This is a genomic window from Dyadobacter diqingensis (assembly GCF_024220585.1).
Taxonomy (GTDB): domain Bacteria; phylum Bacteroidota; class Bacteroidia; order Cytophagales; family Spirosomataceae; genus Dyadobacter; species Dyadobacter diqingensis.
Map to the genome: position 1 here is coordinate 115,343 of NZ_JAMXKF010000012.1, position 91,540 is coordinate 206,882.

Genomic DNA, 91,540 nt, shown 5'->3' on the forward strand with positions numbered 1-91,540 from the left:
ATTCTGCATGACATTTTCGCGTATTACCGGCCTTGGCTATTATGTTCCTGAAAACATTATCACCAATAATGATCTGACAAAATGGATGGACACATCCGACGAATGGATACAGGAACGGACCGGTATTAAAGAGCGCCGTTATTTCGAATACGGAAAAGATACAAATTACAGCATGGCGGCCGCCGCTTCCAGGCAGGCACTGGAAAGAGCCGGATTGACGCCGGACGACGTGGACGTTATTGTTTACGCGACCATAACACCGGATTACTTTTTTCCCGGATCTGCATTTTTAATGCAGCGTGAGCTGGGAATGGACGGCAAACCGGTTTTTGATATTCGCCAGCAATGCTCAGGTTTTGTGTATGCGCTATCGATCGCCGATCAGTTTATCAAATCGGGGATGTATAAGACAGCACTGGTGGTAGGTTCAGAAATCCAGTCGTCCTGGATTGACAAGAGCACGGCCGGCAGAAATACGGCCGTTATTTTCGGCGACGGAGCCGGCGCGGCAGTCATCCAGGCTACCAATGACCCGAATCATCGCATTTTGTCCACCCACCTGCACGCAGACGGGCGGTTTGCCGAAGATTTGTTTGTACGTGAGCCGGGCAGCAGCCGGGCAGGCAGGACAGCAACGACCGAAATGATTGACGAAGGCGGCTTCAACGTGCACATGAACGGAAATACTGTTTTCAAACACGCTATCGTGCGTTTTGGTGAAGTGATCAATGAGGCGCTGGAGGCAAACGGATTTCAGTCTTCGGATGTGAACATACTGGTGCCGCATCAGGCCAATATCCGAATCAGCGATTACGTAAGACAGCAAATGGGGTTATCCGAAGAACAGGTTGTCAACAACATTCAACGTTTTGGGAATACGACGGCAGCTTCAATTCCTATCGCCATGGCTGAGGCCTGGGAAGAAGGAAGGATAAAAGAGGGTGATCTGGTGTGTTTGGCGGCTTTTGGCAGTGGTTTTACCTGGGGTTCGGCCCTGATCAGGTGGTAAATACCGTCAGAGGTTAAAAAAGGAAAGTTTTTTTATAAAAATAAGGAAATAGAAAAGTACATTTGTATAAGGGAAATGGACTGAAACATATCCATTTTTTCCTCTGCCACTCTCCTCCTGAATATTAATACTGTCCCGTTGTAAGCATGACTAACGTGCAAGCTTCAACTGGTACGATATTTTTAGCAATTAAAATGTTTTCAAATTCGCGATTTTCTGTACCAGGATTGAAAATTACGCGTTTTGGTTTTAGCGAAACAATATAATCGTAATAAGCTGTTTGAATTCCTGGATTGATATATAAGGTAACCGTGTCAATATTTTCCCATGCTAAAGGTTGAATATGGATTTCCTGCCCTGCTGCAAGCCCTTTTCTGCGGCCTAGTAGTAAAACAGAATGTCCCTTCGCTTTTAGTTTCTGGGCTGCCAGAAACGAATATCTTGCCGGATTATCAGACGCGCCGATGATGAGTGTATGTTTCAATGGATAGTTTTAATTATAAAAGAAAATAATAAACCTTTTTGTTTTTAAAACGTTCACTATTAGTATTAAGTCTTCAACGTTATAGTATTACTTAACAGTAACAATAAATTTTAAAAAGTTTCCAATTCAATAATCGAATGTCAAACAATGAATGAGCCAACGATAAGCCGGAGTTTTTGGAATGAGAAATGGGCTAAAATAAAATTCGATGAAATCGAAAATGCGCCCCACTATGAAGTTTCTAATTATGGAAGACTTAAGAGTTTTCAAAATAATCCCAAGGATGGTGCAATAATAAAGGGGTCCGTAATTCAGGGTTATCGTTCTTTAAATATCCGTGCAGCCGGAGGCAAGACGATCAACAGATATGTACACAAACTGGTAGCAGAGCATTTTGTAGATAAAGCAAGCGATGATCACGCTTTTGTAATCCACACAGATTTTGAAAAGCAAAACAACTACTACGAGAATTTAAGATGGGTTACAAAAACGGAAATGATCGATCACAACCGTGAAAACCCTGCGTTCATCAATCGTGTTATCCCTCGCAGAACCAAAAATTACAAACTGACAGAAAGCAAGGTTAGAATCATCAAAAAATTGCTTAAAAATGACAATAACCGTCTGAAAATGATTGCAAAGCAGTTTGGGATCACACATACCCAATTGAACAGAATCCGGTCAGGAGAAAACTGGAAACATGTAACCATTGAGGATTAATTGTAAATTAAGCATACGGTTATTCTATTTCTTCTCAAGGGAAGAAACCGTATAACCGCTCCCGTTCATACCCTCTTCGTAATCTACCAAAACGCCAAGAACGTACATTAAATGCCGTTTGTCAATAATCACTTTAATACCATCGATTTTATAGATCTGATCAAAGTCAGACGCAGTATCAAAACCAAGTAAAAACGTACCACTACACCCTCCTCCGCGCAAGCCTACCCGAAGACCGTAGGTGTCAGGAATTTTATTGGCTTCTAACGTCGTAACAATTTCAAGCTTTGCCTTGTCTGTAATCCGTATTGGGTTCTCCATGAATTCTTGCAAAAAATTCCCTCTTAGAAGTGCTCTGTCAAACGGTTGCAGAGTATGCATTCGGAGGAATAAAAAATAAACAAAAGCAGACCTTTATAATCTTAAAACAACAGCGCTGATAAAGGTTTGCTAGAAGCTAACAGCAAATCGGCTTTTTCAATTCGCAATTAATTCAATTTCTTCCTTCTAATTTTCAGTTATCTTGTATTTTTGCGTTTCTTTCCGCAATCTAATACCCTTACCAAAGCTATGGAGTTTTATTCGTTTATTACCGTCATGATACTGGGAGCTATTGTTACCTATGGCATGTATCTGACCATCACAACTGTTGCCGATAAAGTTTTTGAAAAACAGAAATTTGATATACACAGCAAAAACACTGAAATAACGTTACCGCTTCGTTTGCAGGCTTATGAACGTATGTGCCTGTTTTTAGAACGAATTACACCCAATAATCTGTTGCTAAGACTGGCACCATCGGCGTCCAGCGCATTGGAACTGCAACAAATACTGCTCCACGAAATCCGTGAGGAATTTAACCACAATCTGGCGCAACAAATTTATATCAGCAACGAAGCCTGGGGACATATTGTGAACGCAATGAACGAAATTGTTTCGGTGATTAACCAGGCAGCGGCGGAAGTAGAGTCAGAAGCACCGGCATCAGAATTGGCAAAGAAAATTTTTGCACAGGTTATTCAAAAAGAAATTCAGCCGACCACCCATGCGCTTGTTTTTCTGAAACAGGAGATTCAGGGTGTATTTAAATAAAAATTATAATCCGGCCGGGGTTAAAGTGGATGAAGAAAAATCCGCATTGAAATAACCTGCTAGGGCCGTCCCAAAATTCGAAATACCAGAAATGTTATACCCCAATACAATTGAACAAAAATTAGGTTTTGACAAACTGCGCGAACTGCTCAAAGAAGCATGTATCAGTCCGTTAGGGCGTGGTTATGTTGAAAAAATCCGATTCTCGGACAATTTCGGCATGGTTGAAAAACTTGTCAGCCAAACTGCTGAAATGAAAAGAGTGATGGAAATTGGTGAGGATTTTCCTTCTCAGAATTACCTCGATGCAACGCCCTATTTAAAACGTGCCGCAATCGAAGGCATGTTATTGACGCTGGCTGAGTTCTCAGACCTGAAAGCTTCTTTGCAAACGATCAGGTTATGCCTTCGCTTTTTTGCGAATCAGGAGCCTGAGGCATTTCCATTGCTGAGTGAATATGCCAAAACAGTAAAAGTTGATAAGGCAATTACGGACGCGATTGATAAGATTATCGACGACCGCGGACAGATACGCGATACGGCTTCACCCGAACTGGCACGCATCCGCAGACGGTTGATTTCAGAACAGGCGGGGATTCGCAAGAAACTCGACGCCATGCTGCGGACTGCGAAAAACAGCGGATGGATCAGCGAAGATGTTTCCTTGACTGTTAGAAACGGGCGTATGGTTATTCCACTGGCGGCCGAGCACAAGCGCAAACTGAAAGGTTTTGTGCACGATGAGTCGTCAACAGGACAAACGGTTTTCATTGAACCTACGGATGTTTTTGAATCAAACAATGAAATCCGCGAGCTGGAATATGAGGAACGCCGCGAAATCAACCGCATCCTGATGCATCTGACCGACCAGCTTCGTCCTTTTGTTCCTGATTTGCAAAAAGCATACGGATTTCTGGGACTGATGGATTTTCTGAGGGCAAAAGCAAAAATTGCGATTCAGATGAATGCGACCAACCCGACTTTTGTCAATAAGCAGATCGTCGAATGGAAGGACGCCAGGCATCCGCTGCTGCACTTATCCTTTCAAAAACAAGGAAAAAAAGTCGTTCCGCTTAATATCGAATTGCAGGAAAAACAACGAATCCTGATTGTTTCCGGCCCCAACGCGGGAGGAAAATCGGTTTCCCTGAAAACAGTCGGACTGATCCAGTATATGCATCAATGCGGATTGCTGGTCCCGATGGCGGATGGCTCAACCATTGGTTTTTTCCAGAATATTTTTATTGACATCGGTGACGAGCAGTCGCTGGAAAATGATTTGAGTACGTATAGCTCGCATTTGACCAACATGCGTCATTTTCTTACGCTTTCCAATAAAAGAACCCTTTTCCTGATCGATGAATTTGGAACAGGGACAGAACCGGGCCTAGGCGGTGCTATTGCAGAAGCGATTCTGGAAGACCTGACAAAATCGGGAGCTTATGGCGTGATCAACACCCATTATACCAACCTTAAAGTGCTGGCCGACAAAACCGACGGTCTTGTTAACGGTGCCATGCGTTTCGACGGCGAACACCTCGAACCGATTTACCAATTGGAAATTGGCCGTCCGGGAAGTTCTTTTGCCTTTGAAATTGCTTCAAAAATCGGCCTGCCCAATGCTGTGATTAACCGAGCGAAAGATAAGCTTGGTAAACAGCAGGTAAATTTTGAAAAATTACTGAAAGAACTGGATATCGAAAGAAAGGTTTTTGCGGAGAAAAATATCGAGTTGGGTATCAAGGAGCGGAAGCTGGCACAACAGCTTTCAGAATACACCAAACTCAAATCCAATCTCGAAAATAACGAGAAAAAACTGGTTAACGAGGCAAAACAGAAAGCCAAGAATCTGCTGTCTGATGCGAACCAGTTGATTGAAAATACCATCCGGGAGATCAAGGAAAATAAAGCTGAAAAGGAAAAAACCAAAACGGTCCGGACTGAGCTTGAAAAGTTTGGCAAAAAAAATCTGGTCATTGAGGAAGTTGAAGAGCAACCATCCGAAGACAATATTTTTGAACCCGAAGACGGCGCCATAACCGTGGGAAGTTATGTCCGCATTGTCGGACAGACAGCCATTGGTGAAGTGTTGGCGTTAAAAGGAAAAGATGTGGAGATTCGCATCGGTGACCTGAAATCCAATATTAAACTCAATCGCCTGGAAAAAGTCTCCAACAAAACTTATAAAGCCGCGACCGGTGAGAAAAAGTTGAAAACAACTTCCAAAGGCGTGGATCTTAATGAGCGGATGATGAATTTCAGTTTTAATCTGGATATCCGGGGGAAACGCGGTGAAGAAGCTTTGGGTGTACTGGATTCATTTATGGATAATGCCATCATGTTAGGCTACGACGAACTTCGTGTCGTACATGGCAAGGGAGACGGCATTTTGAGGACGCTGGTCCGGAATCATCTGCGTGGTTATTCCCACGTTTCCAATATGCAGGACGAACATCCTGATCGTGGCGGAGCGGGCGTAACGATTGTGAAATTGAAGTAATTTCTTAGGTTACACAGAGGTTAACAGAGAAAAATAAAAGAGGGCCACAGAGAAATAAAACTCTGTGGCCCTCTTTTTAACTCCTTTAATCTCTGTGTAACCTAAAAATTACAACTGAGTCTGTTGTGCCAGTTGCGCTTCGTCAACATGCCCGCCGGATTTTGGATTGCCTTTCCAGGCCCATAACGCGATGAATGCTACGATTAGTATAAGAGGGAATGTCAACATGGTTGCCAAAGTAGACTGACCAGCCGCAAGTTCCAATGCAGATCCTGTAAGCCCTTTTGCAGCATTTTCAGCATGTGCTTCATCAATCCATGAACCAATAAAAGGTTGGAAGATCGAAGTTGACAACATCCCTACTCCACCAATAATGGACATACCCAAAGCGCCGCTCAATGGTACGCGCTGTGCCACGAAACCGATCATGATCGGCCAGTTGAAACATACGCCAAGACCGAAGATCACAGCTGCCACGTAGGCAATTGGCCCTGTTACAGTACTAAACATATAAATCCCGATCGCCGCCAGAATTGAACCTCCGAACAAAACGCCCGTTTGACCCAATTGCGCTACAACAGGTCCTGTGAAAAGTCTTCCTAATGTCATTACACCAAACGTTAATGCCAATACCAGCATCGCATCTGCTCCACTGCTGCTCAAAACAACCGTCACCCACTGGTTAGGTCCAAATTCTGTAATGGCAGTCATTGCCATGCAGCAGAATATGAAACCATAAAGGGGAGTAAGCATCGCCTGGAAATTTTTTGCAATTGAGGTAACGCCTTCTACTTTTGGTCTAGGGAAAGCCTGACCGAAAAACAAGAATGCGTAAACCACAGTTGGAAGCATAAGCACCCAAATCTGTGTCTGCCAGGAGAAACCTGCGCTCGTCATAAATTTGGATATTAAACTACCGATCACAATACCACCCGGGAACCACATGTGAAACCGGCCCAACATTTTATTCAGTTTGCTGGTAGAGTACATATCAGCAATCATAGGATTACACGCCGCTTCCGTACAGCCGTTTCCAAAACCTATAAAAAACGTCGAAACCAAAAGACCAACGTATCCGCCGGCATAAATCGTAAGCAAAATCCCCAGCGTGTGGGCAACAACCGCTACCTGCATAATTATTTTCGGCCCCACAGAGTGGTAAACAATCCCCCCAATAATCATTGAAATCGGGAAGCCAAAAAAGAACATGGAATTGATAAAGCCTAATTGCTCTGCGGTCAGGCCAAATTCAGTTCCCAATTGAGGAAGAATACCAGCCCTGATACTGAATGAAAAGGCCGTTGTAATGATGGCAAGACAGCTTGCGTTAAAAAGCCGTGAGCTATTAATTGGTTGAGACATGCTTTTGTAAAAGTTAAAATATTTGAGAGTGATTCATTACTAGTTCCGGGGTAACAATATTATTTAAGATTTTCACAGAAAAAACAAATATTAAACAAATCTACTGATCTATCTACCTTTTGAGACACATTTTTTCTACGTTAAATATATCTTTGTAAGAAGTAAGAGTCATAGATACTACTCTTTATAAGTATAAAATCTTTTAAAAACTTTAAACCCAGAGGAATGTCACGAAAGATAAGGATGGGTATGGTGGGAGGAACACTTGACGCTTTTATTGGAGGTGTTCACCGCCGTGCGGCTATCATGGACGGAGAAATTGAACTTGTTTGCGGTGCTTTCAGTTCGTCTCCCGAGAAATCAAAGGAAACAGGAAAAGCTCTTTACTTACCCGAAGACCGCGTTTATGCCAATTTCGAAGAGATGATTCTCAAAGAAAAACAGCTTCCGGAAGGAGAACGGATGGACTTTGTTTCTATCGTTACCCCAAACCACATGCATGCTGCACCAACCAAACTGGCGCTTGAAAATGGGTTTCACGTGGTATGTGACAAGCCTATCACGCTGACGATCGAAGAAGCCGAAGAAATTGTTGCGCTGGTTGAGAAAACAGGACTGGTTTTCTGCCTTACCCATAACTACACGGGATATCCGATGGTGAAGGAAGCGAAAGAAATGATCGCTTCGGGTGCAATCGGAAAAGTTCGTAAAGTCATTGTTGAGTATCCTCAGGGCTGGCTTTCGACACTCGTTGAAGTGACAGGCAACAAACAGGCTGCATGGCGTACGGACCCGAGCAAGTCAGGCGCTGGCGGCGGGTTGGGCGACATCGGTACGCATGCCGAAAACCTGGCTGAATATATTACCGGATTAAAAATCACACAACTTTGCGCAGACCTGACGATTTTCGTAGAAGGCCGTCAGCTGGATGATGATGCAAACATTTTGTTACGTTTCAATAACGGTGCCAAAGGAATTTTGCAAAACAGCCAGATTGCAAACGGAGAAGAAAACGACTTGAATATCCGTGTTTATGGAGAAACAGGCGGTTTGCAATGGAAACAAATGGAGCCAAACACGCTGATCCATAAAACACAGCAAGGTGTGAGACTGATCCGTACCGGCGTTGGCAATCTGTCAAAAGCGGCTCAGGTGCATACCCGCATACCGGCCGGTCACCCGGAAGGATATTTTGAGGCCTTTGCCAATCTGTATCGCAATTTCGCGATCCACGTACGCGCCCATTGGGAGGGTAAAAAAGCCGATCCGGTTTATGATTTCCCTTCTGCTCAGGATGGTTTACGCGGCATGAAATTCGTAAATACCGTTATCGCCTCTGATAAATCTGACACAAAGTGGACTACTTTTGAGTAGATATCAGAAAAAAACCTGTTTGAGGATCGGAACTTGTTCCGGTCTTCACGCTATATTTTTGTATATCCACAATCTTTTTTTAATATTTTTCACATTCCTTTTACCTTGTTTATGACTAAAATAAAAGTTGGTGTAGTAGGTACCGGTTTTATTGGCCCTGCCCATATCGAAGCGTTAAGACGCCTTCCTAATGTTGAAGTAGCTGCTCTTTGTGAAGTAACTGCCGAGTTGGCCAAACAAAAGGCTGACGGATTGGGAATCGCCCGCTCTTACACATTTGATGAGTTGCTTAAGCAGGACGATATTCAGGCAATCCACATTTGTACACCTAACTTCCTTCACTACTCACAGTCAAAAGCGGCTTTGTTGGCCGGGAAACACGTTATCTGTGAAAAGCCACTGGCAAAGGATCTTGCAGAAGCCGAAGAGCTTGTTGAGCTTGCAGCTAAAACAGGACTTGTCAATGCGGTTCACTTTAACCTGCGTTATTACCCGCTTGCCCGTCAGATGAAATCGATGCGTGAACGTGGTGAACTTGGTGAAATTTATTCTTTCATCGGATCGTACCTTCAGGACTGGCTGTTTTACGAAACAGATTACAACTGGCGTCTTGAGCCGGATAAATCTGGTGACTCGCGCGCAATTGCCGATATCGGTTCTCACCTGATGGATATTCTTGAATACATCACAGGTTTGAAAACGGTGGAAGTACTTGCTGACTTTAACACCATCCATAAGACACGTAAGAAGCCATTGAAACCGGTGGAAACGTATTCAGGAAAAATGCTTCAGCCGGAAGATTATGCTGATGTGCCTATCACAACTGAAGATCATGCAAACGTGCTTCTTCGCTTTGACAATGGCAGCAAAGGTGTCATCACTGTTTCTCAGGTGTCTGCAGGCCGTAAAAACCGCATGACGCTGGAAATCTCAGGTTCTAAGAAAACTTTCAACTGGACTTCGGAAGCGCCAAACGAAATGTGGGTTGGTAACCGCGACAAGAGCAACGAAATTTTGATGCGCGATCCCTCGCTTGTCAACGACGATGTTCGTTCCCTGATCACTTTCCCGGGTGGCCACAACGAAGGCTTCCCTGATACATCAAAACAAATGTTTAAGGAGGTTTACGCGGCGATCGCAGAAGGTAAGCAACCTGAAAACCCTACATTCCCAACTTTCGCTGACGGATATCGCGAGCTGTTGATTTGCGAAAGAATTTTGGAAAGTAATAAAAAGCAGGCTTGGGTGGCCGTTTAATTTTGAATGAGTGAATGATGGAATGAGTGAATGGTTGGCTCATTCGGTTTTCATTCCTATGAGTAACCGGGTCGAATAAACTTCCATTAAGTTTGTATTACCCATTCTATCATTCACTCAATCCATCATTCAAAATTCACCAAGATGACACACACTAAAGAGGAATTTATCAATGCTTTAAAAGACAGAACCAAACAATTTGTTTTAAGAAGTATTAAGTTGTTTAGAGCTTTGCCTTCTTCCGAAGAAGCGAGGATTATTGGGAAGCAATTTCTAAGATCAGCATCTTCGGTAGGCGCAAATTACCGGGCAGTATGCAGAGCCAGAAGTAATAAAGAGTTTTTTGCTAAACTAAGTATAACAGTAGAAGAAGCGGATGAATCATTATTTTGGCTGGAAATAATTTCCGAATCCGGAATTTTACCCTTAGAAAAGCTAAATAGCTTAATGAAAGAAGGGGAAGAAATTCTAAAAATTCTCTCCAAAGCAAGAGGCAGTTCAAGCCATTAAGTTTGTTTCCGCCATTCTATCATTCACTCATTCGATCATCCAACATTAAAAAAAACTATGAAAACTATAAAAGGACCTGGCATTTTCTTAGCTCAATTTTTGGGTGATGAGGCTCCATTCAATACCCTTGACGGACTAACAACCTATATGGCTGATCTTGGCTACAAGGGTGTTCAGCTACCAATTTGGGATCCGAGAGTTATTGATATCAAACTTGCCGCTGAATCTCAGACGTACGCTGATGAACTTAAAGGTAAGTTAAAAGATAAAGGTCTGGAAATTACGGAACTTGCATCTCATATTATCGGACAACTTGTGGCGTCACACCCGGTTTACGACGAAATGTATGATGGTTTCGCGGCTCCGGAAGTGCGTAAAAATCCAAAGGCAAGAGCTGAATGGGCTACACAGCAGCTTAAATACACGGCCGTTGCCAGTAAAAACCTTGGGCTGACTGCCAGTGCAACATTCTCTGGTGCTTTGGCCTGGCCGTTCCTTTATCCGTGGCCTCAGCGTCCGGCTGGTCTGGTAGAAACTGCTTTCAAAGAACTGGCGGCACGCTGGAAGCCAATTTTAGATGTTTATGACGAGAACGGTGTGGACGTTTGTTACGAACTTCACCCGGGCGAGGATCTTTTTGACGGTGCTACTTTCGAAATGTTTGTCGATTATCTTGACGGACATTCAAGAGCGAATATCAACTACGATCCAAGTCACTTTGTGTTGCAGCAGCTTGACTACCTGCAATTCATCGACCTTTACCACGACCGCATCAAAGCGTTCCACGTAAAGGATGCTGAGTTTAACCCGACCGGAAAACAAGGTGTTTACAGTGGATTTGCAGGATGGGCTGATCGCGCGGGACGATTCCGTTCACTGGGCGACGGACAGGTTGATTTCCCAAGCATTTTCTCAAAACTTTCTCAGTACGACTACGATAGCTGGGCAGTTCTGGAGTGGGAATGCTGCATAAAATCACCAGAACAAGGTGCTGCCGAAGGTGCTCCTTTTATTGCAAACCACATCATTGATGTAACGACAAAAGCTTTTGACGATTTTGCAGGTACAGGTGCCGACGAGGCGTTTAACCGCAGAATTCTAGGACTTTAATTAAATAATTGTCCACATAACAAGTATAATGAAAACCTATCGTTCTTATGACTGATAGGTTTTTTTATACATTTACTTGTACCCTGCGGGTAATACATGGTAATAGAAGTAAAAAGCTGTTTAAATAAACCCCTGATCTGTTACTGAAACTCAATTAAAAACAATAATGAAGTATCCTTCTTTCAAAAAACCCCTGAAATATCTGGGCGTATTTTGCCTTGCTCTATGCGCTTCTTTTATCTCCATTGCCCAAACCGTAACCCCTGAAAAACGAGTACTTGTATTTTCAAAGACAGCAGGTTTCCGCCATGCGTCTATCCCCGCGGGAAGAACTGCGATCATTAAACTCGGCCAGGAAGTTGGTTTCGGCGTTGACACAACCGAAAACGCCACCGCTTTTACCGAAAAAAATCTGCACAGATATAGTGCCGTTATCTTTTTAAACACAACCGGCAATATCCTTGATGAAAGTCAGCAGGAAGCTTTCGAACATTATATCCAGGCTGGTGGTGGGTATGTGGGTATCCACGCTGCCACAGACACAGAATACGACTGGCAATGGTACAACAAACTGGCGGGAGCCTATTTTGCGAGCCACCCGGGCAATCCTAATGTACAAAACGGAGAAGCTTATGCAGTCAACAAGCAACATCCGTCAATGGAAGGTTTTCCGGATCGCTGGCCAATCAAAGATGAATTTTATGATTTCAAAAACTTCAATCCACAGGTAACTGTTCTTGTCAAGATTGATGAAAAAACATATAAAGATGGCAAAATGGGTGATAACCATCCGATGTCATGGTATCACGAGTATGACGGAGGAAAAGCGTTTTACACCAACTTTGGCCACGAAGACGCAACTTTCGTCAATCCTGTATTTTTGAAACACCTTACCGGTGGTTTGAAATATGTGATGGCTTCGTCACTCGACTATTCAAAAGCACGTCCGGAAGAAAATCGTTTTACGAAAAAAGTGCTGGTAAGCAAACTGGATGAACCTACTGAACTGGTGGTTCTTGACGATCACCGCGTTCTGCTGGCAGAAAGAAAAGGAAAACTTAAACTTTACAATCCCAAAACGGGAAAAGTTAAAGTTGTAGCGGAAGTTCCGGTTTATATCAAACAGGAATATGGGTTGATGGGTTTGAACATTGACCCGAATTTTAAAACGAACAAACTCGTATACCTGTATTATTCTCCCCCATCGAGCGAAGCTGACACGGCCCAGCACTTGTCACGCTTTAAATATGATGACATCAAGGACACGCTTTTATTATCTACGGAAGAAAATCTTTTAAAAGTACCTGTAAAAAGGACGGATTGCTGCCATACCGGTGGTTCTATTGCGTGGGATCCGCAAGGAAATCTATACTTGTCGACCGGTGATGATGTCAATCCTTTCCAGTCCGACGGATATGGGCCGATTGACGGCCGTCCCGGACGTGAAGGTTGGGATGGCCGCCATTCTTCTTCCAATACCAATTCTTTAAGAGGAAAAATCCTGCGTATTAAACCTCGTTACGGCGATCGTCGCGCGAATATGCCTGGCGGAACCAACCTTTACGATATTCCGGAAGGTAACCTGTTCCCGGTCGGTACTGACAAAACCCGTCCTGAAATTTATGTCATGGGAACGCGTAACCCGTACCGTATCTCCGTAGATCAGCACACCGGTTATGTGTACTGGGGTGACGTGGGACCTGACGCTTCCAACGACAACCCGAAACGCGGGCCACGCGGTTATGATGAGGTGAACCAGGCAAGAAAGCCGGGTTATTTCGGTTATCCTTTGTTTATCGGTGACAACAAACCCTATATTTCTTACAACTTTGCCGACAGCACTTCAGGAAAACCTTTCGATCCTGCTGCACCGATCAATGATTCTCCGCACAATACGGGTATTACCCAACTGCCTCCTGCGCAGCCTGCGTTTATCTGGTATCCATATGCCGATTCGCCTGACTTTGGCGCTATCGTAGGTAAAGGAGGACGTAACGCCATGGCCGGACCGGTATATTACTATAACGATTATCAGGAGAGTAAAAGCAAGTTCCCGAATTACTACAACGGCAAATTCTTCGCTTATGACTGGATCCGTGATTACATCAATATTGTAACCATGAACAAGGAAGGCGATCTGGTTAACATCGAGCGTTTCATGCCAAAAGGTAAATTCAGCCACCCGATCGATATGCAGTTTGCAAACGATGGGTCGTTATATACCCTGGAATATGGTCCAAACTGGTTCGCTCAAAATGATGAAGCAAGTCTTTCGCATATCACTTACAATGCAGGGAACCGCGTTCCGCTAGCCGCGGCCAAAGCCACCAATACAACCGGCGCAGTTCCGTTGAAGGTAGCTTTTTCGTCAAAAGGATCGCTTGATTATGATGGTGATGCGATCAAATACGAGTGGTCATTTGGGAAAGGTTTGGGAAAAAGCAATTTGCCAAACCCAACTTTTACCTACACAAAAGCTGGCGAGTACACCGCAATTCTTAAAGTGACGGACAGTGCCGGCAACAGCAATACCTCAGAAGTAACGGTTAAAGCCGGGAACGCCATTCCGCAGGTTGACGTGGCGATCAAAGGAAACAAAACCTTTTATTGGAACGACAAACCGGTTAATTACGAAGTTTCGGTTACTGACAAGGAAGATGGCAGCGTCGTTAAGAAGACTATTCCGGAAGATGAAGTAACACTTACCATTAACTATCTGGAAGGATTCGACAAGACTGTTTTGGCACAAGGGCACCAAGCCAATACCGGTTTTGATACCGGCAAGCGTTTGATCGAATTAAGCGATTGCAAAGCATGTCACTCGGTAGATAAAAAATCAATCGGGCCAGCTTATATCGAAGTAGCCAAACGTTATGAAAATCAACGTAACTCTTTGAAAACGCTGACTGACAAAGTAATCAAAGGTGGCGGTGGTGTTTGGGGCGAACAGGCTATGGCCGCGCACCCGCAGCACAAGCCGGAAGAGGTGGAAGAAATGATTAAGTATATTCTTTCATTGGCTAAAAAACAGGTTGTTGACAAGAAGCCTCTGAAAAGTAGCTATGTAACACAAGCCAAGAAAAAAGAAGGTTCTTACATTTTCACGGCTGCTTATACGGATAAAGGCAATGGTTTGATGGGCCCGCTGACAGGCACAAAAACGGTCGCATTACGCCCTGCAAAAGTTCAGGCCAACACGATGGACGAAGGAAAAGGTTTTGTAAAATTCAAAACACCGGCAGGTCCCGAAGTTGTTTTAGGCTCTGCAAACGGAAGTTTTATCGCCTTTGACGATATCGATCTAACAGGAATTTCAGCACTCGCAGTATCGGTTATCAGCAGTGACAAAACGGCTGGCGGAATCCTGGAAGCACGTCTGGATTCGCCAACGGGATTGAAAATCGGAGAGACAAAAGTCGAATCATCGACAATCGTAAACCTGGCAACCACAGCACCGGCAGATAACAAAAAACACAGGATCGTTTTTGTTTATAAAAATCCGGATGCCAATGGCAAACCGCTTTTCGCGATTGATTCGATTGAATTCAAAGGAAGTACGATGTAAATCGTTATGAAAATGTATAACACAAAAAATCCCCTGTCGTGTTTCGACAAGGGATTTTTTGTGTTATACCGGATGATGTTCATTTAGAAGCTTACCAATTATCGGTCACCCCTACGGGGTTAAGAGAGGGATGTGTGTCTATGTTTGCTATAATACTGCCAACCCTTCGGGTTTATTTTCAAGGAGATCGTTGTTGAGATAGTCCGACTATATGAATTTCTTTCTCGGGGCCAAATCCCGAAGGGATGAAAGTACTATAGCAAAGAAACAGCGACAGGCGAGGGTAACCCTGAAAGGGTGACACAAACAAAATGAAGGATATTATTTTAAATAGCTACATTCAAAATGCAAATCCCGAAGGGATGAAAGTATTATAGCAAAGAAACAGCAACAGGCAATGACAAAACCCTGAAAGGGTGACACAGCACCTGCCACTATCCTCGTTTTAAATCAAAAACTCCTCTTTTGCGAAACCTTCAATACCCAATCCAAATAATGCGAAATCGTACAAAACGGGATCATTTGGATTTAACATACGCAAAGACGCCGTTAACTCCGTTGCGGTTCTCCAATCGGTTACCGGCCTTTGAATTAATCCCAGTTTACGGGCAATACGATCGACATGGACGTCACAAGGGCAAACCAGTTGCGCAGGACTTATCGTGTTCCAGATGCCAAAATCAACACCTTTATTGTCCTTCCTGACCATCCATCTCAAAAACATATTCAACCGCTTACACGACGATTTTCTAACCGGCGTTGCGATATGTTTTTTTGTTCTTGAAGGAAAATTTTCAGAATTGCTGAACAGATCGTAAAAACCAATCAAACCGTTCTCAATCGTCACATCAGACGCAGACATATGGCTGCTGAAAGCATATTCCAACGAATCGTGCTGATGATAGAAATTTTGAAAGAAATGGAGAAAATAAAGCGTGTCCGTCGCATTGAAGGTGCGGTGCTTAAATCCCAGGAATTTTTTAAGATCGCTTTCCTGGTGGTTTTTAACAAAGTCATAAGGGGCATCGTCCATCAGCGCAGACAATTCCAGGCATTTGTTAATGATCGTCTTTCGCTGTCCCCAGGCAAGCACGGCAGCCCAGAAACCCATGATTTCGATGTCTTGTTTTTTCGAAAAGCGGTGCGGAATACTGATCGGATCGTAAGGGATGAAATCCGGCTGATTGTATTGTTCAGCTTTGGCTTCCAGTAAATCGGTAATGGATTGTGATATCGGTATTAACTCAACTTCAATGTTCTGCATGACCTTTTCCTAACACATAAGCCAAAGCTCTCGAAATCCCCGAAAAGAACATTACGATACAAGAAAAAACAAACGTAAAAACGGCTATAAACGGATACATGATTGTAAACAGCACGCTCCACATTTTATAACCGGTTGTCTTTTTCAACGCCGCTCTTTCTTCCTCTCTTTTAGACCTGAACTCGGGTGAATGCTTCATTATGTTATTTTTCAGAATTTAGTTTTGTGATGAGAGACCAAAGATATCTGATTACCAAACCAATCCTGTCTCATTTAAATTTCCTTGACTGCTATTAATTACTTTCCAGGTAGCTGATTACCGCCCTGAAACGCTTGCTGTTAGGAGAAACTTTTTCAAAAGCGCGTGACGATAACTTGATAATGATATCATCATTCACACTGGTTTCCGGAATACGTCCGATAACCCTTACTATGATTTTTTCCTGATTGTACTCGTTCAAAACCTCCACCAAAGCCCCTATCGGCGCCGTACGGTGCAAGGCCAGAAATTTGCTGGTACTTTCATCCGTTTCAATCACCTCCGCCAATCCGGATTCCGATTTACGTTTTCCTGTCACCACCTTAGGAGGCGCAACTTCCTCTACCGGTTTCATTACTTTCTCGGCAACCGCAGCCTTCGCTCTCACAGAATCCTTTACAACATTGGTCACTACCTTTTTCGGCTCTGCAATCACAGGTTTTGCTTTCTCAGCACCTTTTTCGCTTACGATCAGTTCCTGTCCTTCGGTCAGGTTATCGTCTTTAAGGTTATTCCATTTACGGATATCCGCCATCAAAACACCATATTTTACAGCAACCCGGTAGAGCGTTTGTCCCGCTTCAACTTTATGAACCCCATTGGGGGCTACGGCTACTTTCGCATCAGCGGTTGGAGGCGCAGTGGTAGTCGGCGGTGGAGGAAGTGGCTTAGCATCCTTAACGGCCGCTTTTACCTCTTCTTTTTTAGGTTCTTCTTTTTTTAATTCCTCCTTTTTGGGTTCTTTTTTACTCACTCTGGGTGTGTAAGGCACACGCAAAGTCTGTCCCAGCTGAACATTGTCACTAATGCCCGGATTAGCTTCCCGCAGCGACTGGATCGTTGTTCCATACTGTCTCACAACAGCGAACATTGTTTGTCCTTGATTTACTTTATGTAAAACATAAATTTTACCCCCCACTTTTTCAAACCCTATTGAATCTACTGCAACTGTTCCATTCGCACGGGCACTTTCCGCTCCTGTTAAAAAACCTGCCAAAATGGCTAGGTAAACTATGTATTTCATTCAGTAAGAAAATGTTAAACTCGAAAATTCATTATTATTTTTAAGATATACCAATATTCCGTTTTTCAGCAACATTGTCGACTGGCCAACGCCGTCCCTCCCTTCCGAGAGTTGTTCGTGAAATACGATTTCCTTTTTATCTGTAACGATAAGAAGATATTGTGCTATCTTTTCCTGCTCGTAAATATAATAAGAAAACATCATATAGGGCCTTTCATCCAAATAATCAATGCAAATGGGTTTTGAAATACCCAATGTTTCTGATAAAAAGGACGAAAGTTTCTCAAAATAGATATTTCTCTCCTTGTAACGAACAGGTTGTTTTAAAATTATTTCCGGTGAAGGTTGTTTCACATCCTCCGAAGCCGCAGACAAGGTTGCCGTATGCACGTTACAATTGGCATACTGAAACTTCTCCCCTTTCTGGGTTGCCACCTCCACCTCGTCTCCTTCTAACGTGCGCACTAATACGTAGTTAGGCAGTGCCCACAATAATCCGCCGTCGCTGGCCGAAACAGCCAATAAATCCGTCGGCTGAGGCATATCCGGATAACGATAATTATGCAAAAAAATGTGTTGGTGAGAAAATGCTGTCAGGGATGTCCACCAATCTGCTCCTTCTGGCGTAACTTGCCAGCGTAATTCAGGAACAGAAAGGTCAATAATCGCAAATGACACATTCTTTTCCGAACTTTCCCGCAATTCGATAGCCCATTCATTAATATCCGTATCCGGGTGAGGAAGTATACGCCAGATATTTTGTGAAAACGTATGTGAAAAAACTTTTTGCAAATTTTTAGCTTTATTTTGAAACAAAATTTGAAATAATATCATTCAAACTATAAACACGTGCAAATACTAGGCATAATACCAGCGCGCTACGCATCAACCCGTTTTCCTGCCAAAGCATTGGTCGATATCGGTGGAAAATCGATGATACAGCGTGTCTATGAACAATCTTCCAAAGCTACACAACTCAGCCAGGTTATCGTAGCAACCGACGATGAAAGAATTTTTGACCACGTACATAATTTTGGCGGAAAGGCCGTAATGACTTCTTCCGACCATCAGAGCGGCACCGACAGATGTTACGAAGCGCTGAGCAAAACGGAAGGAAAATACGACTATGTCATTAATATCCAGGGTGATGAGCCTTTTATAAGTCCTGAACCGATCAACAACCTTGCCGAGGTACTTGACGGAACCATTGAACTGGCAACACTGGTAAAAATAATCGATAGCGACGAAATTCTTTTCAACGTTAATGTACCAAAAGCCGTATTGAATAAACGGCACGAAGTCTTATATTTCAGCAGGCAAACAATCCCCTATTTACGCGGTATAGAAACCGATAAATGGCTTAAATCCAATACTTTTTACAAACATATCGGAATTTACGCATATCGGGTCGATGTCCTCGCGGAAATTACAAAACTGGAAGTTTCGTCTCTGGAAAAGGCGGAAGCACTTGAACAGCTTCGCTGGCTTGAAAACGGATATTCGATCAAAGCCGTGATCACTTCTGACGATTCGCACGGGGTGGATACACCGGATGATCTTGACCGGGTGACGCGTAAGTTTTTGTCGTAAAGGCGACGGCTTAAGGTAATGAATTTAACAAAAACAGTTACACAGACAAGCGCAGATTTACTCTTAATTTATGTTAAAAGGCTGTTTTTTTAATACCAGATCAGTCTTTGGCACGTTAATTTTCTTTGTTTTAACCATTACTAATTGAAAAACCAGCTTATGCAATATAACATTCTTTGGGCGGATGATGAAATAGATCTGCTTAAACCCCATATCATGTTTTTGACTAACAAAGGGTACAACGTAACGCCTGTAAACAGTGGAGCCGATGCCCTTGACCGAATTGAAAATGAACGATTTGATATAGTTTTCTTAGATGAAATGATGCCGGGTATGACCGGTTTGGAAACCCTCGGGCAAATCAAACAAATGCAGCCAAACCTTCCTGTGGTAATGATTACCAAAAGTGAGGAAGAACATATCATGGAAGATGCCATCGGTTCCAAAATCGATGATTATCTGATCAAACCATTAAACCCGAATCAGATTTTATTGTCTGTCAAGAAAATTCTGGACAACAAAAGACTGGTCACTGAAAAAACGACACTGAGTTATCAGCAGGAATTCAGAAACCTGGCGATGCAGTATCAGGACCGGATCGGCCATGAAGAGTGGGCTGATATTTATAAAAAACTAATTTACTGGGAACTTGAACTTGAAAGCTCCGACGACCAGGGGATGTCCGAGGTGTTCAGTATGCAGAAGAGCGACGCCAATGCAAATTTCTGCAAATTTATCGAACAGGAATATGAAGGCTGGCTGAACGATCCAAAAGCAGACCGACCGATTTTGTCTCATCAATTGATGAAACAAAAGGTATTTCCATATCTGAAACAATCTACCGAACCTGTCTTTTTCCTTTTGATCGATAACTTCCGTTATGATCAGTGGAAAATGATTCAGCCGATTTTACAGGAATATTTCAATATCGAAGAGGAGACGTCTTATTATTCAATTCTTCCGACGACAACGGGTTATGCAAGAAACGCGATTTTCTCTGGTATGATGCCAAGCGAAATGGAACGCAAGCATCCGCAGTGGTGGGTAAGTGACGAAAACACGCCCGACGGTGAAGAAGGTTTGAACAACCATGAATTTGATTTTCTTCAAAAACAGCTGGAAACAAACCATTTCAATATCAAATCGTCTTACAACAAGATTTTAAATACAAATCAGGGAAAATCACTGATTGATAACTTCAACAATTTACTGAACAATCAGCTGAATGTGGTTGTCTACAACTTTGTCGATATGTTGTCTCATGCGCGTACCGATGTTCAGATGATCAAGGAACTTGCGCCTGACGAAGCAGCTTACCGGTCGATCACTAAATCATGGTTCCAGCATTCCCCACTTTTGGATTTTATCAAAAAGGTAGCGGAAAAGAAATGCAGACTGATCTTAACAACTGACCACGGCATGATCCGCGTGCAGAAACCTGTTAAAATTATCGGTTACCGTGAAACAAACACCAACCTGCGTTACAAACACGGCAAAAACCTTGGATTTGACGATAACCACCTGATGGTTTGCCGCAAACCGGAAAGAATATTCCTACCAAAACCGCATGTATCTACTTCGTATGTATTTACAAAAGAGGATTATTTCTTTGCTTATCCAAACAACTACAACCAATACGTGAACCTTTACCGGGATACTTTCCAGCATGGAGGTGTTTCCCTTGAAGAGGTAATCATTCCTTTTATTGATTTAACGGCGAAATAATTTCAGCTCAATTCAATATAAAAGCGGCTTAAAGAAAATCAGATTTCTTTAAGCCGCTTTTTCGTTCGTCAGAAACAAATTTATTTTATCCTTCGGAAACACTGCCGTTTTCGCATTTCAAAACGCGTGCCGGAAATTTTTTAAGAAAGTCGTAGTTATGTGTTGCCATCAGAATGGCTGTACCTGCGTTATTAATGGTTCTGAACACCTGCATGATCTGATCCCCTACTTCCGGGTCAAGATTCCCTGTGGGTTCGTCTGCGATGAGTATTCGTGGTTCATTGAGCATAGCCCGGGCAATCACCACACGCTGCTGCTCTCCACCCGAAAGCTGATGCGGCATTCTTTTTTGCGATGTCCCCAGTCCCACCTGCATTAACACTTCTGCAATACGTTTGGAAATTTTCGCCTGCTGGTCCCATCCGGTTGCACGCAGTACAAAAGAAAGGTTATCCTCAACCGACCGGTCAGAAAGCAACTGGAAATCCTGAAAAACAATCCCAATTCTGCGACGTAAAAACGGAATATCTACTCTTTTGATGTTGTGTAGCTCATAGCCTACCACCTTCGCAGAACCCGTATGCAGCCACAAATCACCATAAAGCGTTTTCATCAGTGAGCTTTTTCCGCTCCCCGTACGACCGATCAGATATACAAACTCACCATTTTTTATCTCAAAATGGACATCATTTAAAACAGGCCGGTCACCCTGATAGATATCTGCCCGTTCCAATCTTACAATAGGCTCTGTTGATTCAGTCATAAATTGAGAAATGAGATAATCAGATTTTGAGAAAAGAGGTTAGACATTTAGTTTTCCTAAACACCTAACCTCTCATATAGTCTAAATTCTTATTAAGCGTTTCCTTTGTTGTAGTCAGCAAGGAATTTTTCAAGACCGATATCCGTAAGCGGGTGTTTCAACAATGCTTCCATCGCGCTCAATGGACCTGTCATAACGTCTGCTCCAACTTCTGCACACTGGATAATGTGCATTGGGTGACGTACAGAAGCTGCAAGAACCTGCGTTTCGAAACCATAGTTACGGTAGATCGTAAGGATCTGCTCGATCAAACCGATACCATCTGTTGAAATATCGTCAAGACGGCCAACAAACGGAGAAACGTAAGTTGCACCAGCTTTTGCTGCTAATAGCGCCTGTCCGGCAGAGAAAATAAGTGTACAGTTGGTACGAACACCTTTCAATGAAAAATATTTCAAAGCTTTAACCCCTTCTTTTGTCATCGGGATCTTCACCACAATTTTATCATCAATCTCGATCAATTCTTCTCCTTCGCGAATCATTCCTTCAAGATCAAGAGAAATTACTTCCGCACTTACATCACCATCCACAATATCACAGATCGCTTTGTAATGTCTCATGATATTATCCTTTCCGGTAATTCCCTCTTTTGCCATAAGTGACGGGTTGGTTGTAACACCATCAAGTACACCTAAAGCCTGAGCTTCTTTAATTTCTTTTAGATTCGCAGTGTCAATAAAAAATTTCATATCAAGAATTAAATAGTTAATTGTTCCACAAAAGTAGAAAACCCTGATTAAAAGCAAAAAAAAGATGTGGAATGGAAGCGAAAGGGCATAAAAAAAGGCAAACCGAGAATCTCACCGCATCGACCACCTACCCTTGCTTCCGTCAGGACCTGGGGGATTCGGAAGGAGCTGGTAGTTCCGATTTGCCGGTGCAAAGATAAAGACATTTATTTGACAAAAAGAAATCATTCGTTTCATCTTTCGTCTTACTTTTGTGCGAAACAACTCTAAACGCGTGATTATGTGCCGAATATTTTTTTTATTTTTTTTACTATTTCTTAATTCCTGTTCCCAATCCAGTGATGCTTTCCTGCAAAAAGGCAAAGATTTAATGCGTGAAGGCAAAACCAAAGAAGCCATCGAATACCTGAACAAAGCCATTGAAAAAAATACTTCAAACGCCGAAGCGCTCAACACCCGCGGCGTTGCTTATTACGAACTGAAGGAATATCCGAGTGCGCTTATGGATTTCAACCAGGCCATAAGAATTCAGCCTAAATCTTACCGCCCTTATTTTAACCGCGCACTTTTATATACCGCCGATAACCATCTTGACTCGGCGCTGACGGATTATAACCGTGCTGCCAATCTTGCACCTGACACCTCGGACGTCTTTTTAAACAGAGGACAACTTTATGTTTTGCTTGATAAGGCCGAACCTGCCATTCTGGATTTCGAAAAAGCGACGCAGCTGAATCAGGACAACAAACAGGCATGGTATAATCTGGGCAACACTTATTATCGTCAGGGTGATTTCAAAAAATCAACATTGGCCTTCCGTCAAACTGTCAAACTGGACTCCCAATATGGTAAGGCGTTTTATGGCCTTGGTTTGGCGCAATGGTATGACGGTGAAAAAGATCTGGGTTGTACAAGTCTGAAACAGGCGCAAAATCTGGGCTATGAAGACGCAACGGCTGCGCTAAGTCAGTTTTGTAAATGATCAAAATTATATGGCTGAAATAGTAATAAAAAGCCCAAATCAGCTTTATATTAGACAACAGAACCCACTAAACAAGAAGAATCATGAAATTTTTCAAGATCATATTTGGGCTGATATTTATGCTTTTCGCTTATTTTCAGTTCAATGACCCCGACGCAACCGTCTGGATCTTTACGTACAGCGCAGCCGCGCTTGCCTGCTACATGAGCATCAATCACCTTTGGCCTTCCTGGGTGTTTTATGCACTGGCCGCCGGTTATCTGGTTGCCGCAGTGTTACAATGGCCACCACATTTTGAAGGCATATTCTTTGGAGAAGCAAAAATGAGAAGCATCAACATCGAAGAAGCCCGTGAATCGCTGGGATTGCTCATTTGCTGCCTGGCTATGGTAGTATTAGGAAAATGGGGTGGTAAACCTGTTGATTAATTATCCCATATCCATTCAATTTCTTTGAGGCCCAGTTCCGTGATATCGGTATGGCCTTCAAATCTGATACATAATTTACCATAATCAGTTATGCCGGTTACCGTTCCCGAAACAATTTCGTTCTGATAACGGAATCTGCATAGCTGATTAAATCCAAATAAGTATTTCAGGTACTCGCGGCGGATTTCTTCCTGGTGACCGGATTTGAGTTTAAAATACCAAACGTCCAGATGATGCACCAGCTTGGAAAATTCCTCGTTCATTGAAAATTCTTTTCCGGTGTGGCTCGCCAGAGAAGTTGCCCTACCCCCGACAAACCGGGTTTGGTTGACATTGACACCAATTCCGGCGATTGAACTGGCCAACCGAGCGCCTTGAATCGAGTTTTCGATGAGTGTTCCGCATATTTTTTTATCTCCGAGATAGATGTCATTTGGCCACTTTATCTTAACTTTATCAGAATAGGTACTCAGATAAGTCGTTACCCCCAACGCAATAGACTGGCTGATAAGAAATTGATCCGGTATCGGCAAGAATACCGGCGTAAGTACAACCGACATGGTGAGATTCATTCGGGGTTCAGTTACCCAGGTTGTCCCTCTTTGTCCACGACCTTTCGTTTGGTCGTCAGTAATGACAACGGCTCCTTCCATACTTGAATCACTACGCACTAATTCAGCCGCTATGTCGTTTGTTGAATGACAAGATGGCAGATAAATAACTTTTTTACCTATAATTAAGGTATCGTATATAGAGTTGTACAATTTTTTTACTTTACTTTAGGGTTTATAGAAATGGGAATCAACTACGCATGAAACAACGCAAAAATAAAGAACTATCATCAAAAGATTTATCCGAGCTAATAGCTAAAGGGATGTCAGAGAAGAAAGGTGAGGATATAACTATTCTTGATCTTCGGAAAGTAAAAAATTCAATAACAGATTTTTTTGTAATTTGCTCGGGTAATTCCGACACTCAAATAGATGCTTTGGCCAATTCGGTGGAAGACGAAGTTTACAAAATATCAAAAACCGACCCATGGCAGAAAGAAGGAAAGGCCAACGGCGAGTGGATATTAATTGACTATGTGGATGTAGTGGCTCACATTTTTAATAAAGAACGTCGCAAACACTATGATTTGGAAGAGCTTTGGGGAGACGCGGTCGTAACGCACTTTGAAGATTCGGTCCTGTAAATGTCGTAGCAGATGAACATTCATCGGGTGCGAAATGTTGTTTATTAAATTTCCTCTTAATTATTATAAAGAATGTCTGAAAACGATAACAAAAGAGGTCCACTTAATCCTAAAAGTCCACAAAAAGGGTATCAGGGATGGATCATAGCTGCTTTGATTGCTACTATCTTGGGGATAACTTACCTGAACAGGACATCAACCATTCGCGACACGACTCAAAAACGTTTCGAGAAAATGGTGGCCGATAAGGAAGTTTCTCGTGTTACGATAGTAAACGACAAGACAGTTGAGGTAACATTGAAGCCGGACGCGCTCAAGCTTGATAAATATAAAGTTCTTACTACCGAAAACGGCGGTAATTATTTCGGAGGTGAACCTGTTTCTCATTATCAGTTTCAGGTAACATCTGCGGAAACGTTTAAAAAAGACCTTGATAAGATTCAGGAAGGTGTACCGGACGATGACAAAATTGAGCTGGTTGTAGATACGCGAAATGACTGGACAAGTTTTCTTGGTACATGGGGCTTCTTCATTATCATGATTCTTGTTATGTACTTCATCCTTGGCAGAATGTCAGGTGGTGTTGGACCTGGTGGTCAGATTTTCAATATCGGCCGTTCAAGAGCTACGCTTTTTGACGCTGAAAACAAGGTTAAGATTACATTTAATGATGTTGCCGGCCTTGACGAAGCGAAAGAAGAAATCAAGGAAATTGTAGAATATCTGCAATTCCCTGATAAATTCAAGAAACTGGGTGCGAAAATCCCTAAGGGTGCCTTATTGGTTGGCCCTCCGGGTACCGGTAAAACTTTATTGGCGAAAGCTGTGGCAGGTGAAGCAGGTGTTCCTTTCTTCTCTCTGTCCGGTTCTGATTTCGTTGAAATGTTTGTCGGTGTAGGTGCGGCACGTGTTCGTGACCTTTTCAAACAAGCAAAGGAAAAAGCACCTTGTATCATCTTTATTGATGAGATTGATGCAGTAGGCCGTTCTCGTGGACGTGGCGCCATGCCAGGTTCTAACGACGAGCGTGAAAACACTTTGAACTCACTTCTTGTTGAAATGGATGGTTTTGCTACCGACTCCGGTATCATTATCGTAGCGGCTACTAACCGTCCTGACGTACTGGATCCTGCTTTGTTGCGCCCGGGACGTTTTGACAGACAAATCTCGATCGACAAGCCAGATGTAATCGGTCGTGAAGCTATTTTCAAAGTACATTTGAAACCGCTGAAATTGTCACTGGATGTTGATATTCAGAAGTTATCTTCACAAACACCAGGTTTTGCAGGTGCAGAAATCGCCAACGTATGTAACGAAGCTGCGCTTATTGCTGCACGTCGTGACAGAGAAGAGGTGACGATGCAGGATTTCCAGGATGCAATGGACAGAGTAATCGGTGGTTTGGAAAAGAAAAACAAACTGATCTCGCCAGAAGAAAAACAAATTGTTGCTTATCATGAAGCTGGTCACGCAGTAGCTGGCTGGTTCCTTGAACACGCAGATCCATTGGTAAAAGTATCGATTGTACCTCGTGGGGTTGCGGCGCTTGGTTATGCACAATATCTGCCAAGAGAGCAGTATTTGTATCGCACAGAGCAGCTGTTTGACGAAATGTGTATGACATTGGGTGGCCGTGCGGCAGAAGATGTTATTTTCGGTAAAATTTCAACCGGTGCATTAAGTGACCTTGAACGTGTGACAAAAGTTGCATACAGCATGGTAACGATGTACGGTATGAACGATCGTATCGGAAACGTTTCTTATTACGATTCAAAACAAAGCGATTATAACTTTACCAAACCTTACTCAGAAGCTACTTCACAGGCTATTGACGAGGAAGTACGCAAGTTAATCGACCAGGCATATCAGTTTGTAAAAAATATGCTTTTTGAAAAACGTGATGCTTTGGAGATATTAGCAAAGGAATTGTTGGAAAAAGAGATCTTGTTCCAAAGCGATTTGGAAAAACTGATCGGCAAACGTCCTTACGAAAAGGAAACCAGCTATCAGGCATATATCAATCGTCGTTCCAACGAGGAAGCTGCTATTCATGAAGAAGTTGTGAAACAAACAGAGAAAGAAAAAGCAGAAATGGTAGCAGATGACAAAGATTCATCCGCTGCATAATTTCCAGAAGTTTTAATAGATCAGATAGTAAAACCGGGCAGCGAAAACTGTCCGGTTTTATTTTTAGATTACATTTGCACCCATATTTTGCATCAATCCTAAAACTTATACCTATGTCTTTTGAAATACTAAAACAGCAATACGGTGAACTGACCGAATACGTCATTCAGGAAACCGCCACATCCAACCGTTGCGTGGTTGTGCCGGAACTTGGAGGAATTACCCGGCAGCTTTCCCTGCGAAAAGGCGTGACGCTTTTTTCATTGCTAAAAACACCGGCGACGCCCAGTGCACTCGTTGAAGACACCCAAAGTGCAAGTGAGCTGCTTTTCCCCTTTGCAAGCCGCATCCCTGATGGTCAATACAAGTTTCTTGGCAAACATTACCAGCTAGCAAAAAATAGCGGAGACAGTGCCATACATGGCCTGGTGCGCAAGCATAAATTCCATTTGGTTGAACAGGTTGTTGCTGCCGACCATGCCTATCTGAAACTTTCTTATGAGCTGCGCGAAGCAGAAGGATATCCTTTTTCTGTTGACTTCACAGTAAAGTACAAGCTGAGTGCCAACGGCGTCTTTACGCTTACTTACAAGGCAAAAAACGTTGGTTCCCAGCCCTGCCCTACGATGTTTGGATGGCATCCTTATTTCCAACTGGGGAATGAATTGGTTGATGCCTGGAAAATAAACATTCCGTCTGATACGATTGTGGTTTTCGATAACCGTATGAGCCCGACTGGAATTGCTCCTTTCGCTATTGAAGGGTCGATGCCTTTGTTCAAAAAGGCACTGGACAATGCTTTTATTGTAAAGAATACAGGAGAGTCAGCGATAACACAACTAATTTCTGAGAATCAGGATGTAACACTGCGGATTGAGCAGGAAACTGGTGAAGGCAAATTTAACTATCTGGTTGTGTACACGCCGCCGGCAAGAGATTGTGTAGCAATAGAACCGCTAACAGCCAATGTCAACGCATTTAACAATGGGGAAGGTTTAACTACGCTTGCGCCGGGAAATACGGTTTCAGGAACGATAAAAATAAATCTGGTTTAGGATTTTCTCTGATACCAGCGTGCTTTGGGAATGATCAGTCTCCATTCCAGAAGATAGGCTAAGTGACTAAACAAAATCGAAAGTTTATCGCTTAGCCTGTCACGATAAATCATATTGAAGTAGAAGATACGCCATGACTTAGTGACCGGTTTTGTCCGGGTATTTTCCCAGTGGCTTATAACCTTATTGTAAAATCCCTCCGTAGGATATTGATTATCAATATTTTCACCAATGAAGTGAAGATAATTTTCTCCGCTAAACATACGCACCAGTCCCAGCGATTCCAATAAAATCTCATAAAATCCTTTTTTCCTGGCTACAGCAATAACGTATTCCCAATTGAGCTGCCCACTGAATTTCCTCAGAAGCCTTACCAGATCGGCCATATATTTCAGCTTATCCCATTGCTCCACACCTCCATGGTGAATAAGCATCATTAAAAGTTGGTTTTCCGGCGAAGGGACCCGTAATGTCGTGCCAGACACAGAAAAATTCATCATTTGACTTGTGAGTTCATTCCAGGTCAATGAATAATGGTATCTTGGATAAGTCGTATTCCACTGTACCTCAATAGAATGTATAACGTCTGTGGTTATGGGCGTGAGAGGAAGCTGATAATCTGTATCAAAATACAACCGGGCTACCTTATTTTCTTCCAGAAGATACTTTCTGTAAATGTCGGGTTCGAAGTTATTTCTGGCGAGCACTTTCAAGCCATTTGTGATCTGCTCTTTTCGCAGAAAAAAATCAATATCACCAAACTCCCTTAACCCCGGATTTTCATACAACATCCAAGCCCATAGCGCGCCTTTCATCAAAAATGCATCGACATTTTCCGAAGCCAGATCATTACTGATTTCAATGGAACGCCTTAAAAACAACATATTAAACACGGCCTGATTCTGGCTGTGTTCTTTCAGTTTATCAAAACAGGATGAAGAAATTTTCCTATTTGGATCCGCCTGCTGCGCATCAAACAATAGAGCGCTGACCTGATGCCATTCTGCAAGTTCATATAGCTGCTCCCAATCTAAAATATTGACATTCGGTGGTAAAATCGCTGCATCAGCATTTCCGCCGAGGCTTGACTTCACCAAAAATGACAACTGCGGAGAAAGCTGATTAAGAGACATACTCGATTGAATCTGTTGACAGCGCAATGCTCTCGTCTACCCATTTCTCTAATTTAGAAAAACCTGCCGGCCTTCTTTTACGCCACATTCCGGAAGATTTTGCACATAGAAAACTTTGTGTAAAATGACTTTCCATTAACTTTTTCTTCAAAAATGCTATCGGCAACGGGAAATTCTTAAGGGTTTCAATAGGGATTTCCGAGGGTTTCAGCGCCTGTAAAGCCGGGCGATTATTTGCTTTATGTAAAAAGAAAATATCACTCAACGGAACTGCCTCCTGACTGAATACTCCTTCCGGTTTGTAGGAAAACTTATTCACCCCTTCACTAACAGGTTCCAGCACCGCCCGGTCGTAGGACAATCCGTTAACGGTGTTATCCCAGATTTTCAGTTGCGGATATCCCGGAATAATATAGGCCTTTCCTTTGTCATCAAATTTGATTGCCGTCAGATCGTCACTCAAAAGCGTACAACCGGCTTTTATAAATGCCGCGGCAGTAGTGGATTTTCCAGCACCCGGATTTCCCATAAAACACCAGGCCTCATTACCGATTTTCACTGCGCTTGCGTGCAACAGGAAATATCCCTTTTGAAATAAAATCATTGCCAGTGCTTCACTGACTACAAAAAGGCTTAACAGATTTTTATCCTCCGTATGCGCTGAAACAATAAGTTTTTCACCCTTGACCGCTTTAAAGTCAGCAACTCCGTCCCAGTGCAGGATCAGATTTTCTTCTTCGTCCTGACCAAATAAGGCTCTAATGCCTCTTCGGTGTATGGGTGCCTTTTTTAACTTTGGAAGTATAACTTCTCCCTTTATTATTGCAAGATCTATTTCGGCAGTTTTTTGCCCCGGCGTGAGTTCGGGTAATTCTATTTCAGAGGAAATGGTTAATCCGTAAGCTTTGTAAAAAGGCATGTGTGTGATTTAATGTAAATTATTCCCAAACCCATAAACGTTGATAAGAGACAGATCCTGACCAGTCTCCAATAATAACTTTCCCCTCTTTTTCAACCCAGGCGTGTGCTTCGAAAGCTTTGTGAGGATTAATTTCAATGCCGATTTCTAAACTTAATGAAGGTACTTTACGAAGAAGATATTTTGTAGCCAATGCCCTGGGGAGGCATAAAAGCGCAAAGGGTAATACATTTGCTGCCATATTAACAGCTTTAACCGTCTCTTCAATCTTAACCGAAGACATCTCCTGCATCGCTTTCGTATCCGTAATCCAGTGAAATAACTTTCGGAAAGTCTGGAAGGGCAAAACTGTCAGGCCTGTTTTAACAAGCAAAAGTGTAACAGCGGCATGCAAAAACCTAAATTTCGCATACCCTGATAAATTCTGCCATTTAAACCAGTAGGTTTTCAGTTTTTCCACCAGTGATTATTGGGTTACTTCTACCAACTTTTCAGAAATAAGATCATTCAAAAGTACTTCAACGTCTTCCAGACATGTTTTTTCATCAATATCGTATTCTCCAAGCACCGTTTCGCAAAGTGCCTCGAGTGTCCGAGGTTCTTCCTCCAATGAATTCCAGACCAACGCGCCTACTTCGTCAAGACCGTAGTAAGCCCCTTTGTTGTGGTTAAGAATAACGATTTCCCCTCCTACTTTTGATGCAATTTGCTGAGATGTCAGTTTGTATTTCATATTGGTATTAAGTCAATAATTTTCGTGTGTATGTGTTTTTATCGAATACAAAGTTAGAAATAATAACTATTCGATTTCAAATTTTATTCCTTGTGCCAATGGCAAAACAGCGCTGTAATTGATCGTTGTTGTTTGTCTGCGCATATAAGCTTTCCACGCGTCGGACCCGGACTCACGTCCGCCGCCCGTTTCCTTCTCGCCGCCAAAGGCTCCACCGATCTCCGCGCCTGAGGTTCCGATGTTGACATTGGCAATACCGCAGTCGGAACCAGCCTGTGACAAAAATTGCTCCGATTCCCGGATATTCAAAGTAAAAATGGCAGAAGATAATCCTTGCGGGACAGAATTCTGAATTTCTATCGCCTCTTCCAGATCACGATATTGAATAACATAAAGAATTGGCGCAAATGTTTCTGTCTGCACAATCGTGGAATCAGCCGTCACCTCTGCAATGCATGGAGCAACATAACATCCTGAATTGTAAACATCTCCTTTCAAAACTTCCGGCTCTACGATAAAACGACCACCCTCCTTCCTGATTTTTTCGATCGCGCTCTTATACTGTTCAACTGCAATTTTGTCAATAAGCGGCCCCACATGATTATTTTCATCCAGCGGATTTCCAATCCTTAGTTGTCCGTAGGCCTTAACCAGCCGCTGTTTAACCGTTTCATAAATATCCGAATGGATAATTAATCTTCTTGTAGAAGTGCATCTTTGTCCGGCAGTACCCACGGCTCCGAACACTATACCCGGGATTGCCACGTTCAGATCAGCACTTGGTGCAAGAATAATGGCATTGTTACCGCCTAGCTCCAACAAACTTTTCCCTAAACGTTTCGCCACGGTTTCACCTACTGCCCGGCCCATTCTGGTGCTTCCTGTTGCAGAAATCAACGCGATACGTTCATCTTCTGCCAAAAGCTGCCCGATTTCCCTATCACCTGTTATGATCGAAGAAATGCCTTCCGGTAGGTTGTTTTCTTTTAAAACATCGTGGATGATATTCTGACAAGCGATGGCCGTAAGCGGTGTTTTCTCCGAAGGCTTCCAAATGCAAACATCACCACATACCCAGGCCAGCATGGCGTTCCAGGACCAAACGGCGACAGGAAAATTAAATGCCGAAATAATTCCGACGATGCCCAGCGGATGCCACTGTTCGTACATACGGTGTTGCGGGCGCTCACTATGCATGCTCAAACCGTACAGTTGCCGTGATAATCCCACTGCGAAATCACAGATATCGATCATTTCCTGCACTTCGCCCAAGCCTTCCTGCAAGCTTTTACCCATTTCATAACTGACCAGCATCCCCAGGGATTGTTTATTCGTCCGTAATCGCTCCCCCATCTGCCGTATAATTTCTCCACGTTTTGGTGCCGGAATCAGCCGCCAAACCTTGAAAGCACTATTGGCGGCCTTCACAACCTTTTCGTAATCCCCTTTATTCGCAGACGATACTATGGCTATCAATTTTCCGTCAACCGGAGAAAAGGATTCAATTACGACACCACCGCCCTCCCAGGCTTGCAGACCGGTCGTTACACCGTCATTAACAGGTTTAATATCAAGTTTGCCGAGAATTTCTTTTATATCGATCATAGTTTTTTTGATTGCCGGATTATATTCATGAATCAAGTGAAGGGAAATTTGATTGTTAAAAAGTCCACGCTGGGTATCCCTGTTTCTAAAACCTCACTTCTGGGTAACCTGACTTTCTCCCTAAAATCAATCTTTCCTTAATCAAACAAATTGCCGGTACTGGTTTTCAAAAAAGCTTCCAGGGTTATCTCCTCCTGTTTGATAAATCCCTTGTTCGGCAAAGCCCCATCGGCCACCATCTCGACCACAGAAACAATCGACGCTGCCGTAGTCCACGAAATGGCCCGCCAGTGTTGTCCGTCAATCTTAATCGGGTGATAGGCGCGGTAAAACTCTTCCCGTTCCAGCAATTTGCCTTTCCAGCCTTCCACCACGGCATAAACGTAAACTACATCCTGCTGAACAGCTGGTTTAGCTTCCGTCAGGATTTGCTCAACCAGCTCGCGTTTCTCCTTTAGGATCAATTCATACAATAAAAACCGCATCAGACTGCAATGACCGGGATATCGAATGGTCTTGTAATTCAGCGTATCCAGCTTTCCTTCAAAAGTTTCACACATGGTGCCCAAACCACCCGACGTACTAAACGCTTCAAATTCCTGACCCTCAATATTGATCATTTCGATTCCTTCCAACGAAGGCACCATTTTCCTTACACCGTTGTGAATTACTTCTGCGTCATTAAGATATTCGTTCACGACACCGGCCGGCGACCAGGTAAAGGAATAACCCATGAGTCCGTTCGGGTAACGGGGCAGCGCCCCTACCCGCAATTCAATATCCCGGATCTTGGTAAACCGCTTTGCCAGATCAGTCCCTACAATACCGATAAAACCAGGAGCCAGTCCGCATTGCGGTACCATTACAGCCTTGCTGTCCTTAGCCATCTCGCGAATCGCAGCCGTTGTTCCTACATCTTCGGTCAGATCAAAATAATGGATACCTTTTCGGTTGGCCAGCTGTGCAATGGGTAAATTCAGGTTGTAAGGCATGCACGAAACCACGGCATCGGCATGCAGAAGAATTTCTTCCAGAAAGGAATTTTGGGAAATGTCACCAGCCTTGAACGAAAAAGGAATTTCAACAGGTGGTTTCACCTTATCAATTCCTGTGACCTGAAAACGCTTACTTAATAAAGTCGCGACGAGTGATCCGACTTTTCCCAGACCTATTACAACTACATTTTTCATAAACCGATGATTTGTGATGAAGTGTAAAATTCAAACTGATCAAGTAAATTCTGTCCGGCATAGGCCCTGATCCGCTAAGCCCCGAAACAAAACCCGAACTATTTACCTGGAAAAGATTTTAATGAAAGATAGGAAAAGAAATTGCAGTTTTATAAAACTTACAAGCCATTTTTGTAAGTTTTTCAACGATTCATTGTATGCAGATTGTGATTATAGGAGGAGGTGCTTCGGGATTTATGGCTGCCATAACTGCCGCAGAAACTTATCCTGATGCCCGGATTATTATTTTAGAAAAAAACAAAACCGTACTGAATAAAGTAAGAGTGTCGGGCGGCGGGCGCTGCAATGTTACGCACAAACCTTCCGACCTTCGTTTTTTCATAAAAAATTATCCACGCGGCGAAAAGTTTTTAAGAAAACTTCTGGCACAATTTGATGCACAATCCACAGTCGACTGGTTTGAAAACCGTGGTGTAAAACTGAAAACAGAAAATGACGGCAGGATGTTTCCTGTCACAGACTCGTCCCAGACCATCATCGAATGCCTGACACGGGCTGCAAAAATGTCCAATATTGACGTCCGAACCAGTACCGCAGTGAAATCCTTTGCCTGGACTGAGGGAGAAAACGGTTCCCGGTTTTCGATTTTACTGGATTCGGAAGACGCGCTTTCTGCTGACAGACTAGTGATCGCAACGGGCGGACATCCGAAGTCCAGCGGTTTCAAATGGCTTAGCGATCATGCTCACACGATTATCGAGCCTTTCCCATCACTCTTCACTTTTAATGTGCCAAACGGATATCTGCTTCCGCTTGCGGGGGTGGCTGTTCAGGATGCACATGTCAAAATTATCGGTACCAAACACGAATGGCGGGGTCCCGTTTTACTGACGCATTGGGGATTCAGCGGTCCCGCGATTTTGAAATTATCTGCCTGGGGAGCACGTGATCTGGCGTCTCTCGACTATCATTTCACCTTCAAAATAAACTGGCTGCCGGATATGAATGAACAGCAGGTTCGGGAGTTTTTGATCGCAGAAAAAACCAATACGCCAAAACAGCAGGTCACTTCGCACGCGCGGTTCGGCTTGCCATCACGTTTATGGAAAGCTTTTACTGAAAAGGCCGAAGTCAGTGAAAATTTACGCTGGTCGGAAGCGACAAACAAAGTCCTTAACCGGATGGCGGAACTCCTGACCAATAGCCAGTTTGATGTAAAAGGCAAAAGCACGTATAAGGAAGAATTTGTTACCTGCGGTGGTATCGCACTTTCTGACATTGACCAGAGTACCCTTGAAAGCAAGAAGGTTCCTGGCCTATTTTTTGCAGGAGAAGTGCTGGATGTTGATGGGATAACGGGCGGATTTAATTTCCAAAATGCCTGGACAACGGGATTTGTGGTCGGTAAAGAAATTGGAAAAATTGGCTAAAGCTGCATGTCGCCTCAACATTGTTCCACCAGGCGACTTCGAAGGAGTCTTTCATCGATATTAGCCATACCCTTTCTATAAACAGGATGCTCCTAAAGGAGCGGTCGTGTTATAAACAGGCGGTTATGTCATTTTAAATCTGGTTCCTTTGAGAACTGTCGGGTTACAAGCGAGCGATTAGGGTACTCTAATCTGGCTCCTTTAGGAGCTCTCTGTTTATAGCAATCAGGATTTATCGGCAATAGTCTGGCTCCTTCGGAGCCTCCTGCCTTTAACGTGCTTTTCGCTCCGCAAGGAGATTTCGAAGGAGCGATATTTTCTAATGCGCCATCGCATCGAAATAAGATCTTACCTTTTTGGCCCTATCCAACCCGATTAAGGGTGTCAGTGTTTCAAGCGAGCTTTCCCGAATGGCGCGGACCGATCCGAAATGTTTTAATAGCTTGGTTGCCGTAACTTTTCCGACACCTTCCACGCCTTCCAGCTCACTCACCAGACTGGCTTTACTCCTCTTATCGCGGTGAAAAGTGATGGCAAACCTGTGTGCCTCATCGCGAATCTGCTGGATAAGTTTTAATGATTCAGATCTTTTGTCAATATAAAGCGGCAGAGAATCTTCCGGAAAATAAATTTCTTCCAGTCGCTTGGCGATACCGACAATAGGCACCTGTCCATACAAACCCAGGCTTTTCAGAGCATCGCAAGCCGCACTTAACTGTCCTTTTCCACCGTCAATCACGATCAGGTCCGGTAGCTGTTCATTTTCAGCGATCATCCTCAGATATCTTCTGCCAACGATTTCATTCATCGAAGCAAAGTCATTGGGACCAACCACCGTTTTTATGTTGAAATGGCGGTAATCCTTTTTCGAAGCTTTTCCTTCCTTAAAACACACCATCGATGCGACGGGATTCGTACCCTGGATGTTGGAGTTATCAAAACATTCGATGTGTCTTGGAAGCGTTTTGAGTTGCAAATCCGTTTTCAGCTTGATTAAAACACGATCCTTTTTGGAAGAACTTGCCGAATTTTCCACTTCCCTCCGTTCCGCTTTTTCACGACGGAAATACATCACATTTTTCATGGACATATCCAGCAATTTCTTCTTATCGCCAATCTGGGGAACCACCAGATCCAGTTTTAATTCCAGGTCAGGTTTAAGATTCGAAATAAGCTCCTTCGCGGCAGTACCGTATTTCTCACGCATCTCCACAATCATCATCGCCAGCAAGTCTTCGTCACTTTCGTCCAGTTTCTTTTTAACTTCAAATGTTTGCGTGGCCACCATATACCCCTCCGTAATTTTCATAAAATTCAGATAGGCCGCCTCTTCATCAGATACAATGGTCAATACGTCGATATTACCAATTTTGGGATTGATAACCGTTGCCTTACTTTGAAAATTGGAAAGATGCTCAATCTTCGTTTTCCAGGCATGCGCCTGCTCAAAAGCCATTTGCTCGGCAGCGGCAAGCATTTTTTCTTTAAAATATTGCTGCGGCAGCGACAGATTACCTTTCAGCATGTGATGGATCTGCTCAATCTCGATGTTATAATCATCTTCCGGCTGCAATCCCTCGCAAGGTCCTTTGCAATTGCCAATATGATATTCCAGACAAACTTTAAATTTGCCCGCTTCCACATTTCCTTTCGATAAAAACAAGTTGCAGGAACGGATCGTGTAAAGTGCCTTGAACATGTCCAGAAGCGTGTGCATCGAGCGTAAGTTAGCGAAAGGCCCATAATAAGTCCCCTTTTTTTTGTCCAGCTCACGGGTTACGTAAACACGCGGAAAACGCTCATCCGTTATGCAAATAAACGGGTAAGTTTTATCATCTTTTAAGAGAATATTAAACTTCGGCTGAAACTGCTTGATTAACTGGTTTTCAAGCAATAAAGCATCCCATTCCGTATGTACGATGGTATATTCGATACGCCGGATCTGGCTCACGAGCCGCTTGGTCTTGCGGTCGTGCTGGTTTGATTTCAGGAAATAACTGGAAACCCTGTTTCTAAGACTTTTTGCTTTTCCGACATAAATCACCTCGCCCGTTTCGTCAAAATACCGGTATACACCCGGATCAAAAGGAATTTTGGAAAGCTCGTCTTTATAATTGAATTCGGGCATGTATTTTCAGTACGTTGTTTTAAGCTAATAAATAATCAGTGTCATCTGGTGTGCTTATGAAAAAACAACCGGACCAAATGAAAAGTTGCGTCACGGACTAGCGAATAAGCTTCTGCTTCTGCCAGCTGCAAAGACATCGGGCGATTGAGTACCGAGACCGCATACGTAATCCCTGCTTTCTTAGCTTCATCCGGCGTAATCATCAGCGTCCCGCACACGACAGCCAGCGGAACATGATTGCTCTGACACAGCGAAGCCAGGCCATTCACCACTTTTCCGCTTAATGTCTGTTCATCCACCTTACCTTCACCGGTAATCACCAGGTCTGCTTTTTTGACATGTGCCTCGATATGGGTTTCTTCCATGACAATACCCACACCTTCCTGAAGAGTCGCATGCAGAAACCATAAAGCGCCGGCACCAAGCCCGCCCGCAGCACCCGTTCCTGGCACCTCGCTGATATCCTCGTCAAATGTTGCCGCTGCTACTTTTGCTATATTTCGCAAGCCATGATCCAATTGTGACACCATCATTTTATCGGCCCCTTTCTGCGGACCGTATACAAAGGCAGCGCCTGATTCTCCGTAAAGCGGATTGGTAACATCACATGCGACGACAATATTGGTCTGTTTAATACGGGCGTCGACACCATCCGTTTTGATGGATCGGATCCTCACCAGATTTTCACCGGCAGGGGTGATCATTTCATTGTTTTCATCAAAAAACTGATAACCCAAAGCAGTAGCCATTCCGAAGCCTGCGTCTGTTGTTGCACTCCCACCGATACCGAGAATTATCTTTTTAACGCCGGCATTTAAAGCATGAACGATCAATTCTCCCGTTCCAAGAGTATGTGTCAGCAAGGGATTTTGCTCCCATGGTTTCAGCAGACTGAGTCCCGAAGCTGCTGCCATTTCAATAAATGCCGTGGTCCCGTCTCCCGAAACTCCATACTCTGCTTCGATGTATCTTCCCAACGGATCATGCACGATCGCCGTAATAAATTTCCCTTTCGACTGCTCTGTTAAAATTCTGGTGGTGCCTTCTCCGCCATCCGCCAGCGGAATAGAAACAATTTCCGCATCGGGATAAGCCTTCCGGATTCCCTCTGTGACAGACTGGCACACCTCGGAAGCTTCGAGCGAGCCACGAAATTTATCAGGAGCGATTAGGATATACACGGTTCGAGTGGTTGAATGAATAAATTACTTTTGGCTGTCAGTCTTCAATCTAATAAAGATATTACTTCGTGCGGTCAAAATAAAAAATCTCCTGCATTGTAAATTTTCAGATTCACAATGCAGGAGATTTTTCTGTCTTTTAATTAAAACAATACGCCTTCGTCATCTGAGGAAGATGCTGGCGGAACATAAGTATCCGTGCTGTCGGAGGCCACCTTGCCACAGTCCAGCGAATAGTTTTCAGGTTTAATAAACGGACCTCTTCGATATTGCAGAAGTGTCTGATCGTCGTACACCTTTTTCATATAAAGTCCCCAGGCTGGCATCGCGGCACGCCCGCCCTGTCCCAGGTCAATGGTCCGAAAGTGTATCGACATATCTTCGCCGCCTACCCAGATTCCTGAAACCAGATTTTGTGTCATACCCATAAACCAGCTATCCGAATGGTTATCTGTCGTACCTGTTTTGGCCGCAATTTCATTCCCGCTGGTAACCCCGTAAGAATGTAAACGCCCGGCAGTCCCACCCGGATCCTCCACGGCACCACGCATCAGATAGAGCATATTGTACGCTACATCGGCATTTAATTCCTGATTCTGTTTTTGGTGGAATTCCTGCAAAACATTGCCATAACGGTCTTCAATCCGTAAAACCGTCATCGGTTCGGTGCGATAACCTCCGTTCGCAAAAGCGCAATAAGCGTTCACCATTTCATAAACCGAAACCGAGCTTACGCCCAGACAAAGCGCCGGAACTGCATCCAGTTTACTCGTTATCCCCAAATTATGTGCATACTCCACAACCGTTTCCGGCTTAACCATCTGAATAATCGCCGCGCTGACCGAGTTCACTGATTTACCAAGTGCCTGTCTTAATGTCAATGGCTGCTCCGAATATTTCCCGTTTGAATTTTTTGGCGTCCACTGCCCTTCAACCGGGGCATCAACAATTTTGTCGCAAGGCGTCAGAAAGTTTTTATACAACGCAGCCACATACACAAACGGCTTGAATGTCGAACCAGGCTGGCGGGTTCCCTGTTTTACGTGATCGTATTTAAAATACTTGAAATTCACACCACCGACCCAGGCCTTAATTTCGCCGCTCCGGGGATCCATGGACATCATCCCGGCATGCAAAAATCTTTTATAATAGCGGATCGAATCCATCGGACTCATCGTCATTTCCTTTTCACCGTCATAAGAAAACACCTTCATTTTGTATGGACGGCGCATCACTTTCCAGGCCTCTTCTTCGCCAACTTCTCTTTTCAAAACATTAAAGTAAGGCAAGGAGCGAACGGCTTTTTCAATAAATCCGGGAATTTCCTTTCCATTTTCGTCAGCCCATGGATTTCTTCCTTTCCAGTGCGCATCGAAAAGTTTTTGCTGCTGACGCATATGCTCATTCATAGCCTCTTCCTGATAAGCCTGCATCCGGGAATCGATCGTTGTATAGATCCGAAGTCCGCTGGTGTACAAATCCAGGTCTGTGCCGTTTTCTTCATTGTATCGCTTCACCCATGCCCGCATATACCCGCGCATCGATTCACGGAAATAGGGTGCAGGGCCGGTGTTATGACCGTCAACCGTAAATTTCAAACCCAGCGATTTTTCCTTATAAGTTTCAAATTCGTCTTCCGGCAGATAATTGTACTTCACCATCTGCGCCAAAACCGTATTCCTGCGGTTGGTCGCATTGGTAGGAAATCGCAGCGGATTGTACAAAGTCGGGTTTTGAAGCATACCTACCAGCAGTGCGGCTTCATTAACTTCAAGATCCCGCGGCTCCCTGTTAAAATAAGTTTTCGCAGCAACTTTGATCCCGAATGTATTATTACCAAAAGAAACCGTGTTCAGGTACATCATCATGATTTCTTTCTTGGTATACTTTCTTTCCAATGTTACAGAAAGGATCCATTCTTTCGTTTTCGCGATAACCGTGCGGACAAAAGGTATTTTACCCAGTAAACCTTCATATTTTTCCGAACGTGTTTCGAAAAGGTTTTTGGCAACCTGCTGTGTCAGTGTACTTCCTCCACCTGAACTGGAACTGACCAGCAAAATCCCTTTTGCTACCCGAAGCATGCTCCGCGGGTCGATCCCCGAATGATTTGTAAAGCGTGCATCCTCGGTTGCAACCAGTGCATCCGTGACATTCTTTGATATCTGATCAAACTCTACCGGTGTCCGGTTTTCAAAGAAATATTTCCCCAACGACTTTCCGTCCTGAGAAATCAGTTCGGAAGCCAGCTCACTTTTTGGGTTTTCAAGTGTTATCAGATCGGGCATTCCGCCGAAAAGCCAAAAGAAATTATAACTTACGGCTACGATATAAAGTACAAAAAGTCCCAGACCTATTGCGGTAAATAACCACACACGTATAATGCTGCGGCGGTATTTCCCAGGCTGCAGTTCAATCATAAATTAGAAATTTCCTTGGTTGTTGATTTAAAATAATGCCCCTTCATCATCGGAGCGAGAGGGCGGAATGTAGGTGTCCGCGCTGTCAGAGCGCACGCCACCACAATCCAGCGCGAAATTTTCGGGCTTGTTAAAAGGTCCTTTTCTATATTGTAATAACGTTGGATCATCATAAACTTTTTTCATATACAATCCCCATGCCGGCATCGCCACGTGGCCGCCCTGCCCAAGCTGCATGGTCCGGAAATGGATTTGCATGTCCTCTCCTCCTACCCAGATTCCCGAAACCAGATGTTGGGTCATTCCCATAAACCAACCATCAGAATAATTTTGAGATGTTCCGGTTTTGGCAGCAATCTCATTGCCTTCCGTCACCCCGAATGTTCTCAGACGGCTCGCTGTTCCACCTGGATCTTCCACTGCTCCGCGCATCAGATACAGCATACTGTATGCCATATTTTCACTCAACTCCTGGTTTTGCTTTTGATAAAACTGCTGCAAAACATTACCATAACGGTCTTCTATCCGCAAAATTGTCATGGCTTCGGTGCGGTGCCCTCCGTTGGCAAATGCACAGTAGGCGTTAACCATCTCAAAAACAGAGACTGAGCTGATCCCCAGACATAAGGACGGTTTTGGATTTAATTCGCTGGTGATACCCAGTTTATGCGCATATTCGACAACGGTATTGGGCTTCACCATTTTGATGATATTCGCGCTTACCGAGTTGACAGATTTTCCCAGCGCCTGCCGTAACGACAGCGGACGGTAAGAGAATTTGTTACCCGAGTTATGCGGGGTCCAACCACCAGGGACACCATCAGACAGTCCGAAATGTACCGGAGCATCCATAATACGGTCGCAGGGTGTAAGGAAATTCTTGTCAAGTGCTGAAACGTATACAAACGGTTTGAAGGTCGAACCCGGCTGGCGCGCCCCTTGTTTTACGTGATCATATTTGAAGTATTTGAAATTAACCCCACCTACCCAGGCTTTTATCTGTCCGTTACGAGGATCCATGGACATCATACCGGCGTGTAAAAACCGCTTGTAATAACGCAGTGAGTCAATCGGACTCATCGTCATTTCTTTTTCTCCGTCATATGAAAAAACCTTCATTTTGTAGGGACGGTTCATTACTTTCCATGCTTCTTTCTCACCCACTTCCTTCTTCAAAACATTGAAATAAGGCAATGCCCGAACCGCCTTTTCAATAAAACCAGGCACTTCCTTTCCGTCGGGATAAGCCCACGGATTTCTGTCTTTCCAGTGCGCATCAAAAAGTCGTTGCTGGGTTCTCATGTGCTCATTCAGCGCTTCTTCCTGATAACGTTGCATACGCGAATCGATGGTCGTATAAATACGAAGGCCGCTGGTGTACAAATCCAGGTCTTCACCATTTTCCTCGTTATACTTCTTCACCCAGGCTTTAAGATATCCCCGCATCGACTCCCGGAAATAAGGAGCAAGCCCCGTATTATGTCCGTCGACCGTGAATTTCATTCCCAGCGATTTCTCTTTCAAATTATCAAATTTCTCTTCCGGCAAATACTTGTACTTCACCATCTGGGCCAATACCGTATTGCGTCGGTTTAATGCGTTGGTCGGGAATCTTAGCGGATTATATAAAGTAGGATTTTGCAGCATACCCACCAAAAGCGCGGCCTCACTGACCGTCAGATCCCAGGCATCTTTATCAAAATAAGTCTTGGCCGCCACCTTAATACCATAGGTGTTATTACCGAATGACACCGTATTCAGGTACATCATCATGATTTCCCTCTTGGTATATTTCCTTTCCAGAACCACAGAAAGTATCCATTCCTTCGTTTTGGCAATGACCGTACGTACCAGCGGGATTTTGCTGAGCAACCCGCCATATTTTTCAGAACGCGTTTGAAAAAGGTTTTTGGCAACCTGTTGTGTCAGCGTACTACCTCCCCCGGAACTTGAATTCCCAGAAACCACACCTTTAAATACACGGGCAAGACTTCGCGGGTCAATACCCGAATGGTTTACAAAACGGGCATCTTCTGTCGCCAGCAGCGCCTCTATTAAATTGGGAGAAATCTGGTCAAATTCAATCGGGGTACGATTCTCAAAGAAGTATTTACCTAGCGATTTTCCATCTTCCGAAATCAGTTCGGAAGCAAGTTCACTCTTGGGATTTTCAAGTGTTTTCAAATCCGGCATTCCACCGAAAAGCCAAAGCAGGTTAATGCTTACGGCAAAAATATAGAATATTATAAGACCCAGGCCAATAGCAGCAAACCGCCAGACGCGGATGATGCTGCGACGGTATTTTCCTGGCTGCAATTCAATCATATAATGGGGGTATTTATTGGTGAATCGTATGAAAACGGATCAATCACATCTGCAAAGATACACTTTCCATGAATTATCTTTTTCCAACGGATATTTCCCGCAATTCCTGCATTTCTTTCAGGCGGGGTAAATATATACTGTTTGGATATAAACGAACAAATTCATTAATCGCTTGCAAATAAGCCTCCCTTCCACGGGTTTTCCCAACTAAAAATACCCGAAGCAACGCAAATTTGTCTTCAAGCATACTGCCCTTGTAAGCGGGCAAATTCGATTCAATATCGTCAAGCGCTTTGGTGAAATTTCCATCGGCATACAGTTTATAAGCACTCTCATATGCCTTCACAGGATTATTTCTGTCCTTGTCGCCGGTTGTCCCGTCATCAGCAGTACGGTTGAGCAGGCGTGCATAAGTTGAGTTCGGAAATTCAGACATCAACTTATCCTTCCAAACCAGACGGTCTTTGTCGCTTTCCGGCAACGTCAGGTACATCAGGTAAAAAATCTCCTCCTTATATTGCGTTTGCGGATATTCATTCAAAACACGATTAAAGGCAGCCACCGATCGTTCCGGCTCTTTCAGGTCAAACCGATAGATCTTTCCAAGGTTATATAAAGCGTCCTCCTTTTTCTTTTGTGAAACAGCAAAACTCGAATCAGTCAGCGGAACGTTCTTTTTCAAATTTGCATGTCTTTCCTTCCAAACCGGGCTTTCCTTAGTCAGCACGGTTTCGGCGGCCGCAACGACAGCCGCTGCACTATCTGCTTTGCTGCTAAAATTATTTCCCGCTAATGAACGATTTTGTTTGGTACTTCTGCGCCAGTCATCCTCCAAAACCCTGTTTCCCCAGATCCTGCGGAATTCAATCTTACCCTGGTTAATCATGGACGGATCGTAAAGCTCCCATCTGCGGTCATTTCCGCTTACCATCGATGGAAGTCCATTCTGCACGCCACCCTGTGTTGCCGCCAGTGCGAGCGCTTCTTTCGCTTTCTTTTCATCCTCTATTCTTTTCTTCTCCTGAGCCTCAATAATGCCATCAATTTTGTCATCCAGTGCCTTAGGATTCATTTTCGCCAAAATCTGAAGACTGTCTTCCATTTTGACAATCGTCTGCTGGGTTACAAAATTATCCAGGGCGTTTTTGCGGTCTGAAACAACTCGATATTCCGCCGCATCTTTGGGTAGAATCGTTAACGCACTGTCGTAATAGGCTTTCGCAAATTCGTATTTTTCAAGCGCATCATAGTGTATACGCGCCAGCTGAAGATAAGTATACGCCTTTTGAACGTTATTGCCGCCAGTAGCCAGCGACGCCGATTTTTGCAAGTATTCAACAGCTTCGGGCAATTGCTTTCTGTGCTCGGCCAGCAAACCCATCGTAAAATAAACCCGGTCGCGCAGGTCATTATTTTTGCGATCACGAAGCATTTTATCAAAACCTACGGAAGAAACGTCTGTTTTAGGATCAATAATAACCTGATTTTGTAACGAATTCATCGAAGAATAAAACCCAAGATCGTAATCTGGCCGATTCTTTGTTACACTTTTATAGTGTTTGTTGGCAAGTACATACTGACCGAGGCGATCGTACATTTGCGCAGCTGCAAAATGAAGTCTTGCCGTTTCAGTGGATTTGTCCAGTAGAGGAAATGTTTCTTCAAGAATAGCAACCGAGGTAAGATATTCGCCATTTTGCTGATGCAGATATGCTTTTGTGAGGTAAAATTCCTTTGTGGCGTCTTTTGTTAACGGTTGCTGGCTGAGGTATTCTGCCACACCCAGCGCATTCGAATAATCTTTCCGGCTTACATAAGCCCGCATCAAAACAACGAGTGCCTTATTTTTATCATTTTCATCTTTTCCGTTGGCATACACATAACGTAACGCTTCCAGACCATCAGCCCACTGACCAAGATACAAACGCGATTTCCCAAGGATCACATAACTATTATCAACCCATTTACTGTTCTGATGTTTTTCAGCCACGATGGAGGCTTTTTTCACAGCATCAAGCAATTGCGGTTTTACAGGTAATGCCAAAACAGAATCAAGTGGCAGCAAAATCGGCAACAGCTGGTTGTAATCTTCCTTATAAGCGGCCTTCATCGCAAATTCGGCCTCCTGCATATCCTGCTCGGCTATGAAATAAGCGTTGTAGTGCGAAGAAATATTATGAAAATTCACCGCAGCAGGCCTCGTGCTATATTGGGAACAGCCAATAAGCGCACCTGTTAACAGCAAACAAACGGTAATGATGTTTATAGAACGTGTAAGTGTATGGGTCACAAATAAAGACTTTTGGGGTGATTTTTTAACTTGTCCGGGCAAAACTAAAACGGTAATTTCGGTAATAACGTATCGAAGATAATGCCATTTGCAAAATTTGAAGCAACTTTACCTCGAAATTCTACAAAACGGCAATGGAAGACGACAAAAATGGTACTGAAAAGGGAGCAGCAAGGCCCGATTCCACGAAAGGAATTTCAGGAAAAACGCCTTCAAAGTTCCTGAGATTTTCGGGCATGGCAACCCAAATGCTGGGAACGATCCTGGTTTTTACATACGGCGGCTACCGGCTCGACCAATGGCAAATGAATAAAAAACCGGTCTGGACACTGGTGCTCTCTCTGACTTCGATCGCCGCTTCCTTGTATATGTTAATACGCAGCATTTCGAAATTAAAGTGATTTTGTCACCATTTATATACCAATTATCATATTATTAAATAACGACTTTCAGCCCACATGTTACGAAGCATTATTGCGTCCATAATTTTAGCAATTGTATTATTTCTAGTCCAGCAATTTCACTACGACGCCTGGATACATCCTTATATATGGTACATCCTTGCGTTCTTTGTGATGCTCTCATTTCTTATTCATCGCCTGATGGAATACGGACTTAGAAACAATCGGGAAAAATTTGTCACGTTTTACCTTTCCACCATCGTTGGACGGCTTATCCTGAGTATTATTTTTATTGGAATATTTTTATATTCAGGGCTAACTGATTCATTTACATTTGTTCTTAACTTTTTTGCACTCTATTTATTTTATACATGCTTTGAAATATATGGTTTGTATTGTAACTTGCGCCGCGATTGACAAAGCATAGTATTTCAAGCATTTATGTATACGCCTTTACGACTGTTTATAACCACTGCCCTTGTTGCGGCAACTTGCTTTTTTAGCCTTCCGGCTTCGGCCCAGGAATCAGGTCATGATGACCATAATAAGGTTGCTGAAAGTGTTAATAAAGCCGAGCACGAAATTGAACATAATCTGGAAGAGTCAGAAGAAAAGTTCAATATCGGCCAAATGATCATGCACCACATTGCGGATTCTCATGAATGGGAGTTCTCTCACGGTGTAGCGATCCCCCTACCTGTTATTTTATACTCGGCAGATCGTGGTATAGAAGTTTTCTCTTCAAGTAATTTCCACAATGATCACCATGAGTACAATGGTTATCATCTGGTTCACGGAGATTCTGAGAAAATTGTTCCGGTTGATGAAGCCCGTGTAATTTACGATTTCTCGATTACGAAAAACGTAGCTTCCATGATGCTTAGCGCCATTATCCTTGTCCTGATTTTTACCAGCATTGGTAAGGCTTATCAGAACAACAAAGGAAAAGCGCCAAAAGGATTTCAGTCTGCAATGGAAATCGTTATTCTGTTTATTCGTGACGACGTTGTTAAACCTAACGTAGGTCCTAACTACGAGAAGTATCTTCCTTACTTGCTGACATTGTTCTTCTTTATCCTTGTCAATAACATTTTAGGTCTTCTTCCGGGTGCAGCCAACGTTACAGGTAACATCGCGGTGACGATGACACTTGCTGTGATCACTTTCATTATTGTTCACATCAATGCCAACAAACACTATTACCTTCACCTTGTGAAGCCAACAGGTGTACCTGCTCCATTGTTGCTTATCATGATCCCTGTTGAGATCGTGGGTGTGTTCATGAAGCCGTTCTCATTAATGGTTCGTCTTTTTGCAAACATGACAGCTGGTCACATCATCCTTTTAAGTTTATTCGGATTGATCTTCATATTCCAGAGCATGTTCATCGCTCCTGTAATATCACTATTTGCCTTGTTCCTTAACTTCATCGAAATCATGGTGGCGTTTATCCAGGCATTTATCTTTACCCTTTTATCGTCCATGTACATTGGCAGCGCGATTGAAGACCATCATCACGCCGACCACGGACACTGATTTTTTTAATCTCTTTTTTTATTAATTATATTTTAAAACAAACACAATTATGTTGCTTCAAATTTTGCTTCAGGCTACAGAACAAGGTGGTGCAGGTCTAGCTGTTTTCGGTGCTGCTATCGGTGCTGGTCTTGCTGCTATCGGTGCTGGTCTTGGTATCGGTAAAATTGGTGGTTCTGCAATGGAAGGTATCGCTCGTCAGCCAGAAGCTGCTGGTGCTATCCAAACTGCAATGCTTATCATTGCTGCTCTTATCGAAGCGGTAGCGTTGTTCGCAGCGGTTATCTGTCTGCTTATCTCGTTCAAGCTTTAGTAACGAATTTGAGATTTCGGTCTCATGCTTTATCTCTTTCGCATTAGGCCTGGAGACTGGCAAAAAAACTTACCGTGGAAGCATTAGGCTTCCACGGCTTTTAATAAAAGAGAGTGTCCGGAAGTATTAGTTACCAAAACTTACACTTCGCATTTAAAGATTTTACAACTCAAAAACATTAAATATTATGTCATTGCTTACTCCTAACCCAGGTCTTATTTTCTGGATGCTGGTGGTATTTTTAATGGTTGTTTTCATTCTTGCCAAATTTGCATGGAAACCTATCATTAAAGGCTTAAAAGATCGTGAAAACGAAATTCAGGGTGCTCTTGATCTTGCTGAAAGAACTAAGGCTGAAATGATCAAATTGAAGTCTGATAACGAAAAGCTGATTGCAGAAGCTAACGCTGTACGCGATCGTATCCTTCGTGATGCAAAAGAAGCTTCTGACCGCATGATCGCTGAGTCGAAAGACAGAGCAGTTGTAGAAGGACAGAAAATGATTGACAGTGCACGTGACACAATCCGTAACGAGCAGCATGCTGCAATCGCTAAAATGCGTAAAGAAGTAGCTACTTTATCTCTTGAAATCGCTGAGCAGGTATTGCACCGTGAATTGAAAGATAAAGAGTCTCAGGAAAAACTGATTGCAGATCTTGCTTCTTCAGCACGTATGAACTAAGGTTCGGCGACGCTGTGATGTTCTTTCATTCAAAAAATTAATTGATTCCCTATGTCAGTAGGTATAGTTGCCGCCAGATACGCTAAATCTCTTATCGAACTGGCTAAAGAAAAAAATGTTATTGAAGCGGTATACGAGGACATGAAATTGTTCAAGGATACAGCGGAAAAAAATCGTGGTCTGTTACTGGCACTGAAAAGTCCGGTAGTACGTCACGAAAAGAAACTGGCTATTTTGAAAGCGATTTTCCAGGATAAAGTAAATCCGGTTTCTTTCTCAATATTTACGATCATCACAAAAAAGAACCGTGAGTCAATCCTTGATGCGATTGCTGACGAGTTTATAACGGCTTACAATGAATACCAGGGTATTCAGAAAGCAACTGTAATTACTTCGACTCCGTTGACTGAGGAGCTTCGCAAGCAGTTCAACAATATTGTTGCAAGCGCTACGGGCAAAACAGTAGAACTGGAAGAGAAAGTAGATCCTAGCTTAATCGGTGGTTATTTGCTTCGTGTAAACGACCGCCAGATCGATGCGTCTCTTCGCAGCCGTCTGAATGAGCTTAAATTACAGCTTGCCAACTAAGATTTTTTTATCTGCATAATGTGGAAAGACCCGGCTGCTATGCGGCCGGGTCTTCTTTTTTATCCTGATATCTGAAATCAAAAGACTAAACCTTCATCTTCACCAGATTGCCATAACTTATTGCAATGGCTTCCAAAGGAGGTCTTTTACAAACATCCTGCTCAACGAAGAAATGTGTCATACCCGCAGTTTTTCTGGCAGCAAAGATTTTCGCGAAATCGATGGCGCCTGTCCCTACCTCCGCAAACGCTTTATCCGGCCCTTTTTCCATGTCTTTAACATGCCATAAGGGGAAACGGCCAGGATGTTGTTTGAAAAGCTCCACAGGATCTAAACCGGCCCTAACAGCCCAGTACAAATCCAGTTCAAGTTTTACCAACGATGCATCTGTATTCTTTGTGATGATATCGTACGGAAGTTCTCTGTCAAGTTTCTGGAATTCGAAATCGTGGTTGTGGTATCCAAACTGGATTCCTGCCGCCTTACAGATCTCTCCCGACTTATTGAAAAGCACAGCGTACTTTTTATAGTCGTCGATTGACTTACGCTCGTCAGGAGTCAGGTAAGCACACATCATGTATTTCTGGCCTAGTTCAGCGGAATCATCCACTGCACGTTTCCAGTCGTTTGACAACGTTCCTTTTCTGTCAGGTGCTGCAATGCCGGCACCATAGTGACCACTCACCGGATTTAACCCCAAGCCGTTCAGAAGAGATTTGAATTCCTTAACAGTTTTACCAAAGAATTTTCCGTCGGTATAGCCAAATGTTTCCACTTCCTTATATCCGATCGCCGCCACTTTTTTAAGGGTTCCTTCAAGATCTTTGCTTAGGTCATCTCTTAAAGTATAAAGCTGCAAACCAATTTTAGACGTTCCTTTCGCCATCGAAGGAATGCGTGAAAGCAAAGGGATTGATAGTGCCACTGCACTGGTACGGAGAAAAGATTTCCGCGAGATTTTCTGGTTAAAGTCCATTTGACCTGGTGACAAGAGATAAATAAAAATACTACTTTGTTATTGTTACAACGCCTGAACTGTTCATAAGCGTCAGCACCGATTCCGGTAATTTCCAATCCTGGGTAAAATATCCGTCGGTTATGATGTTCTTAAATGAATCTTTGAAAAATAAAAGATCTTTAAATTCCGGTAAACTTCTGTGTGTAGCCGGCACAAAGGGGAAACCTTTATCCTCTGCCCCTGCCCACCATGGTAATCCGGAGCTTACCGTCACATAGTGTCCGCCAACCGGGAACACGTAAAGCAATCCATAATTGGATGCGGAAGTACTTAAATGAACTGGCAGTTTATCGGCATATTTATTGATTACGGCATTGGTTTCTTTCGTTCCAAAAAGTATAAGATTTGCGCTTGCATGATCACTTTCCCGCACCTCCTTATCTGATACAATCCGGGGGAAAAACATAATCCTGCCTAAAAACGGACCACGATAAGCTGACCAGTCAGCCGCTGCATTGGCGATATCAAGACGCTTTTTCAATTCCTCCTGTGAAGGATTATCCGCTGTGCCATAAACATAGATATGACGGGTTGAGAAAGCATCAAAAACCGGACCTTCCGAACCTTTTCCTTTCAGTCCGGCATTTGCTGGCTGTTGTTTAACAATCGTCCAGGCATTGCCTTTTTTTGCGAAAGAAAACGTACTGTCTGCCTTGCCTGACAACGTGGTCCCGTCAATAACAACAGTATAGTTTTGTCCCGCACTGAACCGCGGATGCCCTTTTAATTTAAGCGAAAAGGCTTCAAGATTCTTCGTTTTAACATCAATGTTATTACCCTTTTTGAAACCTGCATCGATTTCTGCAAGCAAACCGCTTTTGATCCCATCAAGCTGCACCCAATAAGCTTTATTGTATTTGTAAAACTTGCTGGCAAATTTTACAGCGTTCGGATATTGATTTCTGACCTGGTTAAACCAACCGAAAATAAACTCTTCGTCATAGGCATTCACCCAGCTGTCGTGTTTGACATCGACAAATTCCTTATAAGTAACTTCTACCCCCATATCCTGCATTTTGGAAACCCATGCTCTGGTTCCTTCTACGGGTACAACAGGATCTTTATCGCCATGGAAAAAATGAACAGCCAAATTTGACGCATTACCAGCCAGGTCAATCGTGCCAGCCGGTGGTGCCGGGCAAACCGGTGCGATCGCAGCCCAGATATCCGGACGCGTGAGCCCGATCCAGAGCGTTCCGCCGCCGCCCATCGACAAGCCGGTCAGATATGTCCTGTCTTCATCAACACTAAATCTCCTTTTTACATCGGCAAGCACATCGTAAACATCCTGCTCCGGGATTCCCTGGTAACCGGCAGTTCCGCGTGCATAAGGCGAGGCCACAATAAAATCAACATCGTCCCAGCTTGGGAAATGGCGCGTAGCTTCCACATCCGTCTCGCCTTCTGCATTGCTCTTTCCGAAAACGCGGCGTAAAGCAAGCCTATGGTTGGAACCTGCACCGTGTAGCATCATCACCAGTGGGTATTTTTTAGAAGCATCATAATTTTTGGGAAGGTACAGTCCATACGGTTGCTCCGTGTCATCCGCCGCTGAAAAGAATGTCAGAACCTGAGGCCCTTCGGATAATTTCTGCCCGAAAGACAGCACAGGACTTATTAATATTAACACAAGTGTGCAAAATATACCGAACCGGGAATTTCCTCTCATATACAAATATTAAAACTTCCAAAGTTTAAATATAATCTAAATCATAACGTTCTCCGTCGCTTTTTCCCAATTGATTCTCTGATTCTTTAAATATTGCAAATCGGGGTACAAAAAAAGGCCTGATTCGAAAATCAGGCCTTTCATTTAGTAACCAGCATCTATTTTCTCGTCACATTGATCGCGATCCGGCGGTTTTTAGCCCTTCCTTCTTCGGTATCATTGCTCTCTATCGGATGGTCAATTCCATAACCTTCCGACTGAACACGACTGGCCTTTATATTCTTTTTGGCAATACCTTTTTTCACAGCATCCGCACGATTTTTTGACAAGCTTAGATTTGCAGCCGCATCGCCGGTGTTGTCAGTATAACCTCCGATCTTGATATTGACATTGGGATAAGCCCGCATGATTTCGGCAATATTGTTGACCTGCTCCTCTGATTCTGTATTGAGCTCAGCCATATTCGGCTCAAAAACAATTCTGTCAAAATCGATCCATACGTTCTTATCTACCGTCCGGCTCGAATCCTGTATAAAGTTGAGCAATTTTGCCTCTGTGCCATGTTCTGGAATATTCAGTTCGATGTCTTTTGGAAGCTTCCGCGTTACCAGTCTTCCTGGGCTACTATCCGCAGGTCCTTTCCCGCTCTTCTTAGCTCCCTCAGCTTCTACTGGAAAATCTTCGACAACCACTGTTTCTTCTCCTCGGTTCAGTTTCTTGTATCCCCAGATTATCGCCGCCAGAAACAAGACAGCCACCAAAAGATAACCGAGTTTCTTTTTACCGGAAACCGGCTTATTTTCCAGATGATGTTCGCTTAAAGGGTTACGCTGAAGATTTTTATTCAACTCTTCGAGCCCTTTGAAATCCCAGAGAGCGGAAAGATCTTTTGGCAAATATTTGAGGATATGTTCTTTCTGAGCGACCAGAAGGGTAGTGAGTTTTAAAGGGTCTATTGATTTTTCCTTCACCTGTTTCCCCACCACACTCAAAACGATCGGGGCAGATATGCTGAGAATGTTGGAAACCGAGTAACTTTTCAGACCTGTTGAAGCTGAAATAGAGTCGGTCACAATCTTAAGGTCCGTGTCCAGCAACATCGGAAGCAATGACAGCCCCATGGTGATCAAATCTTTCGATTTGACAGGATCTGACAAAACGCCGGCAAGATCCTTTAAAACGTAATCTTCATTGTTGAGATTCATCAGACCAATCAGCTCATGAACGCCGCCAGAAGTGGAAGCTTTATTCATGATCGCTCCAATAAGCCCCGGAAGGGTTCCTAATAAAGCGGTCTGGACGTCTCCTGTACTCTCTTCGGTTAAAGCAGAAATGATGTAACCGACTTCTTTTGTAATATATCCCTTTGTTAACTCCAGTAAATTGACAGCCATAATGGTTGGTATTCTTTGTCTTGTTTAAGTTTTAAATCAACGTTCATAATTTATCTGGAGGATATGCAAATTAATAATATTTTAATCATATAATTCTTATCAATTTACCACTAAAATTAATAAGAAAGTTTTTAAACGGTGGTGATAATCATTAAATATAATAAGCTGGTTACTTGACCTCTTCGAACATGATTGGCCACCCGAGGTAACCACCTTATTTACAGAGACTAAAAAAGTAAAGAGGCAGAATCAAAAGACCTGCCTCTTTAACTATATCCATTGCTAACTGATCTTAAATCAATTTGCTACTTCTTCTTCTTTTTTTCTAACCGTAATGGTCAGTTCTTCGCTGTTTTCAACATGCGTCGCTACCAAAACATCACCTTCTCTTAAATCTCCTTTTAGAATTTCCTCTGCAACCGGATCTTCAAGGTATTTCTGAATCGCTCTGTTTAATGGGCGGGCTCCATATTGCGGATCATATCCTTTTTCAGATAAGAAATCTTTTGCTTCAGTTGTAAGCTCGATTTCATAACCCAGACCTTTCACGCGGCTGAACAGTTTACCAAGTGAGATATCGATGATACGGTGCAAATCTTCGCGTTGAAGCGAGTTGAACACGATCACGTCATCCAGACGGTTAAGGAACTCCGGAGAGAATGCCTTACGAAGTGCGCTCTGAATAGTGCCTTTCATAATTTCATCCTGGTTATCAGATTTCGCTTTTGTAGAGAAACCGATTCCAGTTCCAAAGTCTTTCAGGTCACGGGCACCGATGTTGGAAGTCATGATGATGATCGTATTACGGAAATCAACACGGCGACCTAACCCGTCTGTCAGAATACCATCGTCAAGCACCTGAAGCAGGATGTTGAAAACATCCGGATGCGCTTTTTCGATTTCATCCAGCAAAACAACGCTGTACGGTTTACGACGAATTTTTTCAGTTAACTGACCGCCTTCTTCGTAACCAACATAACCCGGAGGTGCTCCAACCAAACGAGATACGCTGAATTTCTCCATGTACTCGCTCATATCGATACGCACCAGAGCATCGTCTTTATCGAACAAATAAGTGGCTAGAACTTTCGCTAATTCAGTTTTACCTACACCTGTTGGTCCAAGGAAGATGAAAGAACCGATTGGTTTCTTAGGATCTTTCAAACCTACACGTGTACGCTGAATCGCTTTTACCAATTTTTCAATCGGCGGGTTCTGACCAATTACTTTCGCTTTAAGCTCATCTGCCATGTTAAGCAATTTCTTTCCTTCGTCCATGGACACGTTTGTCACAGGAATTCCGGTCATCATCGCTACAACTTCCGCAACGTTATGCTCAGTAACAGTATATCTTTTTTGCTTGGTTTCTTCTTCCCAAGCAAGTTTCGCACGGTCAAGCTGATCGATCAATTTCTTTTCACGATCGCGTAACTGAGCTGCTTCTTCGTATTTCTGACTTTTAACAACTCTGTTTTTTTCCTGTTTGATATTCTCAATTTGTTCTTCCAAATGAAGGATATCCTCAGGGACAGTGATGTTACTGATATGAACTCTTGCACCAACCTCATCCAACACGTCAATCGCTTTATCCGGAAGGAAACGGTCTGTAATGTAACGTTCTGACAATTTCACAGCCGTGCTGATCGATTCAGGTGTGTAACTTACATGGTGGTGATCTTCATATTTGTCCTTGATATTTTCAAGGATCTGAATTGTTTCTTCGATTGAAGTGGCGTCAACCATTACCATCTGGAAACGACGGGCAAGTGCACCATCTTTCTCGATATACTGGCGATATTCATCCAATGTCGTCGCACCGATACACTGAATTTCTCCACGTGACAAGGCCGGTTTGAACATGTTTGAAGCATCCAGAGAACCGGAAGCACCACCGGCACCTACGATCGTATGAAGCTCATCGATGAAAAGGATCACATCCGGAGATTTTTCCAATTCATTCATCACCGCTTTCATTCTCTCTTCAAACTGACCGCGGTATTTTGTTCCCGCAACAAGCGAAGCAAGATCCAGTGTTACGACTCTTTTACCAAAAAGAACACGTGACACTTTTTTCTGAACAATTCTTAAAGCCAAACCTTCTGCGATGGCCGTTTTACCAACACCAGGCTCGCCGATAAGGATCGGGTTATTCTTTTTACGACGGCTAAGTATTTGAGCTACACGTTCAATTTCTTTTTCACGTCCAACAATCGGATCAAGTTTTCCAACCTCAGCCATTTTCGTCAGATCGCGTCCGAAGTTATCCAGTACAGGCGTGCGGGATTTCTCCGCACCCTTTGATTCTTTTCCGGAAGCTGCGCCTCCGCCTCCACCGCCGAACATGCCTCCTCTCGCTTCATCGTCTCCGTCTTCGGTTTCCGGACCCATATGGGGTTTTGTTCCTGATGATTGATATTCTAACATCTCCTTAATGACTTCGTAGTTAACATTAAATTTATGCAGGATCTGTGTGCCAACATTGTCCTCGTCACGTAAAATAGACAAGAGCAAATGTTCAGTTCCTATCAGGGGGCTCTTGAAAATCTTCGCCTCGAGATATGTAATTTTCAACACCTTTTCAGACTGCCTGGTAAGAGGGATATTCTGCAGATTTTTAACATTATTAGTTGCCGCACCCTTTGTAGCCTGTTCGATCGTCTGTCGAACATCATCAAGGGATACGCCCAGCTTTTTCAGTAAACCAATAGCAACACCATCACCCTCACGAATCATTCCAAGTAACAGATGTTCGGCACCGATATAATCGTGGCCAAGTCGCAAAGCTTCTTCCCGACTCAGAGAGATTACTTCTTTTACTCTATTTGAAAATTTTGCTTCCATGTGTAGCAATAAAAATGTGTCTTAATATTCTAAACGCTACTTGATACATCTTTGTTCAAAATAGCAGATTTATTGTTGCTTACAAGATCTTAGCAAAATACTCCTCGCTTCGGACCCCATATTAAATAATAAATCGACAATACTTAGATTACTTACAAAATCATTCCCGAAAGTCTGATAGTACGCAATTGGCTGATAATATTTATTTAAATTCTTATTCTTTTTATCATTTATGGAAGATAACGCATCAATTATGCCTTTATTCTCTTCCTGAGGCACTGACAAATTGTACCGGATATCCTTCCTTATGCCCAACAATCTAAGACAAATTGTCAATAATTCATAATTTAGGTCGACAAGAAATTCAGGTTTTTTCAAATAAACCGCCTGAAGTTCGTCCGCATAAAACTCGTAATAGGGCGACTTTCCATAAGCCGATTTAAAACATCCCCAGTGACGCCTTATCCAATGCTGACTATGATCGATTTTTATATCTTTTGTTGGGGTATTCTGGCTATATCCCTGAACCGGAACGGTTAAAGTGTCAACTTTATTGGTCGTTAAAACACTGCAACGATTCCGATAGGTCTGCTTCACGTACTTTTCCTCTATATCTATCCAAATCAAATCGTTACTTAAAATGCAAGCAAAATATTCCAGACAAGGAAGATACTGTAATTCAAACCGTACTGCTTTTTCAGGTTGAATAATATTATTAAATTCTGACACTATCAAATATGAGAAAGGCGGATGATATTATCAAAAAAATGATAATAATTATTTAACGGAATCTTTTTAATGCAATCATAACTAAAATAGTTACAATTAATATCACAAAAACAGACTGGTATCGCCTAGCCCTTCCCTGATAATTTCAAATTCGTCGTTAACTGCGAGTACAATTGTCGATCCTACGTTGCCTCCGTAGCCACCATCCACCACGATATCAACCTGGTGCTGGAACTTCTCGTAAATCAATTCAGGATCTGTGGAATATTCTATGATCTCGTCATCATCTTTTATGGAGGTTGTCACAATCGGATTTCCAAGTTCCTTAACGATTAACCTTGGGATAAGATTGTCAGGAACACGAATACCCACTGTTTTTTTATTGGTATTCAGCAACTTAGGAACCTGATTATTGGCATCCAGAATGAAGGTGTAAGGTCCCGGCAGCACTTTTTTCATCAGCTTGAAAGCAGAATTTCCCACCCGGGCAAAGTCTGCAATGTGGCTGAGGTCATAACAGATAAACGAAAAATCGTTTTTCTGCGGTTTGATCCCTTTAATCCGTGCTATTTTTTCCACGGCCCTGCTATTAAAAATATCACAACCTAACCCGTAAACCGTATCGGTTGGATAAATCACCAGACCTCCGTCACGAAGGCAATCAACGACCTGACGGATTCGTCTTTCATCAGGATTTTCAGGATATATTCGAATTAATTCAGCTGGCATAGATTGTACTATTTACTGAACTAACAATTCAAAAGGCTAAATCCTTCCTGCACGGAACTCTTTTTTTGCAAATTATTAAGATAAAACCTGTACAAACCATTTATCGGTAAATGCAAACGGCACATCACCACGATCATTTCTGTACCCAAACCAGGATTTTCGATGTAGTTAAGTAACCGCCTAAAACGAACTGCAAGCTCAAATTCCTGAGCGTAAAAACATTTTCTGATAAATGTACGAATTCTGGCCGCCAACAGATCAAATTCCTCCTGGTCCCGGTTAAGATCGTAAGCCTTGTTGCACACGATATAGCAGGTTTCAAGCAACCGGTTGCCCTTTTTGTAAATCTGTTTGCTTAACGAATCCGGTACGTTCCTTTTCCATGTCAGCACCTTGTCCAGATAAAAATATTTGTAATGCACCGAAGAGCGTACCCAAAAATCGAAATCCTCAAAAAACAATGATTCGTCATAACCGCCCATTTCCGTGAGCATTTTCGTGCGCATCATCATGGTTGGCGTGCAGATAAAATAGTTTTCCAGGACACTTTTATAAACATCACCGGAAGGGATCACTTTATCAGCCTTATCCTCATTATTGACAGGGTAATGGTAATTCGCAAGACGTCCGCCCGCTTCCATATACCGGGCATTTGTAAAAACGACCCCGTATTCCTCATCCAGATTTTCAAAAGCTTCAACCTGAAACTTTATCCGATCCGGCAGCATAATGTCATCACCGGCCAGGTCAATAATATATTTACCTTCCGCCAATGCCAGTCCCTGGTTAAATGCCCTGCACAAACCCAGATTGGACAGATTTTTAATCAGACAGAATTGTGAAGCATTCCAGTCCGACTTCTCGATTATCGACAGTGTGTTATCCGTGCTTGCATTATCAATTACGATAACCTGAATATTGGGATATGTCTGCGCAAAAATTGAATTCAACGTCTCGCCCACATATTTTTCATGGTTAAAGGCAGTTAGAACCACAGTCACCAAAGGTTTTTCAGTCTCTCTCATTTAATACCCTTTTGTACAACTTCAACCTCATTTCTATGACTTTATACGAACTAGTTTGCCAAAAGTCACTAAATTAAAAGAGATTAAAAAGTATATTGACGGGTACTTAGTTTTCGGTAATTCAGGAGTTCTTCGGAGCCACTTTCTTGCGTGCGGAGGCGATGCCCGCGTTAACCTCAAAACCAAAAATCAGCAATAAAGCCAGCAGATAAAACCAGATCATCAGGGCGATCATCGTGCCAATGGAACCGTACAGTTTGTTGTAGGAAGTAAACCTTGATAAATAAAATGAGAAGCCGTAGGTAGATAACAAAATCAAAACCGAAGAAATAATGGAACCCGTATTGACAAAGGCATACCGGCTTCCTTTTGACGGAGCGAACCTGTAAATGATGGAAATGGCCAGCATCAGCGCTCCAAAACTGACCAGATAACGGGTAATGCTCAATGAAGATACGATCCAGTTGTCGTTGACAATATGCCATTCGCTTACAATGCCTTTGACGGCATCCCCCACAATCAGCAGTACGATCAGTAAAAACATCACAACCACCAATACGATCGTCAGTAATGTGGCGACCCCTCTTTTCTGAAGAAAACCTCTGGTTTCCTCATCTTCATAAACCATATCAAAGGACCGCATCAGCGACAACATCCCGTTGGTGGAAGCAACCAGGGCAAAAATAAAACCGAACGAAAGAACACTGTTTCGTGGCCGGCTAATGATATCAGCGATGGTATTTTTGGCATCCTGATAAATCCCGCGTGGCATCAGCTCGCGCAGGATACCCATAATCTGGTCGTCAAGGTTGTCGATGGGAATGTACGGAACCAGCGTAAAAAGGAAGATAATGGCAGGAAAACAGGCAAGTGTAAGACTGTATGCCACGGCAGAAGCCCGCTGATCGATATCGTAGCGGTGGTTGTTCTTACGGATATTGGCCAGAATATCATACAAGGAAACCGACTCCCGAAAAAGCATGGTCGTGCGCAACCATTCTACCAACAGTTTCACCTGACGGTTTTGTAAGATTTTTTCAAGCATAGTACTTCTTTTAAATTACGATGTCTGAAAATATGGATTCAATTTTTCCAAAAGCCTTTCAGGCGCCACACAAAGTTTTGCCGTATCCCGCCTCTGAAACACCAAAGTCGTTTCTCCTACATTCAAAAGAACATTATCCTGATTTCTGATCTCATATTCAAAAACTACCCGTGTGCCCGGCATACGCTGCAAAATAACCTTTATGGTCAGTTCGTCATCGTAACGAGCAGGTTTCATATACCGTGAGCGGTTTTCGTAGACGGGCATCATTACGCCCGCCTCTTCCATTTCCTTATAACTAAATCCGACACTGCGCAACGCCTCTACACGGCCGATTTCATAATACCTTGCGTAATTTCCATAATACACGTAACCCATCTGGTCCGTGTCCGCATACCGCACTCTTATCCCCTTAACTTCGTAGGTAAACATTTTCAATTAATTAGTGGAAGCCAAACCCGAAAATTACTTCATGATTTTGCGCTTGTTCAATTCTGCCTGATACATGCGAGCATTGTTCAAATGATCAGGATATGTTTTTGCAAAAGCATGATAACCCGAAAAATCGGCTTTGGCACACATGTACAAATAATCATGTTTATCGTAATTCAGCACCGCATCCAGCGAATTAAAGTCGGCTACGCGGATTGGCCCCGGAGGCAATCCCGTATTCACATAGGTATTGTAAGGTGATTTTACCCTCAGCTGATCGTTTAAAATCCTTTTGATGGCAAAATCCTGCAAGGCAAATTTGATTGTTGGATCGGCCTGTAAAGGCATCAGCGCGTTCAGACGGTTGATATACATTCCGGCTACTTTCGGTCTTTCATCCACTTTCTGAGCCTGCTCCTCTTCCACGATCGAAGCCAGAATGGAAACCTGTATCGGTGTTAAACCAATGGCTTTTGCATTTGCAACCTTCTCGTTGCTCCAATATTTTTTGTATTCACTGTGCATACGGTCCAGGAATTTTTCCGTCCCTGTTGTCCAGAAAATATCATAGGTATTCGGTAAAAACATGGATACGATCGTCAGCGTGTCCAGTCCGTATTTCTTACATACTTCCTGGCTGTTTAACGCCTCGCGAAATTTCGTCTCGCCAAATTCAAAGCGGCTCCCGATCCTTTTGATCAAATCCTCTTTTAAACGGATGTTGTTAAAAGTAAGTTTTACAGGATCCTGTGCCCCTGAAAGCAGCTTTTTAATCGCTTTGTAATTGCCTGTTTCCGGTTTGATCACATAACGCCCCGGTTTTACATTTTCAGTATATTTCAGCAATTTGGCCAAAAACCTGAAAGAGATATTGTCGTTGATAACCTCGTGTTTGTCAAGTGAATCAAGAACGGCCTGATAAGTTGCGCCTTCCGGAATCAGCAGGGCAAAACTTTCTTTCCTATCTACCTGCAAATTCGGTGTTTTGAATATCTGCCAGAAATAAAAGGTAAATGTGGTGGTAAGAATTGCAATGACTAAAAACAATCCTACTTTAAAATTACGAGACATATTGTTATAGTTATCAGCTTTCGGCGGAGCCGCCCAGGCTGTGTTTTTTATTTTTATAAATTGATTTCAAATGGTATTCCAAATCTTTTGGCCAGTGTGTCCAATGACAAAACAACCGGTTCTAAAAGTTCGATACCTTCCACGCTGCGTTGCGCTTCCGTTTCGCGTTCAGGGTCTCCGGGGATAATCACCTGCTTGCCCTCAACCGCCCGCGCTCCACGGAAGGCACGGATCCATTTGTCCATATCCTTTTTAAAATCATCCGCCGGACGGAACCCGTCTACACGCATGGCTCCCAAAAAGTGACCGGTACCTAATCCGACGCCCTCATTGGCCGACATAAACCCTGCCGTAGCAAAAGGCGGCACCCAGGGACCGAAATTAGCACCGGAAAGTACACCGGAAAAAATGTCCACAATCGCACCTAATCCATATCCCTTATGACTTCCGTGCTCACGGTCCGAGCCGAGTGGCAGAAGGCCGCCGCCGCTTTTTACCGCGTTAGAGTCCGTCGTAGGATTTCCGTCAGCATCCTGCGCCCATCCTAAAGGAGCCGGCAGACCTTTTCTTTGTAAAATTTCAAATTTGCCGTAAGCCACTGCCGTTGATGCAAAATCAGCGACAAAAGCGGGTTCTTCAAAGGCAGGGACTGCTACCGCAACCGGATTGGTTCCCAAAAGTTTATCCAGGGAAAACGTGGGAGCAACCAGCGGAGCCGCATTGGTCATGGTCCAGCCGATCATATCTTTTTCCAAAGCCAGCATTGCATGATAACCGGCGATCCCGAAGTGGTTTGAGTTCCGCACAGATATCCAGCCCGATCCGACTTTATCAGCCTTCTCCATCGCAATTTCCATCGCTTTGGGCGCTACCACCAACCCCAGTCCTCGGTCACCGTCCACAACAGCCGTACTTGGTGTTTCATAAACTACTTTGACCTCCGGTGCCGGATTTAACCTGCCATTGTCATACAAGCGCACATAACCCGCCAAACGGGCGATACCATGCGAATCCACTCCCCTTAAATCAGCACTAACCAATACATTCGATGCCAAAACTGCCTCTTCGGCCGGGCAACCTATCGCCAGAAATACCTCCTCAGTGAAATGCTTTAAATAATCAGCCTGGTACATATACGTTTACTAAATGAATTGCTTAAAATTTCTGAATGCCTTATAAATATCGAACCTTTGCAGCATTTGAGGGTGCAAATATCTGCATTCAGGAGGCAGGTTACAATACTTCCTGAGCAGGATCAGAATTTTATGAATGAAATGACTGTAAAAATCCCGGATATCGTACCACAAATTTGAACTTTAAAGCGTCAAAAACCGTAGTTTCAGTAGGTATTGGGGAGATTTGATTTTCGAGAAAATAAAAAGGCCTGTTTGAATAAATTTTTAATGGAAATAAAAAATACTTTCCTGAAGCGCATACTAAGCTACTTTATCCGGGGCTTGGTTTTGGTTGCTCCGCTATATGTTACAGTGATCATTATCTGGACCGGCGTGGAGTTTCTGGACAACATTATCCCGATCAATATCCCTATATCCAACAATCAGACCGTTTATCTTCCCGGTCTGGGCGTCCTGATTATTCTGTCGGGAATCATCATGCTGGGGTTTGTATTTTCAACGATTATCCCTCAATCATTTTTTAAGTTTACGGAAAGCATCATGCGGCGGATCCCGCTCGTGAGCCTGATCTATTACTCGATAAAAGACCTCGTGCTTGCGTTTGTCGGGGATAAAAAGAAATTTAATCAACCCGTTCTGGTGACCATGTACAAAGAAACGGGGATCAAAAAAATCGGGTTCATAACCCAGACTGACCTGAGTCACCTGCACATTCACGACCACGTGGCCGTTTACATGCCTTTATCCTATGCGCTTTCCGGTGAATTATTTATTGTCCCCACCGAAAATGTGACCATTCTGGAAGCCACCTCCACCGACGTCATGAAAATGCTGGTTTCCGGAGGTGTTTCTGTGAAGGTGCCGCCACATGAAGAAATAACAGAAGAAGCCTGATTCCGGTCAGGAAAACGGAACAACAATGCAATCGTTTTACCCGTTTAAAGAATGATTCCCTATCTTTGGACCTTTCTATTTGCTTTATGAGACCAGTTCTGACATTACTACTTCTATTTATTCTGGGAAATGTCCCTGCGTGGGCACAGGACAATTACGACCCCAGAAAAGCGCTTTCCAGCGAAGAACTGTTTCTTAAACAAGGCAACGATAATCGCGTAATTGGGGCTCCGGGCCAGAAATACCTGATTCTGGACGCTTCTCCGAACCTTGGAGGCTTTCACCGCTACCGCTATTTTCCGGGCGATAACATCAAATTCCGGATGAAAAATGAGAGCATCCGTTTCAACGAAACCATCGCCAGTGTCTCCGATTCTTCTTTCAGTATCGCCGTGATCAATGAAGCTTTGGGGCAAATGACCTATCAGGAGATCCCTTTGAAAGAAATTAAGCTGATCAAGACCAGCAGACGCATTCCTTTCATTTCTCAGGCCGCACCTTTACTTCCACTGGCCGGACTTATCTATATTGGCGCTGATTTTTTCAACAAAGGTGTTGATAATAAACGATATACAACGGACGCATCCTCACTTGTAGTGGGCGGAGCGTTTATGGTAACAGGTTTAATCTGTTATAAACTGACTTTTTCAACACTGAAAATAAATGGGAAAAATAAGTTGAAAGTATTAGAAACTTATTAAAATTTAAGGCTGTCATCCAGCTGCCTAACGCTGATTTACAGCTCAAATTCTGAAATCTGAAATAAATAATACCGTGAAATCCATTCTTGTACATCCACCCCAACAAGCAATCCGTGCCGAGATAAAATTGGCAGCGTCAAAAAGCGAATGCAACCGTGCCCTTATCATCAATGCGCTGACAGGTTTTAAAAGCGAGCTTTCCAATATATCCGAAGCACGTGATTCCCAAACCATGTTAAGATTGCTGCAATCCGAAGACGCTGTTGCGGATGTGATTGATGCAGGAACAACCATGCGTTTTCTGACGGCTTATTTTACAGTAACCAATCAGCATAAACTGATGACGGGAACGCCTCGTATGTGCGAACGCCCGATCGGGATTCTTGTGGATGCACTTCGTATTCTGGGTGCGGATATTGAGTACAAAAATGTGGCGGGTTACCCGCCCATGCAGCTGAACGGGTTTACCTATTCAGGTAAGAACGAATTGAATATCCGTGGAGACGTGAGCAGCCAGTATATTTCTGCTTTGCTTCTGATTGCTCCTGCCCTGCCGGAAGGAATCACGATAAGGCTGGAAGGTGAAGTGGGATCGCGTCCTTACATCGAAATGACATTGAAACAAATGGAACATTTCGGTATCCAGTATACAGCCGATTGGGAAGCAAATATCCTGACGGTGGCACCAGGCAGTTACCAGGCTCAGCCTTACGCAATCGAATCAGACTGGTCGGGTGCAAGCTACTGGTACAGCATTGTAGCCCTGGCAGAAGATGCAGAAGTGGAATTGCTTGGACTCAAACAAAACTCACTGCAGGGCGACAGCGCCATCGTGGATATCATGGCCCAGCTTGGCGTAGCCAGCACCTATACCGACCGTGGCGTACTTTTGAAAAAAATACCGGCAGCGAGTGCGATCGCCTGGGATTTCACCAATTGCCCGGATCTTGCGCAGACTGTTGCGGTATGCTGCGCAGTGAAAAATATCCACCTCACACTTACGGGTATCGAAAGCTTAAAAATTAAGGAAACTGACCGTGTTTTCGCCCTTCAGGAAGAACTTAAAAAGCTTGGTGCAGAACTGAATGAAATTGAAAAGGATCAAAAATATGAAGTAGTGCGGAAGGCGGACTGGCAAGCCACGTCAACTCCCTCTATTTTCACCTACGACGACCACCGTATGGCACTTGCTTTTGCCCCGGTTGGTATGGTTCAGGACATTATTATAGAAGAACCAGGCGTGGTTGTAAAGTCTTATCCAGGTTACTGGAAAGATCTGGCCACGATTACTACCTGGGAAGAAATGCAACTATCCTGACCTTTAAGGGGCCGGTTTGCCGTGTAAAAACAGCAGAAGGCCCCAAACCCTTCATCAATATTCTTTCGTTTTATGATGACTGCAATTAATTTCCTGTCTGCAATTCCTGTCTGGGCCTACATACTTGTCATCCTTGTAATTTTTGCCCTTCGGGATATTTTACAGAAAAAACACACCATCCAGCATAACTTCCCGCTCCTGGGTCATTTCCGGTATATGATCGAGCAAATCGGTCCTGAACTGCGCCAGTATATCGTGGCGAATAACCGTGAAGAACTACCCTTTAACCGTCGTCAGCGATCGTGGATTTATGCATCTTCCAAAAAAGAAAATAATTACCAGGGTTTTGGCTCTGACCAGGATATGAACGAGGCTGGTTTTGTCTTTATCAAACCTGCTATGCTGCCGCATAAACTTCCGTTAAACCACCCCCATCACGCAGCCAACGGTAAGGATCCTAATCATTATGCCATTCCCTGTGCCAAGGTGATTGGTGAATATCACAAACGCCGCCGCCCTTACAGACCACATTCCGTGGTTAATATCAGCGCGATGAGTTATGGATCGTTGTCAGCCAGGGCGATCGAATCCCTGAATAAAGGTTCTGTCCAGTTTGGGAATTACCATAATACCGGCGAAGGCGGGTTGTCTCCCTATCACCGGTTTGGCGCCGATGTGGTTTTTAATATGGGTACTTCCTATTTTGGTGTGCGGGACGACGAAGGAAATTTCGTAATGGAAAAGCTGGTCAAAATGACGCAGAATAATCCTTTCGTCCGGATGATCGAACTGAAATTATCGCAGGGTGCAAAACCTGGAAAAGGTGGTGTGTTACCCGGCAGCAAGATTACAGCCGAAATTGCCGAGATCCGGCAGGTTCCGATGGGGAAAGATGTGGTATCGCCCGCTTATCACAGTGCCTTTTCGGATGTGAAAGGAATGGTCGATTTTATCGAACAGATGGCCGAAGCAACCGGACTTCCTATTGGTATTAAGGCCGCCATTGGAAAAACGGATATGTGGGAACAACTTGCTGACCTGATGGTAGAAACAGGCAAAGGTCCGGATTTCATAACCATCGATGGCGGTGAAGGCGGAACAGGAGCTGCTCCCCCGTCTTTTGCCGACCACGTAGCCCTTCCCTGGGTTTACGGATTCAGCACGGTTTACAAAATATTCCAGAAAAGAAATCTTACTGACAAAATTACCTTTATCGCATCCGGCAAACTGGGACTCCCGGCACAGGCCGTTATGGCTTTTTGCATGGGCGCCGATGTGATCAATGTGGCCAGAGAGGCGATGTTGTCCATTGGCTGCATTCAGGCACAAACCTGCCATACCAACCGTTGCCCTACCGGTATTGCTACAAACAATAAATGGCTTGAATCCGGTATTGACCCGGCACTTAAAAGCGAACGTTTTCACAATTATATGAAAACACTGGCCAAGGAAATCATCGAAATCACGAACGCGGCGGGTTATGAACACCCTTGCCAGTTTGGCATGAATGACATCGATATCTCCATGGGCGACAATAATAAAACCCTTGCGCTTGCCGATAATTACGGTTATCTGAAAACGCCTGTGCCGTACAAAAGCATTCAGGACCTGCTCGATTGCTCAAATTTGGGAGGAAAAAATGCTCCGGTGGAAAGTATTGCTTAAATTGGCAACACTTCTTATCAATCATGAGTAATATTGATAGAAGCGGTTCCAATTAAAGCTATGAAAAAATGAAATTAAGATTTTTACTTTTCACACTTCTATCGTTCGGTTTTTTCTCCAATTTCTGTCAGGCGCAGACCAATCCCCGATATCTTATACTTTTTAAAGACAAAGCCGGTTCGCCTTATTCTGTTGGCAAACCGGCTGAATATCTTTCGGCCAAAGCGATAGCAAGAAGAAGCAAACAAAATATTGCCATCACCGAAAACGACTTCCCGGTCAATCCTGCCTATGTGACGGCGGTGAAACAAACCGGAGCCGCGGTTATTTATTCTTCCCGCTGGTTCAACGGCACGCTCGTAGAAGCTTCCGCAGCGCAGCTGGCGAGTATAAAAGCTTTGTCTTTTTACAAAGGAATTGAGCAAAATCATGCGCTTGCCAATATATCCAAACCTTCCTCCGGACTTGCCCGGACTGCCAACACCGAAACCACTGCGTCCACAGAAGAGGACCTTGACTATGGCCTCATGAAGGAACAACTTACCTTAATGGGTACGGATGTGCTGCATAAGAAAGGTTTTCACGGCGAAAATATGCTGATTGCGGTACTTGATGCCGGGTTTAGCCGTGCCAATGAGCTGCAATTTCTGAAACCACTTTTTGACGAAAAACGGATCGTAGATACCCACGATTTTATAAGTCGTAACAGTAATGTGTACGACGATGATTCCCACGGTCTCCACGTACTTTCAACCATTGCTGCAAATCAGCCGGGTACGATGATCGGCGCGGCGTACAAAGCCAATTTTGCGTTGTACCGCACTGAAAATGTGTTGATGGAAACGCCGTATGAAGAAGTAACCTGGTTACTGGCAGCCGAGCGTGCAGACAGTGCCGGTGTTGACGTGATCAATTCTTCGCTGGGTTACAATACTTTTGATGATGAATTTGATACCGCGGAATACAATTATACCTATGAAGACCTGGATGGTAAAACGACCATCATTTCCCGTGCTGCAAGATTTGCCACACGCAAGGGTATTCTGGTTGTCAATTCGGCCGGAAACGAGGGAAATAAGGCCTGGCGTTACATCACTGCGCCGGCCGACGTCGACTCGGTACTCAGTGTCGGTGCGACAACACTGGATAAAAGTTATGCGGCTTTCAGCTCTGTGGGGCCTAATGCCATCGGACAAATCAAACCGGATATCTCGGCGGTCGGGTCAGGAACCGTTTTGGGAAGCAGTGTTGGAACAGGCACGGTAACAACCGGAAATGGCACCTCCTATTCCGCCCCGCTCATTGCAGGGTTATCGACGATTTTGTGGCAGGCATATCCTAATCTGACCGCGCAGCAAATTATTCTCGCGTTAAAAAAATCGGGTCACCAGGCATCCAATCCTGATAACAAACTTGGCTACGGTGTGCCAAGCATCACACTGGCAGAAGAAATTATCAAAAACAATTTCCTGATCCTGGGTACCGAACCGGATATTCTGGACGCGATCGTACTTTCGCCCAATCCTGTACAGGATGATTTGACCTTAACCTTCCCATCGACTTTAACTGGAAAGAAATCAACCATCAGTTTGATAGCGCAAAGCGGAGCATTGTTATGGAAAAAACAAGTCACACTGAGTAATATACTGGCTCTTCCCACTACTACATTAAGCACGGGATTGTATTTGATTAAGATCGATTTGCTTAACCGCTCCAAGACACTTAAATTTATAAAACGCTAGTTTACACAGGTCATTAACGAAATCTTATCCCGAATGATGAGAAAGCTACTTTTGCTTGTTCTGTTTTTCGCTGCATTTTATGCAAGCGGTCAAATCGTACAGCCACAGTCTCCGAAAAAAAAGCCTGCGTATTTTCTGGATTCTAAAAGGTTGCCCGGAATGCCGATCATGGGACCTGATAAAATTAAAGATATTTACATTTCGTATAAGATCGACTCTATTCCGAATACAAGCGGTGCCATGTTTATCATCACAAAGAATCCCTCCGAGAATAAATTTTTGACAGCGCAGGATATAGCCCAAAACAATGGAATCGACCCAACAAGTCAGGTTATCTACATGGTAGACAATGAATTAAAGAAAGACATCTCCACTTTCGTCATCGATTCTTCGTACATTTTTAAAACCATAATCACCAAAGGGACTGAATTCGAAAATTTAAAGGAACAACTCCCCAACCTGACCATTTTACATATTCTTACCAAAACAAAAGAAAATATCGATAAGGTAAATACAATAAGAATCCGGGGGAGTGTTGAAACAGCCCTGAAATAAAACCTAAACCATTTTCCGCACCATCCGCATCAGTGATTCCGAATCGTTGTGAAGTTTCACTTCTTGCATCGGTATCCAGCGCACGTCTTTTGATTCGATGTTAATAACCAGCTCGTCTTCGGGATTGGCTTCAAACAACAAACGGATATCGTAGTGGTAATGAGCCGGATCTTTGCTGTTGGCCGGTATCAAATGTACGTCCACATCAAAAATCCCGTCCTGAGCCAGCTTAAAATTCCTGACACCAGTTTCTTCCTCCACTTCTTTGGAGGCTACATGGATAACGTCAGCATCGCCGTCACAATGCCCGCCCGGCTGAAACCAGCGATCAAGTTTCCGGTGATGCATCAGCAAAACCTGGCTTCTGTCCTCAGAAACGACCCAGCCCGAAGCTGTCACATGACCAATTTGCAATGTTCTTTCAAAGCAATCGGGATTGTCATTTACGAATTTTTTAGTTTTAAGATACATTTCTGTTTCCAGCGCATCGGCCGGAACATAAGCTTCGAGCAAAGAAAGTAAACCGCTTCTTTTCATTTAATAGGCTATCTGATTATTTCATTCTAATTTCACCACAAGTTTAACAGATCAATAAACAAACAGCATTATTAAAATGAAAAAGTATTTCCTATCCTTCTCGTTTGCAGTTATTGTTGCCACCGCTTCCGTTGCCCAGCGTACTCCGCAGGCAAGTCCCGGATCGAGCATCGTCCAAACGGTGGGAATCACAGATTTTACTGTTAAATATTCGCGCCCCGGTATCAAGGGAAGAAGTGTTTTTGGAGAAAATACGCCATTGGCTCCAATAGGACAACTTTGGCGTACAGGTGCCAACCAATCAACGATACTTGAAGCGTCAACTGACTTTACTTTTGGCGACAAAATTGTCGCAGCTGGAAAATATGCCCTGTTCTCCATTCCCAATAAAGCAAAATGGGTGGTTATCCTGAATAAAAATCTGACAGGCGGAACCGAAGGTTACAAAGAATCCGATGATGCAGCCAGAGTGGAAATAGCACCTTTGGCGGGTGAATTCAAGGAAACATTTGAAATCAATTTCTCCAACGTATCGGACAGCACAACGCTTTTAAATATTGAGTGGGGCGCCGTAACTGTGCCGGTAAAACTTTCCGTTGCCACACACGCTTTAACCCTGGCATCGCTCGACAAAGCGGTTCAGGACAAACCGGAAGACGTGCAGACTTTACAAAGTGCAGCCGGATATCTGTTGCTTAAAAATCAGGATTTACCGAAAGCACTGGCCCTGGCCGACAAAGCCATCGGACTGAAAGAGAACTGGTCAAACCAGTGGATCAAAGCACAGATTCTTGACAAACTAGGCAAAACAACCGAAGCGCTTCCTGCCGCTCAGAAAGCAATAACATTGGGTACTGCCGCACCGGATGGCGCATTTAATTTCTATAAAACACAGATCGCAAAAAGCATCACAGATATGCAGGCAAAAATTCCGGCAATCGATGTAAAAGCAAAAGGTAAAAAGAAGAAAAAATAATTTATAGCCTTCAAAAGCAAACGGGGCGGTTCTGTAAAAGAACTGCCCCGTTTGCTTTTGAATATGAACATTTCAACGAAAAAATCTGGGAACGCTCCAATGATTGCGGACTGCCAGTATCCTGATCACAATGATCACAAGTGACGCCACAATAAAGGAAATATTCCGTTCAGCGCCCACTTTATCCAGAATCAGATAACAACATGCACCTGCCAGACAAGCCGTTGCATAGACCTCTTTTCGGTAGATAATCGGAATTTCGTTGTTCATCATATCTCGGACCACACCGCCCATGATGGCTGTAAAAACGCCCATGATCGCGGCAATTTCAGGTCTTACGCCCAGGTGCAAAGCCTTTTCCGTGCCTACAATCGTAAACAGTGCGATACCACAGGTATCAAAAAGAAACAACGTTTTACGCAAACCGATAAGGTATTTGTAAAAAATGAAGGTGGTAATAATCCCTGCCAATATGGCATAAAGAATGGTTATATCACTAATCCAGACCAACGGATAACTTCCCAGCAGAACATCACGCATGGTACCACCGCCGATCGAACAAAGAAAAGCAGTAAAACTTGCGCCAAACCAGTCCTGATGTTGTTCATCCTTTACGGAAAGAGCACCGGAAATTGCGAACGCAAAGGTTCCGGTAATCTCTAAAATATACTGGATACTCATTTGTCTAATCCTTTATACAGCTACCGGGGCTTTGATGCCTGGCCATGGATTATAATTTTCAAGCTTAAAATCCTCAAATTCGAAGTCGAAAACACTTGTCACTGCCGGATTAATTACCATTTGAGGCAATGGACGAAGTTCACGGCTCAGCTGTAATTCTACTTGTTCCAGATGATTGACATAAATATGCGTATCCCCGCCCGTCCATACAAAATCACCGAGATCAAGATCACATTCCTGCGCGATCATCATCGTAAGCAAAGCATAACTGGCAATGTTAAACGGTACGCCCAAAAATACGTCCGCACTTCTCTGGTATAACTGACAGGATAATTTCCCTCTCGTTTCACCCGCTTCCAGATCAGGCGGCGCCACGTAAAACTGAAACAAAGCGTGACAGGGTTGCAGCTTCATCTGCGAAAGCTCGGAAGGGTTCCATGCAGAAACAATGATCCGGCGTGAATCCGGACTGTTTTTCAACAGGTTAAGAATTTCCTTCAACTGATCAAAAGATTTTCCGTTTGCACCTTCCCAGCTTCTCCACTGTTTTCCATATACAGGACCCAGATCACCGCGCTCGTCAGCCCACTCGTCCCAGATGGAAACACCGTGATCTTTCAGATATTTGATATTGGTATCGCCCTTCAAAAACCACAACAGTTCATAAATAATGGACTTGGTATGGACTTTCTTGGTTGTCACCAAAGGAAATCCGTCTTTCAGATTAAAACGCATCTGGTAACCAAACACGCTGATTGTGCCCGTTCCTGTGCGGTCGGTTTTCCGTACTCCGTTTTCAAGAATATGACGAAGTAAATCGTGGTATTGCTGCATGCCTTTATGTATTGTCCGGAGCCTTTAAGCTCCGGATTATTTATCCGTTATTTATACCGACGCAATTTCAACACTGTGTGTTATCGTTGCCAAAGCTTCCAGCTGGGCCGTAGCAGAGCAATATTTTTCCATTGAAAGTGCAATTGCACGGTCGATTTTCTTCTCATCCAGATCATTCCCTGTAAACTTGAAAACGAGATGTATGTTACGGAACGGACTGCGCTTGGTATCTTCTTCCTGCACGCGGTCACCTTCGGCCACAACACGAAAATCGGTAATATCCTGCTTTTGTTTTTTAAGAATAAGCACCACGTCGATCGCACTGCAGCTCGCCAATCCCATCAACAATAGCTCCATTGGTCTTACACCAGCGTTATGTCCTCCAATTTCAGGAGATCCGTCGGTATGTACTTTTACTTCTGATGATCCTGTGCCTTCAAAATGAAATGCATCATTCACGCGAACCAGTTCTACTTTCATAATTATTTTTATTGATTCTCTGCTGCTTAGTCAGATTCTGATAATCCGACGGTTATTACGCTTAAAAGTGCAAATATACTTGATCCCCGCCGAAACGGCTATTTCCCTGAAAAATTTAAAATCAGGCCGTTACCTAGTATATTCGTTTACTCAATGATTTTTATATCCGTTATGGACAGAACAAACTTTATACTGCTTTTCGTTTTCCTGTTGATCATATCTTGTAAAAGTGATAAAGAAACAGCAACGACAGACCCTAACAACGGACTGACAAACAACGATTTAACAGGATCCTACGACGGTTATAAAACTTTGAATAAATCGAAAACCGACTCCGTCGCGGTATCATTAAAAGTAGAAAAAAACACGGAAACAAAATTTACGGTCATCGAAATAACACCCTTTGCGCATACGATCAGCATTGATATATCGGAATTAAATTTCACTTATGATCGCGGGATCGGCGAAAGCACGTGCGGCGCAACTCGGATGACCGGGAATGGTTATTTTAAGGGACGTAATCTATATTTCATTGAAACCACAAAATGCGTAAAAGCGAACGCTCCCGACGAATATGTGGAGTATCGGGTTTCAAAAAAATGAAAAGTCACTCAAAAACTAAACTGCCAGGACCATGTGGAAAGAAGAAGATGACAAATTAAAACGTACTTTCGTTTTCCGGGATTTCAAATCGGCTTTTGCCTTTATGACAAAAGTTGCCGGCGCAGCAGACCGACTGGATCATCATCCCTGGTGGGCCAATTCCTACAACAAGGTAGATTTTGAGCTATCAACCCACGACGCCGGCGATAAAGTAACTGACAAAGACAGACACCTGGCCGATACCATCGATGCCATTTACGCCGATATGGCACCGTAGGGGCAACCCTCGTGGTTGCCCAAAGCAGAATACAATAAAATACAATAAATGAAACTTTACATAGTACCAACGCCAATTGGCAACCTTGAAGATATTACCCTGCGTGCGATCAATGTTTTAAAAAGCGTCGATGTGGTGCTTGCCGAAGACACGCGTACGTCCGGCTCGCTGCTGAAACACCTGGGCATCAGCAAACCCATGCACAGCTACCACATTCACAACGAACATCAAAGCATAACCCGCATTATTGAACGCATCCTGAAAGGCGAGACCATGGCACTGGTATCCGATGCCGGCACTCCTGCCGTTTCTGACCCGGGTTTTCTGCTCATTCGGGAATGTATCAAATACGGTATCACGATCGAATGTTTGCCTGGCCCTACTGCCTTCGTTCCGGCACTGGTCAACTCCGGTTTGCCAAGCGACCGGTTTACATTTGAAGGATTTTTACCTCATAAAAAAGGACGCCAGACAAGATTACAAAATCTGGTCAATGAAGACCGTACGATGATTTTCTACGAATCTCCGCACCGGTTGTTAAAGGCGCTGCAACAATTTTCAGAATATTTCGGAGCCGACCGGCAGGCCTGCGTTTCGAGAGAGCTCACGAAGATCTATGAAGAAAACGTGAGAGGTACAGTTCAGGAAATAATTGCCTATTTTTCAGAAAAAACGGTCAAAGGCGAAATTGTCATCATCGTTGCCGGCAAAGCGGATGAAAAGAAAAAACAGGTTGATTACAGTGATGAGGATTAACATGATAAATTATTTGAAACCCTACTCTTATAAAAATTCCGGAACGATGTTTCTCAAAGCTTTGGTTACACCCAAAAACCTGTCCATAAAAAAAGCGGGTCTTGGTGCCTTATTGTTTGTGCTGACATTGCTTATCAACACTTCTGCCTTCGCGCAATTTGGCACTTTAAGTCCGCAGGCAAAGGTAAGTCTGGTAACGATCGGGCCCGGCGATGAGCTGTATTCCGGTTTTGGTCACAGCGTTTTGTGGATTTATGATCCCGTGAGCGGTTTGGATAATGCCTACAACTACGGAACTTTCAGTTTTGCAGAAGGAAATTTTTATGTCAAATTTTTAAGAGGTACCCTGCCCTACACGCTTTCCGTGGCTCCACTTACGCTGCAAGCACCACATTGGCAGGCAGAAAACCGGTCTATTAAAGAACAGATCCTGAATTTGTCGCCAAGCCAAAAGCAAAAGCTTTACAATGTACTGGAAACCAATTACCTGCCTCAAAACAGAAAATACCAGTATAAATTTTTCTACGACAACTGCTCAACCCGCATGGTTGATGTGCTCAAAGCGGCAGTCGGCGACAGTTTGACGTTTCCGGGTTATACCAAGGACACTTTAAGCTTCCGCCAGTGGATTGACCAGTATGCTTACAAACAAAAACCCTGGTCAGATTTTGGCATGGACCTGGCCATCGGGGCGCCATCGGATGATATTGCGACACCCGCCCAGGCCACATTTTTACCAGACAACCTGAGCAGCGCTTTTGATGATTCAAAAATCAAGGTCGGTAATCAGACGCTGCCGCTTGTAGCCTCCACGAAAGATCTTTTTGTAGCGGCCCCCGTTGTGGATTCCGAATGGCTTACACCCAAGGTTTTCTTCTGGACACTGGCGGTGCTGGTATTAGCTTTCACGTACTTCCAGACAAAAAAAGAGGTCGTCAACTTTACATTCGATAAAATTCTTTTTACTATTGTCGGGCTGGTTGGCTGGCTGATTCTGGCACTTTGGTTTGGAACGAATCACGGCGTTACCACCTGGAATTATGATATCCTCTGGGCATTCCCGCTGTGGCTGCCGCTGATCTGGTATATTTCCAAAACCAAAAAACCGGTCTGGTTTCAGTTTGTACTGATCCTGTATGCAGTGCTGGTCATGGCTGCTACCGCCAATCTCGTTAAACATAATCTTGTAGTTATCCCGATCCTGTTGATGATCATCACCCGGGTTTACTACATTAATAATTCACTTTCTAAAATCCCGCAAAAAGGATAGTATACGCATGGATCTGGAATTGCTGACGAAACAAACCATTGAAATTGTAAAACAGGCCTCGGCATTTATTCAGCAGGAAGCCAAACTTTTTTCACGAGATAAGATTGAATACAAGGACCTTAACAATCTGGTTTCCTATGTTGACAAGGAAGCAGAAAAATTATTGGTTGCAGGTTTAAGCAAAATATTACCGGAGGCGAGTTATATCACCGAAGAGGGCACCACAGGCCAGGAACCTGATCCGGAAGCGCTGAACTGGATCATTGATCCGCTGGATGGCACAACCAATTTTATCCATGGCATACCCGTTTATTGTGTAAGTGTCGGGCTTGCAAGAGGAAAAGAATTGTTGGTCGGAGTGATTCATGAGCCTAGTCTGGATGAGGTTTTTTACGGCTGGAAAGATGGCGGCGCATGGTGTAACGGCCGTCAGATTCATGTGTCAAAGGTACAGTCTTTACAGGAAAGCCTGATTGCAACGGGTTTCCCCTATTATAAATTTGAGAAGCAGAAACGTTACATGTACATTCTCGAATTGCTGATGCAAAAAACGCATGGCATCAGAAGAATGGGCGCAGCGGCGGTGGATCTGGCCTACGTGGCGGCCGGTCGTTTTGATGGATTTTATGAGTATAATCTCAACTCATGGGATATGGCGGCAGGCGTTCTTTTGATCAAAGAAGCCGGCGGAACGGTTACCGATTTTAACGGAGGAGACAATTATCTTTTCGGTGGTGATATCATCGCCGGAGCAGGCGGACACGCAGAGCTGGTGACAGCCATCAAAGATAATTTCTGAAATAAAGGATTGTCAAAATACCGGTAAAGGATAAATTCCTGCATCATTCACTACTTCTTAATGATATAACCATGGAACTGGAACAATTACGATTTCCAATCGGAAGATTTACGCCACAAGAAAGTTACACGCCTGCGGAAATAAAAACGAATATTCAGATTATCAGTGCATTGCCATCAAAATTCATTAATCTTTTGGGTGGCTGGGACAATGAAAAATACAACACTCCCTATCGTCCTGATGGCTGGACAATCCGACAGCTGATCCACCATGTGGCCGACAGCCACATGAATGCCTATACAAGATTTCGGCTGGCTTTGACAGAGGATAATCCCGTGATAAAACCTTATGAAGAAGACTTATGGGCTGAACTTCCGGATGCCAAAGAAGGGCCGGTAGAATTGTCTTTGCAGCTTTTACGATACATTCACCTGCGTTGGGTTTTATTGTTAAATTCCCTGAGTGAGGCGGATCTGGCACGGACCTATGTCCACCCTGCCAATCAGAGCGTGAACCGCCTGGATGCTGTCATTGCAAGTTATGCCTGGCATAGCGAACATCATTATCAGCATGCATTTCAATTGGCAGCCAGGAACAATTGGCCGTTGTAAACTGTTTGCCTGATATGGTACAGCAAATAATCGTATTAATTCTTTTCTTGGGTGCGGCCGGTTATATCGGCCGGAAAATCTGGAAATCATTTGACAGCAGCAGTGGCTGTGGAAAAGGTTGCGGATGCAGTACAGACAAGAAAATGGCTTAAATAGAAATGGCCGGAAATCATTTCAGATTTCCGGCCATTTGTTATTTGGATTAGTCTTAAAGCGCTCCTGCTTTTATGTCTTCCACGACACCCGGATCAAGCAAGGTTGAGGTATCTCCCAAACTTCCCATTTCCCCTTCGGCGACTTTACGCAGAATACGGCGCATGATTTTTCCCGACCGCGTTTTTGGCAGTCCCGCCACGAACTGAATCTTGTCAGGTTTTGCAATAGGACCGATCAGTCGTGATACGGTGGCAGCGATATCCTTGCGCATCATTTCAGGATCATCCGGTTTGTTTTCCGTGATGATGTAGGCATATATCCCCTGCCCCTTGATGTCGTGCGGATAACCTACCACAGCAGATTCCACAACCCCAAGGTGCATGTTAATGGCGTTTTCAACCTCGGCAGTACCAATCCTGTGACCTGAAACGTTCATAACGTCGTCAACCCGACCGGTGATTCTGTAATTACCGTTTTCATCGCGCAAACATCCGTCGCCGGTGAAATACATCCCCGGGTAAGTTGAGAAATAAGTTTGTTTGCAACGCTCGTGATCTCCGTAAGTGGTTCTGATGATACCCGGCCACGGGAATTTTATACAAAGATTTCCGCTGACATCATTGCCTTCGATAATTTCCCCTTTTTCATCCACAAGCACCGGCTGAATACCAGGTAACGGCAAAGTGGCATAAGTAGGCTTTTCAGGTGTAACACCCGCAAGAGATGAAATCATGATACCGCCGGTTTCGGTCTGCCACCAGGTGTCCACCAACGGACACAGTCCTTTTCCGATATTCTGCTTAAACCATTGCCATGCCTCTTCGTTGATAGGCTCTCCAACCGACCCAAGTTTTTTCAGAGAAGATAAATCGTAATCTTTTACATACGACAAGCCAAAGCTCATCAAAGACCTGATCGCCGTAGGGGCGGTATATAAAATATTAACCTTATGTTTTCCTACAATTTGCCAGAAACGGCCAGCATCCGGATAAGTCGGCACACCTTCAAAAATAAGAGAAGTAGCGCCATAACAAAGCGGTCCGTAAACAATATAACTGTGACCGGTGATCCAGCCGATATCAGCTGTACAGAAATGTACTTCTCCCGGCTCATACTGGAAAACGTTGGCAAAAGTATAGGTTGCAAAAACCATATATCCACCAATGGTATGTACCACACCCTTTGGCTTTCCTGTTGACCCCGAAGTATACAAAATGAAAAGTGTATCTTCCGCGTCCATCGGCTCGGCCGGACACACAGAATCTACCGTTTTTTCCTCTTCTTCCCACCACAGGTCTCTGCCTTTCAGCATCGAAACCGGTGTGCGGGTACGTGTCATTACGATAACGTTTTTAACCGTTTTACATAAATCCAGCGCGTTATCTACTGTTTCTTTCATCGGGATCACTTTCGGACCACGATAAGACCCATCAGAGGTGATCACCATCGTACATTCTGCATCATTGATACGATCAGCGATGGACTTGGCAGAAAACCCGCCAAAAACCACCGAGTGAACCGCGCCGATACGGGCACAGGCAAGCACCGCGATCGTAAGCTCAGGCACCATTGGAAGATAGATACAAACCCTGTCGCCCTTTTTTACGCCATGTTTTTTCAAAACATTGGCAAAACGGCATACGCGGTCGTATAAAACGTGGTATGTGATGGTCACCGCCCGGTCGTCCGGATCATTCGGCTCCCATATAATCGCAGGCTGATCTCCCTTATCTGCAAGGTGCCGGTCAAGCGCATTTTCGGTGATATTCAGCACACCGCCTTCATACCATTTTACACTTGCCTGGGAGAAGTCTCCGCTTAAAACTTTTTTCCATGGTTTACGCCATTGAAACTGTTGGCCAACTTCGGCCCAATAACCTTCGGGATCGTCCACACTTTGCTGGTAGGCAACCTGATACTCTTCAAAGGTTTTAATTCTCATGATTAAAAAAGGTTAACTTAGGAAATTGCTATAATAACCGACAATTTATAATTTTCATTTGGTTCGTCCAACTTAAAACAAAACAGAATCTTTTTCCGGTATTCTATAAATAAACGCAGAAACAGCATATATTGCTCTGATTCAAAGGAATCTATATATTTGCAACGTTATGAGGAATTTTTATAAATAAAAAAAGAGTACTTTCGGTTAAAAAAACAGGATTACAAACCTGTGAATGACCGGAAGAAATGGACGAGATTACGACAAATAAGAATTTACCTGATATTGGTTTTACAGAAACCGAACTTGATTTTATACAAAAAAACAAGGACGAAGATGTAACCAGACTGGTCCTGAAATCTTCCCAATTCAAGGGGCTGGATGTAAAAAAACTGGCCGCCCAAATTCTCTCACGTCAGAAAGCATCGAAAAAATTGCCGGAATGGTCGTCCGTTGAAAAACTGATTTTCCCACCTGCCTTATCCGTTGAACAATGTTCCTCGGAAGCAACCGCAAAATATAAATCGACACTGATCCGGGGAAAAACCCTGATCGATATTACCGGTGGTATGGGGGTTGATTCTTATTACCTGAGCCGGAATTTTGACGAGGCACATTATTACGAACAACAGGAGGTAGTCGCTGAAACTGCCCGTTATAATTTTGCATTATTAAAGGCAAAAAATATCTCCGTCCATAACGACGATTCGATTGCTTCACTGGCAAGTACAAACGCACAGGCCGACTGGATTTATGCAGATCCGGCCCGAAGGGATGCCAACAAGCAAAAAGTCGTGCTGCTTTCCGACTGTGCGCCGGATGTGAAATTTCATCTTCCCGAGTTATTTAAACATGCGCCCAATGTCTTGCTAAAAACATCTCCGCTGCTGGATATCGATCTGGCAGTTCAGGAACTGAAGGCTGTCAAGGAAATTCATGTGATGGGTTATGAACAGGAATGTAAAGAATTACTTTTCAGCCTGAATAAAGATTCATTTGATGAAGAATTACAGATCAAAGCACGTGTCGTTGATTCAGAAGGGCGTATCGTGCATCAGCTTGACTTTACACGCGCCCAGGAACGGGATGCCGAAATGGAGTTCAGCGAGCCGCTCGCCTACTTATATGAGCCTCATCCTGCCGTTTTAAAAGCAGGCGGTTTCAAATCGGTTTGTGCCGCTTTTCATGTAAAAAAACTGGCCGTTCACAGCCATCTCTATACCTCGAAAGATCCGGTGGCAGACTTCCCCGGCCGTGGTTTTGAGATCATCGCCGTTTGCAAACCCGATGCCCGGGAAATCGCTGAGTACGTGCCGGATAACAAGGCAAATCTGACGATAAGAAATTTTCCTGCAAAAATTGATGACCTGAGAAAAAAATGGCGTCTTAAAGAAGGTGGTAATCTTTACCTCTTTGCTACTACGCTATCCAATCAGAAAAAGATCGTAGTGGTAACTAAAAAACTATAATCTTTTAATCAAAACAACAAGAAAATGAAACTTCACACTAATTCGTTCCTATTTGCGGTTATTTTGTCATTAACGGCTGTATCCCTTCGTGCACAAAGTGTTTCTCCCGGAAAACAAACCATCGATAAGCAGGAATATTTCGGACTAAATCTTAATCAGAATATCTCTGAAAAATATCTGAGCAAATATTGGGAATCTTATCTTGACAAGTTCGGGAAAGTTAAAAGCAAGCGCGGTGTTTACACCATTGAAAAAGCATCAGTGCCTGCGGTTTCCAGTGCGCCGGTTCAAATTACCAGCCAGATTAATTCAGGAAAAGACCTTTCTCAGGTTTTCCTGGCACTTTATGTAAATGGCCAGTACGTGACCAATGCCTCTGATGATTCGTATAAAAGTGCTGAAACGATCCTGAAAGATTTTGCTGACTATGCCAGCGTTCGCGAAGAAGCGCGAGTGGCTGACGAAATTTTTGTCTCTTCCGAAAAAAGCTATCAAAAACAGACGAAGGAAAATGACAATACAGCAAAGGAAATTGAAAAAGCAGAAAAGAAACTTACCGAACTCCGCGCTGAATTAGAGAGAAAGAAACTGGAAGCGGGTAATTCGCTGATCGATTTGCAAAACAAACAAAAGGCTCTGGAAGTAGCCAAAGGTCGCGTAAAATAAAAACCATTCTGACACCTGAAAAAAGTGAGCCTCAACAGCTCACTTTTTTTGTTTCCGGCAATTCAGATCAGGTCAAATGCCCGGGCATATTGGGTAAAATCGTAATGAGAACTAATGGATAATTTCTTTTTTATATTCTTCCGGTGTGCATCTACGGTTGCAGAGGCGATATAGAGTTCATCGCCAATATCAGGTGAACTTTTCCCGAGTGCGACCATCTTTAAAATCTCCTTTTCACGCTTGCCAAGCGTCGAAAATTTTTGATAGTTGTTTCGCAAAAACGTATTCTCTTCCAGCAGCCTTTCCGCTTTCAATGACAAATGTTTCATGTCGCCTATGGATGTTGCGGTCGTAATGGTCAGTATCGGATCACCAGCCTCATTTTGCATAAAAAGTCGGGTAGCGCTCATATACCATTCCCATTTGTCATGCGCGGCAAGTTTTACCTGCTGCAAATAGGTTATACTCTCATTCATGTCATTTGCGACAAGCAGCTTTTTAATTTTCGGGGCATAATCATCCCAATCATCAATATTGAAAAAACGTGCCCGATACTCTGCTTTCATTTCTCGGATTTCTTCAAGCGTGATCCCAAGCAATTCCAACCCCTGGGGAGACATATAAACCACAGAAAAATCCGTAATTCTATGAACGATGACGATGACCGGAAGCCGTTCTGCAATTGCATCAATCGAATTAATACGATCGATGATCCTGTTCTCAATAAGTTCGTCATGCATAGGTTAAAAATTTGCGCTGAAATGAATATGAGAAATTTATCAAAAACTATGCTATGTCATCTGATGTGAACAAAAGTTAACACAAAAAATTAGCGGACAGCAATTTACCGTCCGCTAATTTTCAAAATCAATAAATTTTATCTCTGTTACAGAAACGCTTCTTCGTATTCTTTTTCAGAAAAGCCCAGTGCAACGGCCTTTCCGGAAGCATCTTCGATCAAAGGTCTTTTGATCACCGAATTTTTGGCGATCATTAAGTCTGAAGCTGAACTTTCATCTTTAACCGCCGCTTTCTCCTCGTCTGACAATTGTTTCCAGGTCGTGCCAGCCTTGTTAACCAGCTTTTCCCACGGATAGTATTGAAACCAGCCGGATATTTTCTCCGCGGTTATCCCTTTCTTTTTGTAATCATGAAAAGTGTAAGCGATACCCTTTTCATCCAGCCACGTCCTGGCTTTTTTCACCGTGTTGCAATTCGGAATTCCGTATACAGTAAACATAAATTTTGACGCTATTGGCCGCCGGATATAACCCGACCGCTGTTTTAATAAATATAAATTTTAAGCCGAAACGACTTCTTCCGCTAACACTTTATCGGACAACTGCATTTTCTCATCGTCCAGCTCCCCTTCCCAACGTGCGATAACAGCCGTTGCAAGGCAGTTTCCTGTCACATTGACAGAAGTACGGGCCATGTCCATCAATTCATCAATACCCATCAAAAGCAATACCGGCCACTCGGGCATTCCGAAATTGGCGATCGCACCAAGCAGAATCACCAAAGTTGCACGAGGAATACCGGCAACACCTTTACTGGTAAGCATTAACAAAAACACCATGGAAAGCTGCTGTCCGATGGACATCTCAGTTCCCGTAGCCTGCGCAACAAAAACCGTCGCCAGGGCCAGATACAATGTTGACCCGTCGAGGTTGAAGCTATAACCGGTTGGCATAACAAATGAAACAATCTGGCGTGGAACACCAAACTTTTCCATTTTCTCCATAGCCTTAGGCAACGCTGACTCCGAACTCGTTGTAGCAAATGCGATAGAAACCGGCTCAAAGATATTTTTCACAAATTTGACAATCGGAATTTTTGCGATAAACATGATCGGCACAAACACGAGAAGCATAAACGCGAGCAGTGCACAATACAATGTTGCGAGCATCAGCGCCAGATTTTTAAGTACATCAATACCCATATGACCCACCGTTTCAGCAATTGCAGCACCTACACCAATCGGAGCAAAAAGCATGATAATCTTCGTGAATTTGAACATTACCTCTGCCAGTGTTTCTATACCAGCCACAAATTTCTCCTTTTTTGCCGCCGGGATCATCGCAAGACTTATACCAAAAAGAACACTAAAAACAACAATCTGAAGAACCTCTCCATGATAAACTGACTTCGCAAGGTTTTCAGGAAATGAATGCAGTACGATATCCTGCCAGGTCTGGTCAGCAACTTTTGGCAGGGCCGCATTCAGGTTTGCAGGAGGAATAATTCCCGCGCCCGGCTTAAACCAGTTGGCAAAAAACAGGCCTATTAATAATGCAAACGTTGTTACAACCTCAAAATAAAGCAGAGATTTCCATCCCATGCGTCCCACCTGTTTCAGATCCGAATGACCGGCGATACCTGTTACCAAAGTCGCAAAAAGAAGCGGCGCAATAACAGTTTTGATCATCTGAAGGAAAATCTGTCTCAAAAAATGAAGGCTCGTCCCCAGTTCAGGAAAATCATACCCAATCTCCGTTCCCACCAACATCGAAATCAGGATGGAAGTGGTCAGGTTTCTTTTCAGGAATGCAAAAATAATGAGCCCCGCCAAAGCGGTCCACCGAAGTCCGACCAACACGTCCGTTGAAATCGAGATGACGTGATAAGCATTAAGTACTGTGGCAAGCGCAGCAATGGTAATAAGAGCCAGATTTACAATGGTAATTTTGTTCTTCATACAAGGATTTTGGAGATGAGGTAACAGTTTGGATCAGTAAACTTAGCTAAATTCGGGTAAAGGGTTGCATTAATGCCCAGCCCAAATTCAACCTTTTACGAAATAAACTCTATACATTGGACGATTTTATTGAATATTTGCACTATTTTTTCTAGCTTTCTAAAAATAATCAATTGTTTCTCAACTTTTCAAACATCTACTGTTAATGGAATCCAGACTTATCCTTGAAAACGAATTAGAACCAATTTTTTTAGGGAAATTCCCTCCTTTTCCTGACAACGTCAAAGAACTTCTGGTCCAGTACGGACCGTATTTAATCCTTATTGGCGCTGTTTTAGGACTACTGGGTTTATTAACCGCTTTTGGTGTCGGCACCGCAGCCATCGGCATCGGAGTGGCCTCTTATGGCGGCGGGTTTAGTTTTTATGTCGGTATAGTTCTGGCAACCGTGATGATGATCATGTACCTGATGGCATTTTCACCCTTACGCGCCCGCAAAAGAGCTGGCTGGAATCTTATGTATTACGCATTATTGTTAAGTCTGGTCAGCAACCTTCTTCAGTTGGCGATTCTTGCTGTGATTATCGGAGGAGTACTTGGCTTTTGGGTATTGTTTCAAATTCGCGATAAATACGTAGTATAATTTTATAGCTTTCGCAGTAATTTTTTCTAAGAGTAAACAGAAATTCTGTTTACTCTTTCTTTTTTACCACTAATCCGGCTATTTGTACATTTGTCAGGTTACGTTTTTGTAAAGGTTGTGATACTTTGCATATTTGACGTGCAGATTAAAATAGTCTGGCTAACTTCATCCGTTATTGTGAAAACAATTCGCAAAACAGGCCATTACCCTACATACGAATGAATATCATAGAAGTACAAAACATTACAAAAGATTACTCCAATCATCGTGCACTCGATGATGTCAGTATAAATATTCCCAAGGGCTGCATCTTCGGACTTCTTGGACCAAACGGTGCCGGCAAAACCTCATTGATCCGGATCATAAACCAGATTACGGGACCGGATTCCGGGCATGTGTTATTTGACGGACAGCCACTTGCTCCAAAACATATTTCGAGAATAGGTTATCTGCCCGAAGAACGTGGCTTGTATAAAAAGATGAAAGTAGGTGATCAGCTGCTTTATCTTGCCCAGTTGAAAGGCCTCAGCCAAAAGGAGGCTATGGAAAAACTGAAAATCTGGTTTATCAAGTTTGACATCAAAACCTGGTGGGACAAAAGCGTTTCAGACCTTTCGAAAGGTATGCAGCAAAAAGTACAGTTTGTTTCCACGGTCTTGCATGAACCGGATCTGATTATTCTGGATGAGCCTTTTTCCGGCTTTGACCCGATTAATGCAAATCTGATCCGTGATGAAATTCTGGAATTAAAACAAAAGGGCAGCACCATCATTTTCTCCACACACCGCATGGAAACGGTTGAGGAACTTTGCGACAATATCGCACTGATCCATCGTGCGAAAAAAGTTCTCGATGGACCAAAGTCGGTTATTAAAGAACAGTTCAAAACCAACACTTTCTTTGTGGAATACAAAGGAAATCTGGATGGTTTTGAAAATAAGTACCAATTGGAGAAAACTTCCGTTCTGGAAAACGATTATCTCCGTACCAACATTCACCTGCCGTCTCACATCAGTGCCAATGAACTTTTGACTGATTTGCTTCCGAAAATCGAAATTCGGGGATTCGGAGAAAATATTCCTTCCATGAGCGATATTTTCATGCGTGCCGTTAACGAAGTACCCGAGGCCTGACCTTTGGCGGGAATACCTTCATCTACTCTCTAAATTTTGATAAAAATGCGGAATATATTACTTGTTATTAAAAGGGAATACATGGTCCGGGTGAAGAAAAAGTCATTTCTGATCATGACTATTCTTGCGCCGGTACTTTTTGTCGGCGGATATGCACTTGTTATCTGGATGGCGATCAGCTCCGTGGATAGCAAACTGGTTCAGGTTGTTGATGAAAGCGGACTTTTTACCAATGAATTCAAAGATTCTGAATCATTGAAATTCTCGTTTGTAAACTCCTCCATCGATTCTGCGAAAGCTCATTTTACGGATAGCCATGCCAATGCGCTGGTTTACATTCCTAAAAATGTGATCAATTCTCCGAAAAGCGTACGTATTTATGCCCCGAAAAACGTCAGTATGGAGCTAAAATCTGATATCGAAAAAGTCATCGAAAAACAGATCGAAAATATAAAACTGTCGGAGGCGGGGATCACCCATAAAATTCTGGAAGATTCGCGTGTTAACGTAAGTTCAGAAACCATCAGCCTGAGCGAGGAAGGCGAAAAAACAAGCAGTTCCGGCGCCGCGACTATCATCGGTGGTATCTGTGCCTTTTTGATTTATATGTCTGTTTTCATTTACGGCACGCAGGTGATGCGCGGGGTGACAGAAGAAAAAACAAGCCGGATTGTAGAAGTCATTATTTCTTCTGTGAAACCTTATCAGCTGATGATGGGGAAAATTATCGGTGTGGCGCTCGTGGGATTAACCCAGTTTGTGCTCTGGATTTTCCTGACCGTATCATTGACATCCGCCGCTTCTGCGGTTCTTTCCTCTAAAATGCCAAAAGATTCGCAGCAGATTCAGCAGGAAATGGGCAAAATGCAAAAAGGAATGCCGGCTTCCAATATGCCCGGTGCGGGTGTTGACAATCCGGTGGCTGAGGTGTTGGGCGCAGTCAATAGCCTGAACATTCCGCTGATCATTTCTTGTTTTCTGTTTTATTATCTGGGCGGTTATTTATTTTACAGCGCACTTTTTGGCGCAGTTGGTGCCGCGGTTGATAATGATGCCGATACGCAGCAATTCATGCTTCCGATCACTTTACCCATTATATTTTCATTCATTTTTGCTCAGCTTGTCCTCCGGGACCCCGACGGAAATCTCGCATTCTGGACATCGATGATCCCTTTTACTTCGCCCATTATCATGATGGTCCGGATTCCTTTTGGCGTGCCGGCCTGGCAAATTGCGCTTTCCATGACCCTTTTGGTTTTAGGTTTTATGGGCACAATCTGGCTTGCATCCCGTATTTACCGCGTCGGCATTCTGATGTACGGCAAAAAGGTAACCTACAAGGAGCTGGCCAAATGGATTTTCTACAAAGTTTAACAAAATTATAATCAAGGATCAGGCCCTGTTCACCAGTCGCCTGATCCTGTTTTATAACAAAAAATCACCCGCGACAAAGCCTTTAACACTTTTTAAGACTTCCTAACCCTTGCCGTTGAGGTTATTTTGCTAATTTTGAGGCACCGATTAAATATGCAGTTATATTTTGGGGCATTGCGGCCATGTTAACCTGGCCTCTGACTTCCGAATCTTAACTGTAAACTTATAACCTTAAACTATTATAATGACCCGTTTCAACCGTTCCAACAACCTTACGGGTTGGATTGTTTTCGCGATTGCATTTCTGACATACGCCCTCACCGTTGAACGAACGGCCAGCTTTTGGGATTGCGGCGAATTTATTGCCTGTGCATTTAAATTGCAGGTACCTCACCCTCCGGGAGCTCCATTTTTCCTTTTAGTCGGAAGATTATTCTCGATGTTTGCTTTTGGTGATCTTACCAACGTTGCCTATTGGGTCAATATGGTTTCGGTATTAAGCAGCGCGTTTACCATTCTTTTCCTTTTCTGGACGATCACATTGTTGTCACGCAAACTGATCGGAAGCAAAACAGACGCAGAACTGACTCAGGGAGATATTATCCTTTTAATGGGCTCTGGTATTGTTGGTGCTTTGGCTTACACCTGGTCGGATTCATTCTGGTTTTCGGCTGTTGAAGCGGAAGTTTACGGTATGTCTTCATTCTTTACAGCCATCGTTATCTGGGCTGTTTTCAAATGGGAACGTATTGAAGATCCTGCTGCGGAAAATCGCTGGTTGATTTTCACAGCTTATCTGGTAGGTCTTTCCATTGGCGTCCATTTGCTTAACCTCGTTACCATTCCTGCACTTGCACTGGTTTATTATTTCAAAAAATACGACAAACCGAGTGTTTTTGGTGGTATTCTTGCTTTCATTGGCGGACTTGTTATTCTGGGGATCATTAACTCAGGTATCATCCCGGGCCTTCCAAGCATTGCAGGTAAATTCGAAATTTTCTTTGTCAACTCACTGGGTTTACCTTACAAATCTGGTGTAATATTCTTTATCATTATTTTCCTGGGATCGCTGATCTGGGGAATTATTTATTCGCAGAAAAAAGCAAAGGTGTTATTGAACACAGGTTTGCTTTCCCTGGCATTTATTTTGGTAGGTTATGCATGTTATCTGATGGTTTTGGTACGTGCAGAATACAATCCGCCAATCAATGAAAATAACCCGAACGATGTTTTAAGTTTCGTTTCTTATCTGAAAAGAGAGCAGTACGGAAGCCGTCCGTTATTGTACGGACCATCATTCGTTTCCCGTCCAATTAACCAGAAACGTGGTGCGCCGATGTACCGCAAGCAGGATGGAAAATATTCTATCTACGATTACCGTCCCGAATATGAATACGAACCGGGAAGCAGCATGCTCTTACCTCGTATGTACAGCACGCAGGCGGGACATCCACAGCTTTATCAGCAAATGACGGGATTGGCGGAAGGCCAGAAACCAACCATGGGGCATAACCTGTCATTCATGTTCTCGTATCAGATCGGGCATATGTACTGGCGTTATTTCCTTTGGAATTTTGTTGGTCGCGAAAGTGACGAAGAAGGCGCAGGAAACTTGCTTCCATGGGATGCTTTCAAGACTTTCCCGTCCATCATTCAAAACAATAAGGCACATGACAACTTCTTCATGCTGCCATTTATTCTCGGTCTTTTTGGTGTTGTGATAATGTATTTCCGCCGCCAGCGCGATCTTTTGGTATTGGGATTATTATTCCTTCTTACCGGTGTGGCATTGGTGGTTTATCTTAACTCCCCTCCTACCGAGCCTCGTGAGCGTGATTATATCTACGTGGGATCTTTCTACATTTTCTGTATGTGGATCGGTTTTGGAGTAATTGCTTTGGCAGACGGACTGAATAAATTTGTAAAAAGCCCAACTACCCGTGCAGGTGTTGCCACAGGTTTGAGTTTGATCGTACCTGTGATTATGGGTGCAAAAGGCTGGGACAACCACAACCGTAACCACCGTTATCACTCGGTTGACTTTGCTAAAAACCTGCTTAATTCCTGTGCTCCAAACGCCATTTTATTTACAGGCGGGGATAACGATACCTTCCCTTTATGGTACGTTCAGGAAGTGGAAGGATTCAGAACGGACGTTCGGGTTTGTAACCTGAGCTTATTGGGCACCGACTGGTACATCGATCAGATGAAACGCAAAACGTACCTTTCAGAAGCACTTCCGATTTCATTGGATAAAAACAACTACGCTTTCGGTAAGAACGATATCGTTCCTTTCTACGAGATTCCAAGCGTGAAAGGCGGTATTAACCTGAAAGAATATATCGGCCTGGTAAAACAGGAGAATAAAGCAATTCAGGTTCCGCTTACGAGTGGCGACATGACTTCTATCCTGCCTTCTTCGGTGTTATTTTTACCGGTTGATACAGAGGCTGTGAAGAAAATGAATATCATCAAAAGTGATCTTGTTCCTTACCTGAGCGATTCGATCAGCTGGACAATCGGTAAAGGTGATTTGTACAAATCTGATTTGATGATGCTTGATATGATCGCGACCAACGACTGGAAGAGACCGATCTACTTCTCATCAACATTGGGCGGATCAAGTTATCTGAACCTGAAAGAATATATGCAGCTGGAAGGATATGCCTACCGCCTGCTTCCGGTAAAAGTGCCGGGAGCTTCTGACGGGTATGTAAATTCAACGGTGATGTATGATAACCTAATGAACAAAATGTTCTGGAGAGAATTGGACAATGCCAATACGTATTACGATAACACGTACCTGGGTTCTCCAATATTCACAGCCCGTATTGCATTCCTTCGTCTGGCCGGACAGCTGATCGCCGACAACAAACTGGCAGAAGCTAAAAAGGCAATGGACAAAGCACTTACGGTAATGCCAGACAAGAGTATCCCTTACGATCAGATATCTTCAAACTTTATCGGTACGCTTTTCGATTTGGGTGAAAATAAGAAGGCGCTTGAAATTGCCGAAACCATGGCATCACGTTCGGATGAAAACCTGACCTGGTCAAAAGCCAACCCGACTACAAAACGTCGTGACAGCCAGGTTGACCTGTATATTTTGCAAACCATCGTCCACGAATGCCGCGAGGCAAAACAGGAAGCTGCTGCAAAAAAATATGAGGCAATTTTCCAGAAACATCTGGCCGCATTTAACATGTATGGCAACGGTGCACAGTAAAAAAAATACAGTTTAAAAACAAAAGAGGGCTGATAATCAGCCCTCTTTTGTTTTATGGTGAAGTAATAATATTTTTTTTCTGTAAAAATTCGTAAATTTAAACTCAACGGTATGAAAATCAATTAACAGGTATTTCTTGAAAAGTTTAATTTTCATGCCGACCTATGCACAAAATATTCTCGTTACTCTGTAACTACAATATAATTTCTGAAAGAACTTATGAAGCTGTTCTTCAGAAATTGATTATCTCTGAATACCCGGAAAAAACAATCCTAATATCTCCTGAACATCCTCAGGAAATGGTCTATTTCATAGCCGAAGGAACAACCCGCAATTTTTACAGCCGCCTTGGGCAGCAATGGACCAATGGTTTTGACACAGCAGGTGATTGCATTATGACGTCGTCAAACTTCATATACGACCAGCCTTCCATCGATTACGTAGAAACCTGCACACCGGTTACCTTATTTTGTATTTCGCGAAAGAATTTCCTTTCGCTGATCCTGCATTATCCTGATATGGAAAAAGTATATCAGGAGATAATGGAACGAAGATTAATACGGCTTGAAAAACGTATGCAGGATTTGTATATGCTTTCCGAAGAAGAACTTTTCCAGAAGTTTGAGCGGGACTATCCCCATATCCACGGCCATGTGGAGGATCAGTATATAGCGAGTTATCTCCGGATGAACCTGGCTACGTTTCTCAAAGTCAAAAAAAAAGTAGAGTCTGAAAAACGGGCTAAAATGGTCATGTAAGTTCTTGCATTGGCTACTTGTTCGTGTAAATAATTAAATATAAAACAGTAATAATCCACCAAAACGCATCCCGGTCAGTAATTATGATATACTGCCCGCTTAAATTTCTGTGACTTGTTGTTAGCTTTGAGTGTGAATTAATACTCAGTTTATGATTAGCCATAGAAAAGAAGCAGGTAATGTACGATCGCTGTTACTCTTTGCTGCCCTGATATCTTCTGTATCGCTCATCACGGCATGCAGTGATTCGGAACCGGCTGCGTCCATGGTCCAGTATTTTGTGACCAACAGATCTTCTGATAAGATAAACCGCCTGACGGTATTTTTGGAAACAAAGGGAGCGGGCGGAACCAGCTTAACGGATTCCGTTTTCATTACCAATCTCCCCGAAAATCTGGCGGTACGATTAACTTATGACATCAATAACAACACTTCGACAAGCGGAACATACAGACTTGTTGCCCTTGGGAATAAGAAAAAGTGGAGTAATACTTTCGGCAAATTTACCGGAAACACAGACAACGATCCGGACCATATCTACCATCTGGAAATTCAGGAAGATTCAATTGTTGTAACCCCATAATAAAAAAAGAGGCTGTCTCAAAAAGGCGGCCTCTTTCCATATATACCTCTCATGAAATTTTGATTTATAACTATATTTTCGACTAC

84 protein-coding genes are annotated in these 91,540 nt (G+C 43.5%); 44 read left to right on the top strand and 40 right to left on the bottom strand.

Annotation, left to right across the window (positions count from 1 at the left end; genetic code table 11):
- The first annotated feature begins 7 nt into the window (after positions 1–7).
- Positions 8–1,009, top strand: a complete 1,002-nt coding sequence (locus M1L62_RS26020) for a 3-oxoacyl-ACP synthase III family protein (RefSeq protein WP_254562582.1) — start codon at positions 8–10, stop codon at positions 1,007–1,009.
- Positions 1,010–1,133: 124 nt separating this feature from the next.
- Here the strand turns inward: M1L62_RS26020 and M1L62_RS26025 are convergent, their stop codons facing one another.
- A complete protein-coding gene (locus tag M1L62_RS26025) occupies positions 1,134–1,493 on the bottom strand; it encodes a CoA-binding protein (RefSeq protein ID WP_254562583.1) in 360 nt (119 codons plus the stop codon).
- A gap of 147 nt (positions 1,494–1,640) precedes the next feature.
- On the opposite strand from M1L62_RS26025, the gene M1L62_RS26030 reads away from it, so the two are divergent.
- Entirely contained in the window at positions 1,641–2,213 is a 573-nt protein-coding gene (locus M1L62_RS26030; protein WP_254562584.1) for an NUMOD4 domain-containing protein, read from the top strand.
- 24 nt (positions 2,214–2,237) lie between these two features.
- Here M1L62_RS26030 and M1L62_RS26035 read toward each other — a convergent pair whose 3' ends face one another.
- Positions 2,238–2,534: an iron-sulfur cluster biosynthesis family protein gene (locus tag M1L62_RS26035; RefSeq protein WP_254562585.1), complete on the bottom strand. Its 297-nt coding sequence runs from the start codon at positions 2,532–2,534 to the stop codon at positions 2,238–2,240.
- A 249-nt stretch (positions 2,535–2,783) separates the two neighbouring features.
- Between M1L62_RS26035 and M1L62_RS26040 the strand changes: the two genes are divergently transcribed.
- Positions 2,784–3,305, top strand: a complete 522-nt coding sequence (locus M1L62_RS26040; RefSeq protein ID WP_254562586.1) for a DUF7935 family protein — start codon at positions 2,784–2,786, stop codon at positions 3,303–3,305.
- 91 nt (positions 3,306–3,396) lie between these two features.
- The gene (locus M1L62_RS26045) at positions 3,397–5,805 is read left to right on the top strand and encodes an endonuclease MutS2 (RefSeq protein WP_254562587.1); all 2,409 of its coding nucleotides are present in this window, start codon (positions 3,397–3,399) and stop codon (positions 5,803–5,805) included.
- Positions 5,806–5,913: 108 nt separating this feature from the next.
- Here the strand turns inward: M1L62_RS26045 and M1L62_RS26050 are convergent, their stop codons facing one another.
- Positions 5,914–7,167 (bottom strand): MFS transporter, encoded by a 1,254-nt coding sequence (locus M1L62_RS26050; RefSeq protein ID WP_254562588.1) that lies wholly within the window; start codon positions 7,165–7,167, stop codon positions 5,914–5,916.
- A gap of 243 nt (positions 7,168–7,410) precedes the next feature.
- Here M1L62_RS26050 and M1L62_RS26055 point away from each other — a divergent pair, with 243 nt between their 5' ends.
- The 5 genes from M1L62_RS26055 (at position 7,411) to M1L62_RS26075 (ending at position 14,983) form a co-directional block, all read left to right on the top strand.
- Positions 7,411–8,541, top strand: a complete 1,131-nt coding sequence (locus M1L62_RS26055) for a Gfo/Idh/MocA family protein (protein WP_254562663.1) — start codon at positions 7,411–7,413, stop codon at positions 8,539–8,541.
- A 111-nt stretch (positions 8,542–8,652) separates the two neighbouring features.
- The gene (locus M1L62_RS26060; protein WP_254562589.1) at positions 8,653–9,798 is read left to right on the top strand and encodes a Gfo/Idh/MocA family protein; all 1,146 of its coding nucleotides are present in this window, start codon (positions 8,653–8,655) and stop codon (positions 9,796–9,798) included.
- 144 nt (positions 9,799–9,942) lie between these two features.
- Positions 9,943–10,308 carry a four helix bundle protein gene (locus tag M1L62_RS26065; RefSeq protein ID WP_254562590.1) on the top strand — a complete coding sequence of 122 codons (366 nt, stop codon included), beginning with the start codon at positions 9,943–9,945 and terminating at the stop codon, positions 10,306–10,308.
- A 57-nt stretch (positions 10,309–10,365) separates the two neighbouring features.
- Positions 10,366–11,418, top strand: coding sequence for a sugar phosphate isomerase/epimerase family protein (locus M1L62_RS26070; protein ID WP_254562591.1), 1,053 nt, complete (start codon positions 10,366–10,368; stop codon positions 11,416–11,418).
- 166 nt (positions 11,419–11,584) lie between these two features.
- Positions 11,585–14,983 (top strand): ThuA domain-containing protein, encoded by a 3,399-nt coding sequence (locus tag M1L62_RS26075; RefSeq protein ID WP_254562592.1) that lies wholly within the window; start codon positions 11,585–11,587, stop codon positions 14,981–14,983.
- A gap of 445 nt (positions 14,984–15,428) precedes the next feature.
- Here the strand turns inward: M1L62_RS26075 and M1L62_RS26080 are convergent, their stop codons facing one another.
- The 4 genes from M1L62_RS26080 to M1L62_RS26095 all read right to left on the bottom strand — a co-directional run bounded on the left by M1L62_RS26080 (position 15,429) and on the right by M1L62_RS26095 (position 18,322).
- Positions 15,429–16,247 carry a TIGR02757 family protein gene (locus M1L62_RS26080; protein WP_254562593.1) on the bottom strand — a complete coding sequence of 273 codons (819 nt, stop codon included), beginning with the start codon at positions 16,245–16,247 and terminating at the stop codon, positions 15,429–15,431.
- Complete coding sequence (locus M1L62_RS26085) at positions 16,234–16,446, bottom strand: hypothetical protein (protein ID WP_254562594.1); 213 nt, start codon at positions 16,444–16,446, stop codon at positions 16,234–16,236. Before M1L62_RS26085 ends, M1L62_RS26080 begins: the two co-directional genes overlap by 14 nt.
- Before the next feature lie 94 nt (positions 16,447–16,540).
- Positions 16,541–17,530, bottom strand: a complete 990-nt coding sequence (locus M1L62_RS26090; protein WP_254562595.1) for a LysM peptidoglycan-binding domain-containing protein — start codon at positions 17,528–17,530, stop codon at positions 16,541–16,543.
- A complete protein-coding gene (locus M1L62_RS26095; RefSeq protein ID WP_254562596.1) occupies positions 17,531–18,322 on the bottom strand; it encodes a DUF4905 domain-containing protein in 792 nt (263 codons plus the stop codon).
- 57 nt (positions 18,323–18,379) lie between these two features.
- Between M1L62_RS26095 and kdsB the strand changes: the two genes are divergently transcribed.
- Positions 18,380–19,120, top strand: coding sequence for a 3-deoxy-manno-octulosonate cytidylyltransferase (gene kdsB, locus M1L62_RS26100; protein WP_254562597.1), 741 nt, complete (start codon positions 18,380–18,382; stop codon positions 19,118–19,120).
- A gap of 159 nt (positions 19,121–19,279) precedes the next feature.
- A complete protein-coding gene (porX, locus tag M1L62_RS26105; protein ID WP_254562598.1) occupies positions 19,280–20,845 on the top strand; it encodes a T9SS response regulator signal transducer PorX in 1,566 nt (521 codons plus the stop codon).
- Positions 20,846–20,930: 85 nt separating this feature from the next.
- Here the strand turns inward: porX and M1L62_RS26110 are convergent, their stop codons facing one another.
- Entirely contained in the window at positions 20,931–21,608 is a 678-nt protein-coding gene (locus M1L62_RS26110; protein WP_254562599.1) for a cell division ATP-binding protein FtsE, read from the bottom strand.
- Between the two features lie 92 nt (positions 21,609–21,700).
- Positions 21,701–22,357 carry a fructose-6-phosphate aldolase gene (gene fsa, locus M1L62_RS26115; protein ID WP_090335119.1) on the bottom strand — a complete coding sequence of 219 codons (657 nt, stop codon included), beginning with the start codon at positions 22,355–22,357 and terminating at the stop codon, positions 21,701–21,703.
- Between the two features lie 280 nt (positions 22,358–22,637).
- Here fsa and M1L62_RS26120 point away from each other — a divergent pair, with 280 nt between their 5' ends.
- Together M1L62_RS26120 and M1L62_RS26125 are read left to right on the top strand one after the other, a co-directional pair.
- Positions 22,638–23,339 carry a tetratricopeptide repeat protein gene (locus M1L62_RS26120; protein ID WP_254562600.1) on the top strand — a complete coding sequence of 234 codons (702 nt, stop codon included), beginning with the start codon at positions 22,638–22,640 and terminating at the stop codon, positions 23,337–23,339.
- A gap of 83 nt (positions 23,340–23,422) precedes the next feature.
- Complete coding sequence (locus tag M1L62_RS26125) at positions 23,423–23,767, top strand: transmembrane 220 family protein (RefSeq protein ID WP_254562601.1); 345 nt, start codon at positions 23,423–23,425, stop codon at positions 23,765–23,767.
- Here M1L62_RS26125 and M1L62_RS26130 read toward each other — a convergent pair.
- Complete coding sequence (locus tag M1L62_RS26130; protein WP_254562602.1) at positions 23,764–24,531, bottom strand: biotin--[acetyl-CoA-carboxylase] ligase; 768 nt, start codon at positions 24,529–24,531, stop codon at positions 23,764–23,766. The genes M1L62_RS26125 and M1L62_RS26130 overlap by 4 nt on opposite strands.
- 47 nt (positions 24,532–24,578) lie before the next feature.
- Here M1L62_RS26130 and rsfS point away from each other — a divergent pair, with 47 nt between their 5' ends.
- The 3 genes from rsfS to M1L62_RS26145 all read left to right on the top strand — a co-directional run bounded on the left by rsfS (position 24,579) and on the right by M1L62_RS26145 (position 28,144).
- Positions 24,579–24,962 (top strand): ribosome silencing factor, encoded by a 384-nt coding sequence (gene rsfS / locus M1L62_RS26135; RefSeq protein ID WP_090335123.1) that lies wholly within the window; start codon positions 24,579–24,581, stop codon positions 24,960–24,962.
- 72 nt (positions 24,963–25,034) lie between these two features.
- Complete coding sequence (gene ftsH, locus M1L62_RS26140; RefSeq protein ID WP_254562603.1) at positions 25,035–27,089, top strand: ATP-dependent zinc metalloprotease FtsH; 2,055 nt, start codon at positions 25,035–25,037, stop codon at positions 27,087–27,089.
- A 113-nt stretch (positions 27,090–27,202) separates the two neighbouring features.
- Positions 27,203–28,144, top strand: coding sequence for an aldose 1-epimerase (locus tag M1L62_RS26145; protein ID WP_254562604.1), 942 nt, complete (start codon positions 27,203–27,205; stop codon positions 28,142–28,144).
- Here the strand turns inward: M1L62_RS26145 and M1L62_RS26150 are convergent.
- From M1L62_RS26150 to M1L62_RS26175, 6 genes are all read right to left on the bottom strand, one after another.
- A complete protein-coding gene (locus tag M1L62_RS26150; protein WP_254562605.1) occupies positions 28,141–29,277 on the bottom strand; it encodes a nucleotidyltransferase domain-containing protein in 1,137 nt (378 codons plus the stop codon). The genes M1L62_RS26145 and M1L62_RS26150 overlap by 4 nt on opposite strands.
- Positions 29,267–30,196 carry a phosphoenolpyruvate carboxykinase (ATP) gene (locus M1L62_RS26155; RefSeq protein ID WP_254562606.1) on the bottom strand — a complete coding sequence of 310 codons (930 nt, stop codon included), beginning with the start codon at positions 30,194–30,196 and terminating at the stop codon, positions 29,267–29,269. Before M1L62_RS26155 ends, M1L62_RS26150 begins: the two co-directional genes overlap by 11 nt.
- A gap of 19 nt (positions 30,197–30,215) precedes the next feature.
- Positions 30,216–30,656 carry a lasso peptide biosynthesis B2 protein gene (locus M1L62_RS26160; protein WP_254562607.1) on the bottom strand — a complete coding sequence of 147 codons (441 nt, stop codon included), beginning with the start codon at positions 30,654–30,656 and terminating at the stop codon, positions 30,216–30,218.
- A gap of 6 nt (positions 30,657–30,662) precedes the next feature.
- Positions 30,663–30,929, bottom strand: coding sequence for a PqqD family protein (locus M1L62_RS26165; protein WP_254562608.1), 267 nt, complete (start codon positions 30,927–30,929; stop codon positions 30,663–30,665).
- 66 nt (positions 30,930–30,995) lie between these two features.
- Entirely contained in the window at positions 30,996–32,534 is a 1,539-nt protein-coding gene (gene amaB / locus M1L62_RS26170; RefSeq protein WP_254562609.1) for an L-piperidine-6-carboxylate dehydrogenase, read from the bottom strand.
- A 137-nt stretch (positions 32,535–32,671) separates the two neighbouring features.
- On the bottom strand, positions 32,672–33,724 hold the full coding sequence (locus M1L62_RS26175; RefSeq protein ID WP_254562610.1) for a saccharopine dehydrogenase family protein: 1,053 nt from the start codon (positions 33,722–33,724) through the stop codon (positions 32,672–32,674).
- Positions 33,725–33,921: 197 nt separating this feature from the next.
- Between M1L62_RS26175 and M1L62_RS26180 the strand changes: the two genes are divergently transcribed.
- The gene (locus M1L62_RS26180; protein WP_254562611.1) at positions 33,922–35,154 is read left to right on the top strand and encodes a BaiN/RdsA family NAD(P)/FAD-dependent oxidoreductase; all 1,233 of its coding nucleotides are present in this window, start codon (positions 33,922–33,924) and stop codon (positions 35,152–35,154) included.
- 319 nt (positions 35,155–35,473) lie between these two features.
- Here the strand turns inward: M1L62_RS26180 and uvrC are convergent, their stop codons facing one another.
- The 5 genes from uvrC to porW form a co-directional block, all read right to left on the bottom strand.
- On the bottom strand, positions 35,474–37,282 hold the full coding sequence (gene uvrC, locus M1L62_RS26185) for an excinuclease ABC subunit UvrC (protein ID WP_254562612.1): 1,809 nt from the start codon (positions 37,280–37,282) through the stop codon (positions 35,474–35,476).
- Between the two features lie 41 nt (positions 37,283–37,323).
- On the bottom strand, positions 37,324–38,463 hold the full coding sequence (locus tag M1L62_RS26190) for a glycerate kinase (RefSeq protein WP_254562613.1): 1,140 nt from the start codon (positions 38,461–38,463) through the stop codon (positions 37,324–37,326).
- A 143-nt stretch (positions 38,464–38,606) separates the two neighbouring features.
- Positions 38,607–40,883, bottom strand: a complete 2,277-nt coding sequence (locus M1L62_RS26195) for a penicillin-binding protein 1A (RefSeq protein ID WP_254562614.1) — start codon at positions 40,881–40,883, stop codon at positions 38,607–38,609.
- 27 nt (positions 40,884–40,910) lie between these two features.
- Positions 40,911–43,208: a penicillin-binding protein 1A gene (locus tag M1L62_RS26200; RefSeq protein ID WP_254562615.1), complete on the bottom strand. Its 2,298-nt coding sequence runs from the start codon at positions 43,206–43,208 to the stop codon at positions 40,911–40,913.
- A gap of 73 nt (positions 43,209–43,281) precedes the next feature.
- Positions 43,282–45,498 (bottom strand): type IX secretion system periplasmic lipoprotein PorW/SprE, encoded by a 2,217-nt coding sequence (porW, locus tag M1L62_RS26205; RefSeq protein ID WP_254562616.1) that lies wholly within the window; start codon positions 45,496–45,498, stop codon positions 43,282–43,284.
- A gap of 134 nt (positions 45,499–45,632) precedes the next feature.
- On the opposite strand from porW, the gene M1L62_RS26210 reads away from it, so the two are divergent.
- From M1L62_RS26210 to atpH, 5 genes are all read left to right on the top strand, one after another.
- On the top strand, positions 45,633–45,899 hold the full coding sequence (locus M1L62_RS26210; RefSeq protein ID WP_254562617.1) for an AtpZ/AtpI family protein: 267 nt from the start codon (positions 45,633–45,635) through the stop codon (positions 45,897–45,899).
- A 441-nt stretch (positions 45,900–46,340) separates the two neighbouring features.
- Positions 46,341–47,435 (top strand): F0F1 ATP synthase subunit A, encoded by a 1,095-nt coding sequence (gene atpB, locus M1L62_RS26215; RefSeq protein ID WP_254562618.1) that lies wholly within the window; start codon positions 46,341–46,343, stop codon positions 47,433–47,435.
- A 49-nt stretch (positions 47,436–47,484) separates the two neighbouring features.
- Positions 47,485–47,748 (top strand): ATP synthase F0 subunit C, encoded by a 264-nt coding sequence (atpE, locus tag M1L62_RS26220; RefSeq protein ID WP_090335138.1) that lies wholly within the window; start codon positions 47,485–47,487, stop codon positions 47,746–47,748.
- A 187-nt stretch (positions 47,749–47,935) separates the two neighbouring features.
- Positions 47,936–48,430, top strand: a complete 495-nt coding sequence (atpF, locus tag M1L62_RS26225) for a F0F1 ATP synthase subunit B (RefSeq protein WP_254562619.1) — start codon at positions 47,936–47,938, stop codon at positions 48,428–48,430.
- 51 nt (positions 48,431–48,481) lie between these two features.
- Complete coding sequence (gene atpH, locus M1L62_RS26230; protein ID WP_254562620.1) at positions 48,482–49,018, top strand: ATP synthase F1 subunit delta; 537 nt, start codon at positions 48,482–48,484, stop codon at positions 49,016–49,018.
- Positions 49,019–49,103: 85 nt separating this feature from the next.
- Here atpH and M1L62_RS26235 read toward each other — a convergent pair whose 3' ends face one another.
- From M1L62_RS26235 to M1L62_RS26285, 11 genes are all read right to left on the bottom strand, one after another.
- On the bottom strand, positions 49,104–49,994 hold the full coding sequence (locus M1L62_RS26235; RefSeq protein WP_254562621.1) for a sugar phosphate isomerase/epimerase family protein: 891 nt from the start codon (positions 49,992–49,994) through the stop codon (positions 49,104–49,106).
- Between the two features lie 31 nt (positions 49,995–50,025).
- Positions 50,026–51,666, bottom strand: coding sequence for a carboxylesterase family protein (locus M1L62_RS26240; RefSeq protein ID WP_254562622.1), 1,641 nt, complete (start codon positions 51,664–51,666; stop codon positions 50,026–50,028).
- A 197-nt stretch (positions 51,667–51,863) separates the two neighbouring features.
- Entirely contained in the window at positions 51,864–53,099 is a 1,236-nt protein-coding gene (locus tag M1L62_RS26245; RefSeq protein ID WP_254562623.1) for an OmpA family protein, read from the bottom strand.
- Positions 53,100–53,396: 297 nt separating this feature from the next.
- The gene (locus tag M1L62_RS26250; RefSeq protein ID WP_254562624.1) at positions 53,397–55,940 is read right to left on the bottom strand and encodes an ATP-dependent Clp protease ATP-binding subunit; all 2,544 of its coding nucleotides are present in this window, start codon (positions 55,938–55,940) and stop codon (positions 53,397–53,399) included.
- Positions 55,941–56,009: 69 nt separating this feature from the next.
- Positions 56,010–56,669 carry a WbqC family protein gene (locus M1L62_RS26255; protein WP_254562625.1) on the bottom strand — a complete coding sequence of 220 codons (660 nt, stop codon included), beginning with the start codon at positions 56,667–56,669 and terminating at the stop codon, positions 56,010–56,012.
- Positions 56,670–56,771: 102 nt separating this feature from the next.
- Positions 56,772–57,398: an L-threonylcarbamoyladenylate synthase gene (locus M1L62_RS26260; protein WP_254562626.1), complete on the bottom strand. Its 627-nt coding sequence runs from the start codon at positions 57,396–57,398 to the stop codon at positions 56,772–56,774.
- A gap of 20 nt (positions 57,399–57,418) precedes the next feature.
- The gene (locus M1L62_RS26265; protein WP_254562627.1) at positions 57,419–58,423 is read right to left on the bottom strand and encodes a glycosyltransferase; all 1,005 of its coding nucleotides are present in this window, start codon (positions 58,421–58,423) and stop codon (positions 57,419–57,421) included.
- Positions 58,424–58,544: 121 nt separating this feature from the next.
- Positions 58,545–59,468 (bottom strand): YihY/virulence factor BrkB family protein, encoded by a 924-nt coding sequence (locus M1L62_RS26270; protein ID WP_254562628.1) that lies wholly within the window; start codon positions 59,466–59,468, stop codon positions 58,545–58,547.
- Positions 59,469–59,483: 15 nt separating this feature from the next.
- Positions 59,484–59,900 (bottom strand): acyl-CoA thioesterase, encoded by a 417-nt coding sequence (locus M1L62_RS26275; protein WP_254562629.1) that lies wholly within the window; start codon positions 59,898–59,900, stop codon positions 59,484–59,486.
- Between the two features lie 33 nt (positions 59,901–59,933).
- On the bottom strand, positions 59,934–60,971 hold the full coding sequence (gene mltG, locus M1L62_RS26280; RefSeq protein ID WP_254562630.1) for an endolytic transglycosylase MltG: 1,038 nt from the start codon (positions 60,969–60,971) through the stop codon (positions 59,934–59,936).
- Between the two features lie 53 nt (positions 60,972–61,024).
- Positions 61,025–62,104, bottom strand: a complete 1,080-nt coding sequence (locus tag M1L62_RS26285; RefSeq protein WP_254562631.1) for an Ldh family oxidoreductase — start codon at positions 62,102–62,104, stop codon at positions 61,025–61,027.
- 270 nt (positions 62,105–62,374) lie between these two features.
- Here M1L62_RS26285 and M1L62_RS26290 point away from each other — a divergent pair, with 270 nt between their 5' ends.
- From M1L62_RS26290 to M1L62_RS26315, 6 genes are all read left to right on the top strand, one after another.
- Positions 62,375–63,001: a DUF502 domain-containing protein gene (locus M1L62_RS26290; protein ID WP_254562632.1), complete on the top strand. Its 627-nt coding sequence runs from the start codon at positions 62,375–62,377 to the stop codon at positions 62,999–63,001.
- An 86-nt stretch (positions 63,002–63,087) separates the two neighbouring features.
- The gene (locus M1L62_RS26295; protein WP_254562633.1) at positions 63,088–63,702 is read left to right on the top strand and encodes a hypothetical protein; all 615 of its coding nucleotides are present in this window, start codon (positions 63,088–63,090) and stop codon (positions 63,700–63,702) included.
- Positions 63,703–63,775: 73 nt separating this feature from the next.
- Entirely contained in the window at positions 63,776–65,020 is a 1,245-nt protein-coding gene (locus M1L62_RS26300) for a 3-phosphoshikimate 1-carboxyvinyltransferase (RefSeq protein WP_254562634.1), read from the top strand.
- A 72-nt stretch (positions 65,021–65,092) separates the two neighbouring features.
- On the top strand, positions 65,093–66,685 hold the full coding sequence (locus tag M1L62_RS26305; protein WP_254562635.1) for an FMN-binding glutamate synthase family protein: 1,593 nt from the start codon (positions 65,093–65,095) through the stop codon (positions 66,683–66,685).
- Between the two features lie 68 nt (positions 66,686–66,753).
- Complete coding sequence (locus M1L62_RS26310; RefSeq protein ID WP_254562636.1) at positions 66,754–68,427, top strand: S8 family peptidase; 1,674 nt, start codon at positions 66,754–66,756, stop codon at positions 68,425–68,427.
- Positions 68,428–68,460: 33 nt separating this feature from the next.
- Positions 68,461–68,982 carry a hypothetical protein gene (locus M1L62_RS26315; protein WP_254562637.1) on the top strand — a complete coding sequence of 174 codons (522 nt, stop codon included), beginning with the start codon at positions 68,461–68,463 and terminating at the stop codon, positions 68,980–68,982.
- Positions 68,983–68,985: 3 nt separating this feature from the next.
- On the opposite strand, the gene M1L62_RS26320 is transcribed toward M1L62_RS26315, so the two are convergent.
- Positions 68,986–69,519, bottom strand: a complete 534-nt coding sequence (locus tag M1L62_RS26320) for an NUDIX hydrolase (protein ID WP_254562638.1) — start codon at positions 69,517–69,519, stop codon at positions 68,986–68,988.
- Positions 69,520–69,595: 76 nt separating this feature from the next.
- On the opposite strand from M1L62_RS26320, the gene M1L62_RS26325 reads away from it, so the two are divergent.
- Complete coding sequence (locus M1L62_RS26325; protein ID WP_254562639.1) at positions 69,596–70,495, top strand: DUF2911 domain-containing protein; 900 nt, start codon at positions 69,596–69,598, stop codon at positions 70,493–70,495.
- A gap of 72 nt (positions 70,496–70,567) precedes the next feature.
- On the opposite strand, the gene M1L62_RS26330 is transcribed toward M1L62_RS26325, so the two are convergent.
- From M1L62_RS26330 to M1L62_RS26340, 3 genes are read right to left on the bottom strand one after another with little or no spacing between them, the layout of a single operon-like run.
- Positions 70,568–71,176 carry a trimeric intracellular cation channel family protein gene (locus M1L62_RS26330; protein WP_254562640.1) on the bottom strand — a complete coding sequence of 203 codons (609 nt, stop codon included), beginning with the start codon at positions 71,174–71,176 and terminating at the stop codon, positions 70,568–70,570.
- A gap of 12 nt (positions 71,177–71,188) precedes the next feature.
- A complete protein-coding gene (locus M1L62_RS26335; RefSeq protein WP_254562641.1) occupies positions 71,189–72,010 on the bottom strand; it encodes a thymidylate synthase in 822 nt (273 codons plus the stop codon).
- A 51-nt stretch (positions 72,011–72,061) separates the two neighbouring features.
- Entirely contained in the window at positions 72,062–72,490 is a 429-nt protein-coding gene (locus M1L62_RS26340; protein WP_254562642.1) for an OsmC family protein, read from the bottom strand.
- Positions 72,491–72,661: 171 nt separating this feature from the next.
- Here M1L62_RS26340 and M1L62_RS26345 point away from each other — a divergent pair, with 171 nt between their 5' ends.
- The 7 genes from M1L62_RS26345 to M1L62_RS26375 all read left to right on the top strand — a co-directional run bounded on the left by M1L62_RS26345 (position 72,662) and on the right by M1L62_RS26375 (position 76,958).
- The gene (locus M1L62_RS26345; protein ID WP_254562643.1) at positions 72,662–73,093 is read left to right on the top strand and encodes a hypothetical protein; all 432 of its coding nucleotides are present in this window, start codon (positions 72,662–72,664) and stop codon (positions 73,091–73,093) included.
- 31 nt (positions 73,094–73,124) lie between these two features.
- Entirely contained in the window at positions 73,125–73,370 is a 246-nt protein-coding gene (locus tag M1L62_RS26350) for a 4a-hydroxytetrahydrobiopterin dehydratase (protein WP_254562644.1), read from the top strand.
- 48 nt (positions 73,371–73,418) lie between these two features.
- A complete protein-coding gene (gene rsmI, locus M1L62_RS26355) occupies positions 73,419–74,126 on the top strand; it encodes a 16S rRNA (cytidine(1402)-2'-O)-methyltransferase (protein WP_254562645.1) in 708 nt (235 codons plus the stop codon).
- A gap of 46 nt (positions 74,127–74,172) precedes the next feature.
- Entirely contained in the window at positions 74,173–75,396 is a 1,224-nt protein-coding gene (locus M1L62_RS26360) for an Lnb N-terminal periplasmic domain-containing protein (RefSeq protein ID WP_254562646.1), read from the top strand.
- 7 nt (positions 75,397–75,403) lie between these two features.
- Complete coding sequence (locus M1L62_RS26365; protein WP_254562647.1) at positions 75,404–76,195, top strand: inositol monophosphatase family protein; 792 nt, start codon at positions 75,404–75,406, stop codon at positions 76,193–76,195.
- A gap of 71 nt (positions 76,196–76,266) precedes the next feature.
- Complete coding sequence (locus tag M1L62_RS26370) at positions 76,267–76,806, top strand: YfiT family bacillithiol transferase (RefSeq protein ID WP_254562648.1); 540 nt, start codon at positions 76,267–76,269, stop codon at positions 76,804–76,806.
- 14 nt (positions 76,807–76,820) lie between these two features.
- A complete protein-coding gene (locus M1L62_RS26375) occupies positions 76,821–76,958 on the top strand; it encodes a FeoB-associated Cys-rich membrane protein (protein WP_254562649.1) in 138 nt (45 codons plus the stop codon).
- Between the two features lie 56 nt (positions 76,959–77,014).
- On the opposite strand, the gene acs is transcribed toward M1L62_RS26375, so the two are convergent.
- Positions 77,015–78,904 carry an acetate--CoA ligase gene (acs, locus tag M1L62_RS26380; RefSeq protein WP_254562650.1) on the bottom strand — a complete coding sequence of 630 codons (1,890 nt, stop codon included), beginning with the start codon at positions 78,902–78,904 and terminating at the stop codon, positions 77,015–77,017.
- A gap of 248 nt (positions 78,905–79,152) precedes the next feature.
- On the opposite strand from acs, the gene M1L62_RS26385 reads away from it, so the two are divergent.
- Both M1L62_RS26385 and M1L62_RS26390 read left to right on the top strand, forming a co-directional pair.
- Positions 79,153–80,373 carry a THUMP-like domain-containing protein gene (locus tag M1L62_RS26385; protein ID WP_254562651.1) on the top strand — a complete coding sequence of 407 codons (1,221 nt, stop codon included), beginning with the start codon at positions 79,153–79,155 and terminating at the stop codon, positions 80,371–80,373.
- A gap of 24 nt (positions 80,374–80,397) precedes the next feature.
- Positions 80,398–81,039 (top strand): hypothetical protein, encoded by a 642-nt coding sequence (locus M1L62_RS26390; RefSeq protein ID WP_254562652.1) that lies wholly within the window; start codon positions 80,398–80,400, stop codon positions 81,037–81,039.
- A gap of 62 nt (positions 81,040–81,101) precedes the next feature.
- Here the strand turns inward: M1L62_RS26390 and M1L62_RS26395 are convergent, their stop codons facing one another.
- The 3 genes from M1L62_RS26395 to M1L62_RS26405 form a co-directional block, all read right to left on the bottom strand.
- The gene (locus M1L62_RS26395) at positions 81,102–81,779 is read right to left on the bottom strand and encodes a helix-turn-helix domain-containing protein (RefSeq protein ID WP_254562653.1); all 678 of its coding nucleotides are present in this window, start codon (positions 81,777–81,779) and stop codon (positions 81,102–81,104) included.
- Positions 81,780–81,925: 146 nt separating this feature from the next.
- Positions 81,926–82,279 (bottom strand): ArsC family reductase, encoded by a 354-nt coding sequence (locus tag M1L62_RS26400; protein ID WP_254562654.1) that lies wholly within the window; start codon positions 82,277–82,279, stop codon positions 81,926–81,928.
- A gap of 60 nt (positions 82,280–82,339) precedes the next feature.
- Positions 82,340–83,737 (bottom strand): dicarboxylate/amino acid:cation symporter, encoded by a 1,398-nt coding sequence (locus tag M1L62_RS26405; RefSeq protein WP_254562655.1) that lies wholly within the window; start codon positions 83,735–83,737, stop codon positions 82,340–82,342.
- Between the two features lie 205 nt (positions 83,738–83,942).
- Between M1L62_RS26405 and M1L62_RS26410 the strand changes: the two genes are divergently transcribed.
- From M1L62_RS26410 to M1L62_RS26435, 6 genes are all read left to right on the top strand, one after another.
- On the top strand, positions 83,943–84,380 hold the full coding sequence (locus M1L62_RS26410) for a hypothetical protein (RefSeq protein WP_254562656.1): 438 nt from the start codon (positions 83,943–83,945) through the stop codon (positions 84,378–84,380).
- A gap of 218 nt (positions 84,381–84,598) precedes the next feature.
- Complete coding sequence (locus tag M1L62_RS26415) at positions 84,599–85,513, top strand: ABC transporter ATP-binding protein (protein ID WP_254562657.1); 915 nt, start codon at positions 84,599–84,601, stop codon at positions 85,511–85,513.
- A gap of 45 nt (positions 85,514–85,558) precedes the next feature.
- On the top strand, positions 85,559–86,887 hold the full coding sequence (locus M1L62_RS26420; protein WP_254562658.1) for an ABC transporter permease: 1,329 nt from the start codon (positions 85,559–85,561) through the stop codon (positions 86,885–86,887).
- Positions 86,888–87,131: 244 nt separating this feature from the next.
- Entirely contained in the window at positions 87,132–90,113 is a 2,982-nt protein-coding gene (locus M1L62_RS26425; RefSeq protein WP_254562659.1) for a glycosyltransferase family 117 protein, read from the top strand.
- Positions 90,114–90,277: 164 nt separating this feature from the next.
- Complete coding sequence (locus tag M1L62_RS26430; RefSeq protein ID WP_254562660.1) at positions 90,278–90,871, top strand: Crp/Fnr family transcriptional regulator; 594 nt, start codon at positions 90,278–90,280, stop codon at positions 90,869–90,871.
- Positions 90,872–91,022: 151 nt separating this feature from the next.
- Positions 91,023–91,454 carry a hypothetical protein gene (locus M1L62_RS26435; RefSeq protein WP_254562661.1) on the top strand — a complete coding sequence of 144 codons (432 nt, stop codon included), beginning with the start codon at positions 91,023–91,025 and terminating at the stop codon, positions 91,452–91,454.
- Positions 91,455–91,540 lie beyond the last annotated feature (86 nt).

Coding starts and splice junctions, on each gene's coding strand:
- M1L62_RS26020 (WP_254562582.1), top strand. CDS start 8: ATGACATTTTCGCGTATTACCGGCCTTGGCTATTATGTTCCTGAAAAC.
- M1L62_RS26030 (WP_254562584.1), top strand. CDS start 1,641: ATGAATGAGCCAACGATAAGCCGGAGTTTTTGGAATGAGAAATGGGCT.
- M1L62_RS26035 (WP_254562585.1), bottom strand. CDS start 2,534: ATGGAGAACCCAATACGGATTACAGACAAGGCAAAGCTTGAAATTGTT.
- M1L62_RS26040 (WP_254562586.1), top strand. CDS start 2,784: ATGGAGTTTTATTCGTTTATTACCGTCATGATACTGGGAGCTATTGTT.
- M1L62_RS26045 (WP_254562587.1), top strand. CDS start 3,397: ATGTTATACCCCAATACAATTGAACAAAAATTAGGTTTTGACAAACTG.
- M1L62_RS26050 (WP_254562588.1), bottom strand. CDS start 7,167: ATGTCTCAACCAATTAATAGCTCACGGCTTTTTAACGCAAGCTGTCTT.
- M1L62_RS26055 (WP_254562663.1), top strand. CDS start 7,411: ATGGGTATGGTGGGAGGAACACTTGACGCTTTTATTGGAGGTGTTCAC.
- M1L62_RS26060 (WP_254562589.1), top strand. CDS start 8,653: ATGACTAAAATAAAAGTTGGTGTAGTAGGTACCGGTTTTATTGGCCCT.
- M1L62_RS26065 (WP_254562590.1), top strand. CDS start 9,943: ATGACACACACTAAAGAGGAATTTATCAATGCTTTAAAAGACAGAACC.
- M1L62_RS26070 (WP_254562591.1), top strand. CDS start 10,366: ATGAAAACTATAAAAGGACCTGGCATTTTCTTAGCTCAATTTTTGGGT.
- M1L62_RS26075 (WP_254562592.1), top strand. CDS start 11,585: ATGAAGTATCCTTCTTTCAAAAAACCCCTGAAATATCTGGGCGTATTT.
- M1L62_RS26080 (WP_254562593.1), bottom strand. CDS start 16,247: ATGCAGAACATTGAAGTTGAGTTAATACCGATATCACAATCCATTACC.
- M1L62_RS26085 (WP_254562594.1), bottom strand. CDS start 16,446: ATGAAGCATTCACCCGAGTTCAGGTCTAAAAGAGAGGAAGAAAGAGCG.
- M1L62_RS26090 (WP_254562595.1), bottom strand. CDS start 17,530: ATGAAATACATAGTTTACCTAGCCATTTTGGCAGGTTTTTTAACAGGA.
- porX (WP_254562598.1), top strand. CDS start 19,280: ATGCAATATAACATTCTTTGGGCGGATGATGAAATAGATCTGCTTAAA.
- M1L62_RS26110 (WP_254562599.1), bottom strand. CDS start 21,608: ATGACTGAATCAACAGAGCCTATTGTAAGATTGGAACGGGCAGATATC.
- fsa (WP_090335119.1), bottom strand. CDS start 22,357: ATGAAATTTTTTATTGACACTGCGAATCTAAAAGAAATTAAAGAAGCT.
- M1L62_RS26120 (WP_254562600.1), top strand. CDS start 22,638: ATGTGCCGAATATTTTTTTTATTTTTTTTACTATTTCTTAATTCCTGT.
- M1L62_RS26125 (WP_254562601.1), top strand. CDS start 23,423: ATGAAATTTTTCAAGATCATATTTGGGCTGATATTTATGCTTTTCGCT.
- rsfS (WP_090335123.1), top strand. CDS start 24,579: ATGAAACAACGCAAAAATAAAGAACTATCATCAAAAGATTTATCCGAG.
- ftsH (WP_254562603.1), top strand. CDS start 25,035: ATGTCTGAAAACGATAACAAAAGAGGTCCACTTAATCCTAAAAGTCCA.
- M1L62_RS26145 (WP_254562604.1), top strand. CDS start 27,203: ATGTCTTTTGAAATACTAAAACAGCAATACGGTGAACTGACCGAATAC.
- M1L62_RS26150 (WP_254562605.1), bottom strand. CDS start 29,277: ATGTCTCTTAATCAGCTTTCTCCGCAGTTGTCATTTTTGGTGAAGTCA.
- M1L62_RS26155 (WP_254562606.1), bottom strand. CDS start 30,196: ATGCCTTTTTACAAAGCTTACGGATTAACCATTTCCTCTGAAATAGAA.
- M1L62_RS26165 (WP_254562608.1), bottom strand. CDS start 30,929: ATGAAATACAAACTGACATCTCAGCAAATTGCATCAAAAGTAGGAGGG.
- amaB (WP_254562609.1), bottom strand. CDS start 32,534: ATGATCGATATAAAAGAAATTCTCGGCAAACTTGATATTAAACCTGTT.
- M1L62_RS26175 (WP_254562610.1), bottom strand. CDS start 33,724: ATGAAAAATGTAGTTGTAATAGGTCTGGGAAAAGTCGGATCACTCGTC.
- M1L62_RS26180 (WP_254562611.1), top strand. CDS start 33,922: ATGCAGATTGTGATTATAGGAGGAGGTGCTTCGGGATTTATGGCTGCC.
- uvrC (WP_254562612.1), bottom strand. CDS start 37,282: ATGCCCGAATTCAATTATAAAGACGAGCTTTCCAAAATTCCTTTTGAT.
- M1L62_RS26195 (WP_254562614.1), bottom strand. CDS start 40,883: ATGATTGAACTGCAGCCTGGGAAATACCGCCGCAGCATTATACGTGTG.
- M1L62_RS26200 (WP_254562615.1), bottom strand. CDS start 43,208: ATGATTGAATTGCAGCCAGGAAAATACCGTCGCAGCATCATCCGCGTC.
- M1L62_RS26210 (WP_254562617.1), top strand. CDS start 45,633: ATGGAAGACGACAAAAATGGTACTGAAAAGGGAGCAGCAAGGCCCGAT.
- atpB (WP_254562618.1), top strand. CDS start 46,341: ATGTATACGCCTTTACGACTGTTTATAACCACTGCCCTTGTTGCGGCA.
- atpE (WP_090335138.1), top strand. CDS start 47,485: ATGTTGCTTCAAATTTTGCTTCAGGCTACAGAACAAGGTGGTGCAGGT.
- atpF (WP_254562619.1), top strand. CDS start 47,936: ATGTCATTGCTTACTCCTAACCCAGGTCTTATTTTCTGGATGCTGGTG.
- atpH (WP_254562620.1), top strand. CDS start 48,482: ATGTCAGTAGGTATAGTTGCCGCCAGATACGCTAAATCTCTTATCGAA.
- M1L62_RS26235 (WP_254562621.1), bottom strand. CDS start 49,994: ATGGACTTTAACCAGAAAATCTCGCGGAAATCTTTTCTCCGTACCAGT.
- M1L62_RS26245 (WP_254562623.1), bottom strand. CDS start 53,099: ATGGCTGTCAATTTACTGGAGTTAACAAAGGGATATATTACAAAAGAA.
- M1L62_RS26250 (WP_254562624.1), bottom strand. CDS start 55,940: ATGGAAGCAAAATTTTCAAATAGAGTAAAAGAAGTAATCTCTCTGAGT.
- M1L62_RS26260 (WP_254562626.1), bottom strand. CDS start 57,398: ATGCCAGCTGAATTAATTCGAATATATCCTGAAAATCCTGATGAAAGA.
- M1L62_RS26265 (WP_254562627.1), bottom strand. CDS start 58,423: ATGAGAGAGACTGAAAAACCTTTGGTGACTGTGGTTCTAACTGCCTTT.
- M1L62_RS26270 (WP_254562628.1), bottom strand. CDS start 59,468: ATGCTTGAAAAAATCTTACAAAACCGTCAGGTGAAACTGTTGGTAGAA.
- M1L62_RS26275 (WP_254562629.1), bottom strand. CDS start 59,900: ATGTTTACCTACGAAGTTAAGGGGATAAGAGTGCGGTATGCGGACACG.
- mltG (WP_254562630.1), bottom strand. CDS start 60,971: ATGTCTCGTAATTTTAAAGTAGGATTGTTTTTAGTCATTGCAATTCTT.
- M1L62_RS26285 (WP_254562631.1), bottom strand. CDS start 62,104: ATGTACCAGGCTGATTATTTAAAGCATTTCACTGAGGAGGTATTTCTG.
- M1L62_RS26290 (WP_254562632.1), top strand. CDS start 62,375: ATGGAAATAAAAAATACTTTCCTGAAGCGCATACTAAGCTACTTTATC.
- M1L62_RS26295 (WP_254562633.1), top strand. CDS start 63,088: ATGAGACCAGTTCTGACATTACTACTTCTATTTATTCTGGGAAATGTC.
- M1L62_RS26305 (WP_254562635.1), top strand. CDS start 65,093: ATGATGACTGCAATTAATTTCCTGTCTGCAATTCCTGTCTGGGCCTAC.
- M1L62_RS26310 (WP_254562636.1), top strand. CDS start 66,754: ATGAAATTAAGATTTTTACTTTTCACACTTCTATCGTTCGGTTTTTTC.
- M1L62_RS26315 (WP_254562637.1), top strand. CDS start 68,461: ATGATGAGAAAGCTACTTTTGCTTGTTCTGTTTTTCGCTGCATTTTAT.
- M1L62_RS26320 (WP_254562638.1), bottom strand. CDS start 69,519: ATGAAAAGAAGCGGTTTACTTTCTTTGCTCGAAGCTTATGTTCCGGCC.
- M1L62_RS26325 (WP_254562639.1), top strand. CDS start 69,596: ATGAAAAAGTATTTCCTATCCTTCTCGTTTGCAGTTATTGTTGCCACC.
- M1L62_RS26330 (WP_254562640.1), bottom strand. CDS start 71,176: ATGAGTATCCAGTATATTTTAGAGATTACCGGAACCTTTGCGTTCGCA.
- M1L62_RS26335 (WP_254562641.1), bottom strand. CDS start 72,010: ATGCAGCAATACCACGATTTACTTCGTCATATTCTTGAAAACGGAGTA.
- M1L62_RS26340 (WP_254562642.1), bottom strand. CDS start 72,490: ATGAAAGTAGAACTGGTTCGCGTGAATGATGCATTTCATTTTGAAGGC.
- M1L62_RS26345 (WP_254562643.1), top strand. CDS start 72,662: ATGGACAGAACAAACTTTATACTGCTTTTCGTTTTCCTGTTGATCATA.
- M1L62_RS26350 (WP_254562644.1), top strand. CDS start 73,125: ATGTGGAAAGAAGAAGATGACAAATTAAAACGTACTTTCGTTTTCCGG.
- rsmI (WP_254562645.1), top strand. CDS start 73,419: ATGAAACTTTACATAGTACCAACGCCAATTGGCAACCTTGAAGATATT.
- M1L62_RS26360 (WP_254562646.1), top strand. CDS start 74,173: ATGTTTCTCAAAGCTTTGGTTACACCCAAAAACCTGTCCATAAAAAAA.
- M1L62_RS26365 (WP_254562647.1), top strand. CDS start 75,404: ATGGATCTGGAATTGCTGACGAAACAAACCATTGAAATTGTAAAACAG.
- M1L62_RS26370 (WP_254562648.1), top strand. CDS start 76,267: ATGGAACTGGAACAATTACGATTTCCAATCGGAAGATTTACGCCACAA.
- M1L62_RS26375 (WP_254562649.1), top strand. CDS start 76,821: ATGGTACAGCAAATAATCGTATTAATTCTTTTCTTGGGTGCGGCCGGT.
- acs (WP_254562650.1), bottom strand. CDS start 78,904: ATGAGAATTAAAACCTTTGAAGAGTATCAGGTTGCCTACCAGCAAAGT.
- M1L62_RS26385 (WP_254562651.1), top strand. CDS start 79,153: ATGGACGAGATTACGACAAATAAGAATTTACCTGATATTGGTTTTACA.
- M1L62_RS26390 (WP_254562652.1), top strand. CDS start 80,398: ATGAAACTTCACACTAATTCGTTCCTATTTGCGGTTATTTTGTCATTA.
- M1L62_RS26395 (WP_254562653.1), bottom strand. CDS start 81,779: ATGCATGACGAACTTATTGAGAACAGGATCATCGATCGTATTAATTCG.
- M1L62_RS26400 (WP_254562654.1), bottom strand. CDS start 82,279: ATGTTTACTGTATACGGAATTCCGAATTGCAACACGGTGAAAAAAGCC.
- M1L62_RS26405 (WP_254562655.1), bottom strand. CDS start 83,737: ATGAAGAACAAAATTACCATTGTAAATCTGGCTCTTATTACCATTGCT.
- M1L62_RS26410 (WP_254562656.1), top strand. CDS start 83,943: ATGGAATCCAGACTTATCCTTGAAAACGAATTAGAACCAATTTTTTTA.
- M1L62_RS26415 (WP_254562657.1), top strand. CDS start 84,599: ATGAATATCATAGAAGTACAAAACATTACAAAAGATTACTCCAATCAT.
- M1L62_RS26420 (WP_254562658.1), top strand. CDS start 85,559: ATGCGGAATATATTACTTGTTATTAAAAGGGAATACATGGTCCGGGTG.
- M1L62_RS26425 (WP_254562659.1), top strand. CDS start 87,132: ATGACCCGTTTCAACCGTTCCAACAACCTTACGGGTTGGATTGTTTTC.
- M1L62_RS26430 (WP_254562660.1), top strand. CDS start 90,278: ATGCACAAAATATTCTCGTTACTCTGTAACTACAATATAATTTCTGAA.
- M1L62_RS26435 (WP_254562661.1), top strand. CDS start 91,023: ATGATTAGCCATAGAAAAGAAGCAGGTAATGTACGATCGCTGTTACTC.